General features: G+C 52.0%; 102 protein-coding genes, 2 tRNA genes, 2 other RNA genes, 7 pseudogenes and 10 other annotated features (1 of these 123 running past the window's edge). Of the genes and pseudogenes, 48 read left to right on the plus strand and 65 right to left on the minus strand.

Going from position 1 to position 115,343, the window contains the following annotated elements:
- Window positions 1-14: 14 nt before the first annotated feature.
- The 5 genes from alaS to mltB form a co-directional block, all read right to left on the minus strand.
- Window positions 15-2,645, minus strand: a complete 2,631-nt coding sequence (alaS, locus tag SF2720) for an alanyl-tRNA synthetase (RefSeq protein ID NP_708505.2) — start codon at window positions 2,643-2,645, stop codon at window positions 15-17.
- A gap of 127 nt (window positions 2,646-2,772) precedes the next feature.
- Complete coding sequence (recX, locus tag SF2721; protein ID NP_708506.1) at window positions 2,773-3,273, minus strand: recombination regulator RecX; 501 nt, start codon at window positions 3,271-3,273, stop codon at window positions 2,773-2,775.
- A 242-nt stretch (window positions 3,274-3,515) separates the two neighbouring features.
- On the minus strand, window positions 3,516-4,577 hold the full coding sequence (gene recA, locus SF2722) for a recombinase A (RefSeq protein NP_708507.2): 1,062 nt from the start codon (window positions 4,575-4,577) through the stop codon (window positions 3,516-3,518).
- Between the two features lie 79 nt (window positions 4,578-4,656).
- Window positions 4,657-5,154 carry a hypothetical protein gene (ygaD, locus tag SF2723; RefSeq protein ID NP_708508.2) on the minus strand — a complete coding sequence of 166 codons (498 nt, stop codon included), beginning with the start codon at window positions 5,152-5,154 and terminating at the stop codon, window positions 4,657-4,659.
- Window positions 5,155-5,298: 144 nt separating this feature from the next.
- Entirely contained in the window at window positions 5,299-6,384 is a 1,086-nt protein-coding gene (gene mltB / locus SF2724; protein NP_708509.2) for a murein hydrolase B, read from the minus strand.
- 255 nt (window positions 6,385-6,639) lie between these two features.
- Window positions 6,640-7,202, plus strand: a sequence feature ('Similar to Escherichia coli K12 PTS system, glucitol/sorbitol-specific IIC component, one of two gi: 1789054 (187 aa). BLAST with identity of 92% in 131 aa. This CDS ontains frameshift. The sequence has been checked and is believed to be correct.').
- Here mltB and srlA point away from each other — a divergent pair.
- The 7 genes and pseudogenes from srlA (at window position 6,640) to gutQ (ending at window position 11,585) form a co-directional block, all read left to right on the plus strand.
- Window positions 6,640-7,202, plus strand: a pseudogene (gene srlA, locus SF2725). It overlaps the preceding feature by 563 nt.
- Complete coding sequence (gene srlE / locus SF2726; RefSeq protein ID NP_708510.1) at window positions 7,199-8,158, plus strand: PTS system glucitol/sorbitol-specific transporter subunit IIBC; 960 nt, start codon at window positions 7,199-7,201, stop codon at window positions 8,156-8,158. Before srlA ends, srlE begins: the two are co-directional and overlap by 4 nt.
- A gap of 10 nt (window positions 8,159-8,168) precedes the next feature.
- Entirely contained in the window at window positions 8,169-8,540 is a 372-nt protein-coding gene (gene srlB / locus SF2727; protein ID NP_708511.1) for a PTS system glucitol/sorbitol-specific transporter subunit IIA, read from the plus strand.
- 3 nt (window positions 8,541-8,543) lie between these two features.
- On the plus strand, window positions 8,544-9,323 hold the full coding sequence (srlD, locus tag SF2728) for a sorbitol-6-phosphate dehydrogenase (RefSeq protein ID NP_708512.1): 780 nt from the start codon (window positions 8,544-8,546) through the stop codon (window positions 9,321-9,323).
- A 104-nt stretch (window positions 9,324-9,427) separates the two neighbouring features.
- A complete protein-coding gene (gene gutM / locus SF2729; protein NP_708513.1) occupies window positions 9,428-9,787 on the plus strand; it encodes a DNA-binding transcriptional activator GutM in 360 nt (119 codons plus the stop codon).
- A gap of 66 nt (window positions 9,788-9,853) precedes the next feature.
- A complete protein-coding gene (gene srlR, locus SF2730) occupies window positions 9,854-10,627 on the plus strand; it encodes a DNA-binding transcriptional repressor SrlR (protein ID NP_708514.1) in 774 nt (257 codons plus the stop codon).
- A gap of 31 nt (window positions 10,628-10,658) precedes the next feature.
- The gene (gene gutQ / locus SF2731; RefSeq protein ID NP_708515.4) at window positions 10,659-11,585 is read left to right on the plus strand and encodes a hypothetical protein; all 927 of its coding nucleotides are present in this window, start codon (window positions 10,659-10,661) and stop codon (window positions 11,583-11,585) included.
- Here gutQ and ygaA read toward each other — a convergent pair.
- Entirely contained in the window at window positions 11,582-13,171 is a 1,590-nt protein-coding gene (gene ygaA / locus SF2732; protein ID NP_708516.3) for a 2-component transcriptional regulator, read from the minus strand. The two genes, gutQ and ygaA, sit on opposite strands and share 4 nt — an antisense overlap.
- A 111-nt stretch (window positions 13,172-13,282) precedes the next feature.
- On the opposite strand from ygaA, the gene SF2733 reads away from it, so the two are divergent.
- Window positions 13,283-14,722 carry an anaerobic nitric oxide reductase flavorubredoxin gene (locus SF2733; protein ID NP_708517.1) on the plus strand — a complete coding sequence of 480 codons (1,440 nt, stop codon included), beginning with the start codon at window positions 13,283-13,285 and terminating at the stop codon, window positions 14,720-14,722.
- The gene (ygbD, locus tag SF2734; protein ID NP_708518.1) at window positions 14,719-15,852 is read left to right on the plus strand and encodes an NADH:flavorubredoxin oxidoreductase; all 1,134 of its coding nucleotides are present in this window, start codon (window positions 14,719-14,721) and stop codon (window positions 15,850-15,852) included. The genes SF2733 and ygbD overlap by 4 nt, the downstream gene beginning before the upstream one ends.
- A 127-nt stretch (window positions 15,853-15,979) precedes the next feature.
- Here the strand turns inward: ygbD and hypF are convergent, their stop codons facing one another.
- The 8 genes from hypF to hycA all read right to left on the minus strand — a co-directional run bounded on the left by hypF (window position 15,980) and on the right by hycA (window position 25,918).
- Window positions 15,980-18,232: a transcriptional regulatory protein gene (gene hypF, locus SF2735; RefSeq protein ID NP_708519.2), complete on the minus strand. Its 2,253-nt coding sequence runs from the start codon at window positions 18,230-18,232 to the stop codon at window positions 15,980-15,982.
- 152 nt (window positions 18,233-18,384) lie between these two features.
- Window positions 18,385-18,912, minus strand: a complete 528-nt coding sequence (hydN, locus tag SF2736) for a formate dehydrogenase-H ferredoxin subunit (protein NP_708520.2) — start codon at window positions 18,910-18,912, stop codon at window positions 18,385-18,387.
- A gap of 148 nt (window positions 18,913-19,060) precedes the next feature.
- On the minus strand, window positions 19,061-20,071 hold the full coding sequence (ascG, locus tag SF2737; protein NP_708521.2) for an ascBF operon repressor: 1,011 nt from the start codon (window positions 20,069-20,071) through the stop codon (window positions 19,061-19,063).
- A gap of 142 nt (window positions 20,072-20,213) precedes the next feature.
- Window positions 20,214-21,923, minus strand: coding sequence for a hydrogenase 3 large subunit (hycE, locus tag SF2738; protein ID NP_708522.2), 1,710 nt, complete (start codon window positions 21,921-21,923; stop codon window positions 20,214-20,216).
- 17 nt (window positions 21,924-21,940) lie between these two features.
- Window positions 21,941-22,864: a hydrogenase 3 membrane-spanning protein gene (gene hycD / locus SF2739; protein NP_708523.1), complete on the minus strand. Its 924-nt coding sequence runs from the start codon at window positions 22,862-22,864 to the stop codon at window positions 21,941-21,943.
- Between the two features lie 2 nt (window positions 22,865-22,866).
- A complete protein-coding gene (gene hycC / locus SF2740; protein NP_708524.2) occupies window positions 22,867-24,684 on the minus strand; it encodes a formate hydrogenlyase subunit 3 in 1,818 nt (605 codons plus the stop codon).
- A gap of 36 nt (window positions 24,685-24,720) precedes the next feature.
- Window positions 24,721-25,332: a hydrogenase-3 iron-sulfur protein gene (gene hycB, locus SF2741; protein NP_708525.1), complete on the minus strand. Its 612-nt coding sequence runs from the start codon at window positions 25,330-25,332 to the stop codon at window positions 24,721-24,723.
- Window positions 25,333-25,456: 124 nt separating this feature from the next.
- The gene (gene hycA, locus SF2742; RefSeq protein NP_708526.1) at window positions 25,457-25,918 is read right to left on the minus strand and encodes a formate hydrogenlyase regulatory protein HycA; all 462 of its coding nucleotides are present in this window, start codon (window positions 25,916-25,918) and stop codon (window positions 25,457-25,459) included.
- 199 nt (window positions 25,919-26,117) lie between these two features.
- Here hycA and hypA point away from each other — a divergent pair, with 199 nt between their 5' ends.
- The 6 genes from hypA to fhlA all read left to right on the plus strand — a co-directional run bounded on the left by hypA (window position 26,118) and on the right by fhlA (window position 31,899).
- Window positions 26,118-26,480 (plus strand): hydrogenase nickel incorporation protein, encoded by a 363-nt coding sequence (hypA, locus tag SF2743; RefSeq protein ID NP_708527.1) that lies wholly within the window; start codon window positions 26,118-26,120, stop codon window positions 26,478-26,480.
- Window positions 26,481-26,483: 3 nt separating this feature from the next.
- Window positions 26,484-27,356 (plus strand): hydrogenase nickel incorporation protein HypB, encoded by an 873-nt coding sequence (gene hypB / locus SF2744; protein ID NP_708528.1) that lies wholly within the window; start codon window positions 26,484-26,486, stop codon window positions 27,354-27,356.
- On the plus strand, window positions 27,347-27,619 hold the full coding sequence (gene hypC, locus SF2745; RefSeq protein NP_708529.1) for a hydrogenase assembly chaperone: 273 nt from the start codon (window positions 27,347-27,349) through the stop codon (window positions 27,617-27,619). Before hypB ends, hypC begins: the two co-directional genes overlap by 10 nt.
- Window positions 27,619-28,740, plus strand: coding sequence for a hydrogenase isoenzymes formation protein HypD (gene hypD, locus SF2746; RefSeq protein NP_708530.1), 1,122 nt, complete (start codon window positions 27,619-27,621; stop codon window positions 28,738-28,740). The genes hypC and hypD overlap by 1 nt, the downstream gene beginning before the upstream one ends.
- Window positions 28,741-28,778: 38 nt before the next feature.
- Window positions 28,779-29,747: a hydrogenase expression/formation protein HypE gene (hypE, locus tag SF2747; protein ID NP_708531.2), complete on the plus strand. Its 969-nt coding sequence runs from the start codon at window positions 28,779-28,781 to the stop codon at window positions 29,745-29,747.
- A 73-nt stretch (window positions 29,748-29,820) separates the two neighbouring features.
- Window positions 29,821-31,899 (plus strand): formate hydrogenlyase transcriptional activator FhlA, encoded by a 2,079-nt coding sequence (fhlA, locus tag SF2748; protein ID NP_708532.2) that lies wholly within the window; start codon window positions 29,821-29,823, stop codon window positions 31,897-31,899.
- Window positions 31,900-31,935: 36 nt separating this feature from the next.
- Here fhlA and ygbA read toward each other — a convergent pair whose 3' ends face one another.
- From ygbA to SF2752a, 3 genes are all read right to left on the minus strand, one after another.
- A complete protein-coding gene (gene ygbA / locus SF2749) occupies window positions 31,936-32,289 on the minus strand; it encodes a hypothetical protein (protein NP_708533.1) in 354 nt (117 codons plus the stop codon).
- Window positions 32,290-32,336: 47 nt separating this feature from the next.
- Window positions 32,337-33,104: a mobile genetic element, on the minus strand.
- Complete coding sequence (gene insB, locus SF2750; RefSeq protein ID NP_708534.1) at window positions 32,352-32,855, minus strand: insertion element IS1 protein InsB; 504 nt, start codon at window positions 32,853-32,855, stop codon at window positions 32,352-32,354. It overlaps the preceding feature by 504 nt.
- Entirely contained in the window at window positions 33,083-33,277 is a 195-nt protein-coding gene (locus SF2752a) for a hypothetical protein (protein YP_008439274.1), read from the minus strand.
- A 75-nt stretch (window positions 33,278-33,352) precedes the next feature.
- On the opposite strand from SF2752a, the gene mutS reads away from it, so the two are divergent.
- The gene (mutS, locus tag SF2752) at window positions 33,353-35,914 is read left to right on the plus strand and encodes a DNA mismatch repair protein MutS (protein NP_708536.1); all 2,562 of its coding nucleotides are present in this window, start codon (window positions 33,353-33,355) and stop codon (window positions 35,912-35,914) included.
- Between the two features lie 105 nt (window positions 35,915-36,019).
- Window positions 36,020-36,672 (plus strand) — a sequence feature (Similar to Escherichia coli K12 protein phosphatase 2 gi: 1789090 (219 aa). BLAST with identity of 95% in 218 aa. This CDS contains an in-frame stop codon. The sequence has been checked and is believed to be correct.).
- Window positions 36,020-36,672, plus strand: a pseudogene (gene pphB / locus SF2753). It overlaps the preceding feature by 653 nt.
- 50 nt (window positions 36,673-36,722) lie before the next feature.
- Here pphB and ygbI read toward each other — a convergent pair.
- On the minus strand, window positions 36,723-37,520 hold the full coding sequence (ygbI, locus tag SF2754; protein NP_708537.1) for a DeoR family transcriptional regulator: 798 nt from the start codon (window positions 37,518-37,520) through the stop codon (window positions 36,723-36,725).
- A gap of 165 nt (window positions 37,521-37,685) precedes the next feature.
- Window positions 37,686-38,594 (plus strand) — a sequence feature (Similar to Escherichia coli K12 dehydrogenase gi: 1789092 (303 aa). BLAST with identity of 99% in 303 aa. This CDS contains an in-frame stop codon. The sequence has been checked and is believed to be correct.).
- Between ygbI and SF2755 the strand changes: the two are divergent.
- The 3 genes and pseudogenes from SF2755 (at window position 37,686) to SF2757 (ending at window position 40,032) form a co-directional block, all read left to right on the plus strand.
- Window positions 37,686-38,594, plus strand: a pseudogene (locus SF2755). It overlaps the preceding feature by 909 nt.
- Window positions 38,595-38,811: 217 nt before the next feature.
- Window positions 38,812-40,075, plus strand: a mobile genetic element.
- On the plus strand, window positions 38,876-39,178 hold the full coding sequence (locus tag SF2756; protein ID NP_708538.1) for an insertion sequence element IS600 transposase: 303 nt from the start codon (window positions 38,876-38,878) through the stop codon (window positions 39,176-39,178). (Overlaps the previous feature by 303 nt.)
- Entirely contained in the window at window positions 39,214-40,032 is an 819-nt protein-coding gene (locus SF2757) for an insertion sequence element IS600 protein (protein ID NP_708539.1), read from the plus strand. (Lies within the feature at window positions 38,812-40,075.)
- Window positions 40,076-40,265: 190 nt before the next feature.
- Here the strand turns inward: SF2757 and SF2758 are convergent.
- The gene (locus tag SF2758; RefSeq protein NP_708540.2) at window positions 40,266-42,362 is read right to left on the minus strand and encodes a phage transposase; all 2,097 of its coding nucleotides are present in this window, start codon (window positions 42,360-42,362) and stop codon (window positions 40,266-40,268) included.
- Between the two features lies 1 nt (window position 42,363).
- Window positions 42,364-42,615 carry a DNA-binding protein gene (locus tag SF2759; protein ID NP_708541.1) on the minus strand — a complete coding sequence of 84 codons (252 nt, stop codon included), beginning with the start codon at window positions 42,613-42,615 and terminating at the stop codon, window positions 42,364-42,366.
- A 164-nt stretch (window positions 42,616-42,779) separates the two neighbouring features.
- On the opposite strand from SF2759, the gene SF2760 reads away from it, so the two are divergent.
- Entirely contained in the window at window positions 42,780-43,343 is a 564-nt protein-coding gene (locus SF2760; RefSeq protein NP_708542.1) for a regulatory protein, read from the plus strand.
- Between the two features lie 176 nt (window positions 43,344-43,519).
- Here SF2760 and SF2761 read toward each other — a convergent pair.
- Window positions 43,520-44,563, minus strand: a pseudogene (locus SF2761).
- Window positions 44,563-45,156 (minus strand): phenylacrylic acid decarboxylase-like protein, encoded by a 594-nt coding sequence (gene padI / locus SF2762; protein NP_708544.1) that lies wholly within the window; start codon window positions 45,154-45,156, stop codon window positions 44,563-44,565. The pseudogene SF2761 and the gene padI overlap by 1 nt, the downstream one beginning before the upstream one ends.
- 146 nt (window positions 45,157-45,302) lie before the next feature.
- Between padI and SF2763 the strand changes: the two genes are divergently transcribed.
- A complete protein-coding gene (locus SF2763; protein NP_708545.1) occupies window positions 45,303-45,710 on the plus strand; it encodes a transcriptional regulator in 408 nt (135 codons plus the stop codon).
- Window positions 45,711-45,829: 119 nt separating this feature from the next.
- Here SF2763 and SF2764 read toward each other — a convergent pair whose 3' ends face one another.
- The 12 genes from SF2764 to cysD form a co-directional block, all read right to left on the minus strand.
- Window positions 45,830-46,858: an RNA polymerase sigma factor RpoS gene (locus SF2764; protein NP_708546.1), complete on the minus strand. Its 1,029-nt coding sequence runs from the start codon at window positions 46,856-46,858 to the stop codon at window positions 45,830-45,832.
- Between the two features lie 26 nt (window positions 46,859-46,884).
- Complete coding sequence (nlpD, locus tag SF2765; RefSeq protein ID NP_708547.2) at window positions 46,885-48,024, minus strand: lipoprotein NlpD; 1,140 nt, start codon at window positions 48,022-48,024, stop codon at window positions 46,885-46,887.
- 139 nt (window positions 48,025-48,163) lie between these two features.
- Window positions 48,164-48,790, minus strand: coding sequence for a protein-L-isoaspartate O-methyltransferase (gene pcm / locus SF2766; RefSeq protein ID NP_708548.1), 627 nt, complete (start codon window positions 48,788-48,790; stop codon window positions 48,164-48,166).
- Complete coding sequence (gene surE / locus SF2767) at window positions 48,784-49,545, minus strand: 5'/3'-nucleotidase SurE (protein ID NP_708549.2); 762 nt, start codon at window positions 49,543-49,545, stop codon at window positions 48,784-48,786. Before surE ends, pcm begins: the two co-directional genes overlap by 7 nt.
- The gene (truD, locus tag SF2768; RefSeq protein NP_708550.1) at window positions 49,526-50,575 is read right to left on the minus strand and encodes a tRNA pseudouridine synthase D; all 1,050 of its coding nucleotides are present in this window, start codon (window positions 50,573-50,575) and stop codon (window positions 49,526-49,528) included. The genes surE and truD overlap by 20 nt, the downstream gene beginning before the upstream one ends.
- Complete coding sequence (ispF, locus tag SF2769) at window positions 50,572-51,051, minus strand: 2-C-methyl-D-erythritol 2,4-cyclodiphosphate synthase (protein ID NP_708551.1); 480 nt, start codon at window positions 51,049-51,051, stop codon at window positions 50,572-50,574. Before ispF ends, truD begins: the two co-directional genes overlap by 4 nt.
- Complete coding sequence (gene ispD, locus SF2770; RefSeq protein NP_708552.1) at window positions 51,051-51,761, minus strand: 2-C-methyl-D-erythritol 4-phosphate cytidylyltransferase; 711 nt, start codon at window positions 51,759-51,761, stop codon at window positions 51,051-51,053. The genes ispF and ispD overlap by 1 nt, the downstream gene beginning before the upstream one ends.
- A gap of 18 nt (window positions 51,762-51,779) precedes the next feature.
- Complete coding sequence (gene ftsB, locus SF2771) at window positions 51,780-52,091, minus strand: cell division protein FtsB (protein NP_708553.1); 312 nt, start codon at window positions 52,089-52,091, stop codon at window positions 51,780-51,782.
- A 193-nt stretch (window positions 52,092-52,284) separates the two neighbouring features.
- Window positions 52,285-52,608, minus strand: a complete 324-nt coding sequence (gene ygbE / locus SF2772) for a hypothetical protein (protein ID NP_708554.1) — start codon at window positions 52,606-52,608, stop codon at window positions 52,285-52,287.
- A gap of 49 nt (window positions 52,609-52,657) precedes the next feature.
- Window positions 52,658-53,263, minus strand: coding sequence for an adenylyl-sulfate kinase (gene cysC, locus SF2773; RefSeq protein NP_708555.1), 606 nt, complete (start codon window positions 53,261-53,263; stop codon window positions 52,658-52,660).
- Window positions 53,263-54,690, minus strand: coding sequence for a sulfate adenylyltransferase (cysN, locus tag SF2774; RefSeq protein NP_708556.1), 1,428 nt, complete (start codon window positions 54,688-54,690; stop codon window positions 53,263-53,265). The genes cysC and cysN overlap by 1 nt, the downstream gene beginning before the upstream one ends.
- Window position 54,691: 1 nt before the next feature.
- Complete coding sequence (gene cysD / locus SF2775; protein NP_708557.1) at window positions 54,692-55,600, minus strand: sulfate adenylyltransferase; 909 nt, start codon at window positions 55,598-55,600, stop codon at window positions 54,692-54,694.
- A gap of 251 nt (window positions 55,601-55,851) precedes the next feature.
- Between cysD and iap the strand changes: the two genes are divergently transcribed.
- On the plus strand, window positions 55,852-56,889 hold the full coding sequence (gene iap, locus SF2776; protein NP_708558.1) for an alkaline phosphatase: 1,038 nt from the start codon (window positions 55,852-55,854) through the stop codon (window positions 56,887-56,889).
- Between the two features lie 85 nt (window positions 56,890-56,974).
- On the opposite strand, the gene SF2777 is transcribed toward iap, so the two are convergent.
- The 5 genes from SF2777 to cysJ form a co-directional block, all read right to left on the minus strand.
- Window positions 56,975-57,985 carry a hypothetical protein gene (locus SF2777; RefSeq protein ID NP_708559.1) on the minus strand — a complete coding sequence of 337 codons (1,011 nt, stop codon included), beginning with the start codon at window positions 57,983-57,985 and terminating at the stop codon, window positions 56,975-56,977.
- 334 nt (window positions 57,986-58,319) lie between these two features.
- Window positions 58,320-58,472 carry a hypothetical protein gene (locus SF2777a; RefSeq protein YP_008439275.1) on the minus strand — a complete coding sequence of 51 codons (153 nt, stop codon included), beginning with the start codon at window positions 58,470-58,472 and terminating at the stop codon, window positions 58,320-58,322.
- Window positions 58,473-58,735: 263 nt separating this feature from the next.
- Window positions 58,736-59,470: a phosphoadenosine phosphosulfate reductase gene (cysH, locus tag SF2778; RefSeq protein NP_708560.2), complete on the minus strand. Its 735-nt coding sequence runs from the start codon at window positions 59,468-59,470 to the stop codon at window positions 58,736-58,738.
- Window positions 59,471-59,543: 73 nt separating this feature from the next.
- Window positions 59,544-61,256 (minus strand): sulfite reductase subunit beta, encoded by a 1,713-nt coding sequence (gene cysI, locus SF2779; protein ID NP_708561.1) that lies wholly within the window; start codon window positions 61,254-61,256, stop codon window positions 59,544-59,546.
- On the minus strand, window positions 61,256-63,055 hold the full coding sequence (cysJ, locus tag SF2780; protein ID NP_708562.1) for a sulfite reductase subunit alpha: 1,800 nt from the start codon (window positions 63,053-63,055) through the stop codon (window positions 61,256-61,258). The genes cysI and cysJ overlap by 1 nt, the downstream gene beginning before the upstream one ends.
- Before the next feature lie 318 nt (window positions 63,056-63,373).
- Here cysJ and ygcM point away from each other — a divergent pair, with 318 nt between their 5' ends.
- The 4 genes and pseudogenes from ygcM to ygcP all read left to right on the plus strand — a co-directional run bounded on the left by ygcM (window position 63,374) and on the right by ygcP (window position 65,928).
- Complete coding sequence (gene ygcM, locus SF2781; protein ID NP_708563.2) at window positions 63,374-63,736, plus strand: 6-carboxytetrahydropterin synthase QueD; 363 nt, start codon at window positions 63,374-63,376, stop codon at window positions 63,734-63,736.
- A 47-nt stretch (window positions 63,737-63,783) separates the two neighbouring features.
- Window positions 63,784-65,085: a hypothetical protein gene (gene ygcN, locus SF2782; RefSeq protein NP_708564.1), complete on the plus strand. Its 1,302-nt coding sequence runs from the start codon at window positions 63,784-63,786 to the stop codon at window positions 65,083-65,085.
- On the plus strand, window positions 65,040-65,336 hold the full coding sequence (ygcO, locus tag SF2783) for a hypothetical protein (protein ID NP_708565.2): 297 nt from the start codon (window positions 65,040-65,042) through the stop codon (window positions 65,334-65,336). The genes ygcN and ygcO overlap by 46 nt, the downstream gene beginning before the upstream one ends.
- Window positions 65,337-65,352: 16 nt before the next feature.
- Window positions 65,353-65,928: a sequence feature (Similar to Escherichia coli K12 anti-terminator regulatory protein gi: 1789127 (192 aa). BLAST with identity of 96% in 192 aa. This CDS ontains frameshift. The sequence has been checked and is believed to be correct.), on the plus strand.
- Window positions 65,353-65,928 (plus strand): annotated as a pseudogene (gene ygcP / locus SF2784). (Overlaps the previous feature by 576 nt.)
- Before the next feature lie 147 nt (window positions 65,929-66,075).
- Here ygcP and ygcQ read toward each other — a convergent pair.
- The 3 genes from ygcQ to ygcS are packed head-to-tail and all read right to left on the minus strand — an operon-like array spanning window position 66,076 to window position 69,099.
- Window positions 66,076-66,969: a flavoprotein gene (gene ygcQ, locus SF2785; protein NP_708566.1), complete on the minus strand. Its 894-nt coding sequence runs from the start codon at window positions 66,967-66,969 to the stop codon at window positions 66,076-66,078.
- Window positions 66,933-67,712 carry a transporter gene (ygcR, locus tag SF2786; protein ID NP_708567.2) on the minus strand — a complete coding sequence of 260 codons (780 nt, stop codon included), beginning with the start codon at window positions 67,710-67,712 and terminating at the stop codon, window positions 66,933-66,935. Before ygcR ends, ygcQ begins: the two co-directional genes overlap by 37 nt.
- Window positions 67,690-69,099: a transporter gene (gene ygcS, locus SF2787; protein NP_708568.1), complete on the minus strand. Its 1,410-nt coding sequence runs from the start codon at window positions 69,097-69,099 to the stop codon at window positions 67,690-67,692. Before ygcS ends, ygcR begins: the two co-directional genes overlap by 23 nt.
- A gap of 875 nt (window positions 69,100-69,974) precedes the next feature.
- Window positions 69,975-70,742: a mobile genetic element, on the plus strand.
- Between ygcS and insB (SF2789) the strand changes: the two genes are divergently transcribed.
- Window positions 70,224-70,727 (plus strand): insertion element IS1 protein InsB, encoded by a 504-nt coding sequence (gene insB / locus SF2789; protein ID NP_708570.1) that lies wholly within the window; start codon window positions 70,224-70,226, stop codon window positions 70,725-70,727. It overlaps the preceding feature by 504 nt.
- A 23-nt stretch (window positions 70,743-70,765) precedes the next feature.
- Here insB (SF2789) and ygcF read toward each other — a convergent pair.
- Complete coding sequence (ygcF, locus tag SF2790) at window positions 70,766-71,437, minus strand: 7-carboxy-7-deazaguanine synthase QueE (RefSeq protein ID NP_708571.1); 672 nt, start codon at window positions 71,435-71,437, stop codon at window positions 70,766-70,768.
- Between the two features lie 338 nt (window positions 71,438-71,775).
- Window positions 71,776-72,543: a mobile genetic element, on the plus strand.
- Here ygcF and insA point away from each other — a divergent pair.
- The 3 genes and pseudogenes from insA to ygcG all read left to right on the plus strand — a co-directional run bounded on the left by insA (window position 71,831) and on the right by ygcG (window position 73,415).
- Entirely contained in the window at window positions 71,831-72,106 is a 276-nt protein-coding gene (gene insA / locus SF2791) for an insertion element IS1 protein InsA (protein NP_708572.1), read from the plus strand. (Overlaps the previous feature by 276 nt.)
- Window positions 72,133-72,528 (plus strand): insertion element IS1 protein InsB, encoded by a 396-nt coding sequence (gene insB / locus SF2792; protein ID NP_708573.1) that lies wholly within the window; start codon window positions 72,133-72,135, stop codon window positions 72,526-72,528. (Lies within the feature at window positions 71,776-72,543.)
- Window positions 72,530-73,415, plus strand: a pseudogene (gene ygcG / locus SF2793).
- On the opposite strand, the gene eno reads toward ygcG, so the two are convergent.
- From eno to rumA, 5 genes are all read right to left on the minus strand, one after another.
- A complete protein-coding gene (gene eno, locus SF2794) occupies window positions 73,399-74,697 on the minus strand; it encodes an enolase (RefSeq protein ID NP_708575.1) in 1,299 nt (432 codons plus the stop codon). The pseudogene ygcG and the gene eno overlap by 17 nt on opposite strands.
- An 87-nt stretch (window positions 74,698-74,784) precedes the next feature.
- Window positions 74,785-76,422 (minus strand): CTP synthetase, encoded by a 1,638-nt coding sequence (gene pyrG / locus SF2795; protein NP_708576.1) that lies wholly within the window; start codon window positions 76,420-76,422, stop codon window positions 74,785-74,787.
- A 227-nt stretch (window positions 76,423-76,649) separates the two neighbouring features.
- Complete coding sequence (gene mazG / locus SF2796; protein ID NP_708577.1) at window positions 76,650-77,441, minus strand: nucleoside triphosphate pyrophosphohydrolase; 792 nt, start codon at window positions 77,439-77,441, stop codon at window positions 76,650-76,652.
- A gap of 95 nt (window positions 77,442-77,536) precedes the next feature.
- Window positions 77,537-79,771 (minus strand): (p)ppGpp synthetase I/GTP pyrophosphokinase, encoded by a 2,235-nt coding sequence (gene relA, locus SF2797; RefSeq protein ID NP_708578.1) that lies wholly within the window; start codon window positions 79,769-79,771, stop codon window positions 77,537-77,539.
- 47 nt (window positions 79,772-79,818) lie between these two features.
- Window positions 79,819-81,120 (minus strand): 23S rRNA (uracil(1939)-C(5))-methyltransferase RlmD, encoded by a 1,302-nt coding sequence (gene rumA, locus SF2798; protein NP_708579.1) that lies wholly within the window; start codon window positions 81,118-81,120, stop codon window positions 79,819-79,821.
- 56 nt (window positions 81,121-81,176) lie between these two features.
- Between rumA and barA the strand changes: the two genes are divergently transcribed.
- The gene (gene barA / locus SF2799; RefSeq protein NP_708580.1) at window positions 81,177-83,933 is read left to right on the plus strand and encodes a hybrid sensory histidine kinase BarA; all 2,757 of its coding nucleotides are present in this window, start codon (window positions 81,177-81,179) and stop codon (window positions 83,931-83,933) included.
- Window positions 83,934-84,164: 231 nt separating this feature from the next.
- On the opposite strand, the gene ygcX is transcribed toward barA, so the two are convergent.
- The 8 genes from ygcX to syd form a co-directional block, all read right to left on the minus strand.
- Window positions 84,165-85,505: a glucarate dehydratase gene (ygcX, locus tag SF2800; protein ID NP_708581.1), complete on the minus strand. Its 1,341-nt coding sequence runs from the start codon at window positions 85,503-85,505 to the stop codon at window positions 84,165-84,167.
- Between the two features lie 20 nt (window positions 85,506-85,525).
- Window positions 85,526-86,866: a glucarate dehydratase gene (ygcY, locus tag SF2801; RefSeq protein NP_708582.2), complete on the minus strand. Its 1,341-nt coding sequence runs from the start codon at window positions 86,864-86,866 to the stop codon at window positions 85,526-85,528.
- Window position 86,867: 1 nt separating this feature from the next.
- On the minus strand, window positions 86,868-88,235 hold the full coding sequence (locus SF2802; RefSeq protein NP_708583.1) for a transporter: 1,368 nt from the start codon (window positions 88,233-88,235) through the stop codon (window positions 86,868-86,870).
- 433 nt (window positions 88,236-88,668) lie between these two features.
- Entirely contained in the window at window positions 88,669-89,118 is a 450-nt protein-coding gene (locus SF2803) for a flavodoxin (protein ID NP_708584.1), read from the minus strand.
- A 17-nt stretch (window positions 89,119-89,135) separates the two neighbouring features.
- Entirely contained in the window at window positions 89,136-89,918 is a 783-nt protein-coding gene (gene yqcB, locus SF2804) for a tRNA pseudouridine synthase C (protein ID NP_708585.1), read from the minus strand.
- On the minus strand, window positions 89,918-90,247 hold the full coding sequence (locus tag SF2805; protein ID NP_708586.1) for a hypothetical protein: 330 nt from the start codon (window positions 90,245-90,247) through the stop codon (window positions 89,918-89,920). Before SF2805 ends, yqcB begins: the two co-directional genes overlap by 1 nt.
- Window positions 90,248-90,289: 42 nt before the next feature.
- Window positions 90,290-90,658, minus strand: a non-coding RNA gene (gene csrB / locus SF4558) — CsrB RNA; inhibitor of CsrA.
- A 210-nt stretch (window positions 90,659-90,868) separates the two neighbouring features.
- Window positions 90,869-91,414, minus strand: coding sequence for a SecY interacting protein Syd (syd, locus tag SF2806; protein ID NP_708587.1), 546 nt, complete (start codon window positions 91,412-91,414; stop codon window positions 90,869-90,871).
- Between the two features lie 67 nt (window positions 91,415-91,481).
- Here syd and queF point away from each other — a divergent pair, with 67 nt between their 5' ends.
- From queF to xni, 6 genes are all read left to right on the plus strand, one after another.
- A complete protein-coding gene (queF, locus tag SF2807) occupies window positions 91,482-92,330 on the plus strand; it encodes a 7-cyano-7-deazaguanine reductase (protein ID NP_708588.1) in 849 nt (282 codons plus the stop codon).
- Window positions 92,331-92,441: 111 nt separating this feature from the next.
- Complete coding sequence (gene ygdH, locus SF2808) at window positions 92,442-93,806, plus strand: hypothetical protein (RefSeq protein ID NP_708589.1); 1,365 nt, start codon at window positions 92,442-92,444, stop codon at window positions 93,804-93,806.
- A gap of 16 nt (window positions 93,807-93,822) precedes the next feature.
- Window positions 93,823-95,250 (plus strand) — a mobile genetic element.
- Window positions 93,890-95,236: an insertion sequence IS4 transposase InsG gene (locus SF2809; protein ID NP_708590.1), complete on the plus strand. Its 1,347-nt coding sequence runs from the start codon at window positions 93,890-93,892 to the stop codon at window positions 95,234-95,236. Its footprint overlaps the feature before it by 1,347 nt.
- Window positions 95,251-95,799: 549 nt before the next feature.
- Window positions 95,800-97,089 carry a serine transporter gene (gene sdaC, locus SF2810; protein NP_708591.1) on the plus strand — a complete coding sequence of 430 codons (1,290 nt, stop codon included), beginning with the start codon at window positions 95,800-95,802 and terminating at the stop codon, window positions 97,087-97,089.
- Window positions 97,090-97,146: 57 nt separating this feature from the next.
- Window positions 97,147-98,514, plus strand: coding sequence for an L-serine dehydratase (sdaB, locus tag SF2811; protein ID NP_708592.1), 1,368 nt, complete (start codon window positions 97,147-97,149; stop codon window positions 98,512-98,514).
- A 20-nt stretch (window positions 98,515-98,534) separates the two neighbouring features.
- Window positions 98,535-99,380 (plus strand): flap endonuclease-like protein, encoded by an 846-nt coding sequence (xni, locus tag SF2812; protein NP_708593.1) that lies wholly within the window; start codon window positions 98,535-98,537, stop codon window positions 99,378-99,380.
- A gap of 52 nt (window positions 99,381-99,432) precedes the next feature.
- Here xni and fucO read toward each other — a convergent pair whose 3' ends face one another.
- Complete coding sequence (gene fucO / locus SF2813; RefSeq protein NP_708594.2) at window positions 99,433-100,581, minus strand: L-1,2-propanediol oxidoreductase; 1,149 nt, start codon at window positions 100,579-100,581, stop codon at window positions 99,433-99,435.
- Between the two features lie 27 nt (window positions 100,582-100,608).
- Window positions 100,609-101,256: an L-fuculose phosphate aldolase gene (gene fucA, locus SF2814; protein NP_708595.1), complete on the minus strand. Its 648-nt coding sequence runs from the start codon at window positions 101,254-101,256 to the stop codon at window positions 100,609-100,611.
- Between the two features lie 546 nt (window positions 101,257-101,802).
- Between fucA and fucP the strand changes: the two genes are divergently transcribed.
- The 5 genes and pseudogenes from fucP (at window position 101,803) to fucR (ending at window position 107,668) form a co-directional block, all read left to right on the plus strand.
- Window positions 101,803-103,119, plus strand: a complete 1,317-nt coding sequence (fucP, locus tag SF2815; protein NP_708596.1) for an L-fucose transporter — start codon at window positions 101,803-101,805, stop codon at window positions 103,117-103,119.
- A gap of 32 nt (window positions 103,120-103,151) precedes the next feature.
- Entirely contained in the window at window positions 103,152-104,927 is a 1,776-nt protein-coding gene (gene fucI / locus SF2816) for an L-fucose isomerase (protein ID NP_708597.1), read from the plus strand.
- Window positions 104,928-105,005: 78 nt separating this feature from the next.
- Window positions 105,006-106,455: a sequence feature (Similar to Escherichia coli K12 L-fuculokinase gi: 1789168 (483 aa). BLAST with identity of 98% in 483 aa. This CDS contains an in-frame stop codon. The sequence has been checked and is believed to be correct.), on the plus strand.
- A pseudogene (fucK, locus tag SF2817) lies at window positions 105,006-106,455 on the plus strand. It overlaps the preceding feature by 1,450 nt.
- 1 nt (window position 106,456) lies before the next feature.
- Window positions 106,457-106,879: an L-fucose mutarotase gene (gene fucU, locus SF2818; RefSeq protein ID NP_708598.1), complete on the plus strand. Its 423-nt coding sequence runs from the start codon at window positions 106,457-106,459 to the stop codon at window positions 106,877-106,879.
- 57 nt (window positions 106,880-106,936) lie between these two features.
- Window positions 106,937-107,668, plus strand: a complete 732-nt coding sequence (fucR, locus tag SF2819; protein ID NP_708599.2) for a DNA-binding transcriptional activator FucR — start codon at window positions 106,937-106,939, stop codon at window positions 107,666-107,668.
- Between the two features lie 43 nt (window positions 107,669-107,711).
- Here the strand turns inward: fucR and ygdE are convergent, their stop codons facing one another.
- From ygdE to gcvA, 3 genes are read right to left on the minus strand one after another with little or no spacing between them, the layout of a single operon-like run.
- Window positions 107,712-108,812 (minus strand): 23S rRNA (cytidine(2498)-2'-O)-methyltransferase RlmM, encoded by a 1,101-nt coding sequence (gene ygdE / locus SF2820; RefSeq protein ID NP_708600.1) that lies wholly within the window; start codon window positions 108,810-108,812, stop codon window positions 107,712-107,714.
- Window positions 108,805-109,200: a hypothetical protein gene (gene ygdD, locus SF2821; RefSeq protein NP_708601.1), complete on the minus strand. Its 396-nt coding sequence runs from the start codon at window positions 109,198-109,200 to the stop codon at window positions 108,805-108,807. The genes ygdE and ygdD overlap by 8 nt, the downstream gene beginning before the upstream one ends.
- Window positions 109,201-109,218: 18 nt before the next feature.
- Complete coding sequence (gene gcvA / locus SF2822) at window positions 109,219-110,136, minus strand: DNA-binding transcriptional activator GcvA (protein NP_708602.1); 918 nt, start codon at window positions 110,134-110,136, stop codon at window positions 109,219-109,221.
- A 128-nt stretch (window positions 110,137-110,264) separates the two neighbouring features.
- Between gcvA and gcvB the strand changes: the two genes are divergently transcribed.
- A non-coding RNA gene (gcvB, locus tag SF4559) (gcvB RNA; regulator) lies at window positions 110,265-110,377 on the plus strand.
- 109 nt (window positions 110,378-110,486) lie between these two features.
- Here gcvB and SF2823 read toward each other — a convergent pair.
- Window positions 110,487-110,717: a hypothetical protein gene (locus SF2823; protein NP_708603.1), complete on the minus strand. Its 231-nt coding sequence runs from the start codon at window positions 110,715-110,717 to the stop codon at window positions 110,487-110,489.
- Between the two features lie 188 nt (window positions 110,718-110,905).
- Between SF2823 and SF2824 the strand changes: the two genes are divergently transcribed.
- Window positions 110,906-112,111: a cysteine sulfinate desulfinase gene (locus tag SF2824; RefSeq protein ID NP_708604.2), complete on the plus strand. Its 1,206-nt coding sequence runs from the start codon at window positions 110,906-110,908 to the stop codon at window positions 112,109-112,111.
- Window positions 112,111-112,554: a CsdA-binding activator gene (ygdK, locus tag SF2825; RefSeq protein ID NP_708605.1), complete on the plus strand. Its 444-nt coding sequence runs from the start codon at window positions 112,111-112,113 to the stop codon at window positions 112,552-112,554. The genes SF2824 and ygdK overlap by 1 nt, the downstream gene beginning before the upstream one ends.
- Window positions 112,555-112,604: 50 nt before the next feature.
- On the opposite strand, the gene ygdL is transcribed toward ygdK, so the two are convergent.
- Together ygdL and mltA are read right to left on the minus strand one after the other, a co-directional pair.
- The gene (gene ygdL / locus SF2826; RefSeq protein NP_708606.1) at window positions 112,605-113,411 is read right to left on the minus strand and encodes a sulfur acceptor protein CsdL; all 807 of its coding nucleotides are present in this window, start codon (window positions 113,409-113,411) and stop codon (window positions 112,605-112,607) included.
- 237 nt (window positions 113,412-113,648) lie between these two features.
- Window positions 113,649-114,746: a murein transglycosylase A gene (mltA, locus tag SF2827; protein ID NP_708607.2), complete on the minus strand. Its 1,098-nt coding sequence runs from the start codon at window positions 114,744-114,746 to the stop codon at window positions 113,649-113,651.
- 208 nt (window positions 114,747-114,954) lie between these two features.
- Between mltA and SF4504 the strand changes: the two genes are divergently transcribed.
- Window positions 114,955-115,031: transfer RNA gene (locus SF4504), tRNA-Met, on the plus strand.
- 33 nt (window positions 115,032-115,064) lie between these two features.
- A tRNA-Met gene (locus tag SF4505) sits at window positions 115,065-115,141 on the plus strand.
- Window positions 115,142-115,215: 74 nt separating this feature from the next.
- On the opposite strand, the gene SF2828 is transcribed toward SF4505, so the two are convergent.
- A protein-coding gene (locus SF2828; RefSeq protein ID NP_708608.1) for an amidase crosses the window boundary here: on the minus strand, window positions 115,216-115,343 show its 3' end. The gene runs 1,216 nt beyond the window's last position; only the last 128 of its 1,344 coding nucleotides appear in the window; the start codon falls outside the window, past its right edge; the stop codon is at window positions 115,216-115,218.

The following is a 115,343-nucleotide window of genomic DNA, read 5'->3' on the forward strand; positions in this document are numbered from 1 at the left end:
GCCTGACGCTTATATTATTGCAATTTCGCGCTGACCCAGCCTTTCACACTGGCTAACGCTGCAGGTAAGGCCGCAGCATCCGTACCACCGGCTTGCGCCATGTCAGGACGTCCACCACCCTTGCCGCCCACCTGCTGAGCGACCATACCAATCAGTTCCCCTGCTTTCACACGATCTGTGACGTCCTTAGATACGCCTGCAATCAGAGAAACCTTACCTTCGGCTACCGTTGCCAGCACGATAATTGTCGACCCCAGCTGATTTTTTAAATCGTCAACCATGGTACGCAACATTTTCGGCTCAACACCGCTAAGCTCGCTAACCAACAGCTTAACACCATTAACATCAATTGCCTTACTGGAAAGATTTGCGCTCTCCTGTGCGGCAGCTTGTTCTTTAAGCTGTTGTAGTTCTTTTTCTAACTGACGCGTACGTTCCAGTACTGAGCGCACTTTATCCGCCAGATTATTGCTATCGCCTTTCAGCAGATGCGCGACTTCGCTTAAGCGATCGCTGTCTGCATGAACGGTGGTGATAGCGCCTTCTCCGGTTACCGCTTCGATACGACGAACGCCTGCAGCAGTACCCGATTCAGAGATGATGCGGAACAGACCAATATCACCAGTGCGGCTGGCGTGAGTACCGCCACACAGCTCGGTGGAGAAATCGCCCATGCTCAGCACGCGTACACGCTCATCATACTTCTCGCCGAACAGCGCCATCGCACCTTTCGCTTTCGCCGCTTCGAGATTCATGATGTTGGTTTCGATCGGCAAATTGCGACGAATCTGTGCGTTCACCAGGTCTTCGACCGCACGAATCTCTTCCGGTTTCATCGCTTCGTTGTGTGAGAAGTCGAAGCGCAGCACCTTGTCGTTAACCAGTGAACCTTTCTGCGATACATGAGTCCCCAGAACCTGGCGCAGCGCAGCGTGCATCAGGTGCGTTGCGGAGTGATTCAGACGAATACGGGCGCGACGAGCCTCATCAATATCAGCCTGCACAGCGTCGCCCACTTTCAGAGAACCCGCAGCAAGTTTACCGATGTGACCAATCGCCTGGCCGTATTTCTGCGTATCTTCCACCGCGAAGGAGAAGTTAGCGCCTTTCAGTTCGCCTTTATCACCAACCTGACCGCCGGATTCCGCATAGAATGGCGTTTGATCCAGCACGACCACAGCTTCCTGGCCGGCATTGATGGCATCAACCGCTTTACCATCAACAAACAGCGCGGTCACTTTGCCGTTCAGTTCCAGATGGTCATAGCCTTTAAATTCAGATGCACTATCAACACGGATCATTGCGTTGTAATCGGCACCAAAGCCGCTGGCTTCGCGCGCGCGACGACGCTGCTCTTCCATTGCTGCTTCAAAACCAGCTTCGTCAACTTTGATGTTGCGCTCACGACAAACATCAGCCGTCAGGTCAACCGGGAAGCCATAGGTGTCGTACAGACGGAAAGCCGTTTCACCATCCAGCGTATCACCAGAAAGTTTTGCCAGCTCTTCATCCAGCAACGCCAGACCGCGCTCCAGAGTACGGGCAAACTGCTCTTCTTCAGTCTTCAGCACCTGCTCAACCTGCGCCTGCTGGCGTTTCAGGTCTTCACCCGCAGAGCCCATAACGTCGATCAGCGGACCAACCAGTTTGTAGAAGAAGGTTTCTTTCGCGCCGAGCATATTGCCGTGACGCACTGCGCGACGAATGATACGACGCAGTACATAACCACGGTTTTCATTGGACGGCATTACGCCATCCGCGATCAGGAACGCACAAGAACGAATGTGGTCAGCGATTACGCGCAGCGATTTATTGCTCAGATCGGTCGCGCCAGTGACTTTCGCTACCGCCTGGATCAACGTGCGGAACAGGTCGATGTCATAGTTAGAGTTAACGTGTTGCAGCACCGCAGCAATACGCTCCAGACCCATACCGGTATCTACAGACGGCTTCGGCAGCGGTTCCATCGTGCCATCTGCCTGGCGGTTGAACTGCATGAAGACGATGTTCCAGATCTCAATGTAGCGGTCGCCGTCTTCTTCCGGACTTCCCGGAGGGCCACCCCAAATGTGGTCGCCGTGATCGTAGAAGATTTCGGTGCACGGGCCGCACGGACCAGTGTCACCCATCTGCCAGAAGTTGTCAGATGCGTATGGCGCACCTTTGTTATCGCCGATGCGAATAATACGTTCGCGCGGGATCCCGACTTCTTTTTCCCAGATTTCGTAGGCTTCGTCGTCGCTTTCATAGACGGTAACCCACAGACGCTCTTTCGGCAGGGCAAACCATTTTTCGCTGGTCAGCAGTTCCCATGCAAACTGAATGGCATCGTGTTTGAAATAGTCGCCGAAGCTGAAGTTGCCCAGCATTTCGAAGAAGGTATGGTGACGCGCGGTGTAACCGACGTTTTCCAGGTCGTTGTGTTTACCACCCGCACGCACGCAGCGTTGGGAAGTGGTAGCGCGGGAATAATTACGCTTGTCGAGCCCAAGGAACACATCCTTGAACTGGTTCATCCCGGCGTTGGTAAACAACAAAGTTGGGTCGTTATGGGGTACCAGGGAGCTGCTGGCAACTACCTGATGTCCCTTACTATGGAAAAAGTCGAGAAACGCCTGACGGATCTCAGCGGTGCTCTTGCTCATAATTATCCTGAAATCAAGCTAACGAAATATCGCCACCAGCTCCAGCGTGTCTTAACCGCCGGGCTGGTAACTGAAAAGTGGGAATAAGATAAGTTTTCTTGACTGGGAAGTAAAATACCGTATGCGTTCAGTCGGCAAAATTTCGCCAAATATCCTGGATATCTTCCATCAGATAGCCACGATAGAGCAGAAAACGCTGGATCTTAACTTTTTCTGAAAAGACAGTTGGCAAAGGTTCACCATATTTTCGCGTCGCCTGATCGCGCGCCAGTGCGCACCAGTCGATGTCACATTCACGCATCGCTTTTTCTGTCGCTTCGCGGGAAATACCTTTCTGATTCAGTTCCTGACGAATACGTGCAGGTCCATACCCTTTGCGGCTACGGCTGGCGATAAAGCGCGCAACAAATCGGCTGTCATCGAGATAGCCATGTTCATGGCACCAGGCAATAACGCGCTCGTAATCTTCTGCCGTAGCATCAATCTCTTCTGGGCCATTTTTGCCCATAATCGGTGCCGCGAGTTTACGTCGCAGTTCTTGCTCACTGTGATCGCGCACCGCCAGAATGCGTACCGCACGATCCAACAGGCGAGCATATGCCGGGCGACGGGATGTTGATTCTGTCATGGCATATCCTTACAACTTAAAAAAGCAAAAGGGCCGCAGATGCGCCCCAGGTTTTGCTGATAAACAGATTTAATAGTCAATGAGTATGCAGAATGTTCCCGCAGGCCCAATTCGTTAGAGGATCGAGGTGAGAGTAATTTTTCACGCCAGTGCTGGCCTGTTCCCCTCACCCTAACCCTCTCCCCAAAGGGGCGAGGGGACCGTCCGTGCACACATTATCTATTATCATCAATAACGAACGATTAAAAATCTTCGTTAGTTTCTGCTACTCCTTCGCTGTCATCTACAGAGAAATCCGGCGTTGAGTTCGGGTTGCTCAGCAGCAACTCACGTACTTTCTTCTCGATCTCTTTCGCGGTTTCCGGGTTATCTTTCAGCCAGGCAGTTGCATTCGCTTTACCCTGACCGATCTTCTCACCTTTGTAGCTGTACCACGCGCCTGCTTTCTCGATCAGCTTCTCTTTTACGCCCAGGTCAACCAGTTCGCCGTAGAAGTTGATACCTTCGCCGTAGAGGATCTGAAATTCAGCCTGTTTAAACGGTGCAGCGATTTTGTTCTTCACCACTTTCACGCGGGTTTCGCTACCCACCACGTTTTCGCCCTCTTTCACCGCGCCGATACGACGGATGTCGAGACGAACAGAGGCGTAGAATTTCAGCGCGTTACCACCGGTAGTGGTTTCCGGGTTACCGAACATCACACCAATTTTCATACGGATCTGGTTGATGAAGATCAGCAGCGTGTTGGACTGCTTCAGGTTACCCGCCAGCTTACGCATCGCCTGGCTCATCATACGTGCCGCAAGGCCCATGTGAGAGTCGCCGATTTCGCCTTCGATTTCCGCTTTCGGCGTCAGTGCCGCCACGGAGTCAACGACGATAACGTCTACTGCGCCAGAACGCGCCAGGGCGTCACAGATTTCCAGTGCCTGCTCGCCGGTATCCGGCTGGGAGCACAGCAGGTTATCGATATCGACGCCCAGTTTACGTGCGTAGATTGGGTCCAGCGCGTGTTCAGCATCGATAAACGCACAGGTTTTACCTTCACGCTGCGCTGCGGCGATCACCTGCAGCGTCAGCGTGGTTTTACCGGAAGATTCCGGTCCGTAGATTTCGACGATACGGCCCATCGGCAGACCACCTGCCCCAAGCGCGATATCCAGTGAAAGCGAACCGGTAGAGATGGTTTCCACATCCATGGAACGGTCTTCACCCAGGCGCATGATGGAGCCTTTACCAAATTGTTTCTCAATCTGGCCCAGTGCTGCCGCCAACGCTTTCTGTTTGTTTTCGTCGATAGCCATTTTTACTCCTGTCATGCCGGGTAATACCGGATAGTCAATATGTTCTGTTGAAACAATTATACTGTATACTCATACAGCATCAAGTGTTTTGTAGAAATTGTTGCCACAAGGTCTGCAATGCATACGCAGTAGCCTGACGACGCACCGCATCACGGTCGCCGCTGAAGCATTCCCGCCAGGTAATGCCTTCACCGCGGGCAGTGGCAAAAGCAAACCAGACGGTGCCGACAGGCTTCTCTTCACTGCCGCCATCCGGCCCGGCGATACCACTAATAGACACGGCATAATCAGCACGAGCCGCTTTCAGTGCACCTATCGCCATTTCCACCACGACGGGTTCACTCACCGCGCCATGCTGCGCCAGCGTCTCTTCGCGTACGCCGATCATCTGCGCTTTGGCTTCGTTACTGTAGGTGACAAATCCGCGTTCAAACCAGGCGGAGCTACCGGCAATATCGGTAATCACTTTCGCTACCCAACCACCGGTACAAGACTCGGCAGTTGTTACGGTTGCGCCACGGGCTTTCAGCGCCTGCCCAACCTGTTCGCTTAACTGCATCAGTTCACTGTCAGTCATCACAACCTCTGTCAGTCAAAAATTTATGCCGGACAAGATAGCACTTTCGTCAGGAAGATGGTGTTGGCGTTGCAATTTTACGAGGAGGATTCAGAAAAAAGCTGATTAGCCAGAGGGAAGCTCACGCCCCCCTCTTGTAAATAGCTACTGTACTCGCGCCAGCGCCACGGCTTGTCCTAACTGCCAGACCGCCATTGCGTAATGGGTGCTGTGGTTGTAACGGGTGATGGTGTAGAAGTTCGGCAGACCGTACCAGTACTGGTAGCCGGTGCCAACATCCAGACGCAGCAGGCTGGCTTGTTGATGGTTGCCCAGCGGCTGCTGTGGCGTTAAACCTGCGGCGGCAAGCTGCGAAATGCTGTACTTAGTTTTGAAACCATTTGGCAAGCCTGGAGCCTGACCGTTTGCCATTATCGCGACCTGATCGCCTTTCACCCAGCCGTGCGCTTTGAAATAGTTCGCCACGCTACCGATCGCATCAACCGGATCCCACAGGTTGATATGCCCGTCGCCGCTGAAATCTACCGCATATTGTTTGTAAGACGACGGCATAAACTGTCCGTAGCCCATCGCCCCGGCAAAGGAACCTTTCAGATTGAGCGGATCGTCCTGCTCGTCGCGCGCCATCAGCAGGAAGGTTTCCAGCTCGCCAGAGAAATACTCCGCGCGGCGTGGGTAGTTAAATGACAGCGTTGCCAGCGCATCGAGGATGCGAGTTTTCCCCATCACGCGCCCCCAGCGGGTTTCAACGCCGATAATCCCGACGATAATTTCCGGCGGTACGCCATACACCTGCCACGCGCGATTCAACGCATCTTCATACTGATTCCAGAAAACCACACCGTTCTGCACGTTGTCCGGCGTAATAAATTTTTTGCGATAACGCAGCCATGCGCCGTTCGGACCTGATGGCGGTTTCACCGATGTGGTTGGTGCCTGGTTATCCATCAGCCGCAGTACCGAATCCAGACGCTTCGCCTGGGAGAGAATTTCCTGCAACTGCTGACGATCGAAACCGTGTTTGTTCACCATTTTGTCGATGAACTGCTGGGCATTCGGGTTATTAGCGAAATCGCCGCCCATCTGCATCACATTGTGCTGCGGCTCAAGCAGGAAGCCGCCAGACGGCGTTCCGGTGGTCGTTTCAGTCTCAGTAGGTTTTGGCTTGCTGCTACAGGCGGCAAGCAACACAAAAAGGGGAAGCAATGTTACATAACGACGCTTGAACATGAGGGGTCCATTTAACAGATTCAACCAGGGGCAAGTATGGTAAAGCATCACACCCCGCACAAGGAAGCGGTAGTCACTGCCCGATACGGACTTTACATAACTCAACTCATTCCCCTCGCTATACTTTTATTCAAACTTTCAAATTAAAATATTTATCTTTCATTTTACGATCAAAATAACACTTTTAAACCTTTCAACCTGATTAGATTAGGTTGCCGTTTGGTAATAAAACAATAAATCCTGAAGGAGAGAACAATGATAGAAACCATTACTCATGGTGCAGAGTGGTTTATCGGGCTGTTCCAAAAGGGCGGAGAGGTGTTTACCGGGATGGTGACCGGCATTCTTCCGCTGTTGATTAGCCTGCAGGTTATCATGAACGCACTGATTAATTTTATCGGTCAGCATCGTATTGAACGTTTTGCTCAACGTTGCGCCGGTAACCCTGTTTCCCGTTACCTACTGTTACCGTGCATTGGCACGTTTGTCTTTTGCAATCCGATGACCTTAAGCCTGGGTCGCTTTATGCCGGAAAAGTACAAACCCAGCTACTACGCGGCGGCCTCTTATAGCTGCCACTCAATGAATGGCCTCTTCCCCCATATCAACCCTGCGAACTGTTTGTTTATCTTGGCATTGCCAGCGGTCTGACAACGCTGAACCTGCCACTTGGCCCACTGGCGGTGAGTTATCTGCTGGTTGGTCTGGTCACCAATTTCTTCCGCGGCTGGGTGACCGATCTGACCACCGCCATTTTTGAGAAAAAGATGGGCATTCAACTTGAACAAAAAGTTCACCTGGCAGGAGCAACATCATGACGCGTATTCGGATCGAAAAAGGAACGGGTGGCTGGGGCGGCCCGCTTGAGCTGGAAGCCACGCCGGGCAAAAAAATCGTCTATATCACCGCCGGTACCCGGCCTGCGATTGTTGACAAACTGGCACAACTTACTGGCTGGCAGGCTATTGACGGATTTAAAGAAGGTGAACCCGCGGAGGCGGAAATTGGTGTCGCGGTAATCGACTGTGGCGGCACATTACGCTGCGGCATCTATCCGAAACGACGTATTCCCACCATTAATATCCACTCGACGGGCAAGTCCGGTCCGCTGGCGCAGTACATTGTGGAAGATATTTATGTCTCTGGCGTAAAAGAAGAAAACATCACTGTAGTGGGTGATGCGACACCACAACCCTCTTCCGTGGGCCGTGACTATGACACCAGTAAGAAAATCACCGAACAAAGCGATGGTTTACTGGCGAAGGTGGGAATGGGCATGGGGTCCGCCGTTGCCGTGTTGTTTCAGTCTGGTCGTGACACCATCGACACTGTATTAAAAACCATTCTGCCGTTTATGGCATTCGTCTCGGCGCTCATTGGCATCATTATGGCTTCTGGCCTTGGTGACTGGATTGCCCACGGTCTTGCTCCGCTAGCGAGCCATCCACTGGGTCTGGTCATGCTGGCGCTCATCTGCTCCTTCCCACTGCTTTCACCTTTCCTCGGCCCAGGCGCAGTTATCGCACAGGTTATCGGCGTATTGATTGGCGTGCAGATTGGTCTCGGCAATATTCCGCCGCATCTGGCTTTACCGGCACTGTTTGCCATCAACGCGCAGGCGGCTTGCGACTTCATCCCGGTCGGTTTGTCGCTGGCGGAAGCCCGTCAGGACACGGTTCGCGTCGGTGTCCCTTCTGTACTGGTGAGCCGCTTTTTAACCGGCGCGCCGACTGTACTGATCGCCTGGTTTGTCTCCGGTTTTATCTATCAATAGAGGCTGAAACATGACCGTTATTTATCAGACCACCATCACCCGTATCGGCGCGAGTGCCACTGACGCCCTCAGCGACCAGATGCTCATCACCTTTCGTGAAGGCGCGCCAGCGGACCTCGAAGAGTATTGCTTCATTCATTGCCACGGCGAGTTGAAAGGTGCACTCCATCCCGGTTTGCAATTTTCACTCGGGCAGCATCGCTATCCGGTGACCGCTGTTGGCAGCGTGGCGGAAGACAACCTTCGCGAACTGGGTCATGTCACCCTGCGCTTCGATGGTTTAAACGAAGCGGAATTTCCGGGCACTGTCCATGTGGCAGGCCCTGTACCCGACGATATCGCGCCGGGATCGGTTTTGAAGTTTGAATCTGTTAAGGAGTAAAAAATGAATCAGGTTGCCGTTGTCATCGGTGGTGGGCAAACCTTAGGCGCGTTCCTGTGCCACGGTCTGGCTGCCGAGGGGTATCGCGTCGCGGTTGTCGATATTCAGAGCGACAAAGCCGCAAATGTGGCACAAGAAATTAACGCCGAATATGGTGAAGGTATGGCGTACGGTTTTGGTGCTGACGCCACTAGCGAGCAAAGCGTTCTGGCGCTCTCTCGTGGGGTAGATGAAATCTTTGGTCGCGTGGATTTGCTGGTCTATAGCGCCGGAATAGCAAAAGCAGCCTTTATCAGCGACTTCCAGCTCGGCGATTTTGACCGTTCGCTACAAGTGAATCTGGTGGGTTATTTCCTGTGTGCCCGTGAATTTTCGCGTTTGATGATCCGCGACGGGATTCAGGGTCGCATTATTCAGATCAACTCGAAATCCGGCAAAGTGGGCAGCAAACACAACTCTGGCTACAGCGCAGCGAAATTTGGTGGCGTCGGGCTGACTCAATCACTGGCGCTGGATCTGGCGGAGTACGGCATTACGGTGCATTCACTGATGCTCGGTAACCTGCTGAAATCGCGGATGTTCCAGTCACTGTTGCCACAATACGCGACCAAGCTGGGTATCAAACCGGATCAAGTCGAGCAGTATTACATCGACAAAGTACCGCTCAAACGCGGCTGCGATTATCAAGATGTGCTGAATATGCTGCTGTTCTACGCCAGTCCTAAGGCGTCGTACTGCACCGGACAGTCGATCAATGTCACCGGCGGTCAGGTGATGTTCTGATCAACAGCGGAGATCCGTTAAGGATCTCCGTGAGACTATAGAATGCCTGATGCGCTACGCTCATCAGGCATACAGGACTTCCGCCACTACATTAAGGAAAAGTTATGGTATCCGCACTCATCACCGTCGCCGTTATCGCCTGGTGTGCGCAACTGGCCTTAGGCGGCTGGCAAATTTCTCGTTTTAACCGTGCCTTCGACACACTATGCCAGCAAGGGCGGGTTGGCGTGGACCGTTCCAGCGGGCGCTTTAAACCGCGGGTCGTGGTCGCCATCGCGCTGGACGATCAGCAGTGCATCGTCGACACCTTGTTTATGAAAGGACTGACTGTCTTCGCCCGACCGCAAAAAATTCCCGCAATTACCGGCATGCATGCGGGTGATTTACAGCCCGATGTGATCTTTCCCCATGATCCACTATCACAGAATGCTCTATCATTGGCGCTTAAACTGAAACGTGGATAATTTCGTTGTGAATGTTACTTGCTTGCGAAGTTATCATTTTGAAACCTAAATCAGGTAATCACGCCCATGAAACCTCGTCAGCGTCAGGCCGCCATTCTGGAGTATCTGCAAAAGCAGGGTAAATGCTCGGTTGAAGAATTGGCGCAATACTTTGACACCACAGGCACAACCATTCGCAAAGATCTGGTCATTCTGGAACATGCCGGAACCGTCATTCGTACTTATGGCGGAGTGGTGTTGAATAAAGAGGAATCCGATCCGCCTATCGATCATAAAACGCTCATCAACACCCACAAGAAAGAGCTGATTGCAGAAGCTGCCGTTAGTTTTATCCATGATGGCGATTCGATCATTCTTGATGCTGGCAGTACCGTTTTGCAGATTGTTCCCCTGCTCTCGCGCTTTAATAACATCACGGTGATGACCAACAGCCTGCATATCGTCAATGCGCTATCCGAACTGGATAACGAACAAACTATCCTGATGCCAGGCGGAACATTTCGCAAAAAATCGGCCTCATTTCACGGGCAACTGGCAGAGAATGCCTTCGAGCATTTCACCTTCGATAAATTGTTTATGGGCACCGACGGCATCGATCTCAATGCGGGCGTAACCACGTTCAACGAGGTTTATACCGTCAGTAAGGCAATGTGCAATGCCGCGCGCGAAGTGATTTTGATGGCGGACTCATCAAAGTTTGGCCGTAAAAGCCCCAACGTAGTTTGCAGTCTTGAAAGCGTCGATAAGCTAATTACCGACGCAGGTATCGATCCGGCGTTTCGTCAGGCGCTGGAAGAGAAAGGGATCGATGTGATCATAACCGGAGAGAGCAATGAGTGAAGCACTACTGAACACGGGACGTCAGACGTTAATGCTGGAGTTGCAGGAAGCAAGCCGTTTACCGGAACGTCTGGGCGATGATTTTGTTCGCGCCGCCAATATCATCCTGCACTGCGAAGGCAAAGTGGTGGTTTCGGGAATTGGCAAATCGGGCCACATTGGTAAGAAAATCGCCGCAACACTTGCCAGTACCGGCACACCGGCTTTTTTTGTCCATCCGGCAGAAGCACTGCACGGCGATCTGGGGATGATTGAAAGCCGCGATGTGATGCTGTTTATCTCTTACTCCGGTGGCGCGAAGGAACTGGATCTGATTATTCCGCGTCTGGAAGATAAATCTATCGCGCTGCTGGCGATGACCGGCAAACCGACGTCACCGCTGGGCCTGGCGGCGAAAGCGGTGCTGGATATCTCCGTAGAACGCGAAGCCTGCCCGATGCACCTTGCGCCGACCTCCAGCACCGTCAATACCCTGATGATGGGTGACGCGCTGGCGATGGCGGTCATGCAGGCGCGCGGTTTTAATGAAGAAGATTTTGCCCGCTCCCACCCAGCTGGGGCACTGGGCGCTCGCTTGCTGAATAAAGTGCATCATCTGATGCGTCGTGATGACGCTATCCCACAGGTAGCGTTAACCGCCAGCGTGATGGATGCGATGCTGGAACTCAGCCGCACCGGTCTGGGGCTGGTGGCGGTATGTGACGCTCAACAACAGGTACAAGGCGTCTTTACCGACGGCGATTTACGTCGCTGGCTGGTAGGCGGCGGCGCACTCACCACGCCAGTTAATGAAGCGATGACGACAGGCGGCACCACATTACAGGCACAAAGTCGCGCCATCGACGCCAAAGAAGTTCTGATGAAACGCAAAATCACTGCCGCACCAGTGGTAGATGAAAACGGCAAACTCACCGGCGCAATTAACCTGCAGGATTTCTATCAGGCCGGGATTATTTAATCCTTCAATCCCAGACGTTTCGCCAGCCGATGCAGGTTGGCGACGTCAGTTTCCAGCATTCGCGCACAGGCTGCCCAGTTGTGATGATTTTGTGCCAGTGCCTGGCGAATAGTTTCACGCTGGAACGCTTCTGTCGCTTCACGCAGGTTTTGCTTAACAACGGGCACCGCCGCCGCTTCTGGCGGCGGCAACGTCACCTCAGGAAAAGCAAAATGTTGCGCCTCAAGAATCACTTCATCGCCGTTGCGGGTGGCTCTCGCCAGCACTACCGCCCGATGAATAGCATGTTCCAGTTCGCGCACGTTTCCCGGAAAACTGTAGTGTTGCAGTAAATTTCGCGCCCCGGCACTTAATACCACGCGGGAGAGCCCCTGCCGCAAACGACACTGCTCGCAGAAATACCCCGCCAGCAGAATGACATCATCGCCCCGCTCACGCAGCGGCGGCACCGAAAGTGGAAACACGCTCAGGCGATGAAACAAATCGGCGCGGAATCGCCCTGCCAGCACCTCTTCGCGTAAGTCGCGGTTAGTCGCCGCCAGCACGCGCACATCGACCCGCAAACTACGGTCATCGCCAACGCGCTGAATATCGCCATACTGCAACACCCTCAGCAGCTTGGCCTGCAATGCCAACGACAACTCGCCGATCTCATCGAGAAACAGAGTACCGTTATCCGCCATTTCAAACTTCCCGCTGCGGTTACTGATAGCGCCAGTAAACGCTCCTTTCACATGCCCGAACAACTCACTTTCCGCCACACTTTCCGGCAGTGCGGCACAGTTGAGATAGACCAGCGGATTCACCGCCCGTGGCGAGGCTTCATGAATCGCTTTCGCCACCAGCTCCTTACCGGTTCCCGTCTCACCGCTGATCAGAACGTTGAGATCGGACGCCGCCACAATCTCAATCTCTTTTTTCAGTTGCGTCATGCCAGGGGACAAGCCAATCATCTGCGTCTGTTTCACCGCTTCAAACGGCGTGGCATCGCCTGGCAGCATATTCTGGCTTTCCAGTTGTTCAATCAGCAACGCATTGCTTAACGCTCCCGCCGCCAGCGCGGCAATCAGCCGTAACTCTTCGTCGCTGAAAACATCGAACTGATCGGGCTGCATCCCGTCGAGCGTCAGTGCGCCGATCAGGTTTTGTCCGACAAACAATGGCAGACCAACGCAGGCGTGAACCTTCAGACTCTCCTGCCCAGGAATCAAACCGTCATAGGGATCGGGCAATTCGCTGTCTGCGGGAAAGCGCACCACATCCCCGGCGCGGGCAATCGCTTCCAGCCGTGGATGCCCTTCCAGCGCAAAGCGTCTACCGAGTACATCCTTTGCCAGACCGTCGATGGCAAGCGGAATAAACTGCCGCGAATCGTAACGTAGCAACGCAGACGCATCGCACTCCAGCACCTGACGTAGCGTGGTGATCAGGCGCTGAAAACGATCCTGATGACCAATCCCACGCTGCAATTCGATGGCGATATTCGCCAGCACATCAACGGAAAAACTCATCTTTGCCTCACTGTCAATTTGACTATAGATATTGTCATATCGACCATTTGATTGATAGTCATTTTGACTACTCATTAATGAGCATAATTTTATTTATAGAGTAAAAACAATCAGATAAGAAACTGGCACGCAATCTGCAATTAGCAAGACATCTTTTTAGAACACGCTGAATAAATTGAGGTTGCTATGTCTATTGTGGTGAAAAATAACATTCATTGGGTGGGTCAACGTGACTGGGAAGTGCGTGATTTTCACGGCACGGAATATAAAACGCTGCGCGGCAGCAGCTACAACAGCTACCTCATCCGCGAAGAAAAAAACGTGCTGATCGACACCGTCGACCATAAATTCAGCCGCGAATTTGTGCAGAACCTGCGTAATGAAATCGATCTGGCGGATATCGATTACATCGTGATTAACCATGCAGAAGAGGACCACGCCGGGGCGCTGACCGAACTGATGGCGCAAATTCCCGATACGCCGATCTACTGTACTGCCAACGCTATCGACTCGATAAATGGTCATCACCATCATCCGGAGTGGAATTTTAATGTGGTGAAAACTGGCGACACGCTGGATATCGGCAACGGCAAACAGCTCATTTTTGTCGAAACACCAATGCTGCACTGGCCGGACAGCATGATGACTTACCTGACAGGCGACGCGGTGCTGTTCAGTAACGATGCTTTCGGTCAGCACTACTGCGACGAGCATCTGTTCAACGATGAAGTGGATCAGACGGAGCTTTTCGAGCAGTGCCAGCGTTACTACGCCAATATCCTGACGCCGTTCAGCCGCCTGGTAACGCCGAAAATTACCGAGATCCTGGGCTTTAACTTACCAGTCGATATGATAGCGACCTCCCACGGCGTGGTCTGGCGCGATAACCCGACGCAAATTGTCGAGCTGTACCTGAAGTGGGCCGCTGATTATCAGGAAGACAGAATCACCATTTTCTACGACACCATGTCGAATAACACCCGCATGATGGCTGACGCTATCGCCCAGGGAATTGCGGAAACCGACCCACGCGTGGCGGTGAAAATTTTCAACGTCGCCCGAAGCGATAAAAACGAAATCCTGACCAATGTCTTCCGCTCAAAAGGCGTGCTGGTCGGCACTTCGACGATGAATAACGTGATGATGCCGAAAATCGCCGGGCTGGTGGAGGAGATGACCGGATTACGCTTCCGTAACAAACGCGCCAGTGCTTTCGGATCTCACGGCTGGAGCGGCGGTGCGATGGATCGCCTTTCCACGCGCCTGCAGGATGCGGGTTTCGAAATGTCGCTCAGCCTGAAAGCCAAATGGCGACCAGACCAGGACGCTCTGGAGTTATGCCGTGAACACGGTCGCGAAATCGCCCGTCAGTGGGCGCTCGCGCCGCTGCCGCAGAGCACGGTGAATACGGTAGTTAAAGAAGAAACCTCTGCCACGACGACGGCTGACCTCGGCCCACGAATGCAGTGCAGCGTCTGCCAGTGGATTTACGATCCGGCAAAAGGCGAGCCAATGCAGGACGTTGCGCCAGGAACGCCGTGGAGTGAAGTCCCGGATAACTTCCTCTGCCCGGAATGCTCCCTCGGCAAAGACGTCTTTGACGAACTAGCATCGGAGGCAAAATGAGCAACGGCATTGTGATCATCGGTTCGGGCTTCGCCGCCCGCCAACTGGTGAAAAATATTCGCAAACAGGACGCCACTATTCCATTAACCCTGATTGCCGCCGACAGCATAGATGAGTACAACAAACCCGACCTCAGCCATGTTATCAGTCAGGGGCAACGTGCCGACGACCTTACCCGCCAGACGGCGGGTGAATTTGCCGGGCAGTTTAATCTGCGCCTGTTTCCGCACACCTGGGTGACGGATATCGATGCCGAAGCCCATGTGGTGAAAAGCCAGAATAATCAGTGGCAATACGACAAGTTAGTGCTGGCAACCGGTGCCAGCGCCTTTGTCCCGCCTGTGCCTGGGCGTGAGTTAATGCTGACGTTAAATAGTCAGCAAGAGTATCGCGCCTGTGAAACGCAACTGCGGGATGCCCGACGCGTGTTGATTGTCGGCGGTGGTTTGATTGGTAGCGAACTGGCGATGGATTTTTGTCGTGCAGGCAAAGCGGTCACGCTAATCGACAACGCTGCCAGTATTCTGGCGTCATTAATGCCACCAGAAGTAAGCAGCCGCTTGCAGCATCGGTTGACGGAGATGGGCGTTCATCTGCTGTTGAAATCTCAGTTGCAGGGGCTGGAAAAAACGGATTCTGGCATTCTGGCAACGCTGGACCACCAGCGTAGTATCGAAGTGGATGCGGTAATTGCCGCCACCGGACTGCGCCCGGAAACAGCCCTGGCACGACGCGCCGGGCTGACGATTAATCGCGGCGTTTGCGTCGATAGTTATCTGCAAACCAGTAATGCCGATATTTACGCGCTGGGCGATTGCGCGGAAATTAACGGTCAGGTATTGCCGTTCCTGCAGCCGATTCAACTTAGCGGGATGGTGCTGGCAAAAAATCTTCTCGGCAATAACACGCCGCTGAAACTACCGGCGATGCTGGTGAAAATCAAAACGCCGGAATTACCGCTGCATCTGGCAGGCGAAACCCAGCGTCAGGATTTACGCTGGCAGATTAATACCGAACGCCAGGGAATGGTGGCGCGCGGCGTTGACGATGCTGACCAGCTTCGCGCCTTTGTGGTCAGTGAGGATCGGATGAAAGAGGCATTTGTATTGTTGAAAACGTTGCCGGTGTAGGTGGGCTACTGTGCCTAAAATGTCGGATGCGACGCTGGCGCGTCTTATCCGACCTACGGGGACGCATGTGTAGGCCGGATAAGGCATTTACGCCGCATCCGGCAAGGGTGTCCAAATGCAACACGCTTTATCCGTTCTGGACTTCACCCGCTAACCAACGCGCCGCAGCAATAACCCCCTGCCCCAGAGACAAACCGCCATCACCCGCCGGTAAACTCTGTGGAAAGAGCAATGTGAAATCAGCGAGATAATGCGCCAGACGTGCACGCAGCAAACGGTTATGAATAACCCCGCCGCTAAATACCAGCGTAGTGATACCACGCATCGTGGCCTGCTCACGCATCAACGCGGCAAAACCCTGCGCCAGCGCATCATGAAACGCCCACGCGCGTTGATTAACCAGTGCCTGCCAGTTCAGCCACTGCTGCCAGAAAGTGGCGAGATCCAGTTGATTGTCCACCCGCGGCATCGTCACCGGATGCGTCACTCCGTCGCATGAGGCTGCGAGCGCCTCCAGAGCACAAGCCGCTTCACCTTCATAACTTAACGTGGCTGGCGCACAGCCCAGTGCCGCCGCCACTGCATCGAACAACCGCCCACACGATGATGCCAGCGGCGCGTTAATTCCACGCTCAATGGCCCGCGCCAGTACGCTCCAGTTTTGCTGTTGCACACTTGCCGTTTCAGGGTAATTCTGCCACTCCGGCACAAAGCGCAGGCACTGCGCCAGCAGGTTTCGCCACGGCTGCTTCGCCGCCAAATCGCCACCCGGAAGCGCCACTGCAGGCAAGCCGCCCAGGTGCTCACATTCGCGATAGTTCACCCGCAGGCACTCGCCGCCCCACAAAGCGCCATTCTCCCCCATACCGATACCGTCGAGCGTCAAAGCAATGACATCACCGCCATCCAGCGGCCACTGATGCTCTGCCAGACACGCCGCTGCATGGGCATGATGATGCAGTACCGTTTGCGTCGGCAGATTCATTTCGCTCGCCCACTGGCTGGAGACATAGCCCGGATGCACATCATGCACAATGTATTGCGGAGTGAAATCGTAGATGTTTTGCATCAGGCGTAACGCTTCGCGCCACTGCATCTGGATGCCATCGTCACTTAAATCGCCCAGATGCTGACTCAACACCGCTTGTTCACCGCGCACCAGGCAGAAGGTATTTTTCAGATCCGCGCCAAGACACAGCACAGGCGGAACATTTTTAAAGCCCGGAGGCAAAACCAGCGCATCCGGCACATACCCCCGCGAACGGCGCAGCATTTCGCCGCTTTCGCGCACCACTGAATCATCCATCCGCTGCACGATGTCGCGGTTATGTAGCAAGAATCCGTCGGCAATGCCCTGCAAATCCGCCAGCGCCTGTTCGTTGCTGATAGCTGGTGGTTTACCGCTCAGGTTGCCGGAGGTCATCACCAGCGGGCATTGCAGTTCCTGTAACAGCAAATGCTGGAGCGGGTTCGCAGGCAACATCACCCCGACTTCGTTAAGGCCAGGGGCGATATCATCACAAAGCTCAGGTACGTATTTTTTATCCACCAGCACAATCGGCGCAGCGGGCGTGGTAAGCAACTGGCGCGCAGCGTCTGGTAAACTTTCTGCCACTGGCAACATGACTGCCAGCGGTTTCGCCGGGCGATGTTTGCGCTCCCGCAGTGTCGCCACCGCGTTACTGTTACGTGCATCGCAGGCAAGATGAAATCCGCCAATCCCTTTGATGGCGACAATGTTGCCCATTTTTAACTGTGCGATAGCTGCCTGTAATGCCGCCTCTTGTTCTGCATGTTCACCATGACTTACCCATTCAAGATGCGGGCCACACTCCGGGCAGGCCACCGGCTGGGCGTGGAAGCGACGATCGAGCGGGTCGCGGTACTCTTTGTCACAGGCCGGACATAGCGGAAACGCCGCCATCACGGTAAACGGGCGGTCGTAAGGCATCGCGCGAATAATGGTGAAACGCGGGCCGCAGTGGGTACAGTTGATAAACGGATAACGATAACGCCGCTCGCCTGGGGTATTCATTTCGGCAAGGCAAGCAGGGCAAGTGGCGGCATCCGGGACAATTTGCGTATTCATGGTGCCGCCGGTGCTCTGGCGGATGGTGAACTCGGTGGGCAGTTGTGACCAGATAAACGGCTCACGCTCGACGCTATCAATACGCGCCAGTGGCGGACAGTGCTGATGCAATTGAACAAGAAACGTTTCCGGGTCTTCCAGCAGCCGGACTTCTACGCCATCGCCGTCATTACATACATCGCCGTGAAGATTTAATTGCTGTGCCAGCTGCCAGACAAACGGACGAAAACCGACGCCCTGCACTTTGCCACGAATACGCAGTTGGACACCGCAAGATGTGTTTTTTGCCATTGAGTTATTCCCGCCATCATGAATTGCGTAACCCGCCCTGCCGGACACGACAGCGTCGTATCCGGCAGTCTCAGGTCGGCGATACCGCCCGCTCCGTATTCTACGAATATTTCCGGGAATTCCTTTGATGCCAGAACAGTTCTGTAAGATTTTTAGAACATCAGCGCCGTACGGCGGCGTTTTTCTGCGCTCAGTTGTTCAAGTTTATTACGATCGACACAAATCAGCGCATGGGTCGGGCAAGCCGCCATACACGCCGGGCCGTCTTCACGATGGTTGCACAGGTCGCATTTATTGGCTTCGGCTTTGTCAGCCCGTACATTCAGACCCGCGCCGCTGTTGCGAATCACAGGACGTACCACCACTTCCATCGCGCCATACGGGCAAGCCACCACGCAGGTTTTGCAACCAATGCAACGTTCCTGCATCACAGGAACAAACCCTTTATCACGGCTGATAGCACCATTCGGGCAGACGTTAGCGCACGGTGCATCTTCACACTGACGGCAAACTGTCGCCGTGGAAATGTTCACACCTTTAATGACATGGATACGCGGTAAAAATGTTTCCGGGGTCAGCGATGCACAGTCCTGATTTTCCTGATGAGAAACCACGCACGCCACTTCACAGGTACGGCAACCAATACATTTACTCGCGTCAGCAATGATGAAACGGTTCATCAAATTCTCCAGCAATGACAGTTAATGCGCCGATACACTCACAAATCATGCCAGTTTTTAATTTGCTGTTATTTAAGGAAATTAATTTCTGTAATGCAGGAAAAAAGATGTCATCGACACTAGTGACGATGACATGTGATGACAATGTTTATCGCGAAAGGGCAATGAGTGAGTCGCGGCGGATCAGTTTTCCGCTAAAGGTTTTCGGCGGTGAGAAATCCCCGCCATCGAGCATAAAAATCAGCCGTCCAATAATTTCCTGAATCATCTCAGTCACCGGAATTTTTACGCTGGAGAGCGCCGGAACGATATAGGGGGCAATTGCGATATCATCGAATCCGATAACTGACACCTGCTCTGGCACCGCTACGCCGCGCTCGTGCAACGCTTTGATCGCACCTATCGCCATATCGTCGTTACTGGCAACTAACGCGCTAAATTTAGCCCCTCGTTCGAGCAACGTTTCTACCCCTTCGGCCCCGCTGGCGGGCGTCCATTTACCGTTAGCGATAAGTTTTTCATTGAGCGCAATACCATGCTGCGACAGCGCGTCTTTATACCCGGCAAGACGTTCAATGCTGGTGGGGGAATCCATCGAGCCGGTAAGGAAAGCAATCTCCTGATGCCCGGCGTTTATCAACTCTGCCACGGCGTTAAAGCTGGTCTGTTTATGATCGCACCAGACGCTATGGCTGCTATTATTGCGCAGGCGGCGATTAAGCACCATTATCGGCTGACTGTGCGCGTCAATGATGTCATCAATCTCATCCACGCTTAAAAAACGCGGGTAAATCATAATGGCGTCGCAGCGCAAATCCAGCAGATACTGAATCGCCTGGCGCTCTTCTTCGGCGCTGTGTTTACCATCTGCCAATAGCAACTGTCGCCCTTTCTCTTCCGCCATTCGCGCGGCATGAAACAGTAATTCACTAAAATAAATGCCGTGATAAAGCGTGTTGGTCACTACCAGCCCCAGCGTCTGAGTACTCTTCGCCGACAGATTGCGGGCCAGCAAATTTGGGCGGTAACTGCTCTCTTCTACCGCCTGAAACACGCGATCTTTAGTCTCCTGGCTGACGTAGCCATTACCTGAAAGCACGCGGGAAACGGTCGCTTTTGAAACCCCGGCGCGCTTCGCCACTTCCAGCATCGTCGTCATCATTTTCATCCCTTTACACGCAATCAACGCAGTGTACTGCACCGTTTGCCGATTGTCCTTGCGCAATCGGCTCCAGCGGATAAGACGAGGTCGCCGTGCCGGTTTTGATGACTTTTTTGATAAAGGTAAACATGGCGATTCCTTATTTCAGCGGCGAGTTTTTACGCTCAATGCTGTAACGCTCGAGTTCTTTGTACGGCACCACTTTGCTCTTCTTCTTACGCACATCGACTACGGTCATGCGGTCGGTACAGGAGTAGCAAGGGTCCAGGCTACCGATAATCAGCGGCGCATAGGAAACGGTATTGCCACGCAGCATGTAGCGCAGGGTCGGCCAGTTCGCGTAGGTCGCGGCACGGCAGCGCCAGCGGTACAGCTTCTGGTTGTCGCCGGTCATGCTCCAGTGGATATCGTCGCCGCGCGGCGCTTCGGCAAAGCCCAGCGCGAAACGGTGCGGAATGTAGGTAAAGCCTTCCACCATCAGCGGACCGCCCGGCAGGTTATCCAGACCGTAGTCGATCATATTCAGCGCGGTATAGACCTCGTTGATTCGCACTTTCAGACGGGAAATAACGTCGCAGCCCTGCTCGCTGTGGACTTCCATTGGCAGCAGGCCATAACCGACAAACGGGTGATCGGCGCGAGTATCGCGGGCGAGACCGCTGGCGCGAACCATCGGGCCAACGTTACTGAAATCGCGGGCGATTTCCGGGTCCAGACGACCAATGCCGACGGTGCGTTGTTCCATGTTCGGCGTACTCAGCAGCACATCCACCAGCTCCTGCACTTCACGACGCATTTGTTGCGCCAGCTGGCGGGTCTGGATCATGTCATCTTTCAGCAGATCGCGACGAATCCCGCCGATCAGGTTCAGGCCGTAGGTTTTACGCGCACCGGTAAGGATCTCTGCCATTTTCATGGAGGTTTCACGCACGCGGAAGAACTGCATAAAGCCGGAGTCGAAGCCGGTAAAGTGACAGGCGAGGCCGAGGTTGAGCAGATGCGGGTGCAGGCGTTCCACCTCCAGCAGAATGGCGCGGATCATCTGCGCGCGTTCTGGCACCTGAATACCCATCGCGTTTTCCACCGACGTGGTGTAGGCGGTGCTGTGGGCAAAGCCGCAGATCCCGCACACACGGTCAGAGAGGAAGGTCACTTCGTTATAACCCATGCGGGTTTCCGCCAGTTTTTCCATACCGCGATGGACGTAGAACAGACGGTAGTCGGCGTCGATAATGTTTTCGCCATCGACGAACAGACGGAAGTGACCCGGTTCGTCAGAAGTGACGTGCAGCGGACCAATCGGCACGACGTTGTTTTTCTTGTCGCCCAGTTCGTTGATGAACTCGTAGGTTTCAGCATCGGTAGTCGGTGCCGGACGCTGACGATAATCCATGCTGTCTTTACGCAGCGGATAAAGTTCATCCGGCCAGTCATCCGGCAGCACCAGACGACGTTCATCCGGCAGACCAACCGGAATCAAACCGTACATATCGCGCACTTCGCGCTCGCCCCACACCGCCGCCGGAACGCGCGGCGTCACGGACGGATACTCCGGTTTGTTGGCGTCAACTTCGACGCGAACCGTTACCCAACACTTGGTGCCCTTCTCCATCGACAGCACGTAATAAACGGCGTAATGACCATTCAGTTTGCGTTCGTCGTTACCAAACAGCACCGACAGCCAGCCACCCTGCTTGTAGTAGAGAAACTCCACCACTTCCGGCAGATAGTTCACCTTTACGGTGACAGTCAGCTGATCTTTGGTCTGCCAGGCGTGGTCCAGCACGACGCCTAGAAATGCCTCATTCAGCGCGGCGAGATAATGTTGACCTAATTTTTCTTCAGACATGCTCAAACTCTCTTTAATCACGCCGCCAGCAAGGAGACGAACGCTAAAAATGCAAAGCCAAACCCAGCCCAGGTAATGCGCGGAGTAATATCAAGACGCAGACGGGCCATGCTGTTTTCGAACAGCGCGATAACCAGGACGCCGACCACCAGTTTGACGATGGCAATCACCAGCGCCAGCAGCAGTCCACCGACGGTGAAGGTTTCCATTTGTCCCCACGGAATAAACACCCCGACGAACATCTGCAACACCACCAGCTGTTTCAGGCTGATACCCCATTTCATGACGCCAAAGCCGCTACCGCTGTATTCGGAGAGCGGACCTTCCTGCAACTCCTGCTCGGCTTCCGCCAGGTCGAACGGCAGTTTGCCCATTTCGATAAAAGTGGCGAACGCACAGGCGCAGAGCGCCAGCACCAGCGGGATGCTTTGGCTCAGCGGCCAGTGATAAACGGTGTCGGTAATGTTGCTGATGTTGGTGGAACCGGCAACCTGTGCGGCAACCCACAGACCAAGCAGCAACATCGGTTCGACCAGCACGCCAAGCATCGCTTCACGGCTCGCACCGATAGCGGTAAACGGGCTACCGGTATCCAGACCGGAAATGGCAAAGAAGAAACGCGCGATGGCGAAGAGATACAGTAAGGTGATCAAATCGCCCAGTTGCGGCAGCGGAGAACCGACGGTCACCACCGGCAGCGCAGTAGCGATAGTCAGCATGACGCCCACCATCACATACGGCGTCAGGCGGAACATCCAGCCAGAGGCATCCGGGCCAACGCTCTGGCGGCCCAGCAGTTTGATAATGTCGCGATACTCCTGCAACACGCCCGGCCCGCGACGGTTATGCAGACGGGCGCGCGCCACGCGGGTAATACCGGAGAGCAGCGGCGCAACGGCAAATAACACCAGCGCCTGAATTAACGGATATAAAACACTCATTCTCAGGCTCCTCGTGAAACAATAATCACCACCAGTACCGCCAGTTCAACCAGCGCCATCCGGCGGAACAGCAACGCACTACCTTCGCACTGCCAGCCCGGCACTAGCGACACCGGATTCAGCCATTTGCGCAGTTTCAGCACTGGCGCAAACGCCTGTTTAACCGGCATGGCAAAACCGTGAGCGGTAATCACCATTGATTTTTCATGGTCGTAGCCGCACACCCAGGCCGCACCGCGGGAACGTGACGGCAGGCGGTCGCCTTTGCAAATCGCCATAATGATGAATGGCAGCAGCGGGCAGGCAATCAGCAGCAATGTGATCATTGGTTGAGAAACGGTGGTGTTAGCAGGCTCCAGAGGCAGAGGTACAGCAGCAGAGAGCATCGGCAGCAGCCACGGCGCAGCAACACCGCCAATTACGCAGCAAATCGCCAGTGCCACTACGCTTACGCTCATCAGGAGCGGCGCACAGGTGGCGTTTTCGGCTTCTTTGGTACGCGGCGCGCCGAGGAACGTGACGCCATAGACTTTCGCCATACACATCACCGCCAGCGCACCGGTAATTGCCAGACCCACAGCGAGCAGCGGCCCCAGCAGACGGGCAACAAACGCGCCGCTATTGCTCAGTTTGAAGAAGGATTGATAGATAACCCATTCCCCGGCAAACCCGTTCAGTGGCGGCAGCGCAGCCATTGCCATCAACCCGACTAACATGGCGATGGAGATAACCGGCATTTTCTTGCCAATACCACCGAGTTTTTCGATATCGCGATGACCGGTACGGAACCAGACGCTCCCCGCCCCGAGGAACAGTACGCTTTTGAACAGGCTATGGTTAAGCAGATGGTACAGACCACCGACCAGGCCAAGAGCAATCAGCGCCGGTTGTTCGAGCGCGATACCCGTTACGCCAGCGCCCAGCCCCAGCCCCAGCCCCAGCCCCAGCCCCAGCCCCAGCCCCAGCAGGATAATGCCGATATTTTCCAGGGTGTGGTAAGCCAGCAGGCGCTGGATGTTGTGTTCCATCAACGCATACAGACCACCGACGAACGCGGTGATCATGCCGAGCACCAGCAGCGCGATCCCCCACCACAGCGGTGCATTACCGCCCAGCAGTGACAGGGTTAACATGCCCAGCAGGCCAATTTTCATGACTACCGTAGAAAACAACGCGGCAGCTGGCGCAGAGGCGTTAGCATGTGCCTGCGGCACCCAGCCGTGCAGCGGAATAATCCCAGCCAGCAGGCCAAAGCCAATCACACCGAGCAGCCAGATATCGGAACCGAGCGGCAGCTGTTGCATACGCATATCCAGCAGGCGCAGATCCAGCGTGCCATAACGCTGCCACAGCAGCCAGCAAGCAATCACCAGCAGCAGAGTGCCAAGACGCCTCAGCGCAAACCACAGTTTGCCCTCTTTGCTGTTGCTGGTGAGGAACACCGCACACAAGGCCATGACTTCGGCCATTACCACGAACATGCCGAGGTTGCTGGCGATGACGGCGCAGACGGCGGCAGCCATCAACATATTGATCTGCAAGCCGTTGCACTTCACCTGCGCGTGGCGATGCCAGTCAATGTTATAGAGGCTGACAAACAGACCGCAAAGGCCGAGGGTAATCAGCCAAATCGCGTTAAGCGGGGAGATTTGCACATCGTAGCTTACCAGCGACAGCGCACCGCTCACGCCAACCGCGCCAGTCAGTACAGTGAAGCCCGCGGCTGCCGTATACAGACTACCAACCGCGCCGCCAATTCCGGCTATCCAGCCACTTAGCGCTTTTTGAAAAGAGAAATGCCAGAACAGCGGCGGCGACAAACCATGCCACGCCGCTATTGATCAGGGAAATTGCGCTCATTTAGCCTCTCCACTTTGAGCCTGCTGAAACAAGGTGAGATCGCCAAAGTCCGTGTTAAAGGTCAGCTCACGCTTACGTTTGCTGACGCGGGCGATATCGGTGTTATCCACCAGATGCAGGGCTTTAGTCGGGCACATCCGCACACAGGCCGGACCTTGTTCATCAAAGCTACAAAGGTCACATTTGACGGCGATCGCGCGAATACCTGGCACCCAGTCAAGCAATGTGCTGACACGCGCCGGAGCAGGCGGTGCCGGTGGCGCTTTCGGGGTATTGGCGTTTGCCGGAATATCCAGCGGACGGCTGCCGGAAAATTCAATTGCGCCAAACGGGCAGGCGATGCCGCACAGTTTGCAGCTTACGCACAGACTTTCATTCAACTGCACGGCCCCATCAACGCGGGTGATGGCGTTAACCGGGCAGACCACCGCGCAGGGTGCATCTTCACAGTGGTGACAGAGCTGCGGCGCAGATTCTTTTTCATTGAGCATCACTCTCAGGCGCGGCATTGATTGCAGGCCGTGCTGGCGATGCGTCTCTGAACAGGCGGCCTCACAGGTGTGGCAGCCGATACAGAGCGTGGAGTCGGCAATTACAAAACGATTCACCAGGCATTCCTCAGGTGATTGTCATTTTTGACGAAAACATGCCGATGAAATGTCATTTTCGACACTCATCGACACGCCCATCCCCAAACAGGCGTAACGCCTGCAAAACGGGCAAAGCCTCAGCTCATGCTGCCGGGCTTTGTCCCTTTACCAGTTGGCTTAAATTCACCGGCACATTGTTTTCAATGGCGGTGTATAAGCTGTCGTAAACGCCAGCGATTTTTTCGAGATAGTGTTCCAGAACCTGTTCGCGATCGCGGATGTTGACCTTGCCATCAATCATGCCGTCAATGCTCAGTTGCGCCTGCGCAATCCGCTGTTTGTCTTCGCCATCTTTTGTTTCGACGTAATACTCGATGGTGTGGCTGTTAAAGCCATCCGCCAGGGTGACGTAAATACGAAAATGTTCAAAAAGGACGAAACAGAGTTCTTTGTCCGGCGCGCAGCTCATGGCGTGATGCAGGCGCGCTTTCGATAACGTGATCCCCTGAACCAGCGAATTGCAGTAGATGTGCCACTGGTCCTGTAGGCGACGATGCCGCTGTGCGATGTAATCGGCTTTCTCGCTTATTTCCCAAATAGTCATTGTCAGGTTACTCGTTTAACAGAGATGCCAGCTTTAAGCATTTTTTGTGCCAACTTTTAATTTATTGTTATTAAAGAGATTTTTAAGCTAAAGATGAATTTCGTCGCCGTGTCGACGTGTCATTTCGACATCATCGACATTATTCACCGCAGGGATAATCAACACTGGCGCAATTATTGCTTGTAGCTGGCAATAGTTAATGGGAGGCGATATGCACGAAATAACCCTCTGCCAACGGGCACTGGAATTGATCGAACAGCAGGCCGCAAAACACGGCGCAAAACGCGTAACTGGGGTCTGGCTCAAAATTGGCGCATTTTCTTGTGTCGAAACCAGCTCTCTTGCCTTTTGTTTTGATCTGGTTTGCCGCGGCAGCGTGGCGGAAGGTTGTAAACTGCACCTCGAAGAACAAGAGGCCGAATGCTGGTGTGAAACATGCCAACAGTATGTGACGCTACTGACCCAGCGCGTCCGCCGCTGTCCACAGTGTCATGGTGACATGCTACAGATTGTGGCAGACGACGGTTTACAGATTCGGCGGATAGAAATAGACCAGGAGTGAGCGATGTGTACAACATGCGGTTGCGGTGAAGGCAACCTGTATATCGAGGGTGATGAACATAACCCTCATTCCGCGTTTCGTAGCGCGCCATTTGCCCCGGCGGCACGCCCGCAGATGAAAATCACCGGCATTAAAGCGCCTGAATTTACCCCCAGCCAGACTGAAGAAGGCGACCTGCATTACGGTCATGGCGAAGCGGGCACTCACACACCGGGCATGAGCCAGCGTCGGATGCTGGAAGTCGAAATTGACGTGCTGGACAAAAACAACCGTCTGGCTGAACGCAACCGCGCGCGCTTTGCTGCCCGCAAGCAACTGGTGCTCAACCTGGTTTCCAGCCCTGGTTCCGGTAAAACCACCCTGCTGACGGAAACCTTAATGCGCCTGAAAGACAGCGTTCCGTGCGCGGTTATTGAAGGCGACCAGCAAACCGTGAACGATGCCGCACGCATTCGCGCTACCGGTACACCAGCGATTCAGGTGAACACCGGTAAAGGCTGCCATCTTGACGCACAGATGATTGCCGACGCCGCACCGCGTCTGCCACTGGACGATAACGGTATTCTGTTTATCGAAAACGTTGGCAACCTCGTATGCCCGGCCAGCTTCGATCTCGGTGAAAAACACAAAGTAGCGGTGCTTTCCGTTACCGAAGGTGAAGACAAACCGCTGAAATATCCGCATATGTTTGCCGCCGCCTCGCTGATGCTGCTCAACAAAGTTGACCTGTTGCCGTATCTCAACTTTGACGTTGAGAAGTGCATCGCCTGCGCCCGCGAAGTCAATCCAGAAATTGAAATCATCCTTATTTCCGCCACCAGCGGCGAAGGGATGGACCAGTGGCTGAACTGGCTGGAGACACAGCGATGTGCATAGGCGTTCCCGGCCAGATCCGCACCATTGACGGCAACCAGGCGAAAGTCGACGTCTGCGGCATTCAGCGCGATGTCGATTTAACGTTAGTCGGCAGCTGCGATGAAAACGGTCAGCCGCGCGTGGGCCAGTGGGTACTGGTTCACGTTGGCTTTGCCATGAGCGTAATTAATGAAGCCGAAGCACGCGACACTCTCGACGCCTTACAAAACATGTTTGACGTTGAGCCGGATGTCGGCGCGCTGTTGTATGGCGAGGAAAAATAATGCGTTTTGTTGATGAATATCGCGCGCCGGAACAGGTGATGCAGTTAATTGAGCATCTGCGCGAACGTGCTTCACATCTCTCTTACACCGCCGAACGCCCTCTGCGGATTATGGAAGTGTGTGGCGGTCATACCCACGCCATTTTTAAATTCGGCCTCGACCAGTTACTGCCTGAAAACGTTGAGTTTATCCACGGTCCGGGTTGCCCGGTGTGCGTACTGCCGATGGGTAGAATCGACACCTGCGTGGAGATTGCCAGCCATCCGGAAGTCATCTTCTGTACCTTTGGCGACGCCATGCGCGTACCAGGGAAACAGGGATCGCTGTTGCAGGCAAAAGCACGCGGTGCCGATGTGCGCATCGTTTACTCGCCGATGGATGCGTTGAAACTGGCGCAGGAGAATCCAACCCGCAAAGTGGTGTTCTTCGGCTTAGGTTTTGAAACCACCATGCCGACCACCGCCATCACTCTGCAACAGGCGAAAGCGCGTGATGTGCAGAATTTTTACTTCTTCTGCCAGCACATTACGCTTATCCCGACGCTGCGCAGTTTGCTGGAACAGCCGGATAACGGTATCGACGCGTTCCTCGCGCCGGGCCACGTTAGTATGGTTATCGGCACTGATGCCTATAATTTTATCGCCAGCGATTTTCATCGTCCGCTGGTGGTCGCTGGTTTCGAACCCCTTGATCTACTGCAAGGCGTGGTCATGCTGGTGGAGCAGAAAATAGCGGCCCACAGCAAGGTAGAGAATCAGTATCGTCGGGTGGTACCGGATGCCGGTAACCTACTGGCGCAACAGGCGATTGCCGATGTGTTCTGTGTCAACGGCGACAGCGAATGGCGCGGCTTAGGCGTGATTGAATCTTCTGGCGTGCACCTGACGCCGGATTATCAACGATTCGATGCCGAAGCACATTTCCGCCCGGCACCGCAGCAGGTCTGCGATGACCCGCGCGCGCGTTGTGGTGAGGTATTAACGGGCAAATGTAAGCCGCATCAATGCCCGCTGTTTGGTAACACCTGTAATCCTCAAACCGCATTTGGTGCACTGATGGTCTCCTCCGAAGGAGCGTGCGCCGCGTGGTATCAGTATCGTCAGCAGGAGAGTGAAGCGTGAATAATATCCAACTCGCCCACGGCAGCGGCGGCCAGGCGATGCAGCAATTAATCAACAGCCTGTTTATGGAAGCCTTTGCCAACCCGTGGCTGGCAGAGCAGGAAGATCAGGCACGTCTTGATCTGGCGCAGCTGGTAGCGGAAGGCGACCGTCTGGCGTTCTCCACCGACAGTTACGTCATTGACCCGCTGTTCTTTCCTGGCGGTAATATCGGCAAGCTGGCGATTTGCGGCACCGCGAATGACGTTGCGGGCAGTGGCGCTATTCCGCGCTATCTCTCCTGTGGCTTTATCCTCGAAGAAGGATTGCCGATGGAGACACTGAAAGCCGTAGTGACCAGCATGGCAGAAACCGCCCGCACGGCAGGCATTGCCATCGTTACTGGCGATACTAAAGTGGTGCAGCGCGGCGCGGCAGATAAACTGTTTATCAACACCGCTGGCATGGGCGCAATTCCGGCGAATATTCACTGGGGCGCACAGACGCTAACCGCAGGCGATGTATTGCTGGTTAGCGGTACACTCGGCGACCACGGGGCGACTATCCTTAACCTGCGTGAGCAGCTGGGGCTGGATGGCGAACTGGTCAGCGACTGCGCGGTGCTGACGCCGCTTATTCAGACGCTGCGTGACATTCCCGGCGTGAAAGCGCTGCGTGATGCCACCCGTGGTGGTGTAAACGCGGTGGTTCATGAGTTCGCGGCAGCCTGCGGTTGTGGTATTGAAATTTCTGAATCAGCGCTGCCGGTTAAACCTGCCGTGCGCGGCGTTTGCGAATTGCTGGGACTGGACGCCCTGAACTTTGCCAACGAAGGCAAACTGGTGATCGCCGTTGAACGCAACGCGGCAGAGCAAGTGCTGGCAGCGTTACATTCCCATCCACTGGGGAAAGACGCGGCGCTGATTGGTGAAGTGGTGGAACGTAAAGGTGTTCGTCTTGCCGGTCTGTATGGCGTGAAACGAACCCTCGATTTACCACACGCCGAACCGCTTCCGCGTATATGCTAATAAAATTCTAAATCTCCTATAGTTAGTCAATGACCTTTTGCACCGCTTTGCGGTGCTTTCCTGGAAGAACAAAATGTCATATACACCGATGAGTGATCTCGGACAGCAAGGGTTGTTCGACATCACTCGGACACTATTGCAGCAGCCCGATCTGGCCTCGCTGTGTGAGGCTCTTTCGCAACTGGTAAAGCGTTCTGCGCTCGCCGACAACGCGGCTATTGTGTTGTGGCAAGCGCAGACTCAACGTGCGTCTTATTACGCGTCGCGTGAAAAAGACACCCCCATTAAATATGAAGACGAAACTGTTCTGGCACACGGTCCGGTACGCAGCATTTTGTCGCGCCCTGATACGCTGCATTGCAGTTACGAAGAATTTTGTGAAACCTGGCCGCAGCTGGCCGCAGGTGGGCTATACCCCAAATTTGGTCACTATTGCCTGATGCCACTGGCGGCGGGAGGGCATATTTTTGGTGGCTGTGAATTTATTCGTTATGACGAGCGTCCCTGGAGCGAAAAAGAGTTCAATCGTCTGCAAACATTTACGCAGATCGTTTCTGTCGTCACCGAACAAATCCAGAGCCGCGTCGTCAACAATGTCGACTATGAGTTGTTATGCCGGGAGCGCGATAACTTCCGCATCCTGGTTGCCATTACCAACGCGGTGCTTTCCCGCCTGGATATGGACGAACTGGTCAGCGAAGTCGCCAAAGAAATCCATTACTATTTCGACATTGACGATATCAGCATTGTCTTACGCAGCCACCGTAAAAACAAACTCAACATCTACTCCACTCACTATCTTGATAAACAACATCCCGCCCACGAACAGAGCGAAGTCGATGAAGCCGGAACCCTCACCGAACGCGTGTTCAAAAGTAAAGAGATGCTGCTGATCAATCTCTACGAGCGGGACGATTTAGCCCCCTATGAACGCATGTTGTTCGACACCTGGGGCAACCAGATTCAAACCTTGTGCCTGTTACCGCTGATGTCTGGCGACACCATGCTGGGCGTGCTGAAACTGGCGCAATGCGAAGAGAAAGTGTTTACCACTACCAATCTGAATTTGCTGCGCCAGATTGCCGAACGTGTGGCAATCGCTGTCGATAACGCCCTCGCCTATCAGGAAATCCATCGTCTGAAAGAACGGCTGGTTGATGAAAACCTCGCCCTGACCGAGCAGCTCAACAATGTTGATAGTGAATTTGGCGAGATTATTGGCCGCAGCGAAGCCATGTACAGCGTGCTTAAACAAGTTGAAATGGTGGCGCAAAGTGACAGTACCGTGCTGATCCTCGGTGAAACTGGCTCGGGTAAAGAGCTGATTGCCCGTGCGATCCATAATCTCAGTGGGCGTAATAATCGCCGCATGGTCAAAATGAACTGCGCGGCGATGCCTGCCGGATTGCTGGAAAGCGATCTGTTTGGTCATGAGCGTGGGGCTTTTACCGGTGCCAACGCCCAGCGCATTGGTCGTTTTGAACTGGCGGATAAAAGCTCTCTGTTCCTCGACGAAGTGGGCGATATGCCACTGGAGTTACAGCCGAAGTTGCTGCGTGTATTGCAGGAACAGGAGTTTGAACGTCTCGGCAGCAACAAAATCATTCAGACGGACGTACGTTTAATTGCCGCGACTAACCGCGATCTGAAAAAAATGGTCGCCGACCGAGAGTTCCGTAGCGATCTCTATTACCGCCTGAACGTATTCCCGATTCACCTGCCGCCACTACGCGAGCGTCCGGAAGATATTCCGCTGCTGGCGAAAGCCTTTACCTTCAAAATTGCCCGTCGTCTGGGGCGCAATATCGACAGCATTCCTGCCGAGACGCTGCGCACCTTGAGCAACATGGAGTGGCCGGGTAACGTACGCGAACTGGAAAACGTCATTGAGCGCGCAGTATTGCTAACACGCGGCAACGTGCTGCAGCTGTCATTGCCAGATATTGCTTTACCGGAGCCTGAAACGCCGCCTGCCGCAACGGTTGTCGCCCAGGAGGGCGAAGATGAATATCAGTTGATTGTGCGCGTGCTGAAAGAAACCAACAGCGTGGTTGCCGGGCCTAAAGGCGCTGCGCAACGTCTGGGGCTGAAACGCACGACCCTGCTGTCACGGATGAAGCGGCTGGGAATTGATAAATCGGCATTGATTTAACTGCAAATTGCCGGACAGATCTGCCTGTCCGGAATACTATTCACGAGGTTTTTTCGGACGATATTTTTCCGGCAGTTCTGGCACCGGACGCTTGTCATCGATGAGATGACGCACGGTTAAGATCGGATGACGCCACAGCATTCTCGGCCCGGCCCAACGCATAATCTGTTTCATCTCTTCACGCTTTGCAGGCTGGTAACAGTGCACCGGACACTGCTTACAGGCTGGTTTCTCTTCGCCGAACACACATTTATCCAGCCGCTTTTGCGCGTAAACAAACAACGCCTCGTAATGCTCCGGCTCCGCTGACGCCTGCGGGCATTTCGCTTGATAAAGATCGATCATTTTTTTAATCGTCAGTTTTTCACGAGAGATACGCTTGCCGGACATGCTGCCTCCACCTCATTAAGATGCATTTATATTACATCTTAATCTTAGGTAATGACTCCAACTTACTGATAGTGTTTTATGTTCAGATAATGCCCGATGACCTTGTCATGCAGCTCCACCGATTTTGAGAACGACAGTGACTTCCGTACCAGCCTTGCCAGATGTTGTCTCAGATTCAGATTATGTCGCTCAATGCGCTGAGTGTAACGCTTGCTGATAACGTGCAGCTTTCCCTTCAGGCGTGATTCATACAGCGGCCAGCCATCCGTCATCCATACCACGACCTCAAAGGCCGACAGCAGGCTCAGAAGACGCTCCAGTGTGGCCAGAGTGCGTTCACCGAAGACGTGCGCCACAACCGTCCTCCGTATCCTGTCATACGCGTAAAACAGCCAGCGCTGACGTGATTTAGCACCGACGTAGCCCCAATGTTCGTCCATTTCAGCGCAGACAATCACATCACTGCCCGGTTGTATGCGCGAGGTTACCGACTGCGGCCTGAGTTTTTTAAGTGACGTAAAACCGTGTTGAGGCCAACGCCCATAATGCGTGCACTGGCGCGACATCCGACGCCATTCATGGCCATATCAATGATTTTCTGGTGCTTACCGGGCTGAGAGGCGGTGTAAGTGAACTGTAGTTGCCATGTTTTACGGCAATGAGAGCAGAGATAGCGCTGATGTCCGGCAGTGCTTTTGCCGTTACGCACCACGCCTTCAGTAGCGGAGCAGGAAGGACATCTGATGGAAATGGAAGCCACGCAAGCACCTTAAAATCACCATCATACACTAAATCAGTAAGTTGGCAGCATTACCTTAATCTTAAAGGGCACTATGACTCTAAAGAAGAAGGGTTCGCCAATCGATACAATTTTGCGTACTTGCTTCATAAGCATCACGCAAAAGCTGCAAAACAGCATCTTTCCCGGAACCAGCATCAAGAACTCGCCGTTCGCTTCTTCCCCTGAAATGATTAACTCCGGTATCATGTGCGCCTTATGTGATTACAACGAAAATAAAAACCATCACACCCCATTTAATATCAGGGAACCGGACATAACCCCATGAGTGCAATAGAAAATTTCGACGCCCATACGCCCATGATGCAGCAGTATCTCAAGCTGAAAGCCCAGCATCCCGAGATCCTGCTGTTTTACCGGATGGGTGATTTTTATGAACTGTTTTATGACGACGCAAAACGCGCGTCGCAACTGCTGGATATTTCACTGACCAAACGCGGTGCTTCGGCGGGAGAGCCGATCCCGATGGCGGGGATTCCCTACCATGCGGTGGAAAACTATCTCGCCAAACTGGTGAATCAGGGAGAGTCCGTTGCCATCTGCGAACAAATTGGCGATCCGGCGACCAGCAAAGGTCCGGTTGAGCGCAAAGTTGTGCGTATCGTTACGCCAGGCACCATCAGCGATGAAGCCCTGTTACAGGAGCGTCAGGACAACCTGCTGGCGGCTATCTGGCAGGACAGCAAAGGTTTCGGCTACGCGACGCTGGATATCAGCTCCGGGCGTTTTCGCCTGAGCGAACCGGCCGACCGCGAAACGATGGCGGCAGAGCTGCAACGCTCTAATCCGGCGGAACTGCTGTATGCAGAAGATTTCGCCGAGATGTCGCTGATTGAAGGCCGTCGCGGCCTGCGCCGTCGCCCGCTGTGGGAGTTTGAAATCGACACCGCGCGCCAGCAGTTGAATCTGCAATTTGGCACCCGCGATCTGGTCGGTTTTGGCGTCGAGAACGCGCCGCGCGGACTTTGTGCTGCCGGTTGTCTGTTGCAGTATGCGAAAGATACCCAACGCACGACCCTGCCGCATATTCGTTCTATCACCATGGAACGTGAGCAGGACAGCATCATTATGGATGCCGCGACACGTCGTAACCTGGAAATTACTCAGAACCTGGCGGGCGGTGCGGAAAATACGCTGGCTTCTGTGCTCGACTGCACCGTCACGCCGATGGGTAGTCGTATGCTGAAACGCTGGCTGCATATGCCAGTGCGCGATACCCGCGTGTTGCTTGAGCGCCAGCAAACTATTGGCGCATTGCAGGATTTCACCGCCGAGTTGCAGCCGGTACTGCGTCAGGTCGGCGACCTGGAACGTATTCTGGCACGTCTGGCTTTACGAACTGCTCGCCCACGCGATCTGGCCCGTATGCGCCACGCTTTCCAGCAACTGCCGGAGCTGCGTGCGCAGTTAGAAACTGTCGATAGTGCACCGGTACAGGCGCTACGTGAGAAGATGGGCGAGTTTGCCGAGCTGCGCGATCTGCTGGAGCGAGCAATCATCGACACACCGCCGGTGCTGGTACGCGACGGTGGTGTTATCGCATCGGGCTATAACGAAGAGCTGGATGAGTGGCGCGCGCTGGCTGACGGCGCGACCGATTATCTGGAGCGTCTGGAAGTCCGCGAGCGTGAACGTACCGGCCTGGACACGCTAAAAGTTGGCTTTAATGCGGTGCACGGCTACTACATTCAAATCAGCCGTGGGCAAAGCCATCTGGCACCCATCAACTACATGCGTCGCCAGACGCTGAAAAACGCCGAGCGCTACATCATTCCAGAGCTAAAAGAGTACGAAGATAAAGTTCTCACCTCAAAAGGCAAAGCACTGGCACTGGAAAAACAGCTTTATGAAGAGCTGTTCGACCTGCTGTTGCCGCATCTGGAAGCGTTGCAACAGAGCGCGAGCGCGCTGGCGGAACTCGACGTGCTGGTTAACCTGGCGGAACGGGCCTATACCCTGAACTACACCTGCCCGACCTTCATTGATAAACCGGGCATTCGCATTACCGAAGGTCGCCATCCGGTAGTTGAACAAGTACTGAATGAGCCATTTATCGCTAACCCGCTGAATCTGTCGCCGCAGCGCCGTATGTTGATTATTACCGGCCCGAACATGGGCGGTAAAAGTACCTATATGCGCCAGACCGCACTGATTGCGCTGATGGCCTACATCGGCAGCTATGTACCGGCACAAAAAGTCGAGATTGGACCTATCGATCGCATCTTTACCCGCGTAGGCGCGGCAGATGACCTGGCTTCCGGGCGCTCAACCTTTATGGTGGAGATGACTGAAACCGCCAATATTTTACATAACGCCACCGAATACAGTCTGGTGTTAATGGATGAGATCGGGCGTGGAACGTCCACCTACGATGGTCTGTCGCTGGCGTGGGCGTGCGCAGAAAATCTGGCGAATAAGATTAAGGCATTGACGCTGTTTGCCACCCACTATTTCGAGCTGACCCAGCTACCGGAGAAAATGGAAGGCGTCGCCAACGTACATCTCGATGCGCTGGAGCACGGCGACACTATCGCCTTTATGCACAGCGTGCAGGACGGCGCGGCGAGCAAAAGCTACGGTCTGGCGGTTGCTGCTCTGGCGGGCGTACCGAAAGAGGTTATTAAGCGCGCACGGCAAAAACTGCGTGAGCTGGAAAGCATTTCGCCGAACGCCGCCGCGACGCAAGTGGATGGTACGCAGATGTCTTTGCTGTCAGTGCCAGAAGAAACTTCGCCTGCGGTCGAAGCACTGGAAAATCTCGACCCGGATTCACTGACTCCGCGTCAGGCGCTGGAGTGGATTTATCGCTTGAAGAGTCTGGTGTAATAACAATTCCCGATAGTCTTTTGCTATCGGGAATATTAACGACAACTGACGAATCAAATAAAAATACCCTGTATAATAGGAAAGCTTATTTTACAGGGTAAAACCATGCCATCTACACGCTACCAAAAAATCAATGCCCATCACTATCGCCATATATGGGTCGTTGGTGATATTCATGGTGAATATCAGTTATTACAATCCCGCTTACATCAACTCTCTTTTTTCCCCGAAACCGACTTACTTATTTCTGTCGGCGATAATATTGATCGTGGGCCGGAGAGTCTTGACGTCCTGCGCCTGCTAAACCAGCCCTGGTTTATCTCCGTTAAAGGCAACCACGAAGCAATGGCGCTGGATGCGTTCGCGACCGGCGATGGCAATATGTGGCTTGCCAGCGGTGGTGACTGGTTTTTCGATTTAAATGATTGCAACAAGAGGCAATAGTTCTGTTGCTGAAATTCCATCACCTTCCACATATTATTGAAATCACTAACGACATAATAAAATATGTCATCGCACATGCAGATTATCCGGGTGATGAATATCTCTTTGGCAAAGAAATAGCGGAGAGCGAATTACTCTGGCCTGTTTATCGTGTGCAGAAATCGCTTAATGGCGAGTTACAACAAATAAACGGCGCTGATTATTTTATATTTGGACATATGATGTTTGATAACATTCAGACGTTCGCTAACCAGATTTATATTGATACCGGATCGCCGAAAAGTGGGCGGCTGTCATTTTATAAAATAAGGTAGTCTCATGCTTCTTCTGTGAAGCATGAGTAACCAGATGTTATTTCAGGCCATTATTCATTTTTCGCTACCAGCAAAGAGAGATCCTGCTTCGCCAGCGCGCGACTGGCACTCTCCGGCAAACCGTCGTCTGTAATAATCTGATCAAACTCGCTTAATGGTAACGCCAGCCATGTCGCCACCTGACCATATTTCGTCGCATCACAGACCAAAACTCGCTGGCGGCTGGCACTGGCAATCGCCCGTTTCACCGTGACTTTATCTTCCGCTGGCGTAGAAATCCCCCGCACACTCCATGACGATGCAGAAATAAAAGCCTGATCAATCATCAGGCTGCACAGCATGGTCGCAGCGGCTTCCCCGACACAGGAACGGTTTTCCCGACACACTGCACCGCCAGTGTGAATAATTGTGCAATTACTGTTGTCGAGCAAGTAGTTCGCAATAACGAAATCGTTTGTGACCACAGTCAGTGACTCCATGTGAATCAGATGCTGTGCTATCGCTAACGTGGTCGTTCCCGCATCCAGATAGATACAACTTCCCGGCAGAACAAGACTTGCCGCCAGCTTGCCAATAGCCGCTTTTTGCGTCATTGCCAGCGCAGTTTTTACCTGATGAGAAGGTTCATGCGCCACGCGTCCCGGAGACTGGACGCCTCCGGACACCAGCACAACGGCTCCCTGCTGCTCCAGTTTTTGTAAATCCCGACGAATGGTCATATGTGACACATTAATTCTGTCCGTTAGTTCAGCAATACTGACAATGCCTTTTTCAGCTACCATCTCAAGGATGATTTGGCGACGCTCTACGGGTATCAACTTTTGCTCCTTCCTTTGTCCTGCTGACATTCTACGCTATTTGCCTGCGAAACGTGCGCGGCGCAACTAACGCTTAGTTCACATAAAATAACACAAAATGTTAATTTATGTGAATCATCTCACCATATCGTTATCTCCCAGCGCTTATGTTCACAATATCAAACAAAATATCACTTAAATTAACAAGGAGAGCAGATGAAAACGGGATCTGAGTTTCATGTCGGTATCGTTGGCTTAGGGTCAATGGGAATGGGAGCAGCACTGTCATGTGTCCGCGCAGGTTTTTCTACCTGGGGCGCAGACCTGAACAGCAATGCCTGCGCTACGTTGAAAGAGGCAGGTGCTTGCGGGGTTTCTGATAACGCCGCGACGTTTGCCGAAAAACTGGACGCTCTGCTGGTGCTGGTGGTCAATGCGGCCTAGGTTAAACAGGTGCTGTTTGGTGAAACAGGCGTTGCACAACATCTGAAACCCGGTACGGCAGTAATGGTTTCTTCCACTATCGCTAGTGCTGATGCGCAAGAAATTGCTACCGCTCTGGCTGGATTCGATCTGGAAATGCTGGATGCGCCAGTTTCTGGTGGTGCAGTAAAAGCCGCTAACGGTGAAATGACTGTCATGGCCTCCGGTAGCGATATTGCCTTTGAACGACTGGTACCCGTGCTGGAAGCCGTTGCCGGAAAAGTTTATCGCATAGGTGCAGAACCGGGACTAGGTTCGACCGTAAAAATTATTCACCAGTTGTTAGCGGGCGTACATATTGCTGCCGGAGCCGAAGCGATGGCACTTGCAGCCCGTGCGGGGATCCCGCTGGATGTGATGTATGACGTCGTGACCAATGCCGCCGGAAATTCCTGGATGTTCGAAAACCGGATGCGTCATGTGGTGGATGGCGATTACACCCCGCATTCAGCCGTCGATATTTTTGTTAAGGATCTTGGTCTGGTTGCCGATACAGCCAAAGCCCTGCACTTCCCGCTGCCATTGGCCTCAACAGCATTGAATATGTTCACCAGCGCCAGTAACGCGGGTTACGGGAAAGAAGACGATAGCGCAGTTATCAAGATTTTCTCTGGCATCACTCTACCGGGAGCGAAATCATGATCAAGATTGGCGTTATCGCCGATGATTTTACCGGCGCGACGGATATCGCCAGTTTTCTGGTGGAAAACGGTCTACCAACGGTACAAATTAACGGTGTTCCAACAGGTAAAATGCCGGAAGCAATCGACGCACTGGTGATCAGCCTGAAAACGCGCTCCTGTCCGGTGGTTGAAGCCACACAGCAATCGCTGGCGGCTCTGAGCTGGTTGCAACAGCATGAGGTAGCCTGAGTTTAACGGACACTCCTTCCTGAAATAGAATGGCATCAGAAGGAGCTAATAATGAGCAGAAAAACCCAACGTTACTCTAAAGAGTTCAAAGCCGAAGCTGTCAGAACGGTTCTTGAAAATCAACTTTCGATCAGTGAAGGCGCTTCCCGATTATCTCTTCCTGAAGGCACTTTAGGACAATGGGTTACCGCCGCCAGAAAAGGGCTCGGTACTCCTGGTTCCCGCACGGTGGCTGAACTGGAATCTGAAATTCTGCAACTGCGTAAGGCGTTAAATGAAGCTCGCCTTGAGCGCGATATATTAAAAAAAGCAACAGCGTATTTTGCACAGGAGTCGCTGAAAAATACGCGTTAATCGAACAATGGCGACAACAATTTCCCATTGAAGCGATGTGTCAGGTATTTGGTGTATCCAGGAGCGGTTATTACAACTGGGTACAGCATGAACCCTCAGACAGAAAACAAAGTGATGAGCGGCTAAAACTGGAGATTAAGGTGGCACATATCCGCACTCGCGAAACATATGGAACCCGGCGGCTCCAGACGGAGCTGGCAGAGAATGGCATCATCGTTGGTCGTGACCGACTGGCACGTCTTCGTAAGGAGCTGAGGCTACGCTGTAAGCAGAAACGCAAGTTCAGAGCGACTACGAACCCGAACCACAATCTGCCAGTTGTGCCAAATCTGCTGAACCAGACGTTCGCTCCTACAGCACCAAATCAGGTCTGGGTGGCGGACCTGACGTATGTTGCCACACAGGAGGGATGGTTGTACCTCGCTGGCATCAAAGATGTTTATACGTGCGAAATTGTCGGCTACGCCATGGGAGAGCGCATGACAAAAGAGCTGACAGGTAAAGCCCTGTTTATGGCGCTCAGGAGCCAGCGCCCACCTGCCGGGCTAATCCACCACTCTGATCGAGGTTCACAGTACTGCGCATACGATTACCGGGTCATACAGGAGCAGTTTGGTCTGAAAACATCAATGTCGCGTAAAGGTAACTGTTACGACAACGCTCCGATGGAAAGCTTCTGGGGAACGCTGAAAAATGAGAGCCTGAGCCACTATCGTTTTAATAACCGGGATGAAGCCATCTCAGTAATACGGGAATACATTGAGATTTTCTACAATCGTCAGCGTCGTCACTCTCGTCTGGGGAATATCTCCCCGGCAGCCTTCAGGGAAAAATATCATCAGATGACTGCTTAAAAAAAGAACAAATGGTAGTGTCCGCTATTGCCAGTACACCTCAAATATCTCCCCGGCAGCCTTCAGGGAAAAATATCATCAGATGGCTGCTTAAAAAAAGAACAAATGGTAGTGTCCGCTATTGCCAGTACACCTCAAACATCATCAATATCAGTCATAGTATTTCCTCGGTTATTTCAAATCAGCTTTGTTTCCTTTATTTAACAGTCCGTTCCCGCGGACTGTTTTTTTATTCAGGCCAGCGGATCATCTTCTTCCTGCATGGCAAAAAGTTTTTGCATCCCCAGCCGGAAATCGCGTTCAAATTCTTCGTCATGCTCTTCTTCATATTCCGGTTGCTGAACTGCCACCACATTACCAACCGGGCGATAAACATTACTCAGCCAGGGTTCAGCCTGTTTGTGTTCCAGAATCTGAATACCTTCATCTTCAGCATCACGAATTTTTTCCTCAGCGCGTTTGCGCATTCCTTTAATACGCTGCTGTTGTTTGTGATATTCAGCACTGACAGCAAAGGCTGCGCGTTTATTGCCGTTCCATATCGCCTCACAGATAAAGCTGCCGTCCTTGCGACGTACCGTAATTCGCTCGGCGTCATGAATGTCATAACTGATAAGCACTTTGCGACCGTGTTCGTCACGCAACTCCGGCGCGTAGTAAATATTGTTCAGCCACTGAATTTCGCAGCGTCTTACCGGTCGTTCCACCATTGGGCGGAACATGTCGCGCAGCTCAAGATCACTCAGCCACTCAATTTCGGTGTCTTCTTCTGCCTGGCGTTTTTTTCTGAACTCTGTCGGGCTGTAATGCCGTCCGTTCGGTTTCATCGGCAGCTCAGAATGCGGGCGGTTGTTGTACCATTCCACGCCTTCACGAATAGCCTCAATAAGCTCCGCCCACGATGGCAGCTCGCGCATTGCCGCTTTCTGGCGGTCGTTCAGAGGCTTGTCCTGTTGCAGGGCGTTAAACGCTGAACGCAGATCACGGTTAAGTACACGCAACGATTCCCGGTCAGCACCCTTGCCAAAATAGGTGCGATACCTCCTGGCTATACGCATCGGCAGTGTCCGGTTCAGGCGTTCAATAATGCCGCGTCCCTGTGGATTACCGGCAATACCGGTAGGGTGTTTAATCCCCAGGCGTGGCAGAATACCCACGACCTCTTTGTCCAGCATGTCAGCCGTTTCACCGGAACCGTTATCCGAGTAATACAGGAACGGTTTTCCGTGGTTGCGAATGCCGTGCTGTATCGCACCGGCAACGGCGAACACGTTTTCGGCAAGGTCAAGACTCCAGCCAACAACAAACCGTGTTCCACCATCGATCACAAACGTGACTTCCGGTGAGAATGGACGCCCGTGGATCGGATGCGCACATTTCAGCTTCATACCGTGACCGTCACCAATCCAGACATAATTCACCGGCATAGCTGTCCAGTCGCGGCGGGTGAATCCTTCAAGCTGACGGTATTCACTGCCGGTAACGCGCCCTTTTTGTTTCACCACTTCCGGCAGTTTTTTCATGGCATACCGGACAACATCATAGGAAGGCATCACCTCCAGCATGTACGGTTCGTCCGCATGGCGACGCTGCCATTCTGCGACAAAATCCTCGTAGGCTTCTGACATGGGTCTGCCGTTCACCTGGCGATACTGCGCCAGAAATTCAGGCAGCCAGCTGATTTCTTCCGGTTTTATTTCGTCGCGTTTTCCCGGTGCCAGTAACAGCAGCCGTTCGGCGGCGTTCTGCGACTGGTTGTATTTCAGAACCCACTGGTAAAGTGGATCGCGGCTGATAGTACGATTAGCGCCACGTTTTGCATTGGCGTTAACTGCGGCCTGTTGCAGGCGCTCCGGCAGCTCACCTTTACGGGCTTTTTCAACAAGAAAGTTAATGGCTTTCAGTCGCCCGGGGTTACCGGCGCTTTCCAGCTTCAGCACTTCCACCACCAGCGCAGCTCTTGCTTCAGATACCCAGCGCTGGTTTTCGGTCAGCGCATTCAGGCGTTCTTCCATCAGTTGTGGAGAACCGCGATATGCTTCGATTGCCTGGACAGCGTCAGGATTGCGTGTTTTTCTGGTAACAGCTTTCACTTCAGAAACATTGTTCTCTGTAGCCACCAGCTGTTCCACATAGCGTTCACGCAGTGCCTTTCGTGTTATTTCAGGCAGACAATCAATGTGGTACTCAATGGCTTTTGTGCCTTCCCGACGGCGACTAACGTCACCAAGATCACGAGAAAAACGCTGTAACGCCTGTCGGATGCCTTTTGTGGTGGCTGGCATTCCTGGTACGCCGAGCAGGTCATTTACGGTAACGTACGACTGCATATCACGACGCCTTCCTGATAAATCCATCGTTACGATACCGGCTGGGCCAGATGATTTCTGGCGGTACACCTATAGCGTCAGAAATTACGCGTTCGTATTTTTTGTTTGGTGTGCGAACTACCGCTTTCAGTGAATCCTGAGCATAACCAGCATGGAGTGAAAGCTCCCGGAAGGAAGACCACCCGTTATCTTTGAGCGCCAGCTGAATCTTCAGCGAAGGCCAATCGCGGTCACTATCTTCTCTTTGTCTCATCTTTCCTTTAACCTACAAAATTACCCGCGCGGATATCCGGTCGGATATCCGTATGGATAAAGATTAAGATACCAAAGACTCCCTGCAAAGGGCTCTTTGGTGTTTTTATGATTTATTTTTTAATTTTATTATTTATCAATGAATTAGATAGAAAGGAACCAAGAATGAGAAAAGCACCCCAAGGTTCTTTTCCTGCCGATGGAAAAGAACCGATTATCGAAAGAATCTTTAGGTTAGTAGAACGATACCCTTCAAGAAATGCGGCTGCTCGGGCATGGGGGATCAATGAAGGCACTTTAAAAAATTATTACAACAGGCGGGATTACGCACCGATACCACGCCCGTATCAGTTAAAAAAGATAGCAGAAAGCGAAAATGTTACCTTGGAATGGCTCATGACGGGAGAGGGTGATGTTGAACTAAAAGATTCCAAAGAACCCAAAAAAGAGAATGCGGATAATGTTGATGCTCAAATTCTAATGTTCTTGTCATTTCTTAAACCACAAGAAAAACAACAAGTAGCTGATGTTCTTGGGAGAAAAGGAGCGGAGCAATTACTCATTCTTCTGGATGAGCACATCCAAGAGTTGCACGCTCTAGTTGGAGTTCGTAGAGCCATAGCGTTAAGCCTTGGTAATTTGCCAGACGAAAAGGTTAGAGAGATTTACGCGTTGTCCGAAGCTAAGGGCGATCACTTAAATCTACCTCAGAAAGCAGCCAGCGCATAACCCAGTGCAAGTGCCTAGCTGTGCTAAAATTACATTGGTTTTGGCGCTTGCACCCATCAGCGCTATAATAAACACCTGAATCGTTTTTGAACGGTCTTTAAAGGCTATTGTAAGAACCTGTGAGTTATCTTGAATGTTTTATTGATATCGAACCGTTTAACATTTTTGGACTCGCTTTATCTTGAAAACCTTGAGTTCCTAACTTGTTGATTCCAATCTATTCCCGTCTTTTTTAATCTCTTCCCGGTTATCTTGAATAAATTACCTAGTCATAGGTAGTCGATTTCGGTCCACGGCATACCGAGATAGAGTGATTCGAAAATCGGTTTGCTGCGATAAGAGACTTTATCGATGCGCACCACGGTCATGTTGCGCCCACCGGAGTAGTGCCCGGTAAACTCACCGAACGGCCCTTCGATTTCGCGTTTACGGCTTTCGATAACCCCTTCGAGGATCACTTCTGAACCCCACGGCACATCAAAACCGGTCAGCGGAGCGGTGGCGATCGGGTACGGGCTTTCACGCAGCGCGCCTGCCATTTCATACTCAGACTGATCGTATTTCAGCGGCGTGGCCCCCATCAGCGTGATGATCGGATCGTTACCGAGCGTGATCGCAATCGGCAGATCTTCACCGCGCTCTTCTGCTTTATGCAGATGCAGGGCGATATCGTGCATCGGCACCGGTTGCAGGCCGAGCTTACGCTTGCCCTTCACTTCCATGCGGTAGATGCCGACGTTCTGCTTGCCGAAGTTATCCGGGTCGAGCGGATCGCGGGAAACCACGCACGCTTTGTCGAGATAGAAACCGCCATCGCCATCATTCAGACGAAACAGCGGCAGAATATCGAACAGGTTGATCTCTTCGCCATCGACGGTGTTCTGCGCCCAGGCTGGATTGGCGCGGCGCTCCGGGGCAATCGGGAAGTTATCCCAGCGGCGGATAAACTCATCAATCTGCTTTTTGACCGGGGTGTTTGGTGGCAGGCCAAGGGAAATCGCGTGGTTCTGCCAGGAACCGATGGTATTCATCGCCACGCGGGCATCGGTAAAGCCGCGAATATTATCAAACCACAGCGCGGGCGCGCCGTCGCCGATACGCCCGGTGGCGTTAGCTGCTGCTGCCAGATCCGGCTCAGCGTTCACTTCTTCGCTGATTTTCAGTAACTGGCCGTGGTCATCAAGCGCCTGTAAAAAGCTGCGTAAATCATCAAATGCCATTATTCATTCTCCTGAGAAAAATTCCGGGCCTGCGGCAATCCTTGCCAGCGCCTGGCGTGGGGATGTTCGAGGCCAAATTGATCCAGCACGCGGGCTACCACATGGTGGACAATGTCATCTACCGTTTCGGGATGGTTATAAAAGGCAGGCATCGGCGGCACCATCGCCACGCCCATGCGTGAAAGTGCGAGCATATTTTCGAGATGGATGGTGCTAAGCGGCATTTCACGCGGCACCAGCACCAGTTTGCGGCCTTCTTTGAGCACGACGTCCGCCGCGCGCCCTACCAGGCCATCGGCGTAACCAGCGCGGATACCGGCGAGCGTTTTCATACTGCACGGAATAACGATCATGCCGTCGGTACGAAAAGAACCGGATGAGATGATCGCCGCCTGATCCGCCGGGTTATGGCTGAAGTCTGCGAGGGCAGCAACATCGCGAGCGCTGTAAGGCGTTTCCAGTTCAATGGTGGTTTTCGCCCACTTCGACATCACCAGATGAGTCTCGACATTCGGCATCTCACGCAGCGCTTGCAGTAATGCCACACCAAGAGGCGCACCGGTAGCCCCTGTCATCCCGACGATCAGTTTCATTGCTTATTCTCTTAATTATTCGTATACGAACGTTATTATTAACATACTCCTTCATTTCCACAGCGGCAAGGATTGAAAAGTAACAACATCTTCTTCGTCACTAAAAAACCGCTATGATAGCGACAGAGAATTAGCCCGGAGTTTACATGGCGTTACGAAATAAAGCGTTCCATCAGTTACGACAGCTTTTTCAGCAGCACACGGCTCGCTGGCAGCACGAGTTACCTGACCTGACCAAACCACAGTACGCGGTGATGCGCGCCATTGCTGATAAACCTGGTATTGAACAGGTGGCACTGATAGAAGCAGCAGTCAGCACCAAAGCAACGCTAGCAGAAATGTTGGCAAGAATGGAAAATCGTGGCTTAGTCAGACGTGAACATGACGTCGCTGACAAGCGGCGACGCTTTGTCTGGCTGACTGCCGAAGGAGAAAAGCTACTTGCTGCGGCGATACCTATTGGTGACAGCGTGGATGAGGAATTTTTGGGGCGTTTGAGTGGAGAAGAGCAGGAGCTGTTTATGCAGTTGGTGCGCAAGATGATGAGCACATAGAATGCTGATTGCCGGGTAGGACGCTGACGTGTCTTATCCAGGCGACAAAAACACAAGCTTCCCAAACAAAAGAAAAAGGCCAGCCTCGCTTGAGACTGGCCTTTCTGACAGATGCTTACTTACTTGCGGAACAGCGCTTCGATATTCAGCCCCTGCGTTTGCAGGATTTCGCGCAAACGGCGCAGGCCTTCAACCTGAATCTGGCGAACACGTTCACGGGTGAGGCCAATTTCACGACCTACATCTTCCAGTGTTGCCGCTTCATACCCCAGCAAACCGAATCGACGTGCCAGTACTTCACGCTGTTTGGCGTTCAGCTCGAACAGCCATTTGACGATGCTCTGCTTCATATCGTCATCTTGCGTGGTATCTTCCGGACCGTTCTCTTTTTCATCGGCCAGGATGTCCAGCAACGCTTTTTCGGAATCACCACCCAGCGGGGTGTCTACCGAGGTAATGCGCTCGTTAAGACGAAGCATACGGCTGACGTCATCAACTGGCTTATCCAGTTGCTCTGCGATCTCTTCCGCACTTGGTTCATGGTCCAGCTTATGGGACAACTCACGTGCGGTTCGCAGGTAAACGTTCAGCTCCTTTACGATGTGAATCGGCAAACGAATAGTACGGGTTTGGTTCATAATCGCCCGTTCAATCGTCTGGCGAATCCACCAGGTTGCGTATGTTGAGAAGCGGAAACCACGTTCCGGGTCAAACTTCTCTACCGCGCGGATCAGCCCCAAGTTGCCCTCTTCGATAAGGTCCAGCAACGCCAGACCACGATTGCCATAACGGCGGGCAATTTTTACCACCAGACGCAAGTTACTCTCGATCATCCGGCGGCGAGAGGCGACATCTCCACGCAGTGCGCGACGCGCAAAATAAACTTCTTCTTCGGCCGTTAACAGTGGTGAATAACCAATCTCACCAAGGTAAAGCTGAGTCGCGTCCAACACACGCTGTGTGGCTCCCTGCGATAACAGTTCCTCTTCGGCCAAATCGTTATCACTGGGTTCCTCTTCTACTAAGGCCTTTTCGTCAAAAACCTCAACTCCGTTCTCATCAAATTCCGCATCTTCATTTAAATCATGAACTTTCAGCGTATTCTGACTCATAAGGTGGCTCCTACCCGTGATCCCTTGACGGAACATTCAAGCAAAAGCCTGGTTCCGCCGATTTATCGCTGCGGCAAATAACGCAGCGGGTTTACGGATTTCCCCTTGTAACGAATTTCAAAATGCAAGCGTGTTGAACTGGTTCCGGTGCTACCCATGGTTGCTATTTTTTGCCCCGCCTTCACTTCTTGTTGTTCCCGGACCAGCATTGTGTCGTTATGGGCGTAGGCACTCAGGTAATCATCATTATGTTTGATGATAATCAGATTACCGTAGCCGCGCAGCGCGTTACCAGCATAAACAACGCGGCCATCTGCGGTCGCGATAATTGCCTGTCCTTTGCTGCCTGCGATATCAATCCCCTTGTTGCCCCCCTCAGAAGCGCCAAAGGTTTCGATCACTTTGCCCTCAGTCGGCCAGCGCCAGGTGGAGATAGGCGTACTGGTTGATGTACTGCTGACAGTCGGCTCGGTTGTGCTTGCTGTTGGTACCGTTACAGGCGCTGTGACCGTGGTCGCAGTTGGCTTGTTGTTCGGCAACATTTTGTTAGCACTCTGTTCACCCGAAGACTCAGAATACGTAATTGTCGGTTGCGACGCAACAGCAACGGTGGAATTTTGTGCAGGCTTGATCACAACTCCTTGCTCTGCTGCGTCGGCCTGGGTAATGGCATTTCCGCCAGTGATTGGCGTACCGGAAGCATTACCCACCTGCAAGGTCTGACCAACGTTCAGCGCGTATGGTGCCTGAATATTGTTGCGCTGAGCAAGGTCACGGAAATCGTTGCCAGTAATCCAGGCGATATAGAAAAGTGTGTCGCCTTTTTTCACGGTATAGGTACTGCCGCTATAACTGCCTTTCGGAATGTTCCCATACTGACGGTTATAGACGATGCGTCCGTTTTCCATCTGTACCGGCTGCTGAGCTACTGGCTGCACTGGCTGGATTTGCGGTTGTTGAGTAGCCTGAATTTGTGGCTGCTGTACCGGCTGAATTTGCGGTTGCTGCGCTGTAGACGTCGTCCCCATTTTCGGCGGCGGCGTAATCAACATACCAGAATTAGTATTTGCAGGCGCATTGCCATTAACGGAGCTGACCGGTGCCGGTGGATTTGAAGTGTCAGAACAGCCTGCCAGCCATAGCGAAACCAGTGACAAAGCCGCAATGCGGCGAACGGTGAATTTTGGGCTTCCCGCGCTCATTTATCCCCCAGGAAAAATTGGTTAATAACCAGTGACATAATTACCGTGCAAGGCACCCTACTGAACACTGGAAAAGATGTTCACGATACGCTGACCTACGGCAAAATAACCAGGAAAAATCCAGGTATTTCCTCACGTTTTAAGCCAGCTCACCCTTCACTAAAGGGACAAAGCGCACGGCCTCCACGGTATCGATAATAAATTCGCCTCCCCGACGACGCACCCGTTTCAAATACTGGTGCTCCTCCCCTACGGGTAAGACGAGAATCCCGCCTTCGTCCAGCTGCGTCATTAGCGCAGTTGGAATTTCCGGCGGTGCCGCCGTAACAATGATAGCGTCAAACGGCGCACGTGCCTGCCAACCTTGCCATCCATCACCATGACGGGTTGAAACATTATGTAAATCAAGATTTTTCAGGCGGCGACGTGCCTGCCACTGCAAGCCTTTAATCCGTTCAACCGAGCAAACATGCTGGACAAGATGCGCCAGGATTGCCGTTTGATATCCCGAACCAGTGCCAGTTTCCAGCACCCGCGACTGCGGCGTCAGCTCGAGTAATTCGGTCATTCGCGCCACCATATACGGCTGCGAAATTGTCTGCCCCTGACCTATCGGCAAGGCGATATTGTCCCAGGCTTTTTGTTCAAACGCTTCATCAACGAATTTTTCACGCGGCACGGCGGCAAGTGCATTCAGCACCTGCTCATCCTGAATACCTTGCGCACGTAATTGATCCAGAAGTGCTTGTACGCGTCTGCTTACCATTGCGTGCCAACTCCCACGCTGTTTAACCAGTCTGAAACCACATCTTGCGCGCTATGCGCAGTTAAATCCACATGCAGCGGCGTGATGGAGACATAGCCCTCATCTACCGCAGCAAAATCGGTCCCCGGACCGGCATCACATTTACCGCCCGGCGGGCCAATCCAGTACAGCGTATTGCCGCGCGGATCTTGCTGCGGGATCACCTGATCTGCCGGATGTCGTGTACCGCAGCGCGTCACGCGAATACCTTTGATTTGATCCAAGGGTAAATCCTGAACGTTAATATTAAGAATACGTCCGGTGCGCAGCGGCTCTTTACACAGTGCGCGCAAAATTGAACAGGTTACCGCCGCGGCAGTGTCGTAATGTTTATGCCCGTCAAGCGAGACGGCCAGCGCCGGAAAACCTAAATGACGGCCTTCCATCGCGGCGGCTACCGTACCGGAATAAATAACATCATCCCCCAGATTCGGCCCGGCGTTAATTCCGGACACAACAATGTCCGGGCGCGGACGCATCAGAGCATTCACGCCAAGATAGACACAATCGGTCGGGGTTCCCATTTGCACAGCAATATCACCATTTTCAAAGGTAAACGTGCGCAGGGAGGATTCCAGTGTCAGAGAATTTGAAGCGCCGCTGCGGTTACGATCGGGGGCGACCACCTGAACGTCAGCAAACTCACGCAAGGCTTTCGCCAGCGTTTGTATACCGGGTGCATGTACCCCGTCATAATTACTCAGCAATATGCGCATAATCACCTGTTGTGTTGATAAGTTCCCTGACAACGCTGGTTGCAAAACTACCCGCCGGAAGCCAGAAACGGATCTCTACGGTGACGTCATCCCACCAGTTCCAGCTTAATTGTTGCGGATACAGCAGCATCGCTCTGCGCGCGGCTTCAACTTTTTCGCGCACCAGTAAAGCTTGTAATTCAGTTTCTGCGGCGACAGCTGCTTGTTCGAATGCCAGCGCTTCACGCTGAGTTCCCCATTCGCCACTGCCCGGCAATGCGGCGGTTATCATCAGCTCTTTATCGTTGACGCGACGCTGTAATTCCGCCAGTTCTTCGGTGGTTGCTACAAACCAGCTACCACGTCCGGCTAATTGTAGCGCATCGCCGTCAACAACTTGATTAACGTCTGCTTTTTTGAGGCGCTCAGCAACAATCTGATTAAACAACGCACTGCGGGCTGCCGACAACCAAAAACTCCGTTTATTGCGATCGCGCACCGGAGTATTGGTTTGCGCCCAGCGCAGCGCGCCCTGCAAGTTGCTACCGCCAATCCCAAAACGTTGGGCACCGAAGTAGTTCGGTACACCTTTTACGCAAATATCGATCAGACGTTGTTCAACGTCATCGCGATTGCTCACTTCGCGCAGAACCAGGGTAAAGGCGTTACCTTTCAGCGCCCCTAAACGCAGCTTGCGCTTGTGCCGCGCATACTCCAGCACCTGGCAGCCTTCCAGTTGAAAGGCGCTCAGATCGGGCATTTCCTTGCCCGGCACGCGAGCACATAACCACTGTTCCGTTACAGCATGTTTGTCTTTTTGCCCAGCGAAGCTGACTTCACGGGAATGAATTTTCAGGAATTTCGCCAGTGCATCCGCCACAAAACGGGTATTGCAGCCGTTTTTGAGGATTCTAACCAGAATATGCTCACCTTCACCATCAGGCTCAAAGCCCAAATCTTCCACCACCACAAAGTCTTCCGGATTGGCTTTCAGCAGCCCGGTGCCTTGCGGTTTACCGTGGAGGTAAGTGAGATTATCAAACTCAATCATTTTGTTGCCTTAATGAGTAGCGCCACCGCTTCACAGGCAATCCCTTCCCCACGTCCGGTAAATCCAAGTTTTTCCGTAGTAGTGGCTTTCACGTTAACATCATCCATATGGCAGCCGAGATCTTCGGCAATAAACACGCGCATTTGTGGAATGTGCGGCAACATCTTCGGTGCCTGAGCGATGATAGTGACATCGACGTTGCCAAGGGTATAACCCTTCGCCTGAATACGACGCCAGGCTTCGCGTAGCAGCTCGCGGCTGTCGGCACCTTTAAATGCCGGATCGGTATCCGGGAACAGTTTGCCGATATCCCCCAGCGCCGCCGCGCCAAGCAATGCATCGGTCAACGCATGAAGCGCCACGTCGCCATCAGAATGCGCCAGCAATCCTTTTTCGTAAGGAATGCGTACGCCACCAATGATAATTGGGCCTTCACCGCCAAAGGCGTGTACGTCAAAACCGTGTCCAATTCGCATTATGTATTCTCCTGATGGATGGTTCGGGTGAGGTAAAACTCGGCCAGTGCCAAATCTTCCGGGCGCGTGACTTTAATGTTATCCGCGCGGCCTTCGACCAACTGCGGATGAAATCCGCAATATTCCAGCGCCGAGGCTTCGTCGGTAATGGTAGCGCCTTCATTTAGAGCGCGCGTCAGACAGTCATGTAACAGCTCACGAGGGAAAAATTGCGGCGTCAGCGCGTGCCATAAGCCGTTGCGATCAACGGTATGAGCAATGGCATTTTTGCCCGGTTCGGCACGTTTCATAGTATCGCGCACTGGTGCGGCGAGGATCCCTCCCGTGCGGCTGGTTTCGCTCAACGCCAACAATCGCGCAAGGTCATCCTGATGCAAACAAGGACGAGCGGCGTCATGCACCAATACCCACTGCACATCGCCAGCGGCTTTCAGACCTGCCAGCACGGAATCGGCACGCTCATCACCGCCATCTACAACGGTGATTTGCGGATGATTCGCCAGAGGAAGTTGTGCAAAACGGCTATCGCCAGGACTTATGGCAATGACGACACGTGTCACCCGGGGATGCGCCAGCAGCGCATGCACCGAGTGTTCAAGAATGGTTTGATTACCGATTGAGAGATATTGCTTAGGACATTCCGTTTGCATTCGACGGCCAAATCCGGCCGCCGGAACCACGGCGCAAACATCCAAATGAGTGGTTGCCATGTTAATTCCCGGGCTGATTTATCGATTGTTTTGCCCCGCAGACTGTGCGCGCTTCGACGCGTCAGGCACCAGACGATAAAAAGTTTCGCCCGGCCTGGTCATGCTGAGTTCATTACGCGCACGCTCTTCGAGCGCCTCCTGGCCGCCATTGAGATCGTCAATTTCGGCAAAAAGTTGATCGTTTCGCGCTTTAAGTTTCGCGTTTGTAGCTTGCAGTGCCGCCACATCATCATTGACGCGGGTATAGTCATGTATACCGTTCTTACCGAACCACAGCGAATACTGTAGCCAGACCAGAATAGCCAGCAACAGCAGCGTTAGTTTACCCATCCTGCCCCCTGAAAAACTGCATCATCATCCCATGCATCCGAAGACGACTCTACATCCTCTGTTGGGGATACCGCGACAACGCGGGCAAATGTACCACATTTGTCCATTGTTACGTATACCCAGGGCGTGCAGAACATAATCTCATTATTAGTTACGGTTTGAATTATGAACAGAGGAGACAAGAAAGTACAAATTAGCCCAGTAGCCACATAAACAGTGCGCCAAACATAATGCCTACTGTCACCAGGGTGAAAACAATACTGTAGCGTAGCTTTCCGTCCATCAATGAATGCAGCGCAATCCCCACCACTACCGCGACAGGCATCAGTGCCAGAAAGAAAGGCCAGGTGTAGAGAAAGAAGAACAGCGTGTTAGAGCCATAAATCAACATCGGCATCGCCAGCGCAAATAACCAGGAGATAAAACCGACCACGGCACCAGGCAGTGACCATGTAGTTTCTTCATCCTCAGTAAGGCTGTCGTTATTTGTTAGTGTAATGTTATGGCTATTACGCATATTTGATCCTGTTACTTTGACGAACCGGGCATGGAAACCCGGTGGTGTCTCAGGATCTGATAATATCGTTCTGTCTCAACAGATCTAATAATTGCTGTACCAAATTTGTTACTAATTGTTCACCATTGAGATGAATTTCTGCCGATTCAGGCGCTTCGTAAACGGAATCTATTCCCGTAAAGTTGCGCAGTTCACCGGCACGCGCTTTCTTATATAAGCCTTTTGGATCGCGGGCTTCGCAAATCGCCAGCGGCGTATCGACAAACACTTCAATAAAGCGCCCTTCTCCTACGCGTTCGCGAACCATCTGGCGTTCGGCGCGGTGTGGCGAGATAAATGCGGTCAGCACCACCAGTCCGGCTTCAACCATCAAATTCGCCACTTCACCGACGCGACGGATATTCTCTTTACGATCGGCATCGCTAAAACCGAGATCGCTGCATAATCCGTGGCGAACATTGTCGCCATCCAGCAGATACGTACTGACGCTGAGTTTATGTAACGCCTCCTCCAGCGCCCCGGCGACCGTTGATTTACCGGACCCGGAGAGGCCGGTAAACCACAGCACTACACCACGATGACCGTGGTGTAGTTCGCGTTGTTGCACAGTGACCGGATGACTATGCCAGACGACGTTTTCGTCATGCAGCGCCATTATTTATCCCCCAGCAAATCGCGCGCGCCCCAGTGCGGAAAGTGGCGACGAACCAGGGCATTCAATTCCAGTTCGAATGCACTGAATTCAGATGACGCAGCTGTTGCCTGGCTAACTGGCTCGTGCACCATACCGGCACCCACGGTCACATTGCTCAGGCGATCGATAAAAATCAGCCCACCGGTAACCGGATTTTGCTGATAGCGATCTAACACCAGTGGCTCGTCAAAAGTGAGATCCACCAGGCCGATGCCGTTCAGCGGCAGGTTTTCAACTTCGCGTTGGGTAAGGTTATTAATATCAACCTGATAACGAATGCCATCAACACGAGCACGCGTCTTCTTACCGGCAATTTTGATGTCATAACTCTGGCCCGGGGAAAGCGGCTGTTCCGCCATCCATACCACATCCACCGACGCACTCTGCACCGCCGGTAACGCTTCGTCTGCCGCCAGCAGCAGATCACCACGGCTGATATCGATCTCATCCGTCAGCACCAGGGTGATCGCTTCTCCGGCAAAGACTTCTTCGCGATCACCATCAAAAGTCACGATCCGCGCGACGTTTGATTCCACACCAGAGGGCAGCACTTTTACACGTTGCCCGACTTCCACGCGACCGGATGCCAGCATTCCGGCGTAGCCACGAAAATCGAGATTTGGGCGGTTAACGTACTGCACCGGGAAGCGCATTGGCTGGGCATCCACCACTCGCTGGATCTCCACGGTTTCCAGCACTTCGAGCAGTGTCAGACCGCTGTACCACGGCATACTTTCACTTTGCGAAGCCACGTTGTCACCTTCCAGTGCGGAGAGCGGCACAAAGCGGATATCCAGATTACCCGGCAGCTGCCCGGCAAAGGTCAGATAATCTTCACGAATACGGGTGAACGTCTCTTCACTGTAATCCACCAGATCCATTTTGTTGATCGCCACGACCAGATGTTTGATCCCCAACAGTGTGGAGATAAAACTGTGACGACGGGTTTGATCGAGCACGCCTTTACGGGCATCAATCAGTAAGATCGCCAGTTCACATGTCGATGCGCCAGTCGCCATATTGCGAGTGTACTGCTCGTGCCCTGGGGTGTCGGCGATAATAAATTTACGCTTCTCGGTAGAGAAATAGCGGTAGGCCACATCAATAGTGATGCCCTGTTCGCGCTCAGCTTGCAGGCCGTCCACCAGCAGAGCCAGATCCAGCTTTTCGCCCTGGGTGCCGTGACGCTTACTGTCGTTATGCAGCGATGAGAGCTGATCTTCGTAGATTTGGCGGGTATCGTGCAGCAGACGACCAATCAGGGTACTTTTGCCGTCATCGACGCTACCACAGGTCAGAAAACGCAGCAGGCTTTTATGTTGTTGCGCAATCATCCAGGCTTCGACGCCGCCTTCATTGGCGATTTGTTGTGCAAGTACGGTGTTCATCTTAAAAATACCCCTGACGTTTTTTCAGCTCCATGGATCCCGCCTGGTCGCGGTCAATCACGCGACCCTGACGTTCACTGGTGGTGGAAACCAGCATCTCTTCGATGATTTCCGGCAGTGTTTGTGCATTTGACTCCACCGCACCGGTCAGCGGCCAGCAGCCCAGCGTACGGAAACGCACCATCCGTTTTTTGATCACTTCGCCCGGTTGCAGGTCGATACGGTTGTCATCAATCATCATCAACATACCGTCGCGTTCCAGAACCGGACGTTCCGCAGCGAGATACAGCGGCACAATGTCGATATTTTCCAGCCAGATGTATTGCCAGATATCCTGCTCGGTCCAGTTAGAGAGCGGGAAGACGCGGATGCTTTCGCCTTTGTTAATTTGCCCGTTGTAGTTGTGCCACAGCTCCGGGCGCTGATTTTTCGGATCCCAGCGATGGAAGCGGTCACGGAAAGAGTAGATTCGCTCTTTAGCGCGGGATTTCTCTTCGTCACGGCGCGCACCACCGAAGGCGGCATCAAAACCGTATTTGTTCAGCGCCTGTTTCAGGCCTTCAGTTTTCATAATATCGGTATGTTTCGCGCTGCCGTGCACGAATGGATTAATCCCCATCGCCACGCCTTCCGGGTTTTTATGCACCAGCAGCTCGCAGCCGTAGGCTTTCGCCGTACGATCGCGGAACTCATACATCTCGCGGAATTTCCAGCCGGTATCGACATGCAGCAACGGGAAAGGCAGCGTACCTGGATAAAACGCCTTGCGCGCCAGATGCAGCATGACGCTGGAATCTTTACCGATAGAGTAGAGCATCACCGGATTTGAGAATTCTGCCGCCACCTCGCGAATAATGTGGATGCTTTCCGCCTCCAGTTGCCGCAGGTGAGTAAGTCGTTTTTGAGCCATAACCGTTCCTTTGCAATACCGCTATTTTCTTGCCATCAGATGTTTCGACTATAGGGAGCGTAAGAGAACGAATGAAATTACCAATTAGAATGAGTAGTTCCTTAACGGAATAACGATTTGGCAAAGCTAATATCAAAAAGTGCTTAAGGCACCGGATTTCGGGCGTTTAGGAAGATTTGAAATTGTTTTAGCGCAGCGGCAGTTTCATACTATGGCGGTAAAAAAATTTGCATGGTATTTAAGGACTCACTATGTTTTCCGCATTGCGCCACCGTACCGCTGCCCTGGCGCTCGGCGTATGCTTTATTCTCCCCGTACACGCCTCGTCACCTAAACCTGGCGATTTTGCTAATACCCAGGCACGACATATTGCTACTTTCTTTCCGGGACGCATGACCGGAACTCCAGCAGAAATGTTATCTGCCGATTATATTCGCCAACAGTTTCAGCAAATGGGTTATCGCAGTGATATTCGGACATTTAATAGTCGGTATATTTATACCGCCCGCGATAATCGCAAGAACTGGCATAACGTGACAGGAAGTACGGTGATTGCCGCTCATGAAGGCAAAGCGCCGCAGCAGATCATCATTATGGCGCATCTGGATACTTACGCCCCGCTGAGCGATGCTGACGCAGATGCCAATCTCGGCGGACTGACGTTACAAGGAATAGATGATAACGCCGCAGGTTTAGGTGTCATGCTGGAACTGGCAGAACGCCTGAAAAATACGCCTACCGAGTATGGTATTCGATTTGTGGCGACCAGCGGCGAAGAGGAAGGAAAATTAGGCGCTGAGAATTTACTCAAGCGGATGAGTGACACCGAAAAGAAAAATACGCTGCTGGTGATTAATCTCGATAACTTAATTGTTGGCGATAAATTGTATTTCAACAGCGGTGTAAAAACCCCTGAAGCAGTAAGGAAATTAACGCGCGACAGGGCGCTGGCAATTGCACGCAGTCACGGAATAGCCGCAACGACCAATCCGGGTTTGAATAAAAATTATCCGAAAGGCACTGGGTGTTGTAATGACGCAGAAATATTCGACAAAGCGGGCATTGCTGTACTTTCGGTGGAAGCGACTAACTGGAATCTTGGAAATAAGGATGGTTATCAGCAACGCGCAAAAACACCTGCCTTCCCGGCGGGAAATAGCTGGCATGACGTAAGACTGGATAATCAACAACATATTGATAAGGCACTTCCTGGAAGAATAGAACGTCGCTGCCGTGACGTTATGCGGATAATGCTACCGTTGGTGAAGGAGCTGGCGAAGGCGTCTTGATGGGTTTGAAAATGGGAGCTGGGAGTTCTACCGCAGGGGCGGGGAATTCTAAGTGATACCCATCATCGCATCCAGTGCGTCCGGTTTACTTCCGGGAAAACCGCACCGTATTGCGCCGGTTTATCTCCGCTGGAGCGGGGAACACCTCTGGCGAATAGAAAGCAAGCCAGGTTTTGACCAGTCGATCGTACATGGCATTGGCCGTTGCCATTGTTGGCAGGCCAAAAAACAGCCCCTGAGCGTTACCCGCAGCCATCAACCTGTGCGCCAGGATAAGCGCCGCTTCTGTTTTACCTGCGCCGGTCACATCTTCCAGAATAAACAACTGTGGTCCTGGCTGATTGATATCCAGATCCAGCACCTTTTGCTGTAACGGTGTCGTATTCTCAATAAAAGGAAACAGCGTATTAATTCCGGTGAAAGGCGCGGTTTCTGCTTGTGGCGGAAAGACGGTTAATGCGTTTTGAGCCTGAACTAAAGCCTTTTGCCAGTAATCTTCAATATCCATTGCCTGTGCGACGCGTGGAAAAAATCGCGTTGACGACCCTGTCCAGTCTGCAAGTACGACGGTTGCAGAGATATACCAGGAAAGTTGTTTTATAAGTTCAACGCCCTCGTCATCATCCCAGAATGTGGGGATCTCTATTCGCGGAAACAGTGGCTTGATTTCAAGGAGAAAATCTCGTGCTGCAGCTTTGTCTTCAGGCAGAAAATTATCCAATTCATCCATACGATCAGGGGGCCGACCATGATGCCCTGTCGTCACGGGCATCCACATTTCTATCACTCGCCTAAGTTTGCGCGGAGAGAGCGAAGATGAAGGAAGTAACTCCTGACATTCACTTAAATAATGATTCCACAACCAGTAGCCCAGCGTTGAATGAGAGATTTTTTCGTAATTTTTTCTGGCACCTTCCTGAATCTTGAATTCAGGGGGCAGGTAAAGTTGTTGAAAAGAGCGGGCAAATTTTCCAATATCGTGCCAGCACAGCAACCAGGCGAAAAATTGAGCTGCCTGTTCCTTGTCAGAAATCCCTAATTGACGAAAATAATCAGCCAGCCCGAAGCAATTTCTTTTAACCATTAAATAGCCCATTGCGGCCACATCCAGCAAATGCCAGCAAAGAAGGTGATAGTCGTCGATACCCTCTTTCTCGCCACGTCGGTTTTTTCCCCAGAAATCAAAGAAAGTCACAATATTTTTATCCTTCAGTAAACTTAAAGGATATTTACGCATATTTTAAAAACTATCTATGATATATATCAGCCAATAAAACATTTACATTATGAATAAATTAATGATTTTCATTTGAAATTCATAATAATAAATAGAGACTATATATTCACATAAAAAATATAAATTTAAAAAAAGGGTGCAGGAGACCAAACCATCACAATTCAGTACGCGGGGTTTTACCCCCGCGTGGTGGCTACTTCTTCGATTCGTAAGCGAGAACTGCCTTAAACTCCATACCACGTTCTCTGATACTCAACTCACATAACGAGTCACCTACCATCAACGTGAATCCCAGTACTGTACAACACAGTACGATGATTGCCACAAGGGCATATTTTGTCAGCATGTCTTGCCTCCCTGCAAAGAAGAGACTAACATCCGAATTGCTACGTTCGAACGCGAGCCTCAGGTTGATAGAAATATCGCCTGGGGCTTTTGTCCATCTGGAACCTCGCGAATGCTTAACGCCAGACAGCCTCAAGCACCCAACGCCATTCTATACCTGTTAATTTTCCCTGCGATGTTCACCTTTAAATGCCGGAATGCTGCTCGCAAAATAAAAACGCCCCCATCATTTCTGACAGAGGCGTTTAATTTATCCGGCAATATTTACCCTTCGTGTAATCCACATTCCCTTTTTAAGCCAAAGAAACGCGTTTCTTCTTCCGCCATGCCGGGTTCCCATTTACGGGTTGTATGGGTATCGCCCACCGATAAATATCCTTCGTCCCATAATGGGTGATATTTCAGGCCATGTTTTTGCAGGTACTGATAAATAGTTCGGTTATCCCAGTCGATAATCGGCAGCACTTTAAATACGCCACGCTGAATTGCCAGCACCGGTAAATTGGCACGGCTGCCGGATTGTTCACGCCGCAGGCCAGCAAACCACGTTTGCGCATTCAGTTCTTTCAGCGCCCGGTTCATCGGTTCGACTTTGTTGATGTCATTGTACTTTTCAATGCCTTCAACGCCCTGTTCCCACAGTTTGCCGTAGCGTGCTTCCTGCCAGGCGGCGCTTTCGGTAGCGCGGTACACTTTCAGGTTGAGCTTGAGTTTGTCCGTTAACTCGTCAATAAAGCGGTAGGTTTCCGGGAACAGATAGCCGGTGTCGGTGAGGATCACCGGAATATCCGGGTGAATCTGATTCACCAGATGCAGGCTCACCGCCGCCTGAATGCCAAAGCTGGAAGAAAGTACATATTCACCGGGCAGATTATCCAGCGCCCAGGCAACGCGGCCTTCAGCGTCCAGTTTTTCCAGTTCGGCGTTAGTTTCTGCCAGCGCCAGAATGCGATCTACCTTCGGCAGTTCGTTCAGGGCGTTTAGATCGAGTTTGGACATAGATTCCTCACTGTTTGCCTTGCCTGATGCGACGCTCACGCGTCTTATCAGGCCTACAAGACCGGGCTGATGGTTAATCCCACAAATCGCGCGCCGGATCGAGCACCGGGCGAATGATGCCCGCACGCACCGTAAAGTCGCCGAAGCCTTCACCCGCTTCGCGCTCTTTCGCCCAGCGCCCTATCAGTTCATCAAGCGACGCCAGGATTTCCGGCTCGGTGATGTTTTCTTTATACATCCGTGGGATACGTGTCCCAATGCGGTTGCCGCCAAGATGCAGGTTGTAGCGACCCGGTGCTTTACCCACCAGGCCCACTTCCGCCAGCATCGCGCGACCACAACCGTTCGGGCAGCCTGTTACACGCATCACGATATGCTCATCGCTGACACCATGTTTCACCATTAAATTATCGATGTTGTCGATAAAAGACGGCAGGAAACGCTCCGCTTCCGCCATCGCCAGCGGGCAAGTCGGGAATGACACGCAGGCCATCGAGTTTTCACGCTGCGGCGTGACGGCATTCATTAACCCGCTCTCTTTGGCAATTTTCTCGATCTTCGCTTTCTCGCTTTCCGGCACACCGGCGATGATCAGATTCTGGTTCGCCGTAATGCGGAAATCACCTTTGTGGATCTTCGCGATCTCCAGCAGGCCAGTTTTCAGCGGACGCCCCGGATAATCAAGGATGCGACCATTTTCGATAAACAGCGTCAGGTGCCAGTTATCATCAATGCCCTTAACCCAGCCAATACGATCGCCGCGTCCTGTAAATTCATACGGGCGGATCGGTTCAAATTTGATCCCCGCGCGACGCTCCACTTCCGCTTTAAACGTCTCAACCCCCACGCGCTCCAGTGTGTATTTGGTTTTGGCATTTTTACGATCGGTTCGGTTACCCCAGTCACGCTGAGTTGTCACGACGGCTTCCGCCACCGCTAGCGTATGCTCTAGCGGCAGATAGCCAAACTCACTCGCCGTGCGGGCGTAGGTTTTCTTGTTACCGTGTTCGATAGAAAGCCCACCGCCCACCAGCAGGTTGAAGCCCACCAGCTTGCCGTTTTCCGCGATCGCCACGAAGTTCATGTCGTTGGCGTGCAGATCAATATCGTTCTGCGGCGGGATCACTACCGTGGTTTTGAACTTACGCGGCAGGTAAGTCTGACCAAGGATCGGTTCTTCATCGGTGGTGGCGACTTTTTCCTGATCGAGCCAGATCTCCGCATACGCGCGGGTACGCGGCAGCAGATGTTCAGAAATCTTCTTCGCCCACTCGTACGCTTCTGCGTGCAGCTGCGACTCGTAAGGGTTCGAGGTGCAGAGTACGTTACGGTTCATGTCGTTAGCAGTCGCCAGCGCATCAAGACCGACCGAGTGCAGCATCTGGTGCACCGGTTTGACGTTCTTTTTCAGAATGCCGTGGAACTGAAACGTCTGGCGGTTGGTCAGGCGAATGCTGCCATAGATGGTGTTTTCACCGGCAAATTTATCGATCGCCTGCCACTGTTTGGTGGTGATAACTCCACCCGGCAGACGGCAGCGCAACAGCATCGCGTGGCGCGGCTCCAGCTTCTGTTCAGCACGTTCGGCGCGGATGTCGCGGTCATCCTGCTGATACATGCCGTGGAAGCGGATCAGCAGGAAGTTATCGCCCTTAAAGCCGCCGGTCAGACCGTCGTTTAAATCTTCCGCAATGGTGCCGCGCAGGTAGTTGCTTTCAAGCTTCATGCGCTCGGCGTCTGTCAGTTTTCCTTCGACCACTAAAGGCCCTGGATGTTTTTCGCTCATTAGTAGACATCTCGCTGATAACGGCGCTCTACGCGCAGCTCACTTAAAAATTCATCCGCCGCTTCGGTGTCCATGCCACCAAATTCGGCAATCACTTCCAGAAGTGCCTGCTCAACGTCTTTCGCCATGCGATTAGCGTCGCCGCAGACATAAATGTGGGCACCGTCATTGATCCAGCGCCACAGCTCCGCGCCCTGTTCGCGCAGTTTATCTTGTACGTAAACTTTTTCTTTTTGGTCGCGCGACCAGGCGAGATCGATCCGCGTCAGCACACCCTCTTTGACGTAGCGCTGCCACTCCACCTGATACAGGAAGTCTTCCGTAAAATGCGGATTGCCAAAGAACAGCCAGTTTTTACCTGGCGCTTCGTCAGCGGCGCGTTGCTGCATAAAGGCGCGGAACGGCGCAATACCGGTGCCTGGGCCAATCATAATCACCGGGGTTTCCAGGTTAGCGGGCAGGCGGAAGTTATCGTTATGTTCGATAAATACGCGGACTTCGCCCTCTTCTTCCACGCGGTCAGCGAGGAAGCTGGAGGCACCACCGGCACGGGCGCGGCCTTCCACGTCGTAACGCACCACACCAACGGTGACGTGTACTTCGTTCTCGACTTCCGCCTGCGAGGAGGCAATGGAATAGAGACGCGGGGTCAGCGGGCGCAGCAGATTAATTAGCGCTTCGGCATCAAGCTGTGCCGGGGAGAAACGCACCATGTCAACAATCAGCGTCGTCGCGGCGTAATGCTGTAACTTCGCTTTATCGCCCACCAGCGGCAGCAGTGTTTCACTGCGGGTAAGCGTGGCGTAATTCTCAACAATGTTGGCGGTGTTGACGGTCAGTTCGAAGTGCCACTGTAGCGCTTCGTTCAGAGGCAACGTTTTGCCCTCGACAGTGACAGGTTCATCGCCTGTCAGCCACAGCAGTTCGACAAGTTCTTTCACCAGTGCCGGATCGTTCTGATACCAGACGCCCAGCGCGTCACCCGGCTGGTAACGCAGGCCCGAGTCGCCTAAGTCAATTTCGATATGGCGAACGTCTTTTTCAGAGTTACGCCCAGTAATTTTCTGGTTAACAGAGAGGCTAGCCACCAGCGGCGCGTCTTTGCTGTACGGGCTGGTGTGGATTTCATTTACCGCGCCAGTAGCGACGGATTGCGAAGGTGCCGCGACAGGCGCACGCGATTTAAGCGCATCAACCACGCGGGCGCGCCACTCGCTGGCAGCAGCCTGGTATTCAACATCAGAATCGACACGGTCGAGCAGGCGTTCACCCCCCAGTTCCGCCAGCTTGCTGTCAAAATCTTTCCCGGACTGGCAGAAAAATTCATAAGAGCTATCGCCGAGGCTAAACACGGCAAACGCGGTGTTTTCCAGCTTTGGCGCTTTTTTGGAGAACAGGAACTTATGCAGCGCGACGGCTTCTTCCGGCGGTTCCCCTTCCCCTTGCGTTGACGTCACTACGATGAGCAGTTTTTCGCTGGCGATTTGTTTGAATTTATAGTCGCCCGCGTTCACCAGCTTAACGTTCAGTTTTGCTGCTAATAAATCATCGCGTAATGCTTCAGCAACCCGGCGCGCATTGCCGGTTTGCGAAGCAGAGATAATCGTTATACCCGGCATTTCTGCGGCGGGCGCTGGCGTCACTGCAAGCGCAACAGGCTGCTGGTTGAGCACGCCCCAGAAATAGCCAGAAACCCAGGCAAGCTGGGTAGGCGTTAAATCGGTCGTGGCCGCCTGAAGGCGTGCCAGTTGCTCCGGGTTCAACGGAAGCAACGCGGAAGGTGGGACCTGTGTCGTCATGCGTCGTTATGTTCCAGTAAGCAAAGCTGTTTCTGCGCCCTGTCAGCGCCCATAAAACAGAAGAGAAGGTAAGGTTAACGGGGTGAACGGTGTGGATTAAAGACGGGATAGCGATAACTAATAACCAAATCGACTAACCTGTTTTAGCAATAGTCTTTAACAACAAAATAGATTAACCAACCTAATGAAAAACAAATGAATTTAGCCAATCATTAAGATAAATCAGCGATTTTGCGCAACAAAGTCGTTTTAGATAATGCGAAAAAACAGCCTTTCCGGTACTCTACGGCGGTTTTATCGTCCTGTAGAGAAATTATGATGTCCACCACGTTATTTAAAGATTTCACCTTCGAAGCCGCTCACCGCTTACCACATGTCCCGGAAGGGCATAAATGTGGTCGCCTGCACGGGCATTCCTTTATGGTGCGACTGGAAATTACCGGGGAAGTCGATCCGCATACGGGCTGGATTATCGATTTCGCTGAACTGAAAGCGGCGTTTAAGCCAACTTATGAGCGCCTCGATCACCATTATCTCAATGATATTCCAGGTCTGGAAAATCCAACCAGCGAAGTTTTAGCAAAATGGATTTGGGATCAGGTTAAACCCGTTGTGCCGCTGTTAAGTGCGGTGATGGTAAAAGAAACCTGCACCGCAGGGTGTATCTATCGCGGCGAATGATAAGAGTGTGTCGGCGGTCAATTTCCCTTTAGTAACGCTATGTTAGGGTGTTGTGTTCTGGATATCTGGGGCATGACATGGAAGACGACTGCGACATTATTATTATTGGTGCCGGTATTGCAGGCACCGCTTGCGCGTTACGCTGCGCGCGAGCGGATTTATCCGTTTTGTTACTCGAACGCGCTGAAATCCCCGGCAGCAAAAATCTTTCCGGCAGGCGGTTATATACCCATGCACTCGCGGAACTCCTCCCGCAATTTCATCTGACCGCGCCTCTTGAACGACGCATCACTCACGAAAGCCTTTCCCTGTTAACGCCGGATGGCGCAACGACGTTTTCCAGCTTACAGCCCGGCGGTGAATCCTGGAGTGTATTACGTGCACGGTTCGATCCGTGGCTGGTTGCCGAAGCCGAAAAAGAAGGTGTCGAATGCATCCCCGGAGCGACGGTGGATGCACTGTATGAAGAAAACGGCAGAGTCTGTGGCGTTATTTGTGGTGACGATATTCTCCGCGCCCGTTATGTGGTGCTGGCAGAAGGTGCCAACAGCGTCCTGGCTGAACGTCACGGGTTAGTGACTCGTCCTGCTGGCGAAGCGATGGCGTTGGGGATCAAAGAAGTGCTGTCGCTGGAAACATCCGCTATTGAAGAACGTTTTCATCTGGAGAATAACGAAGGCGCAGCGTTGCTGTTCAGCGGCGGAATCTGTGATGACTTACCCGGCGGCGCATTTCTTTATACTAATCAACAAACGCTCTCGTTAGGGATTGTTTGCCCGCTCTCTTCCCTTACGCAAAGTCGTGTTCCGGCAAGCGAGCTGCTGACTCGCTTTAAAGCGCATCCGGCAGTGCGCACGCTTATCAAAAACACGGAATCACTGGAGTATGGTGCGCATCTGGTGCCAGAAGGTGGCTTGCACAGTATGCCGGTGCAATACGCCGGTAACGGCTGGCTGCTGGTGGGCGATGCGTTGCGCAGTTGCGTCAATACCGGAATTTCCGTGCGCGGCATGGATATGGCGCTGACTGGCGCACAGGCGGCGGCACAAACGCTAATAAGCGCCTGCCAGCACCGCGAGCCGCAAAATCTGTTTGCGCTTTATCATCACAACGTAGAGCGCAGCCTGCTATGGGATGTTCTACAACGTTATCAGCATGTTCCGGCGCTTTTGCAACGCCCTGGCAGGTATCGGGCGTGGCCTGCGTTAATGCAGGATATTTCCCGCGATTTATGGGATCAGGGTGATAAACCTGTTCCACCGCTGCGCCAGTTATTCTGGCATCATTTACGTCGTCATGGCCTGTGGCATCTGGCGGGCGATGTTATCAGGAGTCTGCGATGTCTGTAGCCCGTAATCTCTGGCGCGTTGCTGATGCGCCGCACATTGTTCCGGCTGACTCCGTTGAGCGTCAGATGGTACAACGGTTGATTAACGCCTGTCCGGTAGGTCTTTTTTCTCTCACACAGGAAGGTGACTTACGTATTGACTATCGCGGCTGCCTGGAGTGTGGCACCTGCCGTTTGCTGTGCGACGAATCCACACTACAACAGTGGCGCTATCCGCCTTCCGGATTCGGCATCACCTACCGCTTTGGATAAATAATAAGGATAATTTATGCCCCTCTTACACCTGCTCCGCCAGAATCCGGTGATTGCTGCCGTTAAAGATAATGCCAGCCTGCAACTGGCCATCGATTCTGAATGCCAGTTTATTTCCGTGTTGTACGGCAATATCTGCACCATCAGTAATATCGTTAAAAAGATTAAGAACGCCGGGAAATATGCTTTTATTCATGTTGATTTGCTGGAAGGCGCGTCAAATAAAGAAGTGGTGATTCAGTTTTTGAAACTGGTGACCGAGGCGGATGGAATTATCAGCACCAAAGCATCGATGCTAAAAGCGGCAAGAGCGGAAGTTTTTTTCTGTATTCATCACCTGTTTATTGTTGATTCGATTTCGTTTCACAACATTGATAAGTAAGTTGCGCAATCGAATCCGGATTGTATTGAGATCCTGCCAGGCTGCATGCCCAAAGTGCTGGGCTGGGTGACGGAAAAAATCCGCCAACCGCTGATTGCTGGCGGGCTGGTATGCGATGAAGAAGATGCGCGTAATGCGATTAACGCGGGTGTCGTGGCGCTTTCCACCACGAATACCGGAGTCTGGACGTTAGCGAAAAAATTGCTTTGACGGGATAATCGTAACCAATTGAATTTGTTTTGATTTGTTGGCCGCACGCCACATCCGACATTCAGCGCCTGATGCGACGCTTAACGCGTCTTATCAGGCCTACAGGTCCCCAGTCCAGAACCGTAGGCAGGATCATCCGGCAGCACGTTATTGGTATTCTGCGTGAATGTTTGTCACCAGTGCCTCCAGCACCACTTTCCAGTCATCAACCACGCCAATATCTGCCTGTGAAAATACCGCTGCGCTGGCGTCATGATTAATCGCCACCATAAACTTGCTATTGCGTACGCCCGCCATTAACGCTGCTGCGCCGGAAGCGCCAACAACAATGCACACCTCAGGTGCCAGCAGATGTCCGGAAATACCAATCACTTTTTCAGCATCAACGCCACCGTTCATCACTCGCGCCCGACTGTAGCCCACTTCGGCTCCCAGCTTTTCTGCCAGCATAACGATTTCCTGGTTATCTGCCTCTCCGCCCTGTCCCACCACCAGCACCCGTCTGGCCTCAGCTAATGGGTCGCGGCTAACATTTTTCAGATCCTCTGTGCTAACCAGCCAGTCGGGAAGCGCACCTGGGACAATGTTCAGTTGCTGCATTCCAGAGGGCAACGTGGCGTTTTTCGCTGCTCCCGCCTGACGCGCCAGGGAAAGGCATAACGGGCGTTTTTCTGTTTGCAGCGTCGCCGTTAACGCATTTCCCCAGTGGGATTTGCGCATGCTTACGGTTGGAATATCTAACGAAGTCACCTGACAGATGCTTGCACCATGTAAACGCCAGGCCAGCCGGGTCGACAGTTCATCGCCAAACGTTCCCGGCGGAAAGAGAACAACGTCCGCAGGCGTTCGCTGCCACTGTTCCACCATCGCATCCAGCACCTGTTCCGCCACTACGGGCTGAGGTTCTATTTGCCAGTGCGCCAGCGTACAACCGCTGAAATCCTGCGCCGCCAGCCAGCTCGCTATTGCGGCATTCTCCTGATTTATTGTCACAATTGCGATATTCATGGCTGCATCCTTTGGCGTAAATAGTCCTGCCATAGCTTTTGAGCTTTTTCTGCTACCGTTTGCCCATCAATCAGCGTCGCTCCGCGTCGTTGCTCTGCTCTTGCCAGTTGCAGACACTGCATCGCTGGCATTTCGGCAGCAACAGTTTTACGGATAATTTCTGCTTTCCCCGCAGCCATTCGCTGGCGCATTCCCGGTACTGGCAAGGCCACTTCACCGCACTGACGCACGGCAATCACCGCAGGCAAGCGAACCCGGCAACAGCGCAACCCATGTTCAGTACGCTGTTCGAGGGTGATAAACAGCGCGTCGAGAGTGAAACGCTCCACCTGGGTGAAGCAGGGCCAGCCCAGCATTTCCGCCAGCAAAAATGGCGTTTGCCCATTCTGCCCTTCGCTGCTTTGGCAGCCGGTAATTATCAGATCCAGCGGATTCTGACGCTGCCATTCGGCAATATGGCGAGCGACAAATTCCGGCGCAAAGCGCAGATCTGCCGCCGTCTCCAGCAATACAGCTTCCTCAAACCCAAGAGCCATGAGATAGCGCAGCCAGTGCAACGCCCGTTCATCCCCCATGCTCAACGCGGTTAAAGACATCGGCGTACCGTTTTTTCTCTGCGCTAACAGCAGCGCGGCAGCGGCCTGTTCATCAGCACCGAGTAAACTTCGCAGTAGCGAAACATCCGGTCCGCTATTACCCTGAGCCGCCGCCTGCCACTCTTTTTCCGCCAGCATTCCGGCATCCGGTTCGGCTTTAAACGCTAACAGAATGTTCATTCGCACCTCCTACATTTCCCGCCGCCACCAGCGGGAGGGCTTTAGTTTCTGGTGCCCATAGCCAGGTCACAACAAAACCAACCAACAACACTGTCGCTAGGAGCAATAAGGTGACTTGCATTCCCCACTGCGCCAGCACCCACGGCAGCAGGCCAGTACTTACCGCCGCGCCAAGTCGACTCATGGCGGTGGCAAAACCGACTCCCAGCGAGCGAATGTCAGTAGGAAAACTTTCCGCAGGCAAAATGCCCACCAGATTACTGACTGCCGAAATGGTGGTGCTGAAGAGAACAAAAAGCAGCAGCGTTAATGAACTGCCGGAAGGCAAACAGGCCATTACTACCAGCGTTGCCGCCAGCAGCAAAAAACTTCCCAGCAAAAATTTGCGATGTGCCAGCAGGTGCGTCAGAACTAATCCCAGCAGCGCGCCCACAATTAACAACGCATTAAGCATCAGGCTGGCAGTCAGCGCATCTTCCAGACCAATAGTCTGGGCGATAGTTGGCAGCCAGGTATAAATCACAAACCATGGGATTACGAGGCAGACAAAGAAGACGCTGTTAAACGCCGTGCGCCGCCAGTAACGCGAAGAGAACAAGGTTTTGATGTGTTTATGGGTCGCCGTTACCACTTCATCGCCCAGTAAAACATGGGGACCAAAATAGCGATGCACGATAGCGTGAGCTTCTGCAAAACGCCCCTGGCACAGTAGCCAACGTGGCGATTCTGGCGTTCCCCAGCGTAATAACGTAATCAACAACGCGGGCAGAGCTGCCGATGCCAGCAACCAGCGCCAGGCCTCCGGGTTTTCGGAAATAAAGTGATGTCCGGCAATACTTGCCAACACATAGCCTACGGTCCACACCACGCTGAATGCGCCCAGCAAAATACCGCGATGGCGGCGCGGGGAAAATTCAGCCAGCAAGGTGTGACCTACTGAGTAATCGCCTCCCAGACCAATGCCGATCAAAATGCGCAGCCCAATAAGATGCTCTGGCGTGGTGGCAAAAAATTGCAAGAACGAAGCGAGCGTAATCAGCAAAAAGCTGAAGGTGAAGATTTTTTGCCGACCAATATGGTCGGAGATCCACCCAAGAACCAGGCTGCCAAGAAACAAACCAAGGAGCGCCGAGCCGCCGATCATTCCCGCCATAAACGGCGTCAGTTGCATGGCGGGCGTAAGTTGAATAATGGCGTAACCAATGACGCCTAGAACATAACCGTCGGTCAGGTGTGCGCCGAAAGTGAGCGTAGCAATTCGACAGTGAAAACGGTTAAGCGGTAAATCATCCATTCGCACCGGTGAAGTGTTCATCTTTACCCCTTCATTGTCCGGTAATAAGAACGGCTTCTCGCCTGAGAAGCCGAAAAGGCAACGCCCCGTCATCGCGGAACGCTGCCTGATACATTATTTTTCAATCGGATAGATAGTACCCGTATTCATAATGCCGTTAGGATCGAACTGCTTTTTCAGCCCTTCCAGCAACGCCCACGCGCTGCCGTGTTCCAGCTTGCTCCAGTGAACGCGATGTTTACCAATGCCATGGTGGTGCACCATCGAACCGCCGAGGCGAATGGTTTCTTCGCAGATGATTTTGTTGAGCGGATTGTGGTACTTGTCGATTTCCTCTTCCGGCTTACAGTCAACAACGTTGTAGTCATAGACGAAGTACATGTTGGTGCCGTTCTGATAGCTATGAGAGGAGTGACCGCCCAGCATGGTGATGTCGTCGGCGTGCGGGAACTCAGTACGAATACGGTTAATAACGCTTTCGTAGATTTCGTGGATGCAGCTCCAGCAGCCGGACACTTCGGTGGTAAAGCCCATGTTGCCGGTTTTGAGGATCTGCACACGTTCGGCAGCCACTTTATCCGGTCCCCAGTTCAGGTTGTTAAACCAGGTTTCAATCAGTTTGCTGTCCACGCGCTGGCACTGCGGGTAGCGGGCAACGATTTCCGCAATCCCTTCGCCCGTCGCCTTCGCAATGCGAGGGTTACCTTCAGCCATAAAGATCAGCACACATTTTCCGTCGGCAAAATGGGTGAAGTGTTGGGTGCCATCTTCAGCGTCATACAAACGAGCGATCGACGGACGATACCCTTCCACCATGATTTCACGCAGGATGTTGAAGCCGGTTTTCATGTCTTCCAGGATATAGCCGTAGAAGAGGTTGTTTTCCGGGGTGTATTTAAAGATTTTCACTGTTACTTCAGTGATATAGCACAATGCACCTTCGTTGCCGATGATGATGTGACGAATGTGGTAATGCTGCCAACTTACTGATTTAGTGTATGATGGTGATTTTAAGGTGCTTGCGTGGCTTCCATTTCCATCAGATGTCCTTCCTGCTCCGCTACTGAAGGCGTGGTGCGTAACGGCAAAAGCACTGCCGGACATCAGCGCTATCTCTGCTCTCATTGCCGTAAAACATGGCAACTACAGTTCACTTACACCGCCTCTCAGCCCGGTACGCACCAGAAAATCATTGATATGGCCATGAATGGCGTCGGATGTCGCGCCAGTGCACGCATTATGGGCGTTGGCCTCAACACGGTTTTACGTCACTTAAAAAACTCAGGCCGCAGTCGGTAACCTCGCGCATACAACCGGGCAGTGATGTGATTGTCTGCGCTGAAATGGACGAACATTGGGGCTACGTCGGTGCTAAATCACGTCAGCGCTGGCTGTTTTACGCGTATGACAGGATACGGAGGACGGTTGTGGCGCACGTCTTCGGGGAACGCACTCTGGCCACACTGGAGCGTCTTCTGAGCCTGCTGTCGGCCTTTGAGGTCGTGGTATGGATGACGGATGGCTGGCCGCTGTATGAATCACGCCTGAAGGGAAAGCTGCACGTTATCAGCAAGCGTTACACTCAGCGCATTGAGCGACATAATCTGAATCTGAGACAACATCTGGCAAGGCTGGGACGGAAGTCACTGTCGTTCTCAAAATCGGTGGAGCTGCATGACAAGGTCATCGGGCATTATCTGAACATAAAACACTATCAGTAAGTTGGAGTCATTACCTTATAACGCTTATAAATGTGTAATCAGGCAATATTTAAATATTTATGTGTTTGCATCGACAAACGCCAATTACGCGCAATACAGGTTTCAATGCACAATCGTGTGGCATCATCCTTTTGGCTAATCGGCTGCAGTGCAATGACTCGCGGTTTATCATCGGTCAGCGTTGCCAGTAGTTCATCCAGTGCTTCAATATCGCGTACGCGCCCCACTGGATGCTTGATTTCGTTGGCTCGCTCCAGTGCCTGTGACAACACTTCATAGCCGCCGCGCATGTTCAGCTTTGGCGATACGGTAACCCAGGTATTCGGTGTGCAGCGTACTTCATGAGTTCCACTGGTTTCGATCTGGCAGCTAAAACCGTTCTTTTCGAGCAGGTCAGTCAGTGGCAGCAAATCATGAATGCAAGGCTCACCACCCGTAATCACCACATGCCGCGCGGTATATCCCTGACGACCAATGACAGCCAGCAAGTCTTCACTGCTCGCCGCCCCCCACTTATCACTCTCTTTGGTCTTCGCCAGAATGCTGAAAAGGGAGACTTCCCGATCCTCAAGCTTTTCCCAGGTGTGTTTGGTGTCGCACCAGGCACAGCCAACCGGGCATCCCTGTAAACGAATAAAAATGGCGGGAACGCCGGTAAAGTAACCCTCACCTTGCAGGGTCTGGAACATCTCGTTAATCGGGTACTGCATAGCATTCTCTGTGAAGTGGATAATTGTTAATTATTGCAGATCCTGCCGCAACAATCATGTCTTATTAACATTCTGTTACATGCAGATTTAAAGAAAAATACGAAACATATCGTTAATAATTAAAGGGAGTAACGTATTATGTCAGAAGAAAATAAAGAAAATGGATTTAATCATGTCAAAACATTCACCAAAATTATATTTATTTTTTCTGTATTAGTTTTTAATGATAACGAATCTAAAATTACCGATGCCGCCGTCAATTTATTTATCCAGATTTAATGAGAAATTTATAATGCGCTATTTCATACTAATGTTCACTTTCGTATGTTCCTTTGTTGGGTAATGCTGCCAACTTACTGATTTAGTGTATGATGGTGATTTTAAGGTGCTTGCGTGGCTTCCATTTCCATCAGATGTCCTTCCTGCTCCGCTACTGAAGGCGTGGTGCGTAACGGCAAAAGCACTGCCGGACATCAGCGCTATCTCTGCTCTCATTGCCGTAAAACATGGCAACTACAGTTCACTTACACCGCCTCTCAGCCCGGTACGCACCAGAAAATCATTGATATGGCCATGAATGGCGTCGGATGTCGCGCCAGTGCACGCATTATGGGCGTTGGCCTCAACACGGTTTTACGTCACTTAAAAAACTCAGGCCGCAGTCGGTAACCTCGCGCATACAACCGGGCAGTGATGTGATTGTCTGCGCTGAAATGGACGAACATTGGGGCTACGTCGGTGCTAAATCACGTCAGCGCTGGCTGTTTTACGCGTATGACAGGATACGGAGGACGGTTGTGGCGCACGTCTTCGGGGAACGCACTCTGGCCACACTGGAGCGTCTTCTGAGCCTGCTGTCGGCCTTTGAGGTCGTGGTATGGATGACGGATGGCTGGCCGCTGTATGAATCACGCCTGAAGGGAAAGCTGCACGTTATCAGCAAGCGTTACACTCAGCGCATTGAGCGACATAATCTGAATCTGAGACAACATCTGGCAAGGCTGGTACGGAAGTCACTGTCGTTCTCAAAATCGGTGGAGCTGCATGACAAGGTCATCGGGCATTATCTGAACATAAAACACTATCAGTAAGTTGGAGTCATTACCCTTTGTTGCAGCCCAACCAACTATTGTCCCACAATTACAGCAACAAGTTACGGGTCTTACGAGTAGCTTAAACTCACAAGAAAAGAAAGAACTGACGCACAAGTTAGAATCTATTTTCAATAATACCCAAGTGCAAATTGCTGTATTAATTGTTTCCACAACCAAAGATGAGACAATTGAACAATATGCTACAAGAGTTTTTGACAATTGGCGTTTAGGAGATGCCAAACGTAATGATGGGATACTGATCGTTGTTGCCTGGTCGGATCGCACTGTCCGCATCCAGGTAGGTTATGGGCTGGAAGAAAAGGTAACCGATGCTCTGGCTGGAGATATCATCCGTAGCAACATGATACCCGCATTTAAACAACAAAAATTAGCTAAGGGATTAGAGTTAGCTATAATCGCTTTGAATAACCAACTCACTTCACAACACCAATATCCGGCTAATCCTTCAGAAAGTGAATCAACGTCTTCCACTGATCATTATTACTTTGCTATTTTTTGGGTATTTGCAGTGATGTTCTTCCCTTTCTGGTTTTTTCATCAAGGCAGTAATTTTTGTCGCGCATGTAAAAGTGGAGTCTGTATTTCAGCAATCCATCTTTTAGATTTATTCCTGTTCTCCGATAAAACTTTTTCCATTGCTGTATTTTCCTTCTTTTTTACTTTCACCATATTTATGGTCTTTACCTGTTTATGTGTACTTCAGAAAAGAGCATCTGGTAGAAGTTATCATTCAGACAACAGCGGTTCCGCTGGAGGCTCAAGTGGCGGCGCATCCGGCCGCTGGTAACTCCACCATAAAAAATGCCAGCCCGAAGGCTGGCATTATCAAATCAGATAAAGTCAGACTTATGCCTGGCCTTTGATCTCTTTACGACCGTTGTACGGTGCTTTTTCGCCCAGAGCTTCTTCGATACGAATCAGCTGGTTGTATTTAGCAACACGGTCAGAACGGCTCATAGAACCAGTTTTGATCTGGCCTGCAGCAGTACCAACAGCCAGATCAGCGATGGTAGCATCTTCAGTTTCACCAGAACGGTGAGAGATAACTGCAGTGTAGCCAGCATCTTTCGCCATCTTGATTGCAGCCAGAGTTTCGGTCAGAGAACCGATCTGGTTGAATTTGATCAGGATGGAGTTAGCGATACCTTTTTCGATACCTTCTTTCAGGATCTTGGTGTTGGTTACGAACAGGTCGTCACCAACCAGCTGGATTTTGTCGCCCAGAACTTTGGTCTGGTATGCGAAACCGTCCCAGTCAGATTCGTCCAGACCGTCTTCGATAGAAACGATCGGGTACTGTTTGGTCAGTTCTTCCAGGAAGTGAGTGAATTCTTCAGAGGTGAACGCTTTGTTGCCTTCGCCAGCCAGAACGTATTTACCATCTTTGTAGAATTCAGAAGCTGCGCAGTCCATCGCCAGAGTGATGTCTTTGCCCAGTTCATAACCAGCAGCTTTAACAGCTTCAGCGATAACAGCCAGAGCTTCAGCGTTGGAACCCAGGTTCGGCGCATAGCCACCTTCGTCACCAACAGCAGTGTTCATGCCTTTCGCTTTCAGAACTTTTGCCAGGTGATGGAAAACTTCAGAACCCATGCGGATGGCTTCTTTCACAGTTTTCGCGCCAACCGGCTGAATCATGAATTCCTGGATATCAACGTTGTTGTCAGCGTGCTCACCACCGTTGATGATGTTCATCATCGGAACCGGCATGGAGTATTTGCCCGGAGTACCGTTCAGTTCAGCGATGTGCTCGTACAGCGGCATACCTTTAGCAGCTGCAGCAGCTTTGGCGTTAGCCAGAGATACAGCCAGGATTGCGTTCGCGCCGAATTTGGATTTGTTTTCGGTGCCGTCCAGGTCGATCATGATCTTGTCAATGCCAGCCTGATCTTTAGCATCTTTGCCAATCAGCGCCTGAGCGATCGGGCCGTTTACCGCAGCAACAGCTTTGGTTACGCCTTTACCCAGGAAACGGGATTTGTCGCCATCGCGCAGTTCCAGAGCTTCACGGGAACCAGTAGAAGCACCTGACGGAGCAGCTGCCATACCGACGAAACCACCCTCCAGATGTACTTCGGCTTCAACAGTCGGGTTACCACGGGAGTCGATGATTTCACGACCGATGATTTTTACGATTTTGGACATTAGGTTTTCCTCAAGTCACTAGTTAAACTGAAACTCCAGACAAACAACGCGTACCCAAGGTACGCGTTGCCGTTCTAACTTTTTTACTTACTTCGCCTGACGTTTCTGGAACTCGCTGGCGGCTTTCACAAAGCCTGCAAACAGCGGGTGACCATCACGTGGAGTAGAAGTAAACTCCGGATGGAACTGGCAAGCCACGAACCACGGGTGATTCGGAACTTCGATGATCTCGACCAACTGATCATCCCCGGAACGGCCCGCAACGCGCAGACCTGCATCTTCAATCTGTTTCAACAGCATGTTGTTGACTTCGTAACGGTGACGATGACGCTCAACAATTGTCGGCGCATTGTATAGCTGGCGAACCAGGCTATCGTCAACCAACTGGCACTGCTGTGCGCCGAGACGCATGGTACCGCCGAGATCGCTCTTCTCGCTACGAACTTCAACGTTGCCGTTTTCATCGCGCCACTCGGTAATCAGCGCCACAACCGGGTACTTACAGTCTGGCACAAATTCTGTAGAGTTGGCGTTCTCCATGTTGGCAACATGGCGAGCGTAATCAATTAACGCCACCTGCATACCCAGGCAAATGCCCAGATAAGGAATATTGTTCTCACGCGCAAAACGCGCGGTCGTAATCATGCCTTCTACGCCACGATAGCCGAAACCGCCAGGTACGAGGATTGCGTCCAGACCTTTAAGGATTTCAACGCCGCGCGTTTCAACATCTTGTGAATCGATCAGTTTGATGTTGACGCTGACACGATTCTTCAGCCCACCGTGTTTCAGTGCTTCGATCACTGATTTATAAGCATCCGGCAGTTCAATGTACTTGCCGACCATACCGATGGTGACTTCACTTACCGGATTCGCTTCTTCGAAGATAACCTGTTCCCATTCGGACAGATTTGCTTCCGGGCAGTTTAAGCTGAATCGTTTACAAATATAATCGTCCAGCCCCTGAGATTTCAACAGGCCCGGAATTTTATAGATGGAATCGACGTCTTTCAGAGAAATAACCGCTTTTTCCGGAACATTACAGAACAATGCAATCTTCGCACGTTCGTTCGCCGGTACAGCGCGATCTGAACGACAAATCAGGATGTCAGGCTGGATACCGATGGAGAGCAGCTCTTTTACAGAGTGCTGAGTCGGTTTGGTTTTGACTTCACCAGACGCTGCCATGTACGGCACCAGCGTCAGGTGCATAAACAGAGTGTGCTCACGGCCAATTTCAACAGCCATCTGGCGAATAGCTTCGAGGAACGGCAAGGATTCGATATCACCTACTGTACCGCCGATTTCTACCAGTACTACGTCATGACCTTCGCCACCTTCCAGCACGCGCTCTTTGATTGCGTTAGTGATGTGCGGAATAACCTGCACGGTTGCGCCGAGGTAGTCACCGCGGCGTTCTTTACGCAGAACGTCAGAGTAGATACGACCCGTGGTGAAGTTGTTGCGGCGGCTCATTTTGGTACGAATGAAACGCTCGTAGTGCCCCAGGTCCAAGTCGGTTTCAGCGCCGTCTTCAGTAACGAACACTTCCCCGTGTTGGATTGGGCTCATAGTACCTGGATCGACGTTGATGTAAGGATCCAGTTTCATGATGGTCACATTGAGGCCACGGGCTTCAAGAATGGCTGCGAGGGAGGCTGCGGCAATGCCTTTACCCAGAGAGGATACGACCCCGCCGGTCACAAAAATATAGTTCGTTGTCATGCTGAACCTGAGAAGTTAGGTTGAAAAGACGATGGAATAACCAAGACGGGAAAGCAGTATACCCGAACATGACCTGTGCCACAAACTTTCATTATCCCTCCTCTTCGCCAGCGCACTATTGAAATCAGGAGTGAGAAAATAGCCCCTTTGGGGTAAATGTTTTTGACGCAAATCAAGCGCTTGTCATTTAAAAAATGACACAAATGGCGCTTGACCGCGTAATTCCCTTAGAGATCAATTTCCTGCCGTTTTACCTGTTGCCAGACTTCTTCCATTGTTTCGAGGTCAACACCTGTCATTTCCAGTCCACGCGCGGCAACAATACGCTCCACTTCGCGAAAACGACGCTCGAATTTTTCGTTCACTTTTTGCAATGCGATTTCTGCTTTCGTCCCTAAATGGCGAGCCAGATTAACCGTGGCAAACAGCAGGTCCCCCATTTCCTCCTCCAGTTTAGCCTGGTCGACAACAGCCTGCCGCGCCTCGTACATCACCTCGTCGATCTCTTCGTAGACTTTATCAACCACCGGGCCAAGCGTCGTCCAGTCGAAGCCAACGTTGGCGCAACGTTTCTGGATTTTTTGCGCCCGCATTAAAGCCGGTAAACTACGAGGAATATCGTCCAGCGCCGAATGCTGCGCTTTCTGCGCGCGCTCTTCGGTTTTGATTTGCTCCCAACGGGCAAGCACTTCACTACTGTTTTCGGCAGAACTATCAGCAAAAACATGCGGATGGCGACGCTCTAATTTATCGCTAATAGCAGCGCAAATATCATTAAAGTCAAAGCGCCCTTCTTCCTGAGCCATTTGCGCGTAAAACACCACCTGGAATAGCAGATCGCCCAGTTCACCGCGAAGATCGTCAAAATCTTCACGGGCGATGGCGTCCAGCACTTCGTAGGTTTCTTCAAGGGTGTAAGGCGCAATGGTGGCAAATGTCTGCTCTTTATCCCACGGGCAGCCGTTTTCCGGATCGCGCAGGCGCTGCATAATAGTGAGCAAACGGTCGATTTGATTCATTGAATTGTCCTGAAAATTGCGGGTCTGTCAGGTGTAATACCTTCGAGTAAAAGATATCGCTGGATACGGCTGACGCCATATCCAGCTATGTAAGACTAACTCCCGTGCAACCGACGCGCGTCGATAACATCCGGCACCTGGTTGAGTTTACCCAGCACGCGCCCCAGCACTTGCAGGTTGTAAATCTCAATGGTCATGTCGATGGTCGCCAGTTGCTGTTTGGTGTCGCTACGGCTGGCAACGCCAAGCACGTTCACCTTCTCGTTGGCGAGAATGGTCGTGATATCACGTAACAACCCACTACGATCATTAGCCACCACGCGGACCACCAGCGAATATCCGGCGGAGTAGCTCTCACCCCATACCGCGTCAACAATGCGTTCTGGCGCATGGGAGCGCAGTTCCGCCAGTTGTTCGCAATCGGCGCGGTGTACTGAAATACCGCGTCCCTGGGTAATGAAGCCGACAATCTCATCTCCAGGAATCGGCTGGCAGCAGCGCGCGATGTGGTGCATCAGGTTACCAACACCTTCAACCACCACACGACCGTTATCTTTACTGCGGTTTTGCGGTGTGTAGCTTTTTTGCTGAAGCTGTTTCAGCGCGGCGGCGTCCTGCTCTTCGGCACTCGGCTTATTAAATTGCGATTGCAGGAAGTTCACCATCTGATTGAGACGGATATCCCCGCCACCAATCGCCGCCAGCAACTCGTCGACATCATTGAAGTTGTAACGCGGCAGCAGATGTTTTTCTGCTTCTTTCAGGCTGATCCCCAGATGTTCCAGCTCGTCGTCAAGGATTTGCCGCCCAGCCAGAATGTTTTTGTCACGGTCCTGTTTACGGAACCAGGCGTGAATTTTCGAACGCCCACGGCTGGTTGTGACGTAACCGAGGTTTGGGTTTAACCAGTCACGGCTGGGGTTCGGCTGTTTCTGGGTGATAATTTCAATCTGGTCGCCCATTTGCAGCTGGTAGGTGAACGGCACAATGCGCCCGCCAATTTTTGCCCCGATGCAGCGGTGTCCGACATCACTGTGGATGTGGTAAGCGAAGTCCAGCGGCGTTGATCCCGCAGGCAAATCAACGACATCACCTTTCGGCGTAAAGACATACACCCGGTCGTCAAACACCTGACTACGTACTTCGTCGAGCATTTCGCCGGAATCAGCCATCTCTTCCTGCCACGCAATCAGTTTACGCAGCCAGGCAATCCGGTCTTCATGTCCCGAACGTGCGCCGCCAGCTGCCGCGCCCTCTTTATATTTCCAGTGCGCAGCAACACCCAACTCCGCATCTTCATGCATCTGTTTGGTGCGGATTTGGATCTCAACGGTTTTTCCACCCGGCCCCAGAACCACGGTATGAATAGACTGATAACCGTTTGGTTTCGGGTTAGCGACGTAATCGTCAAACTCATCCGGCAGGTGGCGATAGTGAGTGTGCACTATCCCCAGTGCGGCATAACAATCCTGTAAACGCTCGGCGACAATACGTACCGCACGCACATCAAACAGCTCATCGAAGGCGAGGTTCTTTTTCTGCATTTTGCGCCAGATGCTGTAGATGTGTTTCGGACGACCATACACTTCAGCTTTAACGCCTTCAGCTTTCATCTCAGCGCGCAGATGGCCGACAAACTCTTCGATATAGTGTTCGCGGTCGAGACGGCGTTCATGCAGCAGTTTTGCGATGCGTTTGTATTCGGTCGGGTGGAGATAACGGAAGCAGTAATCTTCCAGCTCCCATTTCAGTTGCCCAATCCCAAGACGGTTCGCCAACGGCGCGTAGATATTGGTGCACTCTTTTGCCGCCAGTACACGTTCATCTTCCGGCGCATCTTTTACTTCGCGCAGATGAGCAATACGCTCCGCCAGTTTGATGACTACGCAGCGAAAATCATCGACCATCGCCAATAACATCCGGCGAACGTTATCGACCTGTTCGGAGGAAACAGAATCAGTGTGCGTCGCTTTCAGCTGGCGGATCGCCGCCATATCACGCACGCCGTGAATAAGGTTAACAACCGACTTACCGACGCTCTCACGCAGCACATCTTCGCTGACTACGTTGGCATCAGCCAGAGGGAACAGCAGCGCCGCCCGCAGCGTGTCAATGTCCATACTTAATGTCGAGAGGATCTCCACCATCTCAACACCACGCCACAATAACAGACTGGCATCCGGATGCCCCTGCGTCTGTTGCAGACAATACGCCCAGGTTTCGGCTAAGCACTCACACGACTTCTGGCTGGTAATACCCAGACTTGCGATCCATTTTTCCGGATCAAATTCACCAGCCTTATTGATATGTGCACTTCTTACCGCAACCATCGTCCTCTCCTTTAGGGACCAGACCTGCCGAAATCGGCAAATCGTAACTATTTAACGCGCGAGAAAAGTACCATCGATTCCAGATGTCCCGTGTGTGGGAACATATCCAGCATCGCCAGTCGCGCAATGGTATATCCTGCTTTTAATAACGCTTCGCTATCCCGAGCCAGCGTTGCAGGGTTACAGGATACATAAACTATACGAATAGGTTCCAGTTTTATAATTTGCTGCATAACACCTGCGGCACCTGCTCGCGCCGGGTCCAGCAACACTTTATCGAAGCCGTTTTTCGCCCACGGCTGCTTTGTGACATCTTCTTCAAGATTTTCGTGATAAAACGTCACATTCTGTAAGCCATTAAGACGCGCATTCTGCTGGCCTTTTTCCACCAGCGCAGGAACACCTTCTACACCGACCACACTGGCAGCTTGTGTCGCCAATGGCAGTGTAAAGTTGCCCATACCGCAGAACAGATCCAGTACGCGATCTTCAGGTTGCACATCCAGCCATTCCAACGCACGCGCTACCATTTTTTGGTTCACACCCGCATTGACCTGAATAAAATCGCGCGGGCTAAAAGTTAAGCGCAACCCGTTTGAGTCATACCAGGGCATCTCACCAGAGACGGTTTCGAGTATCTCACTATCGGGGGCGAGATACAGATCCAGGCCTTCAGAATGCGAAAAGCGTTCCAGTTTTTCGCGATCTGCCGAACTTAGCGGTGCGGTATGGCGCAAAATCATCAGCGTGCCGCTGGTTGCCTGTACCAGTTCAACATGACCAAGATGGCGCATAGCTTGTAAGCTGCCCAGACATGCCCTGACTTTGGGCAGCAATGCTTCAAGTTGGGGCGCTAAAATGGGGCATTGTTTGACGTCGACAATGTCACTGGAGCCCGCTTTGCGAAACCCCATCTGAAGTTGCTGTGTTTTCGGTAAGTAGTTCAGACTTAAACGCGCGCGGCGGCGATAGCCCCAGGGAACATCGGCGATCACTTCAGAGACATCGTGTTTCATTAATCGGGCGAGTGCCGCACTTTTGCTTCGCTGCTGTAAATCCACGCTAGCGTGTTGTTGCTGACAGCCGCCGCATACGCCAAAATGAGGACAGCGTGGCGTTTCGCGTTCCGGGCTATCGCTTAACCGGCGTACGACTTTAGCGCGGGCATACTGTTTTTTATCTTCAGTAACAGCAACTTCCGCGTTTTCCTGCGGCAATAATCCGGGGATAAATAACGTTTTGCCGTTATGTCGCGCCACGCCCTGACCAAAAGAGTCGAGGTCGTTGACTGAAACGGTTATGATCTGACGCGTCGTCGTGCGTCGTTTTGCAGAGTAGAATTGCGCCATTGGCGAGACTTTCTCAATTTAACAGTGTGACCTTAATTGTCCCATAACGGAACTCCATGACCAACTACAGCCTGCGCGCACGCATGATGATTCTGATCCTGGCACCGACCGTCCTTATTGGTTTATTGCTGAGTATCTTTTTCGTCGTGCATCGCTATAACGACTTGCAGCGTCAACTGGAAGATGCCGGTGCTAGCATTATTGAGCCGCTTGCAGTTTCTACTGAATATGGCATGAGCCTGCAAAATCGCGAATCTATCGGTCAGTTAATAAGCGTACTGCATCGTCGCCATTCCGATATTGTTCGCGCGATTTCGGTTTATGATGAAAATAACCGACTCTTTGTCACCTCCAATTTTCATCTTGATCCCTCATCAATGCAGCTCGGCAGCAACGTGCCGTTTCCTCGCCAGCTCACTGTCACTCGTGACGGCGATATTATGATCCTCCGCACGCCGATTATTTCTGAGAGTTACTCCCCCGACGAATCGCCCAGTAGCGATGCCAAAAATAGTCAAAATATGTTGGGATATATTGCGCTTGAGCTGGATCTTAAATCGGTTCGCTTGCAGCAATATAAAGAGATCTTTATTTCCTGCGTGATGATGCTGTTTTGTATCGGTATTGCGCTTATTTTTGGCTGGCGCTTAATGCGCGATGTAACCGGTCCGATTCGCAACATGGTGAATACCGTCGACCGCATCCGTCGCGGGCAACTCGACAGCCGGGTGGAAGGATTTATGCTCGGCGAGCTGGATATGCTGAAAAACGGTATCAACTCGATGGCAATGTCGCTGGCTGCTTATCACGAAGAGATGCAGCACAATATCGACCAGGCGACGTCCGATCTGCGTGAAACGCTGGAGCAGATGGAAATTCAGAACGTTGAGTTGGATCTGGCGAAAAAGCGCGCCCAGGAAGCGGCGCGTATTAAATCCGAGTTTCTGGCAAATATGTCACACGAGCTGCGTACACCACTGAATGGTGTTATTGGCTTTACCCGCCTGACGCTGAAAACAGAATTAACACCAACGCAGCGCGATCACCTGAATACGATTGAACGTTCGGCAAATAATTTGCTGGCAATTATTAATGATGTTCTCGACTTCTCGAAACTGGAAGCAGGTAAGCTGATTCTGGAAAGTATTCCATTCCCACTACGCAGCACGCTGGATGAAGTCGTTACTCTGCTGGCACATTCTTCTCACGATAAAGGGTTGGAACTGACGCTCAATATTAAAAGCGACGTGCCTGATAACGTGATCGGCGACCCACTGCGATTACAGCAAATCATCACTAACCTGGTGGGGAATGCAATTAAATTCACCGAGAATGGCAACATTGATATTCTGGTAGAAAAACGTGCGCTGAGTAATACCAAAGTGCAGATTGAAGTGCAGATTCGGGATACCGGCATTGGTATTCCTGAACGCGATCAATCGCGCTTATTCCAGGCCTTCCGACAGGCTGATGCCAGTATTTCCCGCCGTCATGGTGGCACCGGGCTGGGGCTGGTGATTACACAAAAACTGGTTAATGAAATGGGCGGCGATATTTCGTTCCATAGCCAGCCGAATCGCGGTTCAACTTTCTGGTTCCACATTAATCTCGATCTGAACCCGAACATTATTATCGAAGGGCCATCCATCCAGTGCCTCGCAGGTAAGCGCCTGGCCTATGTCGAACCAAACTCCGCAGCAGCGCAATGCACGCTGGATATTTTAAGTGAAACGCCGCTGGAAGTGGTTTATAGCCCAACGTTCTCCGCGCTGCCTCCCGCGCATTACGACATGATGTTGTTAGGCATCGCGGTGACCTTCCGCGAGCCGCTAACAATGCAACATGAGCGATTAGCGAAAGCGGTATCGATGACCGATTTCCTGATGCTGGCACTTCCTTGCCATGCACAAGTTAATGCTGAAAAACTCAAGCAAGATGGTATCGGCGCGTGTCTGCTGAAACCATTAACACCTACGCGCCTGTTGCCTGCCCTGACGGAATTTTGTCATCACAAACAAAACACGCTTTTGCCTGTAACCGATGAAAGTAAGCTGGCAATGACAGTCATGGCGGTTGATGACAACCCCGCTAACCTGAAACTTATCGGCGCATTGCTGGAAGATATGGTGCAACATGTGGAACTTTGCGATAGCGGGCATCAGGCAGTTGAACGGGCGAAACAGATGCCGTTCGATTTGATCTTAATGGATATTCAAATGCCGGACATGGATGGCATTCGGGCCTGCGAACTCATCCACCAACTCCCGCATCAGCGACAAACGCCGGTTATCGCGGTAACGGCGCATGCAATGGCCGGGCAAAAAGAGAAGCTGCTTGGCGCAGGGATGAGCGATTATCTGGCGAAACCGATTGAAGAAGAGCGATTGCATAATTTGTTGTTGCGCTACAAGCCTGGCAGCGGTATTTCGTCTCGCGTCGTGACGCCCGAAGTCAACGAAATTGTGGTGAACCCGAATGCGACCCTCGACTGGCAACTGGCACTACGCCAGGCAGCAGGAAAAACCGATTTAGCGCGCGATATGCTGCAAATGTTACTCGATTTCCTGCCTGAAGTTCGCAACAAAGTTGAGGAACAGCTGGCTGGAGAAAACCCGGAAGGCCTGGTTGATTTGATTCATAAACTGCATGGCAGTTGCGGCTATAGCGGCGTACCACGTATGAAGAATCTCTGCCAGCTGATCGAACAACAGCTACGTAGCGGTACTAAAGAAGAAGATTTGGAGCCGGAGCTGCTGGAACTGTTGGACGAGATGGATAATGTCGCGCGCGAAGCCAGCAAAATTCTCGGGTAACGGACGTCTTGTCGAGTAGCAATCGGCTTTTTATGACGCTGGTTTCAGATTGGTGACAAAGTGCCTGTGTTTATGCCGGATGCGGCGTTAACGCCTTATCCGGCCTACAAAACCAATTAAATTCAATGAATTAAAAAATGATGTAGACCTGATACATAGCACAACAGGCTATTTTGCGTTTAGCATCAGTCTCAAACCGGCTCCAGATAGAGCCGGTTTTGGTTTTCTGTCTTAACGCACCATGCACGGGCGCTTGTTATCGAACGTCCAGCCAGGAATCAGATACTGCATTCCCATCGCATCGTCACGCGCGCCAAGCCCGTGTTTCTGATACAGCTCATGGGCTTTCATCACTTGATCCATATCGATTTCTACACCCAGCCCCGGTTTTTCTGGCACCTGTACCAGCCCGCCTTTGATCTCAAACGGTTCTTTGGTCAGGCGCTGATTACCTTCCTGCCAGATCCAGTGCGTATCAATAGCAGTAATTTTACCCGGTGCAGCGGCGGCAACATGGGTAAACATCGCCAGGGAAATATCGAAGTGGTTGTTTGAGTGTGAACCCCAGGTCAGGCCAAATTCATGGCACATTTGCGCCACACGTACCGAACCTTGCATAGTCCAGAAATGCGGATCCGCCAGCGGGATATCAACGGATTGTAACGAGAGCGTATGGCCCATCTGCCGCCAGTCGGTGGCGATCATATTGGTTGCAGTCGGCAGGCCAGTCGCGCGACGGAACTCTGCCATCACTTCACGCCCGGAGAAACCTTGCTCCGCACCACACGGATCTTCTGCATAAGCCAGCGAACCTTTCAGGTATTTACCAATTTTAATTGCTTCGTTCAGCGACCAGGCACCGTTAGGATCGAGCGTAATACGCGCCTGCGGGAAGCGTTGCGCCAGTGCCACAATAGACTCGGCTTCTTCTTCCCCGGCCAGTACACCGCCTTTCAGTTTGAAATCGTTGAAGCCATATTTTTCATACGCCGCTTCCGCCAGGCGCACCACCGCATCCGGCGTCATCGCTTCTTCATGACGCAGGCGATACCAGTCGCATGAGTCATCCGGCTGGCTTTGATACGGCAGAGGTGTGGCTTTGCGATTACCGACGAAGAACAGATAACCGAGCATTTCGACTTCGCTACGCTGTTGACCATCGCCCAGCAGCGATGCCACGTTTACCCCCAGATGCTGCCCCAGCAGATCCAGCATTGCCGCTTCTATCCCGGTAACTACATGAATAGTGGTACGCAAATCAAATGTCTGCAAACCGCGCCCACTAGCATCACGATCGGCAAAAGTATTACGCACCAGCGTCAGAACGTTTTTGTATTCACCCAGCGTTTTACCTACCACCAGCGGAATCGCATCTTCCAGCGTTTTACGGATTTTCTCGCCGCCGGGAATTTCCCCTACGCCAGTGTGACCGGAATTATCTTTGATAATCACAATATTACGCGTGAAGAACGGTGCGTGTGCACCACTCAGATTCATCAGCATACTGTCATGACCCGCCACCGGGATGACCTGCATTTCAGTAACAACAGGCGTCGTAAATTGAGAACTCATATTTATGTCCTTTTTCAGAATCAATGACGGCCGAAAACGGGACGTTTACGGTCAAAGGTCCAGCCGGGGATCAGGTACTGCATCGGACCTGCGTCGTTACGCGCACCGCAAGGCAGACGTTTATAGGCCTCATGTGCCTTTTGTACCTGTTCCCAGTCCAGTTCCACGCCCAGACCGGGCGCATCAGGAACGGCAATTTTTCCGTTTTTAATCTCCAGCGGATTTTTGGTCAGGCGACAATCGCCCTCCTGCCAAATCCAGTGGGTATCGATAGCGGTAGGATTACCCGGTGCCGCCGCGCCCACATGGGTAAATATCGCCAGAGAGATATCGAAATGGTTGTTGGAATGGCAGCCCCAGGTCAGCCCCCAGTCGTCGCAAAGCTGCGCCACGCGGACTGCACCGGAAAGCGTCCAGAAGTGCGGATCGGCAAGTGGAATATCTACCGCATTGAGCATCACCGCATGACCCATTTCGCGCCAGTTGGTGGCGATCATGTTAGTCGCGACGGGCAAGCCGGTCGCCCGTCGAAACTCCGCCATCACTTCACGTCCGGAGAAGCCCTGTTCTGCGCCGCATGGATCTTCGGCATAGGTAAGAACATCATTCAGCCCTTTGCATAAAGAAATGGCTTCATCAAGCAGCCATGCACCGTTGGGATCAACGGTAATCCGCGCATCCGGGAAGCTTTTCTTCAATGCACGAACAGTGTCGATTTCTTGCTCGCCAGGTAACACCCCGCCCTTAAGTTTGAAATCTTTAAAGCCATAGCGATCCTGTGAGGCTTCCGCCAGACGCACAACGGCTTCGCTGTTCATCGCTTTCTGATGGCGCAACTGATACCACTCATGGTTGCCCGGCGTATTTTCCAGATAAGGAAGATCGGTTTTGGTCCGATCACCTATATAAAACAGATAACCGAGGACGGTAATAGTCTCGCGTTGCTTGCCTGGCCCCAACAGTTCGCAGACCGGAACATTCAGCGCCTTACCTAGCAGGTCAAGCAAGGCGGCTTCCAGCGCCGCCACGGCATTAACGCGCAATTCAAAAGTCCAGGCACCTTTGCCGAAGGTATCAAAATCGGCTGCCTGATTACCTTTATGTACCTGCTGAACCACTTTATTCAGGCGCGCAACTTCCTGGCCCAGAACCATCGGAATAGCATCGACCAGTGTTTGATAAATCACCTCTCCGCCCGGCGCTTCACCAATGCCGGTATGCCCGGCGTTATCGGTGAGTACCACGATATTGCGGGTGAAGTATGCGTTATGCGCACCACCAATATTGAGCAACATGCTGTCATGTCCGGCGACCGGAATGACTTTCATATCAGTAATAACAGGACTGGATTGTGTCGCCATCTTATTGCCCCGCGACAGGTTTCAGCTCGATACGCTTGATATCGCCCACCAGCACCAGGTAGCTCAGTACCGCGATTAGGGCATGAACACCAACATAAATCAGCGCCCCATTAAACGAGCCAGTCGTGCCAACGATATAACCAATTGCGATTGGCGTGACGATGCCAGAAATGTTACCGAACATGTTGAACAGGCCACCGGAAAGACCGCTGATCTCTTTTGGCGCTGTATCTGCCATTACTGCCCAACCCAGCGCCCCGATGCCCTTACCGAAGAAGGCCAGCGCCATAAAGCCGATGATCATCCACTCAACGTTGACGTAGTTGCAGAACACCATCACCATCGACAGCAACATGCCCATTACGATCGGTGTTTTACGCGCAATGTTCAGCGATCCCGTGCGGCGCATCAGCCAGTCGGAAATAATTCCACCCAGCACACCGCCGATAAAACCGCAAACCGCCGGAACGGAAGCCACAAAGCCCGCTTTCAGAATCGACATCCCACGCGCCTGCACCAGATAAACCGGAAACCAGGTAATGAAAAAGTAAGTCAGGGCGTTGATACAGTACTGACCGATATAAACGCCGATCATCATCCGTGACCCGAGCAGCTGTTTGATCTGCCCCCACTTCACGCTGAACGGCACTTTAACTTTGGTGCTTTGCTGATCCATATTGATCAGCGCGCCACCCGCGGCGATATACTCCAGCTCTTTCTGATTTACCCCCGGATGTTGATTTGGCTCGTGGATGACTTTCAACCAGATAAAGCTGATGACAATGCCCAGACCGCCCATAAAGAAGAAGACGTGTGACCAGCCCACTTCATGCGTCAGCCAGCCCATAATCGGCGCGAAGATCACCGTTGCGAAGTATTGAGCGGAGTTAAAAATCGACACCGCCGTTCCCCTTTCCTGCACCGGAAACCAGGCCGCAACAATGCGACTGTTGCCGGGGAAAGATGGCGCTTCAGCAAGCCCGACCAGGAAGCGCAGAGTAAACAGGGCAACGATAATGCCGAATCCACTAAAGATATCGACGAAGCCTTGCAGCAAGGTAAACATCGACCAGATAAAGATCGACCAGATAAAGATCGACCAGAAGTAGACGCGTTTTGAACCAAAACGATCCAGCAACCAACCACCAGGGATCTGCCCGATAACATAAGCCCATGAGAAGGCAGAGAACACATAGCCCATTCCCACGGGATCAAGGCCGATATCTTTGGCCATTTCCGAACCGGCAATAGAAAGCGTAGCGCGGTCGCCGTAGTTGAAGGATGTGACGATAAACAACATCACCACTATCCAGTAACGAGCATTCGTGCGTTTTTCCACACTGCTCGCAGCCTGACTTAAAGAACTCATTGTTGCACTCCTGAAAATTCGCGTTAGCCACGCTCACTCTGGACTGCGACATCGCCAGGAAATCAGAGGTGACGTAGGGTGTTTTTTGCCGTTTTTATAGGTCGTTCGCCGAATACGGCGCGTGTTTATATCTGGCAATAGCAGTATAAAAAGCGCGCCATAGCGGCTCACCGTGCAACAACACAACATTAATGCGTTCAATGAGGCCCGATTTTGGCATTAGCCCTGGACGGTGGAATCCACTTCACGGAAATGAAAACAAGAACAAGAAAGGAAGGGTAAAAACGAAGAAATAAAGAAGAGTATGAAATGGATCGCTTGACTCTAGGCAAACGCCAGTAAAAATCCGCGCTATGAAGCAGTTTTTACTGGCATTTGCCTGAAAAGATTCGATTCAGCACCGCTAAAACGACATTTACCGCTCGCTGACATATCAGGACAACAGCGTGCCCCACTGTTCGACCCACGGATTTGATTCCGTTTCCGGTTCCGGGTTCTCACTGGCGTCAATCAACAGCATTTCGCCAACCCGCTGAGCGCTCTGTTCCTGCAACAAGGCATCGAACTGTTTGCCGCCATTGCAAAAATTTACATAACTGCTGTCGCCGAGCGCAATCACGCCATAACGCAGATTCGGCTGGAAGCCCAGACTATCTTTGATTCCCTGAAAGAGCGGCACAATGCTATCAGGAAGGTCGCCCTGCCCGGTCGTGGACGTAACCACCAGAACATACTTATCCTGATAGGGCAGCCAGTCGCTTAATTCAGGATCTTCAAATACCGTTGCTTTGTGGCCCTGTGCGGTCAGAATTGCTTCTGCTTCTTCCGCCACTAACAGCGAATTTCCGTACATGGTGCCGACAAAAATACCAATTTCCGCCATACCGTTTTCTCCCTGGATTAGGAACTTATCTCTCCATCCTGACCCGATGGCGCACTGAACTCAACCCTTTCATTTTCAGGAAGCAGACCGCGCCAGCCAAATTGTGATAACGCCTGCATCCAGGTGTCGTCCAGGCCCGCGTGAATAGTCAGCGGCTCGCCAGTAAAAGGATGCGTCAATGACAACTGACTGGCATGTAGCATTAACCGCTGGAGGCCAAAATGCTCAGCACCGCTGCGATTCTGGCGTAAATCGCCATGTTTGCTATCGCCAATAATCGGATGACGCAAATGGGCAAGATGTCGTCGAAGCTGATGTTTGCGTCCGGTTTTCGGCTCCAGTTCCACCAGGCCGTAGCGCGTGGTCGGGTAACGTCCGGTCGCTACCGGCATTTCTACGGTCGCCAGACCGCGATAATGCGTCACTGCTGGCTGCGGGCCTTTATCTTCGCGGGCAAATTTATCAGCGATTTTGTCCAGTTCTTCCACCAGTGGATAATCCAACACCGCTTCTTCCATCAACCAGCCGCGCACAATCGCATGGTAACGTTTCTGGATTTGGTGCTGTTCAAACTGTTGTGCCAGCAGCCGTCCGGCCTCGCTGGATAATCCCATCAACAACACACCAGAAGTGGGTCGGTCCAGACGATGAGCAGTAAAAACATGCTGTCCTATCTGGTCACGCACGGTTTGCATGACCACTACTTTCTCGTCGCGATCCAGCCAGCTACGGTGAACCAGCCAGCCGGAGGGTTTATTTACCGCAACCAGCCATTCATCCTGATAGAGTATTTCCAGCATTAGCTCGCATCATCCGCAAAAAGAGCATCCAGTTTTTCCAACTCAGCCAGAATAAGCGCGCGTTGCGGATGGTCCGTCGCCAGCGCCATTTCATAATAGGGTGCAACAGCAAAAGCGCCCGGTAACGGCTGGTTGTTATTTAACAAATCGTGCATTCGCGGGATCAGCCCCCACTGCAACCACTCCAGTGGTTCCATGGTGTCCATAAAGAACGGTTGGGTACTATTAAATTGATGCGGCTGGGGTTCATCGTTTCGCCAGTGCTGATGTTCACGCAGTAACGCTTCAAGCGCCTGCAACTGGAGACGAACGCGGTCATGAGTGGTCATAAAGCAACCTCAATAAGAAAAACTGCCGCGAAGGATAGCAGGAATAAAAAAAGGGAGCACTGTATTCACAGTGCTCCCGGTTCGTTTCGCAGCATTCCAGCTACTTTTGTTGCTCCCTGCTCATCCTTGACAACTTTTCCTCTGGCCTTGCGGCCAATCGTTCATCCTGAACTATTGCTTCCTGCTCACACCACCCCGATGTGATACTTCATCCTGAAGTGTCCCTGGCCTTCCTGACCCACCGAATCATCCTGACCGGTTCTCATTCTCCATCCTGGAGGTGTCCTTTAACGCGTCCTGCGTCATCCTCTTCGCTTCATCCAGAAGCCTTTCCCTGAAACACCATCCTGGTGTGTCCTGCAGAAGTGTCATCATCCTGATGTTCACTTCGTTGTCTGACTCCCTGTCGACGAAGATAGAATCGTCTTTTTCGCGAAGTCTTACAAGGCGCTTACAGACAATGCCTTAAGGAAAATTTCATATGAAAGTTAAGAATTAACAATCAACATTTTGATTTTAAATGAAAATAACGATTCTTATCTTTTTAAGTATTCGCTTATTTCCTGGCGATCTCCTACAGAGTCTGTAAGAGATCTCTCACAACCAGATGGGGTATTTGGATTACAGAAGAGGCTTAAGTTGATTAAGGAATTCCGCAAGATTTGAGGCTAAATTCGTCCGTTTACGTGTTCCCAGCGTCTCTTTGCACACTTCACCGGAGAGATTACACACCGAGATGACCTCTAACTCTTCTTCCAGCGTCGCGATAAATAGCGTGGGCGGCAGTTTTAGCCTTTTCTGAGTCACCAGATGACCAATCAGATTTTCCTGCACCCGACGGAAGTCGTCTTCACTCCAGGTTTGCAGCAATGTCAGTTTGATATCGCCAAACTGCGCGTGCATATCCCCGGCAAACTGAGTCGTATAAAAGGTATGAATTGTGGGTTGTATCACAATATCAAAAGCGCGTTCAACCGCGTTTACATTTTGTTCCCCGGTAAACGGCTGGGGTTGCCAGTATACGGCATCTTCGGTAGTTGAAATAATGCACGGTGAAGGAACACCGTACAATTCCTCACTTAACGGCCAGCTTTTATGCTCTTCATGCCACGCATCGCAGTAGCGTGCAGTAAAATCTTTCAGGGCTTGTGCGGTCAAATCGTCCACTAATTTCTCTCTTCACTTAAACCAGATACACTTGTCGTTTAGTTTATCTGGTTTATGACGGTGAAACATGTCTTCTTATGCAAACCATCAGGCACTTGCGGGCCTGACTCTTGGAAAATCAACCGATTACCGGGATACCTATGACGCCAGCCTACTGCAAGGCGTTCCACGCAGCCTGAATCGCGACCCGCTGGGTCTGAAAGCGGATAACCTGCCTTTTCACGGTACGGATATCTGGACGCTGTATGAACTTTCCTGGCTGAATGCGAAAGGTTTGCCGCAGGTCGCTGTCGGTCATGTTGAACTTGATTACACCAGCGTAAATCTGATTGAGTCGAAGAGTTTTAAGCTCTATCTCAACAGTTTTAACCAGACGCGTTTTAATAACTGGGATGAGGTGCGCCAGACGCTGGAGCGCGACTTAAGCACTTGCGCTCAGGGTAAGATTAGCGTGGCGTTATATCGTCTTGATGAACTGGAAGGCCAGCCGATAGGTCATTTCAATGGCACTTGCATTGATGACCAGGATATCACTATCGATAACTATGAATTCACTACTGACTATCTGGAGAATGCCACCAGCGGTGAAAAAGTAGTGGAAGAGACGCTCGTCAGCCACCTGCTGAAATCAAACTGCCTGATCACCCATCAACCAGATTGGGGTTCGATCCAAATTCAGTATCGTGGACGCCAAATTGACAGAGAAAAACTGCTGCGTTACCTGGTCTCATTCCGTCATCACAACGAGTTCCACGAACAGTGCGTGGAACGCATCTTTAATGACCTGTTACGCTTCTGCCAGCCAGAGAAATTGAGCGTTTACGCACGTTATACCCGTCGTGGCGGTCTGGACATTAACCCGTGGCGCAGTAATAGCGATTTTGTCCCATCGACCACAAGACTGGTTCGGCAATAAATTTTTTCTCAATTTTGCGTGCTGGATTCACGCAGAAGGTTGTGAAAGGTCATCAGGCAGGGCTATTGTAATCAAAGGGAATGACGATATTCGTCCCATAAGGAGTTTTTCTTGATTACACATATTAGCCCGCTTGGCTCCATGGATATGTTGTCGCAGCTGGAAGTGGATATGCTTAAACGCACCGCCAGCAGCGACCTCTATCAACTGTTTCGCAACTGTTCACTTGCCGTACTGAACTCCGGTAGTTTGACCGATAACAGCAAAGAATTGCTGTCTCGTTTTGAAAATTTCGATATTAACGTCCTGCGCCGTGAACGCGGCGTAAAGCTGGAACTGATTAATCCCCCGGAAGAGGCTTTTGTCGATGGGCGAATTATTCGCGCTTTGCAGGCCAACTTGTTCGCGGTTCTGCGAGACATTCTCTTCGTTTACGGGCAAATCCATAATACCGTTCGTTTTCCCAACCTGAATCTCGACAACTCCGTCCACATCACTAACCTGGTCTTTTCCATCTTGCGTAACGCTCGCGCGCTGCATGTGGGTGAAGCGCCAAATATGGTGGTCTGCTGGGGCGGTCACTCAATTAACGAAAACGAGTATTTGTATGCCCGTCGCGTCGGGAACCAGCTGGGCCTGCGTGAGCTGAATATCTGCACCGGCTGTGGTCCAGGAGCGATGGAAGCGCCGATGAAAGGTGCTGCGGTCGGACACGCGCAGCAGCGTTACAAAGACAGTCGTTTTATTGGTATGACAGAGCCGTCGATTATCGCCGCTGAACCGCCTAACCCACTGGTCAACGAATTGATCATCATGCCGGATATCGAAAAACGTCTGGAAGCGTTTGTCCGTATCGCTCACGGCATCATTATCTTCCCTGGCGGTGTGGGTACGGCAGAAGAGTTGCTGTATTTGCTGGGAATTTTAATGAACCCGGCCAACAAAGATCAGGTTTTACCATTGATCCTCACCGGCCCGAAAGAGAGCGCCGACTACTTCCGCGTACTGGACGAGTTTGTCGTACATACGCTGGGCGAAAACGCGCGCCGCCATTACCGCATCATCATTGATGACGCCGCTGAAGTCGCTCGTCAGATGAAAAAATCGATGCCGCTGGTGAAAGAAAATCGCCGTGATACAGGCGATGCCTACAGCTTTAACTGGTCAATGCGCATTGCGCCAGATTTGCAAATGCCGTTTGAGCCGTCTCACGAGAATATGGCTAATCTGAAGCTTTACCCGGATCAACCTGTTGAAGTGCTGGCTGCCGACCTGCGCCGTGCGTTCTCCGGTATTGTGGCGGGTAACGTAAAAGAAGTCGGTATTCGCGCCATTGAAGAGTTTGGTCCTTACAAAATCAACGGCGATAAAGAGATTATGCGTCGTATGGACGACCTGCTACAGGGTTTTGTTGCCCAGCATCGTATGAAGTTGCCAGGCTCAGCCTACATCCCTTGCTACGAAATCTGCACGTAATCTCCCCTCCCCCGGTGTAATGCCGATCAGTTAAGGATCAGTTGACCGATCCAGTGGCTGTGTAAGAATCCGGAAACGCTCACTTGTTTCCGGATTTTTTTATGCACATTGGACAGGCTCTTGATCTGGTATCCCGTTACGATTCTCTGCGTAACCCACTGACTTCTCTGGGGGATTACCTCGACCCCGAACTCATCTCTCGTTGCCTTGCCGAATCAGGTACTGTAACGCTACGCAAGCGCCGTCTTCCCCTCGAAATGATGGTCTGGTGTATTGTTGGCATGGCGCTTGAGCGTAAAGAACCTCTTCACCAGATTGTGAATCGCCTGGACATCATGCTGCCGGGCAATCGCCCCTTCGTTGCCCCCAGTGCCGTTATTCAGGCCCGCCAGCGCCTGGGAAGTGAGGCTGTCCGCCGCGTGTTCACGAAAACAGCGCAGCTCTGGCATAACGCCACGCCGCATCCGCACTGGTGCGGCCTGACCCTGCTGGCCATCGATGGTGTGTTCTGGCGCACACCGGATACACCAGAGAACGATGCAGCCTTCCCCCGCCAGACACATGCCGGGAACCCGGCGCTCTACCCGCAGGTCAAAATGGTCTGCCAGATGGAACTGACCAGCCATCTGCTGACGGCTGCAGCCTTCGGCACGATGAAGAACAGCGAAAATGAGCTTGCTGAGCAACTTATAGAACAAACCGGCGATAACACTCTGACGTTAATGGATAAAGGTTATTACTCACTGGGACTGTTAAATGCCTGGAGCCTGGCGGGAGAACACCGCCACTGGATGATACCTCTCAGAAAGGGAGCGCAATATGAAGAGCTCAGAAAACTGGGTAAAGGCGATCATCTGGTAAAGCTGAAAACCAGCCCGCAGGCACGAAAAAAGTGGCCGGGACTGGGAAATGAAGTGACAGCCCGCCTGCTGACCGTGACGCGCAAAGGAAAAGTCTGCCATCTGCTGACGTCGATGACGGACGCCATGCGCTTCCCCGGAGGAGAAATGGCGGATCTGTACAGTCATCGCTGGGAAATCGAACTGGGATACAGGGAGATAAAACAGACGATGCAACTGAGCAGGCTGACGCTGAGAAGTAAAAAGCCGGAGCTTGTGGAGCAAGAACTGTGGGGTGTCTTACTGGCTTATAATCTGGTGAGATATCAGATGATTAAAATGGCGGAACATCTGAAAGGTTACTGGCCGAATCAACTGAGTTTCTCAGAATCATGCGGAATGGTGATGAGAATGCTGATGACATTGCAGGGCGCTTCACCGGGACGTATACCGGAGCTGATGAGCGATCTTGCAAGTATGGGACAACTTGTGAAATTACCGACGAGAAGGGGAAGGGCCTTCCCGAGAGTGGTAAAGGAGAGGCCCTGGAAATACCCCACAGCCCCGAAAAAGAGCCAGTCAGTTGCTTAACTGACTGGCATTACTCCCCCGGTGACGTTTGTTGCCGGGTTTTCTCGTTTTTGGTCACTTACTCATCAACTCATTTCATTTGTTATATGAATGTTTCTTACCACCCTCACGCGACAAATATCATCACAGTTAATATGTCATACAATTTATGTTGCAACACAAACGTTTCCCTATTTTCATAAACCGTATTTTATCGCTATGAAAAAGAAATTATCGCCATGATTAACTAAAAGTATTGATTTTTTCAGTTCAACCTACATATATTGCGCGCCCCGGAAGAAGTCAGATGTCGTTTAATGGGCAAATATTGCCCTTAAATTCTCTTTTACTTTTGATTTACAGAGTAAAGCGTTGGGATAATCTATCTTCCAAGCAGATTATTGTATTTGGGATCAAGATCACTGATAGATACATAACTTGTGTGTATCTTTCCGCCCTCAAATTATTACGGCGGTAAATGATTAAGCCATCGCCGATAGACAGATTTCATTTTTACGGTCAGGCACCTTCCCGGGCTGAACTGGCTAAAAGCTGAATTATTTGCATTCCTCCAGGAGAAATAGATGGAAACGACTCAAACCAGCACGATTGCGTCGAAAGACTCTCGTAGTGCCTGGCGCAAGACAGACACCATGTGGATGCTGGGCCTTTACGGCACGGCAATCGGCGCGGGCGTGCTGTTCCTGCCAATCAACGCCGGTGTTGGCGGTATGATCCCGCTGATCATCATGGCTATCCTTGCGTTCCCGATGACGTTTTTTGCTCACCGCGGCCTGACTCGCTTCGTACTGTCTGGTAAAAACCCGGGCGAAGACATCACCGAGGTTGTAGAAGAACACTTTGGTATTGGCGCAGGTAAACTGATTACCCTGCTCTACTTCTTCGCTATCTACCCGATCCTGCTGGTTTATAGCGTGGCAATCACCAATACCGTTGAAAGCTTCATGTCTCACCAGCTGGGTATGACGCCACCGCCGCGTGCGATTCTGTCGCTGATCCTGATCGTGGGTATGATGACCATCGTTCGCTTTGGTGAGCAGATGATCGTTAAAGCGATGAGTATTCTGGTATTCCCGTTTGTTGGCGTACTGATGCTGCTGGCTCTGTACCTGATCCCGCAGTGGAACGGCGCAGCACTGGAAACGCTGTCTCTGGACACTGCATCTGCAACCGGAAACGGTCTGTGGATGACCCTGTGGCTGGCAATTCCGGTAATGGTGTTCTCGTTCAACCACTCTCCGATCATCTCTTCTTTCGCCGTTGCGAATCGTGAAGAGTACGGCGATATGGCAGAACAGAAATGCTCCAAGATCCTGGCATTCGCACACATCATGATGGTGCTGACCGAAATGATCTTCGTCTTCATCTGCGTACTGAGCCTGACTCCGGCAGACCTGGCTGCGGCTAAAGAGCACAACATCTCGATTCTGTCTTACCTGGCTAACCACTTTAACGCACCGGTTATCGCGTGGATGGCTCCGATTATCGCGATTATCGCTATCACCAAATCCTTCCTCGGCCACTACCTGGGCGCACGTGAAGGCTTCAACGGTATGGTGATTAAATCTCTGCGTGGTAAAGGTAAGTCTATCGAAATCAACAAGCTGAACCGTATCACTGCGCTGTTCATGCTGGTAACGACCTGGATTGTTGCCACCCTGAACCCGAGCATCCTGGGTATGATTGAAACCCTGGGCGGCCCAATCATCGCGATGATCCTGTTCCTGATGCCGATGTACGCAATTCAGAAAGTACCGGCAATGCGTAAGTACAGCGGTCACATCAGCAACGTATTCGTTGTCGTGATGGGTCTGATTGCAATCTCCGCAATCTTCTACTCTCTGTTCAGCTAAGTCCTTTCGCGCCGCTTTCGGGCGGCGCTTCCTCCGTTTTAACGCGATGTATTTCCTATGATTAGCGTATTCGATATTTTCAAAATCGGCATTGGCCCTTCCAGTTCTCATACCGTTGGACCAATGAAAGCGGGTAAACAATTTACCGACGATCTGATTGCCCGTAACCTGCTTAAAGACGTGACCCGCGTGGTGGTTGACGTGTACGGCTCGCTCTCTCTGACTGGTAAAGGCCACCACACAGATATCGCCATTATTATGGGCCTGGCGGGTAACCTGCCGGATACCGTGGATATCGATTCCATCCCCGGTTTTATTCAGGATGTGAATACTCATGGTCGCCTGATGCTGGCAAACGGTCAGCATGAAGTGGAGTTCCCGGTTGATCAGTGCATGAACTTCCATGCAGACAACCTTTCTCTGCATGAAAACGGTATGCGCATTACCGCGCTGGCGGGCGATAAAGTCGTTTACAGCCAGACTTACTACTCTATTGGCGGTGGCTTTATCGTTGATGAAGAGCATTTTGGCCAGCAGGATAGCGCACCGGTTGAAGTTCCTTATCCGTACAGTTCAGCAGCCGATCTGCAAAAACATTGTCAGGAAACCGGGCTGTCACTCTCTGGCCTGATGATGAAAAACGAGCTGGCGCTGCACAGTAAAGAAGAGCTGGAACAGCACCTGGCGAACGTCTGGGAAGTCATGCGTGGCGGTATTGAGCGCGGTATTTCCACCGAAGGCGTGTTGCCTGGCAAACTGCGCGTTCCACGCCGTGCTGCGGCACTACGCCGGATGCTGGTCAGCCAGGATAAAACCACCACTGACCCGATGGCGGTTGTTGACTGGATCAACATGTTTGCACTGGCAGTGAACGAAGAGAACGCTGCTGGCGGTCGCGTGGTGACTGCGCCGACTAACGGTGCGTGCGGGATTATCCCGGCTGTGCTGGCGTACTACGATAAGTTTATCCGCGAAGTGAACGCTAACTCACTGGCTCGTTACCTGCTGGTAGCCAGCGCCATTGGTTCTCTTTATAAGATGAACGCGTCGATTTCTGGTGCCGAAGTGGGTTGCCAGGGTGAAGTTGGCGTGGCGTGCTCTATGGCGGCAGCTGGTCTGGCAGAACTGTTAGGCGCAAGCCCGGCGCAGGTTTGCATCGCAGCGGAAATCGCGATGGAGCACAACCTCGGTCTGACTTGTGACCCGGTCGCGGGGCAGGTTCAGGTACCGTGCATTGAGCGTAACGCCATTGCAGCAGTGAAAGCGGTGAACGCCGCGCGTATGGCACTGCGCCGTACCAGCGAACCGCGCGTCTGCCTCGATAAAGTTATCGAAACCATGTACGAAACAGGTAAAGACATGAACGCCAAGTACCGCGAAACCTCTCGCGGCGGCCTGGCGATGAAGATCGTTGCCTGCGATTAATCTCTCCCAGAGGCCTCGTTTTGCGAAGCCTCTTCCTGTTTTCTCAACCAGCCATAGCCTGTTCCGGCATCGAATGTTACCCTTATCGCCTGATCTTTAAGGGGGTTATCGTGGCTGTTCATTTGCTTATTGTCGATGCACTGAATCTTATCCGTCGCATTCATGCCGTTCAGGGTTCGCCCTGTGTCGAAACCTGCCAGCATGCGCTCGATCAGCTCATTATGCACAGCCAGCCAACCCACGCGGTCGCCGTTTTTGATGATGAAAACCGCAGTAGCGGCTGGCGTCATCAGCGTTTACCAGATTACAAAGCGGATCGACCGCCAATGCCGGAAGAGTTGCACGACGAGATGCCTGCATTACGCGCCGCCTTTGAGCAACGCGGCGTCCCGTGCTGGTCAGCCAGCGGCAACGAAGCCGATGACTTAGCCGCCACACTGGCGGTCAAAGTGACACAGGCCGGGCATCAGGCAACGATTGTTTCGACAGATAAAGGCTACTGTCAGTTACTTTCACCGACATTACGTATTCGTGATTACTTCCAGAAACGTTGGCTGGATGCGCCATTTATCGATAAAGAATTTGGCGTTCAACCGCAGCAGTTGCCCGATTACTGGGGACTTGCGGGGATCAGCAGTTCAAAGGTACCGGGTGTTGCGGGAATCGGACCAAAAAGCGCCACGCAGCTGCTGGTCGAGTTTCAGAGTCTGGAAGGGATATATGAGAATCTGGATGCGGTTGCCGAAAAGTGGCGCAAAAAATTAGAAACCCATAAAGAGATGGCGTTTCTGTGCCGCGATATTGCCCGCTTACAAACCGATTTGCATATCGACGGCAATTTACAGCAATTGCGGTTGGTACGGTAACGGCGAGCCGGATACGCCGCAAATCGTATCCGGCATTATCACATCAGCGCATTTACCAGGCGGTATGGTAAAGCTCTACAATATCCTCAAGCGTTGCTTCACGCGGGTTGCCACCGGTACAAACATCATCCAGTGCCGCCTGAGCCAGTGCCGAAATGTCTTCCTTGCGTACACCAACATCACGCAAATGTGGCGGAATACCGACATCACGGTTGAGGGCAAACACCGCTTCAACAGCGGCATTACGCGCCCCTTCCAGGCTCATACCTTCCACTTTCACGCCCATAACGCGCGCGATATCGCGGTACTTCTCACCGGTAAAGTCAGCGTTATAGCGCATGACATGCGGTAACAGGATGGCGTTCGCAACACCGTGTGGAGTGTTATAAAACGCGCCCAGTGGATGCGCCATACCATGCACCAACCCTAACCCAACATTCGAGAAGCCCATACCCGCAACATACTGCCCGAGCGCCATTTCTTCTCCGGCATCCTTATCACCAGCAACCGATCCTCGCAGCGCCCCAGCAATGATTTCAATCGCTTTAATGTGCAGTGCATCGGTTAGTGCCCACGCGCCACGGGTAATATACCCCTCAATAGCATGAGTGAGCGCATCAACACCCGTCGCGGCTTTCAGCGCCGGAGGCATACCATCCATCATGTCAGCATCAATAAACGCCACCTGCGGGATATCATGCGGATCAACGCAAACAAACTTGCGCCGTTTTTCTTCGTCAGTGATCACGTAGTTAATGGTCACTTCTGCCGCAGTACCTGCTGTGGTGGGGATTGCCAGAATCGGTACACTGGGTTTATTGGTCGGGGAAAGCCCTTCCAGGCTACGCACATCGGCAAACTCCGGGTTGTTGCTGATAATGCCAATTGCTTTACAAGTATCCTGTGGAGAACCACCACCAATAGCGATCAGGTAATCCGCGCCGCTATTCTGGAATACACCGAGCCCTTCTTTGACGACAGTAATTGTTGGGTTGGGCACTACGCCGTCGTAAATCGCCCATGCCAGCCCTGCAGCATCCATCTTATCGGTCACTTTCGCCACCACGCCGCATTGCACCAGCGTTTTATCGGTGACGATCAGCGCCTTCTGATAACCACGGCGTTTCACCTCATCGGTTAAAGCCCCAACAGCACCCCGACCAAACCATGCCGTTTCGTTCAGAATCATTCTGTTAGCCATCATCCTTCTCCTTGTTGCTTTACGAAATTACTCTTCAATCCGTAACCCATAGGTTTTGAATTTCTCCAGCACTACGGCAATCTCTTCATCGCTCAGCACTGGCACCGGGTCCGTAATCGCCAGGGTCGTCAGGTAAAGTTGCGCCAGCACTTCAACTTCATGCGCCAGCCATAACGCTTTTTCCAGATTCACCTCACAAGCGATAAGCCCATGATGTTGTAACAAAGTTGCCTTACGATTTTTGAGAGCCAGCGCAACATGTTCAGAAAGTTCGCGTGTTCCAAAGGTCGCATAAGGCGCGCAAGGAATAGAATTACCGCCAGCCGCCGCAATCATGTAGTGAATAGCGGGGATCGATCGGTTAAGAATGGAAACTGCCGTGCAATGAACGGCATGATTGTGAACAACCGCGTTGGCATCCGGTCTGCTTTGATAGGCTGCCATATGGAAACGCCATTCGCTTGAGGGGAGCTTTCCTTCCTCATGTTTACCGTTGCCATCAATAAAGACAATATGCGACTCCGTCAGTTTTTCATATGGAATGCCTGTAGGCGTAATCAGCATCCCATCCTGATAACGTACACTGACGTTCCCCGCTGTCCCCTGGTTCAGTCCCAGGCGGGTCATTTCCAGGCAAGTGTCAATAATCTGACGAGCAAGTTTATTTCGTTCCATTAGCTACCTCTCTCTGATTCAAAACAGGGCAATAATGTTGTTCCTTTCACACTATTGAATTAGCCGTTTAATTACCCACCATCTTCTTCCTGATTAACAAGAAAGAAATTCACAAGCTTATATTTTGTGACCTAGCTCAACTAATCACAGTAAATAACTGCAAGTTCTCTTTTTATAACCCCGTTAAAAATGACCGCTCTTAAAAATATTTATCAAAACGGTCATTTTTCCATTTCCCCTCGCCAGAAATGCCCGTTTTCGGCACAAACAATTAATACGGTCATCTGGTTTGTGTTTTTTATGATTTATTTTCTGAAACGGGCATGAAATTTCGATTATTAAAGTGATGGTAGTCACATAAAGTCACCTTCCAGCTAATAAGTGTGACCGCCGTCATATTACAGAGCGTTTTTTATTTGAAAATGAATCCATGAGTTCATTTCAGACAGGCAAATATTCACCGATATGAAGCCCGAACTCGCTGGTTTTGCACTTTTGAAAACATAACCGATTACGTGCTTAAGCTTCTGAACCTAAGAGGATGCTATGGGAAACACATCAATACAAACGCAGAGTTACCGTGCGGTAGATAAAGATGCAGGGCAAAGCAGAAGTTACATTATTCCATTCGCGCTGCTGTGCTCACTGTTTTTTCTTTGGGCGGTAGCCAATAACCTTAACGACATTTTATTACCTCAATTCCAGCAGGCTTTTACGCTGACAAATTTCCAGGCTGGCCTGATCCAATCGGCCTTTTACTTTGGTTATTTCATTATCCCAATCCCTGCTGGGATATTGATGAAAAAACTCAGTTATAAAGCAGGGATTATTACCGGATTATTTTTATATGCCTTGGGCGCTGCATTATTCTGGCCCGCTGCAGAAATAATGAACTACACCTTATTTTTAGTTGGCCTATTTATTATTGCAGCCGGATTAGGTTGTCTGGAAACTGCCGCAAACCCTTTTGTTACGGTATTAGGGCCGGAAAGCAGTAGTCACTTCCGCTTAAATCTTGCGCAAACATTTAACTCGTTTGGCGCAATTATCGCGGTTGTCTTTGGGCAAAGTCTTATTTTGTCTAACGTGCCACATCAATCGCAAGACGTTCTCGATAAAATGTCTCCAGAGCAATTGAGTGCGTATAAACACAGCCTGGTATTATCGGTACAGACACCTTATATGATCATCGTGGCTATCGTGTTACTGGTCGCCCTGCTGATCATGCTGACGAAATTCCCGGCATTGCAGAGTGATAATCACAGTGACGCCAAACAAGGATCGTTCTCCGCATCGCTTTCTCGTCTGGCGCGTATTCGTCACTGGCGCTGGGCGGTATTAGCGCAATTCTGCTATGTCGGCGCACAAACGGCCTGCTGGAGCTATTTGATTCGCTACGCTGTAGAAGAAATTCTAGGTATGACTGCAGGCTTTGCCGCTAACTATTTAACCGGAACCATGGTGTGCTTCTTTATTGGTCGTTTCACCGGTACCTGGCTCATCAGTCGCTTCGCACCACACAAAGTCCTGGCCGCCTACGCATTAATCGCTATGGCACTGTGCCTGATCTCAGCCTTCGCTGGCGGTCATGTGGGCTTAATAGCCCTGACTTTATGCAGCGCCTTTATGTCGATTCAGTACCCAACAATCTTCTCGCTGGGCATTAAGAATCTCGGCCAGGACACCAAATACGGTTCGTCCTTCATCGTTATGACCATTATTGGCGGCGGTATTGTCACTCCGGTCATGGGTTTTGTCAGTGACGCGGCGGGCAACATCCCCACTGCTGAACTGATCCCCGCACTCTGCTTCGCGGTCATCTTTATCTTTGCCCGTTTCCGTTCTCAAACGGCAACTAACTGAACATATTTTCCGAATAAAGTGAGGAATCTGTAATGAAAAAAATCAGCTTACCGAAAATTGGTATCCGCCCGGTTATTGACGGTCGTCGCATGGGTGTTCGTGAGTCGCTTGAAGAACAAACAATGAATATGGCGAAAGCTACGGCCGCACTGCTGACCGAGAAACTGCGCCATGCCTGCGGAGCTGCCGTCGAGTGTGTCATTTCCGATACCTGTATCGCGGGTATGGCTGAAGCCGCTGCTTGCGAAGAAAAATTCAGCAGCCAGAATGTAGGCCTCACCATTACGGTAACGCCTTGCTGGTGCTATGGCAGTGAAACCATCGACATGGATCCAACCCGCCCGAAAGCCATTTGGGGCTTTAACGGCACTGAACGCCCCGGCGCTGTTTACCTGGCTGCGGCTCTGGCAGCTCACAGCCAGAAAGGCATCCCGGCATTCTCCATTTACGGTCATGACGTTCAGGATGCCGATGACACATCGATTCCTGCCGATGTTGAAGAAAAACTGCTGCGCTTTGCCCGCGCCGGTTTGGCCGTCGCCAGCATGAAAGGTAAAAGCTATCTGTCGCTGGGCGGCGTTTCGATGGGTATCGCCGGTTCTATTGTTGATCACAACTTCTTTGAATCCTGGCTGGGAATGAAAGTCCAGGCGGTGGATATGACCGAACTGCGTCGCCGTATCGATCAGAAGATTTACGACGAAGCCGAACTGGAAATGGCACTGGCCTGGGCTGATAAAAACTTCCGCTATGGCGAAGATGAAAATAACAAACAGTATCAACGCAATGCCGAGCAAAGCCGCGCAGTTCTGCGCGAAAGTTTACTGATGGCGATGTGTATCCGCGACATGATGCAAGGCAACAGCAAACTGGCCGATATTGGTCGCGTGGAAGAATCACTTGGCTACAACGCCATCGCTGCGGGCTTCCAGGGGCAACGTCACTGGACCGATCAATATCCCAATGGTGACACCGCCGAAGCGATCCTCAACAGTTCATTTGACTGGAATGGCGTGCGCGAACCCTTTGTCGTGGCGACCGAAAACGACAGTCTTAACGGCGTGGCAATGCTAATGGGTCACCAGCTCACCGGCACCGCTCAGGTATTTGCCGATGTGCGTACCTACTGGTCACCAGAAGCAATTGAGCGTGTAACGGGGCATAAACTGGACGGACTGGCAGAACACGGCATCATCCATTTGATCAACTCAGGTTCTGCTGCGCTGGACGGTTCCTGTAAACAACGCGACAGCGAAGGTAACCCGACGATGAAGCCGCACTGGGAAATCTCTCAGCAAGAGGCTGACGCTTGCCTCGCCGCTACCGAATGGTGCCCGGCGATCCACGAATACTTCCGTGGCGGCGGTTACTCTTCCCGCTTCCTTACCGAAGGCGGCGTCCCGTTCACCATGACTCGTGTCAACATCATCAAAGGCCTGGGACCGGTACTGCAAATCGCGGAAGGCTGGAGCGTGGAATTGCCGAAGGATGTGCATGACATCCTCAACAAACGCACCAACTCAACCTGGCCAACCACCTGGTTTGCACCGCGCCTCACTGGTAAAGGGCCGTTTACGGATGTGTATTCGGTAATGGCGAACTGGGGTGCCAACCACGGAGTTCTGACCATCGGCCACGTTGGCGCAGACTTTATCACCCTTGCCTCCATGCTGCGTATCCCGGTATGTATGCACAACGTTGAAGAGACCAAAGTGTATCGTCCTTCTGCCTGGGCTGCGCACGGCATGGATATTGAAGGCCAGGATTACCGCGCTTGCCAGAACTACGGTCCGTTGTACAAGCGTTAATACATTACACCCTGATGTGATGCCCGGTCGCTCCGGCTACCGGGCCTGAACAAGCAAGAGTGGTTAGCCGGATAAACAATGTTATCCGGCTATATTGCAGGAGCGATTATGAAACAAGAAGTTATCCTGGTACTCGACTGTGGCGCGACCAATGTCAGGGCCATCGCGGTTAATCGGCAGGGAAAAATTGTTGCCCGCGCCTCAACGCCTAATGCCAGCGATATCGCGATGGAAAACAACACCTGGCACCAGTGGTCTTTAGACTGCCATTTTGCAACGCTTTGCTGATTGCTGTCGGCAAATCAATAGTGAACTGACTGAATGCCACATCCGCGGTATCGCCGTCACCACCTTTAGTGTGGATGGCGCTCTGGTAGATAAGCAAGGCAATCTGCTCTATCCGATCATTAGCTGGAAATGTCCGCGAACAGCAGCGGTTATGGACAATATTGAACGGTTAATCTCCGCACAGCGGTTGCAGGCTATTTCTGGCGTCGGAGCCTTTAGTTTCAATACGTTATATAAGTTGGTGTGGTTGAAAGAAAATCATCCACAACTGCTGGAACGCGCGCACGCCTGGCTCTTCATTTCGTCGCTGATTAACCACCGTTTAACCAGCGAATTCACTACTGATATCACGATGGCCGGAACCAGCCAGATGCTGGATATCCAGCAACGCGATTTCAGTCCGCAAATTTTACAAGCCACCGGTATTCCACGCCGACTCTTCCCTCGTCTGGTGGAAGCGGGTGAACAGATTGGTACGCTACAGAACAACGCCGCAGCAATGCTCGGCTTACCCGTTGGCATACCGGTGATTTCCGCAGGTCACGATACCCAGTTCGCCCTTTTTGGCGCTGGTGCCGAACAAAATGAACCCGTGCTCTCCTCCGGTACATGGGAAATTTTAATGGTTCGCAGCGCCTAGGTTGATACTTCGCTGTTAAGTCAGTACGCCGGTTCCACCTGCGAACTAGATAGCCAGGCATGGTTGTATAACCCAGGTATGCAATGGCTGGCATCCGGCGTGCTGGAATGGGTGAGAAAACTGTTCTGGACGGCTGAAACACCCTGGCAAATGTTGATTGAAGAAGCTCGTCTGATCGCACCTGGCGCGGATGGTGTGAAAATGCAGTGTGATTTATTGTCGTGTCAGAACGCTGGCTGGCAAGGAGTGACGCTTAATACCACGCGGGGGCATTTCTATCGCGCGGCGCTGGAAGGGTTAACTGCGCAATTACAGCGCAATCTACAGATGCTGGAAAAAATCGGGCACTTTAAAGCCTATGAATTATTGTTAGTCGGTGGAGGAAGTCGCAACACATTGTGGAATCAGATTAAAGCCAATATGCTTGATATTCCGGTAAAAGTTCTCGACGATGCCGAAACGACCGTCGCAGGAGCTGCGCTGTTCGGTTGGTATGGCGTAGGGGAATTTAACAGCCCGGAAGAAGCCCGTGCACAGATTCATTATCAGTACCGTTATTTCTACCCGCAAACTGAACCTGAATTTATAGAGGAAGTGTGAAATGCTGAAAACAATTTCGCCGTTAATTTCTCCCGAACTATTGAAAGTGCTGGCAGAGATGGGACATGGAGATGAAATTATTTTTTCCGATGCTCACTTTCCCGCCCATTCGATGGAACCGCAGGTGATCCGCGCTGATGGCCTGTTGGTGAGCGACTTGCTCCAGGCGATTATCCCGTTATTTGAGCTGGACAGTTATGCCCCGCCGCTGGTGATGATGGCGGCGGTAGAGGGTGACACTCTCGATCCTGAAGTAGAACGACGTTACCGTAATGCGCTTTCACTACAAGCCCCGTGTCCTGACATCATCCGCATCAATCGTTTTGCGTTTTATGAACGGGCGCAAAAAGCCTTTGCGATCGTTATCACAGGCGAACGAGCGAAGTACGGGAATATTCTTTTAAAAAAAGGGGTAACACCGTAATCTCATACCGGTACGCCCGCATGACGCGGGCGGTTATCGAATGATGGGGTGAAAAATATGAAAGCGGCACGCCAGCAAGCGATAGTCGACCTGCTGCTGAACCATACCAGCCTGACCACGGAAGCTCTCTCTGAACAGCTAAAGGTCAGTAAAGAAACCATTCGTCGCGATCTCAATGAATTACAGACGCAGGGTAAAATTCTGCGCAATCATGGACGCGCTAAATATATCCACCGTCAAAATCAAGACAGTGGCGATCCCTTTCACATCAGGCTGAAAAGCCATTATGCGCATAAAGCAGATATCGCGCGCGAGGCGCTCGCGTGGATTGAAGAAGGGATGGTGATAGCCTTAGACGCCAGTTCAACTTGCTGGTATCTGGCACGCCAGTTGCCTGACATCAACATTCAGGTCTTCACCAATAGCCATCCGATTTGCCATGAACTCGGTAAACGCGAACGCATTCAACTGATCAGTTCCGGCGGCACACTTGAGCGCAAATATGGCTGTTACGTCAATCCCTCGCTGATTTCCCAACTTAAATCGCTGGAAATCGATCTGTTTATTTTTTCTTGTGAAGGGATCGATAGCAGCGGCGCACTGTGGGACTCCAATGCGATCAACGCTGATTACAAATCGATGCTATTAAAACGTGCCGCGCAATCGTTGTTATTGATTGATAAAAGTAAATTTAATCGTTCAGGGGAAGCCCGCATCGGGCATCTGGATGAGGTAACGCACATTATTTCTGATGAGCGCCAGGTTGCAACTTCTTTGGTAACAGCCTGACGGAAAGGGTAGCAGGCCGGAGACGACGCCCCGGCCTTGCCTGTTATCGCTCGTCGCGACGACCACCCACCGCAGCCCAGATGCGGCGGACGTGCACCGTCACTTCTTCGCGATCGTGATACAACTGCCGCGCCTGAATCTGAGCATTTATGCCATGTTCATCAAGCTGTGCCTGAATATACGCCAGATTGTGTGATACTTCTTCGTAGCGTTTTTTCATCGGCAGTTTGAGATTGAAAATGGTTTCACGGCACCAGCCATTAACCAGCCACTGCGCCATCAATGCCGCAACTTTAGCCGGTTTTTCAACCATATCGCATACCATCCAGGAGATATTGCTGCGTGTCGGACGGAATTTGAAACCGTCTTCCCGCAGCCACGTCACCTGCCCGGTATCCATCAGACTTTGCGCCATCGGGCCGTTGTCGACGGAATAAACCCACATGTTGCGCTTCACCAGTTGGTAGGTCCAGCCGCCAGGGCAAGCGCCTAAATCCACCGCCCACATCCCGTTCGCCAGGCGTTCATCCCACTCATCCGCAGGAATAAACACATGAAATGCCTCTTCCAGTTTGAGCGTGGAACGACTCGGCGCCTCTGCCGGAAATTTCAGGCGCGGAATGCCCATATAGAACGGCGAATTATTGTTGCTGTATGAGTAACCGGTATAGCAGCATCCTGGTGCAATAAAGAATACATGCACAACCGGACGCTTCGGCGTTTCATAGTTCGCCAGCACCCCAGCATCGCGCAAGGCAGCGCGTAGCGGAACAGTGAACTTACGGCAGAATTTCAGCAACTCTTTGCTTTCGTTGGTATCGGCAACTTCAACACGCAGTTCACCGCCCTTCTCTACTACACCCTGTAACATGCCGACAATGGGGGTAATACGATCTTCTGGCGGCAAATGCTGCAGGAGTTCCCCCACCACAAACCACTGGCGGGCAAAAATTAATGAACTGAACGGCAGCTCACGGATTAACTTATCGCCATCATCAGGTTGATAACATTCATAAATGACATAACCCGCATTCTCTTTCACGCGGGCAAAACCGAAAATTTCCCGCTGGCCGGCTTTATCGGTAATTTCTGCGGCGCACTCTTTTTCAAAGCCCGGACGGCACAGCAATACAACCTTATTCATGACTTACGCCCTTGCGCTTTAAACGGATAGCACCAACTAACATTAACGCCCAGCCCGCAAGGAAGCTCACGCCGCCAACCGGTGTGACAAACGCCCACAAACGCAGATGGGACAGCGCCAGGCAATAAAGGCTGCCGCTGAACAGCACCGTGCCTAACGCGAGGAAAACGCTACTCCAGTAAAACCAGATACTGATGCGACGCTGCATTGCCACCGCCAGACCTAAGATCGCCAGCGTATGAAACGCCTGGTATTCGAGACCGGTTTGGATCCAGCCCATCTCAACGGCCCCCATGGTTTTACTTAACACATGCGCACCAAAAGCGCCCAGTGCCACAAAAATGAAGCCGCTAATGGCGGCGAAAATCAGCATAAAACGGCTGGTCATGGTCGTACCCTACGTAAATTATTGTTCATAACGAAAGCGGAATTTTTCTTGTTCAGCAGCGGCTTTCGCCAGGATCCATTGGCGAAAGGCGGCTATTTTACCCAGTTCTGCCTGGCTGTCATGACAAACCAGATAAAAAGCATTTTTACTGACCAGAACATCATTAAACGGGCAAACAAGACGTCCGGCCTCGATTTCAGATTGCGCCATCACGTTATTTGCCAGCGCCACTCCCTGCCCGTGAATAGCCGCTTGCAGCACCATGGCGCTATGACTAAAAATTGGCCCTTGCTGAACGTTGATATGATTAAACCCCAACTGTCGGGTATATGTCTGCCAGTCACGGCGTGACGCATCATGTAATAACGTATGTTTAGCCAGATCTTCCGGGGTCTTCAAGGGTTTTTCGCCTGTCAGCAGTAGCGGCGAACACACCGGCAATAAATATTCGGCGTACAGTTTTTCCACCCGTAGCCCCGGCCAGTTGCCCCGACCATAAAATATCGCCACATCAACATCATCCGCCAGCTTATCTTCCTGACGATCAACCGCCTGGATTCGAACGTCAATTCCCGGATAAGCTGAATTAAAGCTGGAAAGTCGCGGAACCAACCAATGAATGGCGAAACTGGGGAGTAAACTGACCGTCAACGCCCCCTTGGCGCTACGGGCCTGGAGTTTACGCGTCGCTTCGGTTAATTGCGAAAATATCTCTTTGATATCGAGGAAATAGCTTTGCCCTTCCTCGGTCAGCAGGAGTGAACGATTACGGCGGCGGAACAGTTTTAGCCCCAAAAAATCCTCAAGAGACTTGATTTGATGACTTACTGCGGCCTGGGTCACAAAAAGCTCTTCTGCTGCGCGAGTAAAACTTAAATGGCGTGCTGCGGCATCAAAAACTCGTAAGGCATTTAGCGGTGGTAATCGTTTAGACATGGCTTTTAAACTTTGATGTTAAATGAATTTAACAATTAGATCACACTGTGTAACCTATTAGTTTTTTTAATCTGAGCCATTATAAATTGTCCGTTGAGCTTCTACCAGCAAATACCTATAGTGGCGGCACTTCCTGAGCCGGAACGAAAAGTTTTATCGGAATGCGTATTCTGGTGAACTTTTGGCTTACGGTTGTGATGTTGTGTTGTTGTGTTTGCAATTGGTCTGCGATTCAGACCATGGTAGCAAAGCTACCTTTTTTCACTTCCTGTACATTTACCCTGTCTGTCCATAGTGATTAATGTAGCACCGCCTAATTGCGGTGCTTTTTTTTACCTTGCGATCGCGAATTACTGTTCCAGTTCGACCATCTCTTTCACGTCAGTACGGTTGATCTGCTGTTTGTTGCCATTAGCGTCTTTATACGAAATCATACCGATATCGTTATCAGTCTGTGGTTTGCCGTCAGAGACGATGGTACGTCCGTCATTGGTGTGCATCACATAGTTCGAACCGGAACAGGCGCTCAGGGCAAAAGTCAGCATACAGGCAGAAATAATTGCGGCAGTCTTTTTCATCATCTTCTCCTTAAAACGATTAATAAATCTTAATAGTATTGATTAACAGGCTAAAATTAACGCCTAACACTATTCAGCATATGTTACTTACGCGGCTTCGCCAGGATATCCAGATAATTCTGATGGTTAGCACTCTCCTTGTATCAAAGTGAATTTTGCGTCACGATCGGTGCATCAAGCCGAGGAGTACCATGAACGTTTTTAATCCCGCGCAGTTTCGCGCCCAGTTTCCCGCACTACAGGATGCGGGCGTCTATCTCGACAGCGCCGCGACCGCGCTTAAACCTGAAGCCGTGGTTGAAGCCACTCGACAGTTTTACAGCCTGAGCGCCGGAAACGTCCATCGCAGCCAGTTTGCCGAAGCCCAACGCCTGACCGCGCGTTATGAAGCTGCACGAGAGAAAGTGGCGCAATTACTGAATGCACCGGATGATAAAACTATCGTCTGGACGCGCGGCACCACTGAATCCATCAACATGGTGGCACAATGCTATGCGCGTCCGCGTGTGCAACCGGGCGATGAGATTATTGTCAGCGTGGCAGAACACCACGCTAACCTGGTCCACTGGCTGATGGTCGCCCAACAAACTAGAGCCAAAGTGGTGAAATTGCCGCTTAATGCGCAGCGACTGCCGGATGTCGATTTGTTGCCAGAGCTGATTACTCCCCGTAGTCGGATTCTGGCGTTGGGTCAGATGTCGAACGTGACTGGCGGTTGCCCGGATCTGGCGCGAGCGATTACCTTTGCTCATTCAGCCGGGATGGTGGTGATGGTTGATGGTGCTCAGGGGACGGTGCATTTCCCCGCGGATGTTCAGCAACTGGATATCGATTTCTATGCTTTCTCTGGTCACAAACTGTATGGCCCGACGGGTATCGGCGTGCTGTATGGCAAATCAGAACTGCTGGAAGCGATGTCGCCCTGGCTGGGTGGCGGCAAAATGATTCACGAAGTGAGTTTTGACGGTTTCACCACTCAATCTGCGCCGTGGAAACTGGAAGCAGGAACGCCAAATGTCGCTGGCGTCATAGGATTAAGCGCGGCGCTGGAATGGCTGGCAGATTACGATATCAACCAGGCCGAAAGCTGGAGCCGTAGCTTAGCAACGCTTGCAGAAGAAGCGCTGGCGAAACGTCCAGGCTTTCGTTCATTCCGCTGCCAGGATTCCAGCCTGCTGGCCTTTGATTTTGCTGGCGTTCATCACAGCGATATGGTGACGCTACTGGCGGAGTACGGTATTGCCTTGCGGGCCGGGCAACATTGCGCTCAGCCGCTACTGGCAGAATTAGGCGTAACCGGCACACTGCGCGCCTCATTTGCGCCATATAATACAAAGAGTGATGTGGATGCGCTGGTGAATGCCGTTGACCGCGCGCTGGAATTATTGGTGGATTAATGACAAACCCGCAATTCGCCGGACATCCGTTCGGCACAACCGTAACCGCAGAAACGTTACGCAATACCTTCGCACCGTTGTCGCAATGGGAAGATAAATATCGCCAGTTGATCATGCTGGGGAAACAGCTTCCGGCTTTGCCAGACGAGTTAAAAGCGCAGGCTAAAGAGATTGCCGGATGCGAAAACCGCGTCTGGCTGGGATATACCGTGGCTGAAAACGGCAAAATGCACTTCTTTGGCAACAGCGAAGGGCGCATTGTGCGCGGCCTGTTGGCGGTGTTGTTGACTGCCGTTGAGGGGAAAACCGCCGCCGAATTACAGGCACAGTCGCCGCTGGCATTGTTTGATGAGCTGGGATTACGTGCGCAGCTTAGCGCCTCACGCAGCCAGGGGTTAAATGCGTTAAGCGAGGCGATTATCGCTGCGACGAAGCAGGTTTAAGCACAGAACCGGGTCGGATAAGACGTTCGCGTCTCATCCGACCTGATTGTTTAACCCTGACGCGCCGCTTTCGCCATCATCTTCTTCAGCGCATGAGAAACCGCAACAAACCCAAAGGTGGCGGTCACCATCGTTGCCGCGCCAAATCCAGATGCACAATCCATCCGCTTCGGCCCTTCTGCCGTGGCTTTCATCGCACACACCGTACCGTCTGACTGCGGGTACACCAGCGCTTCAGTAGAAAACACGCAATCCACGCCGAGCTTACCTTTACTGTTTTTCACTACGCCAAAATCGCTTTTCAGGCGCTCGCGCAACTTCGCCGCCAGCGGATCCTGAATCGTTTTCGCCAGATCGGTAACCTGAATCTGCGTCGGGTCAATCTGCCCACCCGCGCCACCGGTCGTGACCAGCGGGATTTTATTGCGCCGACAATAAGCAATCAGCGCCGCTTTGGGCCGTACACTATCAATGGCATCAATCACGTACGAATAACCGGCACTCATATATTGCGCTACGTTATCCGGCGTCACGAAATCATCCACCACCGTTACACGGCACTCCGGGTTAATCTGGCGAATGCGCTCCGCCATGACTTCCGCTTTTGCCAGCCCGACGTTATCGCGCAGAGCGTGAATTTGCCGATTGGTATTGGTGACGCACACATCATCCATATCGATAAGCGTGATTGCGCCAATCCCCGTGCGCGCCAGCGCTTCCGCCGCCCAGGAACCGACACCACCGATACCAACCACACAAATATGCGCGTCAGCAAACAGTTGCAACGCTTTTTCACCATACAGACGCGCTGTGCCACCAAAACGCTGACGCCATGCATCACTAATTACCACAGACATAGCACCTCAGAATTAAAAAGGGCGAGGTTATCCCTCACCCTAAACGCATAAATGCCTGATGCGCTACGCTTATCAGGCCTACATAACTCCTGCAATATTTTGGATTTGCATGATTTGTAGGCCGGATAAGGCGTTCACGCCGCATCCGGTATGAACAACGCGCACTTAGTCAATAATCAGGATGTGAGGTTACCCCTCCCCTGTCATATCCGTAAAAACGGCATACAGAATATCACATCAGCCGCTAAAGACGTTACCTGCGCCCGGAGCCGTTTTCAGCACCCAAACCCGTCCATAGTGGTTGTACCAACCTGCGCGGTGTCCGGCTTCCGGCCCGATCCCTTGATAGATATCGAAGTGTTGGCCTTTGATTGCGCCCCCGACATCCAACGCCACCATCAGACGCAATTCGTACTGACCGTTAAATTTGCCGTTATTATCCAGCAGCGGCACTTCTGCCAGCAAGGTAGTACCTGGCGGAATAATTGAACGATCGGAGGCAACAGAAGCACGGCCAACCAGCGGCACCGCACTTGCCCCTTTCACCGGTGCAAAAGATTGCGGTTTAAAGAAGACGAAAGACGGGTTCTGTTCCAGCAGCTCGCGAACCTCGGCTTCACTGTGTGTTTCGCCCCAATGACGAATCGCCTGCATCGACATATCTTCTTTTTTCACTTCGCCACGGTCGATCAGCACCTTACCAATGCTGCGATAGGCATGACCGTTTTTCCCTGCATAGCTGAAAAAGTTAAGCGGACTGCCATCACCAAAGTCGATATACCCACTACCCTGCACATCCATAATGAAGTTATCCATCAGAGAGTTGCTGTAAGCGAGGATGTATTTATCGCCCAATGCCCCGGCGTAGATCTCCGCACGAGACGGCAGACGACCACGTTTTGGCGGCATACGGTAAATAGGATACTGGAACTCGCCCTGGCGGGTATGGCGCGCCTGAATTACCGGCGTGTAATAGCCTGTAAACTGCACGTTACCATAGTTGTCGGCACCTTCCATCTGCCAGGCATCAATGCCGAACTGGCGCATATTGCGGGTATCACCGCCTGCGCGCAGCCACTCTTGCACCGCGTTATAAACATTACTCTGGTTGCCATACAGACGCGGTGACGAATTACGGATATGGTTAATTTGCTCGGCAAAATCACCGGCGTTAATCGGCGCGCCAACGGCATCTGGCTGGTTCACCAGAGAGAAAGGCTGGGTAAATTTCCCGTCTTTATATTGCTGTCCGCGATCGGTTGGTTTGGAAGAGCAGGCGGCAAGCATTGCCACAACCGTGCCCATAAGAAGGTACTTTACCCAACGTCCTTTCATTGTTCTCTTCTTCAGGTTAAAAAATAAGGCGCAACGAAGATAACAAACCGCCGCGTTTAATGAAATGAGCAGCCTCTCCCTGACGCAAATTTTGCACAAAAAATAGGCTTTAGTGGTTTGTTTTTGTTCAAAATCATGCTAAATCCGTGATCGGGGTAAAAAAAAGGTTGCATGAAAACGCGAGCGGAGTATAGTGCGCATCCACGGACGCGGGGTGGAGCAGCCTGGTAGCTCGTCGGGCTCATAACCCGAAGGTCGTCGGTTCAAATCCGGCCCCCGCAACCAATCAAATTTGATGAAGTAAAAGCAGTACGGTGACGCGGGGTGGAGCAGCCTGGTAGCTCGTCGGGCTCATAACCCGAAGGTCGTCGGTTCAAATCCGGCCCCCGCAACCAATTATTGAACACCCTAACGGGTGTTTTTTTGTTTCTGATCTCCCATAAAAAAAGCGCCATTCAGCGCCTTTTTATCATCCCCTTCTCGCCAGCGTTGCCCCATCGGCAAAATACGCTTTAATCCCCGCAAGAATAGACTCCGCAACTTCCTGCTGGAAAGTCGCCGTTTTCAGTTTACGCTCTTCCTCAACGTTACTGATAA

Origin of the sequence: Shigella flexneri 2a str. 301 (assembly GCF_000006925.2) — a bacterium.
GTDB lineage: Bacteria > Pseudomonadota > Gammaproteobacteria > Enterobacterales > Enterobacteriaceae > ECMA0423.

Bases quoted from the DNA above. Each gene is read 5' to 3' on its own strand.
- alaS (NP_708505.2), bottom strand. From the start codon at position 2,645: ATGAGCAAGAGCACCGCTGAGATCCGTCAGGCGTTTCTCGACTTTTTC.
- recX (NP_708506.1), bottom strand. From the start codon at position 3,273: ATGACAGAATCAACATCCCGTCGCCCGGCATATGCTCGCCTGTTGGAT.
- recA (NP_708507.2), bottom strand. From the start codon at position 4,577: ATGGCTATCGACGAAAACAAACAGAAAGCGTTGGCGGCAGCACTGGGC.
- ygaD (NP_708508.2), bottom strand. From the start codon at position 5,154: ATGACTGACAGTGAACTGATGCAGTTAAGCGAACAGGTTGGGCAGGCG.
- mltB (NP_708509.2), bottom strand. From the start codon at position 6,384: ATGTTCAAGCGTCGTTATGTAACATTGCTTCCCCTTTTTGTGTTGCTT.
- srlE (NP_708510.1), top strand. From the start codon at position 7,199: ATGACGCGTATTCGGATCGAAAAAGGAACGGGTGGCTGGGGCGGCCCG.
- srlB (NP_708511.1), top strand. From the start codon at position 8,169: ATGACCGTTATTTATCAGACCACCATCACCCGTATCGGCGCGAGTGCC.
- srlD (NP_708512.1), top strand. From the start codon at position 8,544: ATGAATCAGGTTGCCGTTGTCATCGGTGGTGGGCAAACCTTAGGCGCG.
- gutM (NP_708513.1), top strand. From the start codon at position 9,428: ATGGTATCCGCACTCATCACCGTCGCCGTTATCGCCTGGTGTGCGCAA.
- srlR (NP_708514.1), top strand. From the start codon at position 9,854: ATGAAACCTCGTCAGCGTCAGGCCGCCATTCTGGAGTATCTGCAAAAG.
- gutQ (NP_708515.4), top strand. From the start codon at position 10,659: ATGCTGGAGTTGCAGGAAGCAAGCCGTTTACCGGAACGTCTGGGCGAT.
- ygaA (NP_708516.3), bottom strand. From the start codon at position 13,171: ATGAGTAGTCAAAATGACTATCAATCAAATGGTCGATATGACAATATC.
- SF2733 (NP_708517.1), top strand. From the start codon at position 13,283: ATGTCTATTGTGGTGAAAAATAACATTCATTGGGTGGGTCAACGTGAC.
- ygbD (NP_708518.1), top strand. From the start codon at position 14,719: ATGAGCAACGGCATTGTGATCATCGGTTCGGGCTTCGCCGCCCGCCAA.
- hypF (NP_708519.2), bottom strand. From the start codon at position 18,232: ATGGCAAAAAACACATCTTGCGGTGTCCAACTGCGTATTCGTGGCAAA.
- hydN (NP_708520.2), bottom strand. From the start codon at position 18,912: ATGAACCGTTTCATCATTGCTGACGCGAGTAAATGTATTGGTTGCCGT.
- ascG (NP_708521.2), bottom strand. From the start codon at position 20,071: ATGACGACGATGCTGGAAGTGGCGAAGCGCGCCGGGGTTTCAAAAGCG.
- hycE (NP_708522.2), bottom strand. From the start codon at position 21,923: ATGTCTGAAGAAAAATTAGGTCAACATTATCTCGCCGCGCTGAATGAG.
- hycD (NP_708523.1), bottom strand. From the start codon at position 22,864: ATGAGTGTTTTATATCCGTTAATTCAGGCGCTGGTGTTATTTGCCGTT.
- hycA (NP_708526.1), bottom strand. From the start codon at position 25,918: ATGACTATTTGGGAAATAAGCGAGAAAGCCGATTACATCGCACAGCGG.
- hypA (NP_708527.1), top strand. From the start codon at position 26,118: ATGGGAGGCGATATGCACGAAATAACCCTCTGCCAACGGGCACTGGAA.
- hypB (NP_708528.1), top strand. From the start codon at position 26,484: ATGTGTACAACATGCGGTTGCGGTGAAGGCAACCTGTATATCGAGGGT.
- hypC (NP_708529.1), top strand. From the start codon at position 27,347: ATGTGCATAGGCGTTCCCGGCCAGATCCGCACCATTGACGGCAACCAG.
- hypD (NP_708530.1), top strand. From the start codon at position 27,619: ATGCGTTTTGTTGATGAATATCGCGCGCCGGAACAGGTGATGCAGTTA.
- hypE (NP_708531.2), top strand. From the start codon at position 28,779: ATGCAGCAATTAATCAACAGCCTGTTTATGGAAGCCTTTGCCAACCCG.
- fhlA (NP_708532.2), top strand. From the start codon at position 29,821: ATGTCATATACACCGATGAGTGATCTCGGACAGCAAGGGTTGTTCGAC.
- ygbA (NP_708533.1), bottom strand. From the start codon at position 32,289: ATGTCCGGCAAGCGTATCTCTCGTGAAAAACTGACGATTAAAAAAATG.
- insB (NP_708534.1), bottom strand. From the start codon at position 32,855: ATGTCGCGCCAGTGCACGCATTATGGGCGTTGGCCTCAACACGGTTTT.
- SF2752a (YP_008439274.1), bottom strand. From the start codon at position 33,277: ATGATACCGGAGTTAATCATTTCAGGGGAAGAAGCGAACGGCGAGTTC.
- mutS (NP_708536.1), top strand. From the start codon at position 33,353: ATGAGTGCAATAGAAAATTTCGACGCCCATACGCCCATGATGCAGCAG.
- ygbI (NP_708537.1), bottom strand. From the start codon at position 37,520: ATGTCAGCAGGACAAAGGAAGGAGCAAAAGTTGATACCCGTAGAGCGT.
- SF2756 (NP_708538.1), top strand. From the start codon at position 38,876: ATGAGCAGAAAAACCCAACGTTACTCTAAAGAGTTCAAAGCCGAAGCT.
- SF2757 (NP_708539.1), top strand. From the start codon at position 39,214: ATGTGTCAGGTATTTGGTGTATCCAGGAGCGGTTATTACAACTGGGTA.
- SF2758 (NP_708540.2), bottom strand. From the start codon at position 42,362: ATGCAGTCGTACGTTACCGTAAATGACCTGCTCGGCGTACCAGGAATG.
- SF2759 (NP_708541.1), bottom strand. From the start codon at position 42,615: ATGAGACAAAGAGAAGATAGTGACCGCGATTGGCCTTCGCTGAAGATT.
- SF2760 (NP_708542.1), top strand. From the start codon at position 42,780: ATGAGAAAAGCACCCCAAGGTTCTTTTCCTGCCGATGGAAAAGAACCG.
- padI (NP_708544.1), bottom strand. From the start codon at position 45,156: ATGAAACTGATCGTCGGGATGACAGGGGCTACCGGTGCGCCTCTTGGT.
- SF2763 (NP_708545.1), top strand. From the start codon at position 45,303: ATGGCGTTACGAAATAAAGCGTTCCATCAGTTACGACAGCTTTTTCAG.
- SF2764 (NP_708546.1), bottom strand. From the start codon at position 46,858: ATGTTCCGTCAAGGGATCACGGGTAGGAGCCACCTTATGAGTCAGAAT.
- nlpD (NP_708547.2), bottom strand. From the start codon at position 48,024: ATGAGCGCGGGAAGCCCAAAATTCACCGTTCGCCGCATTGCGGCTTTG.
- pcm (NP_708548.1), bottom strand. From the start codon at position 48,790: ATGGTAAGCAGACGCGTACAAGCACTTCTGGATCAATTACGTGCGCAA.
- surE (NP_708549.2), bottom strand. From the start codon at position 49,545: ATGCGCATATTGCTGAGTAATTATGACGGGGTACATGCACCCGGTATA.
- truD (NP_708550.1), bottom strand. From the start codon at position 50,575: ATGATTGAGTTTGATAATCTCACTTACCTCCACGGTAAACCGCAAGGC.
- ispF (NP_708551.1), bottom strand. From the start codon at position 51,051: ATGCGAATTGGACACGGTTTTGACGTACACGCCTTTGGCGGTGAAGGC.
- ispD (NP_708552.1), bottom strand. From the start codon at position 51,761: ATGGCAACCACTCATTTGGATGTTTGCGCCGTGGTTCCGGCGGCCGGA.
- ftsB (NP_708553.1), bottom strand. From the start codon at position 52,091: ATGGGTAAACTAACGCTGCTGTTGCTGGCTATTCTGGTCTGGCTACAG.
- ygbE (NP_708554.1), bottom strand. From the start codon at position 52,608: ATGCGTAATAGCCATAACATTACACTAACAAATAACGACAGCCTTACT.
- cysC (NP_708555.1), bottom strand. From the start codon at position 53,263: ATGGCGCTGCATGACGAAAACGTCGTCTGGCATAGTCATCCGGTCACT.
- cysN (NP_708556.1), bottom strand. From the start codon at position 54,690: ATGAACACCGTACTTGCACAACAAATCGCCAATGAAGGCGGCGTCGAA.
- cysD (NP_708557.1), bottom strand. From the start codon at position 55,600: ATGGCTCAAAAACGACTTACTCACCTGCGGCAACTGGAGGCGGAAAGC.
- iap (NP_708558.1), top strand. From the start codon at position 55,852: ATGTTTTCCGCATTGCGCCACCGTACCGCTGCCCTGGCGCTCGGCGTA.
- SF2777 (NP_708559.1), bottom strand. From the start codon at position 57,985: ATGGGCTATTTAATGGTTAAAAGAAATTGCTTCGGGCTGGCTGATTAT.
- SF2777a (YP_008439275.1), bottom strand. From the start codon at position 58,472: ATGCTGACAAAATATGCCCTTGTGGCAATCATCGTACTGTGTTGTACA.
- cysH (NP_708560.2), bottom strand. From the start codon at position 59,470: ATGTCCAAACTCGATCTAAACGCCCTGAACGAACTGCCGAAGGTAGAT.
- cysI (NP_708561.1), bottom strand. From the start codon at position 61,256: ATGAGCGAAAAACATCCAGGGCCTTTAGTGGTCGAAGGAAAACTGACA.
- cysJ (NP_708562.1), bottom strand. From the start codon at position 63,055: ATGACGACACAGGTCCCACCTTCCGCGTTGCTTCCGTTGAACCCGGAG.
- ygcM (NP_708563.2), top strand. From the start codon at position 63,374: ATGTCCACCACGTTATTTAAAGATTTCACCTTCGAAGCCGCTCACCGC.
- ygcQ (NP_708566.1), bottom strand. From the start codon at position 66,969: ATGGCAGGACTATTTACGCCAAAGGATGCAGCCATGAATATCGCAATT.
- ygcR (NP_708567.2), bottom strand. From the start codon at position 67,712: ATGAACATTCTGTTAGCGTTTAAAGCCGAACCGGATGCCGGAATGCTG.
- ygcS (NP_708568.1), bottom strand. From the start codon at position 69,099: ATGACGGGGCGTTGCCTTTTCGGCTTCTCAGGCGAGAAGCCGTTCTTA.
- insB (NP_708570.1), top strand. From the start codon at position 70,224: ATGTCGCGCCAGTGCACGCATTATGGGCGTTGGCCTCAACACGGTTTT.
- ygcF (NP_708571.1), bottom strand. From the start codon at position 71,437: ATGCAGTACCCGATTAACGAGATGTTCCAGACCCTGCAAGGTGAGGGT.
- eno (NP_708575.1), bottom strand. From the start codon at position 74,697: ATGTCCAAAATCGTAAAAATCATCGGTCGTGAAATCATCGACTCCCGT.
- pyrG (NP_708576.1), bottom strand. From the start codon at position 76,422: ATGACAACGAACTATATTTTTGTGACCGGCGGGGTCGTATCCTCTCTG.
- mazG (NP_708577.1), bottom strand. From the start codon at position 77,441: ATGAATCAAATCGACCGTTTGCTCACTATTATGCAGCGCCTGCGCGAT.
- relA (NP_708578.1), bottom strand. From the start codon at position 79,771: ATGGTTGCGGTAAGAAGTGCACATATCAATAAGGCTGGTGAATTTGAT.
- rumA (NP_708579.1), bottom strand. From the start codon at position 81,120: ATGGCGCAATTCTACTCTGCAAAACGACGCACGACGACGCGTCAGATC.
- barA (NP_708580.1), top strand. From the start codon at position 81,177: ATGACCAACTACAGCCTGCGCGCACGCATGATGATTCTGATCCTGGCA.
- ygcX (NP_708581.1), bottom strand. From the start codon at position 85,505: ATGAGTTCTCAATTTACGACGCCTGTTGTTACTGAAATGCAGGTCATC.
- ygcY (NP_708582.2), bottom strand. From the start codon at position 86,866: ATGGCGACACAATCCAGTCCTGTTATTACTGATATGAAAGTCATTCCG.
- SF2802 (NP_708583.1), bottom strand. From the start codon at position 88,235: ATGAGTTCTTTAAGTCAGGCTGCGAGCAGTGTGGAAAAACGCACGAAT.
- SF2803 (NP_708584.1), bottom strand. From the start codon at position 89,118: ATGGCGGAAATTGGTATTTTTGTCGGCACCATGTACGGAAATTCGCTG.
- yqcB (NP_708585.1), bottom strand. From the start codon at position 89,918: ATGCTGGAAATACTCTATCAGGATGAATGGCTGGTTGCGGTAAATAAA.
- SF2805 (NP_708586.1), bottom strand. From the start codon at position 90,247: ATGACCACTCATGACCGCGTTCGTCTCCAGTTGCAGGCGCTTGAAGCG.
- queF (NP_708588.1), top strand. From the start codon at position 91,482: ATGTCTTCTTATGCAAACCATCAGGCACTTGCGGGCCTGACTCTTGGA.
- sdaC (NP_708591.1), top strand. From the start codon at position 95,800: ATGGAAACGACTCAAACCAGCACGATTGCGTCGAAAGACTCTCGTAGT.
- sdaB (NP_708592.1), top strand. From the start codon at position 97,147: ATGATTAGCGTATTCGATATTTTCAAAATCGGCATTGGCCCTTCCAGT.
- fucO (NP_708594.2), bottom strand. From the start codon at position 100,581: ATGGCTAACAGAATGATTCTGAACGAAACGGCATGGTTTGGTCGGGGT.
- fucA (NP_708595.1), bottom strand. From the start codon at position 101,256: ATGGAACGAAATAAACTTGCTCGTCAGATTATTGACACTTGCCTGGAA.
- fucP (NP_708596.1), top strand. From the start codon at position 101,803: ATGGGAAACACATCAATACAAACGCAGAGTTACCGTGCGGTAGATAAA.
- fucI (NP_708597.1), top strand. From the start codon at position 103,152: ATGAAAAAAATCAGCTTACCGAAAATTGGTATCCGCCCGGTTATTGAC.
- fucU (NP_708598.1), top strand. From the start codon at position 106,457: ATGCTGAAAACAATTTCGCCGTTAATTTCTCCCGAACTATTGAAAGTG.
- fucR (NP_708599.2), top strand. From the start codon at position 106,937: ATGAAAGCGGCACGCCAGCAAGCGATAGTCGACCTGCTGCTGAACCAT.
- ygdE (NP_708600.1), bottom strand. From the start codon at position 108,812: ATGAATAAGGTTGTATTGCTGTGCCGTCCGGGCTTTGAAAAAGAGTGC.
- ygdD (NP_708601.1), bottom strand. From the start codon at position 109,200: ATGACCAGCCGTTTTATGCTGATTTTCGCCGCCATTAGCGGCTTCATT.
- gcvA (NP_708602.1), bottom strand. From the start codon at position 110,136: ATGTCTAAACGATTACCACCGCTAAATGCCTTACGAGTTTTTGATGCC.
- SF2823 (NP_708603.1), bottom strand. From the start codon at position 110,717: ATGATGAAAAAGACTGCCGCAATTATTTCTGCCTGTATGCTGACTTTT.
- SF2824 (NP_708604.2), top strand. From the start codon at position 110,906: ATGAACGTTTTTAATCCCGCGCAGTTTCGCGCCCAGTTTCCCGCACTA.
- ygdK (NP_708605.1), top strand. From the start codon at position 112,111: ATGACAAACCCGCAATTCGCCGGACATCCGTTCGGCACAACCGTAACC.
- ygdL (NP_708606.1), bottom strand. From the start codon at position 113,411: ATGTCTGTGGTAATTAGTGATGCATGGCGTCAGCGTTTTGGTGGCACA.
- mltA (NP_708607.2), bottom strand. From the start codon at position 114,746: ATGAAAGGACGTTGGGTAAAGTACCTTCTTATGGGCACGGTTGTGGCA.